Annotated in this window: 106 protein-coding genes and 2 tRNA genes (1 of these 108 running past the window's edge); 53 read left to right on the forward strand and 55 right to left on the reverse strand. The window is 53.3% G+C overall.

Annotation, left to right across the window (positions count from 1 at the left end; all coding sequences use genetic code 11):
* Positions 1–340: 340 nt before the first annotated feature.
* From WHS88_04720 to WHS88_04785, 14 genes are all read left to right on the forward strand, one after another.
* Positions 341–1,879 carry a sigma 54-interacting transcriptional regulator gene (locus WHS88_04720; GenBank protein MEJ5259476.1) on the forward strand — a complete coding sequence of 513 codons (1,539 nt, stop codon included), beginning with the start codon at positions 341–343 and terminating at the stop codon, positions 1,877–1,879.
* 399 nt (positions 1,880–2,278) lie between these two features.
* Positions 2,279–3,097 carry a nitrogenase iron protein gene (gene nifH / locus WHS88_04725; protein ID MEJ5259477.1) on the forward strand — a complete coding sequence of 273 codons (819 nt, stop codon included), beginning with the start codon at positions 2,279–2,281 and terminating at the stop codon, positions 3,095–3,097.
* 94 nt (positions 3,098–3,191) lie between these two features.
* Positions 3,192–3,518, forward strand: coding sequence for a P-II family nitrogen regulator (locus WHS88_04730; GenBank protein ID MEJ5259478.1), 327 nt, complete (start codon positions 3,192–3,194; stop codon positions 3,516–3,518).
* A gap of 13 nt (positions 3,519–3,531) precedes the next feature.
* Positions 3,532–3,933, forward strand: coding sequence for a P-II family nitrogen regulator (locus WHS88_04735; protein MEJ5259479.1), 402 nt, complete (start codon positions 3,532–3,534; stop codon positions 3,931–3,933).
* Between the two features lie 17 nt (positions 3,934–3,950).
* A complete protein-coding gene (gene nifD / locus WHS88_04740) occupies positions 3,951–5,579 on the forward strand; it encodes a nitrogenase molybdenum-iron protein alpha chain (protein ID MEJ5259480.1) in 1,629 nt (542 codons plus the stop codon).
* A 23-nt stretch (positions 5,580–5,602) separates the two neighbouring features.
* The gene (gene nifK / locus WHS88_04745; protein ID MEJ5259481.1) at positions 5,603–6,982 is read left to right on the forward strand and encodes a nitrogenase molybdenum-iron protein subunit beta; all 1,380 of its coding nucleotides are present in this window, start codon (positions 5,603–5,605) and stop codon (positions 6,980–6,982) included.
* 32 nt (positions 6,983–7,014) lie between these two features.
* Positions 7,015–8,370, forward strand: a complete 1,356-nt coding sequence (gene nifE / locus WHS88_04750; GenBank protein ID MEJ5259482.1) for a nitrogenase iron-molybdenum cofactor biosynthesis protein NifE — start codon at positions 7,015–7,017, stop codon at positions 8,368–8,370.
* 1 nt (position 8,371) lies between these two features.
* Positions 8,372–9,730 (forward strand): nitrogenase component 1, encoded by a 1,359-nt coding sequence (locus tag WHS88_04755; GenBank protein ID MEJ5259483.1) that lies wholly within the window; start codon positions 8,372–8,374, stop codon positions 9,728–9,730.
* Between the two features lie 30 nt (positions 9,731–9,760).
* Positions 9,761–11,032 carry a radical SAM protein gene (locus tag WHS88_04760; GenBank protein ID MEJ5259484.1) on the forward strand — a complete coding sequence of 424 codons (1,272 nt, stop codon included), beginning with the start codon at positions 9,761–9,763 and terminating at the stop codon, positions 11,030–11,032.
* A 23-nt stretch (positions 11,033–11,055) separates the two neighbouring features.
* Complete coding sequence (locus WHS88_04765; protein ID MEJ5259485.1) at positions 11,056–11,358, forward strand: (2Fe-2S) ferredoxin domain-containing protein; 303 nt, start codon at positions 11,056–11,058, stop codon at positions 11,356–11,358.
* A gap of 14 nt (positions 11,359–11,372) precedes the next feature.
* Positions 11,373–12,518 carry a hypothetical protein gene (locus WHS88_04770; protein ID MEJ5259486.1) on the forward strand — a complete coding sequence of 382 codons (1,146 nt, stop codon included), beginning with the start codon at positions 11,373–11,375 and terminating at the stop codon, positions 12,516–12,518.
* Positions 12,519–12,583: 65 nt separating this feature from the next.
* Positions 12,584–13,315: a molybdate ABC transporter substrate-binding protein gene (gene modA / locus WHS88_04775; protein ID MEJ5259487.1), complete on the forward strand. Its 732-nt coding sequence runs from the start codon at positions 12,584–12,586 to the stop codon at positions 13,313–13,315.
* A gap of 6 nt (positions 13,316–13,321) precedes the next feature.
* The gene (gene modB / locus WHS88_04780; protein MEJ5259488.1) at positions 13,322–13,996 is read left to right on the forward strand and encodes a molybdate ABC transporter permease subunit; all 675 of its coding nucleotides are present in this window, start codon (positions 13,322–13,324) and stop codon (positions 13,994–13,996) included.
* Positions 13,993–14,769, forward strand: a complete 777-nt coding sequence (locus tag WHS88_04785; GenBank protein MEJ5259489.1) for an ATP-binding cassette domain-containing protein — start codon at positions 13,993–13,995, stop codon at positions 14,767–14,769. Before modB ends, WHS88_04785 begins: the two co-directional genes overlap by 4 nt.
* A gap of 167 nt (positions 14,770–14,936) precedes the next feature.
* On the opposite strand, the gene lpxI is transcribed toward WHS88_04785, so the two are convergent.
* From lpxI to WHS88_04835, 10 genes are all read right to left on the reverse strand, one after another.
* Positions 14,937–15,779: a UDP-2,3-diacylglucosamine diphosphatase LpxI gene (gene lpxI, locus WHS88_04790; GenBank protein MEJ5259490.1), complete on the reverse strand. Its 843-nt coding sequence runs from the start codon at positions 15,777–15,779 to the stop codon at positions 14,937–14,939.
* The gene (lpxD, locus tag WHS88_04795; GenBank protein MEJ5259491.1) at positions 15,760–16,803 is read right to left on the reverse strand and encodes a UDP-3-O-(3-hydroxymyristoyl)glucosamine N-acyltransferase; all 1,044 of its coding nucleotides are present in this window, start codon (positions 16,801–16,803) and stop codon (positions 15,760–15,762) included. The genes lpxI and lpxD overlap by 20 nt, the downstream gene beginning before the upstream one ends.
* A gap of 65 nt (positions 16,804–16,868) precedes the next feature.
* Complete coding sequence (locus WHS88_04800) at positions 16,869–17,876, reverse strand: glycosyltransferase family 9 protein (GenBank protein ID MEJ5259492.1); 1,008 nt, start codon at positions 17,874–17,876, stop codon at positions 16,869–16,871.
* Positions 17,876–18,934, reverse strand: a complete 1,059-nt coding sequence (gene mnmA / locus WHS88_04805) for a tRNA 2-thiouridine(34) synthase MnmA (GenBank protein ID MEJ5259493.1) — start codon at positions 18,932–18,934, stop codon at positions 17,876–17,878. Before mnmA ends, WHS88_04800 begins: the two co-directional genes overlap by 1 nt.
* 7 nt (positions 18,935–18,941) lie before the next feature.
* The gene (locus WHS88_04810) at positions 18,942–19,754 is read right to left on the reverse strand and encodes a hypothetical protein (protein ID MEJ5259494.1); all 813 of its coding nucleotides are present in this window, start codon (positions 19,752–19,754) and stop codon (positions 18,942–18,944) included.
* A 9-nt stretch (positions 19,755–19,763) separates the two neighbouring features.
* Complete coding sequence (locus WHS88_04815) at positions 19,764–21,446, reverse strand: tetratricopeptide repeat protein (protein ID MEJ5259495.1); 1,683 nt, start codon at positions 21,444–21,446, stop codon at positions 19,764–19,766.
* A complete protein-coding gene (locus tag WHS88_04820; protein MEJ5259496.1) occupies positions 21,439–21,756 on the reverse strand; it encodes a DUF167 domain-containing protein in 318 nt (105 codons plus the stop codon). Before WHS88_04820 ends, WHS88_04815 begins: the two co-directional genes overlap by 8 nt.
* Complete coding sequence (locus WHS88_04825) at positions 21,753–22,052, reverse strand: hypothetical protein (protein ID MEJ5259497.1); 300 nt, start codon at positions 22,050–22,052, stop codon at positions 21,753–21,755. Before WHS88_04825 ends, WHS88_04820 begins: the two co-directional genes overlap by 4 nt.
* 69 nt (positions 22,053–22,121) lie before the next feature.
* Positions 22,122–23,036, reverse strand: a complete 915-nt coding sequence (locus WHS88_04830; GenBank protein ID MEJ5259498.1) for a dihydroorotate dehydrogenase — start codon at positions 23,034–23,036, stop codon at positions 22,122–22,124.
* A gap of 17 nt (positions 23,037–23,053) precedes the next feature.
* Positions 23,054–24,013, reverse strand: a complete 960-nt coding sequence (locus tag WHS88_04835; GenBank protein MEJ5259499.1) for a dihydroorotate dehydrogenase electron transfer subunit — start codon at positions 24,011–24,013, stop codon at positions 23,054–23,056.
* A 359-nt stretch (positions 24,014–24,372) separates the two neighbouring features.
* On the opposite strand from WHS88_04835, the gene WHS88_04840 reads away from it, so the two are divergent.
* The 3 genes from WHS88_04840 to dacB all read left to right on the forward strand — a co-directional run bounded on the left by WHS88_04840 (position 24,373) and on the right by dacB (position 26,748).
* Positions 24,373–24,825 carry a response regulator gene (locus WHS88_04840; GenBank protein MEJ5259500.1) on the forward strand — a complete coding sequence of 151 codons (453 nt, stop codon included), beginning with the start codon at positions 24,373–24,375 and terminating at the stop codon, positions 24,823–24,825.
* Positions 24,822–25,286 (forward strand): response regulator, encoded by a 465-nt coding sequence (locus WHS88_04845; GenBank protein ID MEJ5259501.1) that lies wholly within the window; start codon positions 24,822–24,824, stop codon positions 25,284–25,286. Before WHS88_04840 ends, WHS88_04845 begins: the two co-directional genes overlap by 4 nt.
* 82 nt (positions 25,287–25,368) lie before the next feature.
* On the forward strand, positions 25,369–26,748 hold the full coding sequence (gene dacB, locus WHS88_04850; protein MEJ5259502.1) for a D-alanyl-D-alanine carboxypeptidase/D-alanyl-D-alanine-endopeptidase: 1,380 nt from the start codon (positions 25,369–25,371) through the stop codon (positions 26,746–26,748).
* 7 nt (positions 26,749–26,755) lie between these two features.
* Here dacB and WHS88_04855 read toward each other — a convergent pair whose 3' ends face one another.
* From WHS88_04855 to WHS88_04865, 3 genes are read right to left on the reverse strand one after another with little or no spacing between them, the layout of a single operon-like run.
* Positions 26,756–27,760: a CNNM domain-containing protein gene (locus WHS88_04855; protein ID MEJ5259503.1), complete on the reverse strand. Its 1,005-nt coding sequence runs from the start codon at positions 27,758–27,760 to the stop codon at positions 26,756–26,758.
* Positions 27,757–29,043 (reverse strand): hemolysin family protein, encoded by a 1,287-nt coding sequence (locus tag WHS88_04860; protein ID MEJ5259504.1) that lies wholly within the window; start codon positions 29,041–29,043, stop codon positions 27,757–27,759. The genes WHS88_04855 and WHS88_04860 overlap by 4 nt, the downstream gene beginning before the upstream one ends.
* A gap of 24 nt (positions 29,044–29,067) precedes the next feature.
* Positions 29,068–29,838: a HAMP domain-containing sensor histidine kinase gene (locus tag WHS88_04865; GenBank protein ID MEJ5259505.1), complete on the reverse strand. Its 771-nt coding sequence runs from the start codon at positions 29,836–29,838 to the stop codon at positions 29,068–29,070.
* A 114-nt stretch (positions 29,839–29,952) separates the two neighbouring features.
* Here WHS88_04865 and WHS88_04870 point away from each other — a divergent pair, with 114 nt between their 5' ends.
* The 3 genes from WHS88_04870 (at position 29,953) to WHS88_04880 (ending at position 32,654) form a co-directional block, all read left to right on the forward strand.
* Complete coding sequence (locus tag WHS88_04870) at positions 29,953–30,219, forward strand: hypothetical protein (GenBank protein ID MEJ5259506.1); 267 nt, start codon at positions 29,953–29,955, stop codon at positions 30,217–30,219.
* Between the two features lie 41 nt (positions 30,220–30,260).
* Complete coding sequence (locus WHS88_04875; GenBank protein MEJ5259507.1) at positions 30,261–30,731, forward strand: response regulator; 471 nt, start codon at positions 30,261–30,263, stop codon at positions 30,729–30,731.
* A 303-nt stretch (positions 30,732–31,034) separates the two neighbouring features.
* Complete coding sequence (locus WHS88_04880; protein MEJ5259508.1) at positions 31,035–32,654, forward strand: tetratricopeptide repeat protein; 1,620 nt, start codon at positions 31,035–31,037, stop codon at positions 32,652–32,654.
* Between the two features lie 750 nt (positions 32,655–33,404).
* Here WHS88_04880 and floA read toward each other — a convergent pair.
* From floA to WHS88_04915, 7 genes are all read right to left on the reverse strand, one after another.
* On the reverse strand, positions 33,405–34,442 hold the full coding sequence (gene floA / locus WHS88_04885; protein ID MEJ5259509.1) for a flotillin-like protein FloA: 1,038 nt from the start codon (positions 34,440–34,442) through the stop codon (positions 33,405–33,407).
* A 54-nt stretch (positions 34,443–34,496) separates the two neighbouring features.
* Positions 34,497–35,003 (reverse strand): NfeD family protein, encoded by a 507-nt coding sequence (locus WHS88_04890; GenBank protein MEJ5259510.1) that lies wholly within the window; start codon positions 35,001–35,003, stop codon positions 34,497–34,499.
* Positions 35,000–36,559: an NfeD family protein gene (locus WHS88_04895; protein ID MEJ5259511.1), complete on the reverse strand. Its 1,560-nt coding sequence runs from the start codon at positions 36,557–36,559 to the stop codon at positions 35,000–35,002. Before WHS88_04895 ends, WHS88_04890 begins: the two co-directional genes overlap by 4 nt.
* A gap of 89 nt (positions 36,560–36,648) precedes the next feature.
* Positions 36,649–38,541, reverse strand: coding sequence for a Na/Pi cotransporter family protein (locus WHS88_04900; GenBank protein ID MEJ5259512.1), 1,893 nt, complete (start codon positions 38,539–38,541; stop codon positions 36,649–36,651).
* A 145-nt stretch (positions 38,542–38,686) separates the two neighbouring features.
* Positions 38,687–39,808 (reverse strand): aminotransferase class I/II-fold pyridoxal phosphate-dependent enzyme, encoded by a 1,122-nt coding sequence (locus WHS88_04905; GenBank protein MEJ5259513.1) that lies wholly within the window; start codon positions 39,806–39,808, stop codon positions 38,687–38,689.
* Positions 39,809–39,887: 79 nt separating this feature from the next.
* Positions 39,888–40,145 (reverse strand): small basic protein, encoded by a 258-nt coding sequence (locus WHS88_04910; GenBank protein ID MEJ5259514.1) that lies wholly within the window; start codon positions 40,143–40,145, stop codon positions 39,888–39,890.
* A 28-nt stretch (positions 40,146–40,173) separates the two neighbouring features.
* Entirely contained in the window at positions 40,174–40,995 is an 822-nt protein-coding gene (locus WHS88_04915; GenBank protein MEJ5259515.1) for a hypothetical protein, read from the reverse strand.
* A 330-nt stretch (positions 40,996–41,325) separates the two neighbouring features.
* Here WHS88_04915 and rpmF point away from each other — a divergent pair, with 330 nt between their 5' ends.
* The 8 genes from rpmF (at position 41,326) to WHS88_04955 (ending at position 48,035) form a co-directional block, all read left to right on the forward strand.
* Positions 41,326–41,514, forward strand: coding sequence for a 50S ribosomal protein L32 (rpmF, locus tag WHS88_04920; protein MEJ5259516.1), 189 nt, complete (start codon positions 41,326–41,328; stop codon positions 41,512–41,514).
* A 4-nt stretch (positions 41,515–41,518) separates the two neighbouring features.
* Complete coding sequence (plsX, locus tag WHS88_04925; protein ID MEJ5259517.1) at positions 41,519–42,529, forward strand: phosphate acyltransferase PlsX; 1,011 nt, start codon at positions 41,519–41,521, stop codon at positions 42,527–42,529.
* A complete protein-coding gene (locus tag WHS88_04930) occupies positions 42,519–43,535 on the forward strand; it encodes a beta-ketoacyl-ACP synthase III (protein ID MEJ5259518.1) in 1,017 nt (338 codons plus the stop codon). The genes plsX and WHS88_04930 overlap by 11 nt, the downstream gene beginning before the upstream one ends.
* 23 nt (positions 43,536–43,558) lie before the next feature.
* Entirely contained in the window at positions 43,559–44,500 is a 942-nt protein-coding gene (gene fabD / locus WHS88_04935) for an ACP S-malonyltransferase (protein MEJ5259519.1), read from the forward strand.
* Positions 44,501–44,524: 24 nt separating this feature from the next.
* On the forward strand, positions 44,525–45,262 hold the full coding sequence (fabG, locus tag WHS88_04940) for a 3-oxoacyl-[acyl-carrier-protein] reductase (protein ID MEJ5259520.1): 738 nt from the start codon (positions 44,525–44,527) through the stop codon (positions 45,260–45,262).
* A gap of 144 nt (positions 45,263–45,406) precedes the next feature.
* Positions 45,407–45,688: an acyl carrier protein gene (gene acpP / locus WHS88_04945; GenBank protein MEJ5259521.1), complete on the forward strand. Its 282-nt coding sequence runs from the start codon at positions 45,407–45,409 to the stop codon at positions 45,686–45,688.
* Positions 45,689–45,699: 11 nt separating this feature from the next.
* Positions 45,700–46,947 (forward strand): beta-ketoacyl-ACP synthase II, encoded by a 1,248-nt coding sequence (gene fabF / locus WHS88_04950; GenBank protein ID MEJ5259522.1) that lies wholly within the window; start codon positions 45,700–45,702, stop codon positions 46,945–46,947.
* A 107-nt stretch (positions 46,948–47,054) separates the two neighbouring features.
* The gene (locus WHS88_04955; GenBank protein MEJ5259523.1) at positions 47,055–48,035 is read left to right on the forward strand and encodes a calcium/sodium antiporter; all 981 of its coding nucleotides are present in this window, start codon (positions 47,055–47,057) and stop codon (positions 48,033–48,035) included.
* Here WHS88_04955 and WHS88_04960 read toward each other — a convergent pair.
* Positions 47,999–49,777, reverse strand: coding sequence for an ASKHA domain-containing protein (locus tag WHS88_04960; GenBank protein ID MEJ5259524.1), 1,779 nt, complete (start codon positions 49,775–49,777; stop codon positions 47,999–48,001). The two genes, WHS88_04955 and WHS88_04960, sit on opposite strands and share 37 nt — an antisense overlap.
* Before the next feature lie 81 nt (positions 49,778–49,858).
* On the reverse strand, positions 49,859–50,059 hold the full coding sequence (locus WHS88_04965) for a hypothetical protein (protein MEJ5259525.1): 201 nt from the start codon (positions 50,057–50,059) through the stop codon (positions 49,859–49,861).
* A gap of 110 nt (positions 50,060–50,169) precedes the next feature.
* On the opposite strand from WHS88_04965, the gene WHS88_04970 reads away from it, so the two are divergent.
* The 4 genes from WHS88_04970 to WHS88_04985 all read left to right on the forward strand — a co-directional run bounded on the left by WHS88_04970 (position 50,170) and on the right by WHS88_04985 (position 52,440).
* Positions 50,170–50,361: a hypothetical protein gene (locus WHS88_04970; GenBank protein MEJ5259526.1), complete on the forward strand. Its 192-nt coding sequence runs from the start codon at positions 50,170–50,172 to the stop codon at positions 50,359–50,361.
* A 124-nt stretch (positions 50,362–50,485) separates the two neighbouring features.
* Entirely contained in the window at positions 50,486–51,046 is a 561-nt protein-coding gene (locus WHS88_04975; GenBank protein ID MEJ5259527.1) for an RNA polymerase sigma factor, read from the forward strand.
* The gene (locus tag WHS88_04980) at positions 51,021–51,521 is read left to right on the forward strand and encodes a hypothetical protein (GenBank protein MEJ5259528.1); all 501 of its coding nucleotides are present in this window, start codon (positions 51,021–51,023) and stop codon (positions 51,519–51,521) included. The genes WHS88_04975 and WHS88_04980 overlap by 26 nt, the downstream gene beginning before the upstream one ends.
* Before the next feature lie 4 nt (positions 51,522–51,525).
* Complete coding sequence (locus WHS88_04985) at positions 51,526–52,440, forward strand: hypothetical protein (protein MEJ5259529.1); 915 nt, start codon at positions 51,526–51,528, stop codon at positions 52,438–52,440.
* Positions 52,441–52,449: 9 nt separating this feature from the next.
* Here WHS88_04985 and WHS88_04990 read toward each other — a convergent pair whose 3' ends face one another.
* The 6 genes from WHS88_04990 to WHS88_05015 all read right to left on the reverse strand — a co-directional run bounded on the left by WHS88_04990 (position 52,450) and on the right by WHS88_05015 (position 56,966).
* Positions 52,450–53,304 carry a rhomboid family intramembrane serine protease gene (locus WHS88_04990; GenBank protein ID MEJ5259530.1) on the reverse strand — a complete coding sequence of 285 codons (855 nt, stop codon included), beginning with the start codon at positions 53,302–53,304 and terminating at the stop codon, positions 52,450–52,452.
* Positions 53,305–53,542: 238 nt separating this feature from the next.
* Positions 53,543–53,625 (reverse strand) — tRNA-Tyr (locus tag WHS88_04995).
* A 140-nt stretch (positions 53,626–53,765) separates the two neighbouring features.
* Positions 53,766–55,154, reverse strand: coding sequence for a TrpB-like pyridoxal phosphate-dependent enzyme (locus WHS88_05000; protein ID MEJ5259531.1), 1,389 nt, complete (start codon positions 55,152–55,154; stop codon positions 53,766–53,768).
* Positions 55,151–55,450, reverse strand: coding sequence for a Trp family transcriptional regulator (locus WHS88_05005; GenBank protein ID MEJ5259532.1), 300 nt, complete (start codon positions 55,448–55,450; stop codon positions 55,151–55,153). The genes WHS88_05000 and WHS88_05005 overlap by 4 nt, the downstream gene beginning before the upstream one ends.
* 66 nt (positions 55,451–55,516) lie before the next feature.
* Positions 55,517–56,203: a cytochrome c biogenesis protein CcsA gene (gene ccsA, locus WHS88_05010; protein ID MEJ5259533.1), complete on the reverse strand. Its 687-nt coding sequence runs from the start codon at positions 56,201–56,203 to the stop codon at positions 55,517–55,519.
* Positions 56,204–56,288: 85 nt separating this feature from the next.
* Positions 56,289–56,966 carry a cytochrome c biogenesis protein ResB gene (locus WHS88_05015; GenBank protein ID MEJ5259534.1) on the reverse strand — a complete coding sequence of 226 codons (678 nt, stop codon included), beginning with the start codon at positions 56,964–56,966 and terminating at the stop codon, positions 56,289–56,291.
* A gap of 609 nt (positions 56,967–57,575) precedes the next feature.
* Here WHS88_05015 and WHS88_05020 point away from each other — a divergent pair.
* From WHS88_05020 to secD, 5 genes are all read left to right on the forward strand, one after another.
* A complete protein-coding gene (locus WHS88_05020) occupies positions 57,576–58,871 on the forward strand; it encodes a DNA-directed RNA polymerase subunit alpha C-terminal domain-containing protein (GenBank protein ID MEJ5259535.1) in 1,296 nt (431 codons plus the stop codon).
* A gap of 66 nt (positions 58,872–58,937) precedes the next feature.
* A complete protein-coding gene (locus WHS88_05025) occupies positions 58,938–60,167 on the forward strand; it encodes a SpoIID/LytB domain-containing protein (GenBank protein MEJ5259536.1) in 1,230 nt (409 codons plus the stop codon).
* The gene (tgt, locus tag WHS88_05030) at positions 60,164–61,318 is read left to right on the forward strand and encodes a tRNA guanosine(34) transglycosylase Tgt (protein ID MEJ5259537.1); all 1,155 of its coding nucleotides are present in this window, start codon (positions 60,164–60,166) and stop codon (positions 61,316–61,318) included. Before WHS88_05025 ends, tgt begins: the two co-directional genes overlap by 4 nt.
* Positions 61,315–61,743, forward strand: a complete 429-nt coding sequence (gene yajC, locus WHS88_05035) for a preprotein translocase subunit YajC (GenBank protein ID MEJ5259538.1) — start codon at positions 61,315–61,317, stop codon at positions 61,741–61,743. The genes tgt and yajC overlap by 4 nt, the downstream gene beginning before the upstream one ends.
* 39 nt (positions 61,744–61,782) lie before the next feature.
* On the forward strand, positions 61,783–65,463 hold the full coding sequence (gene secD / locus WHS88_05040) for a protein translocase subunit SecD (protein MEJ5259539.1): 3,681 nt from the start codon (positions 61,783–61,785) through the stop codon (positions 65,461–65,463).
* 57 nt (positions 65,464–65,520) lie between these two features.
* Here the strand turns inward: secD and WHS88_05045 are convergent, their stop codons facing one another.
* Positions 65,521–67,815 (reverse strand): TonB-dependent receptor, encoded by a 2,295-nt coding sequence (locus tag WHS88_05045; GenBank protein MEJ5259540.1) that lies wholly within the window; start codon positions 67,813–67,815, stop codon positions 65,521–65,523.
* 268 nt (positions 67,816–68,083) lie between these two features.
* Positions 68,084–69,946, reverse strand: coding sequence for a carbohydrate-binding protein (locus WHS88_05050; protein MEJ5259541.1), 1,863 nt, complete (start codon positions 69,944–69,946; stop codon positions 68,084–68,086).
* A gap of 258 nt (positions 69,947–70,204) precedes the next feature.
* Here WHS88_05050 and WHS88_05055 point away from each other — a divergent pair, with 258 nt between their 5' ends.
* The 4 genes from WHS88_05055 (at position 70,205) to WHS88_05070 (ending at position 75,338) form a co-directional block, all read left to right on the forward strand.
* On the forward strand, positions 70,205–71,689 hold the full coding sequence (locus tag WHS88_05055; GenBank protein ID MEJ5259542.1) for an FGGY family carbohydrate kinase: 1,485 nt from the start codon (positions 70,205–70,207) through the stop codon (positions 71,687–71,689).
* 25 nt (positions 71,690–71,714) lie between these two features.
* Entirely contained in the window at positions 71,715–73,028 is a 1,314-nt protein-coding gene (gene xylA / locus WHS88_05060; protein MEJ5259543.1) for a xylose isomerase, read from the forward strand.
* A 152-nt stretch (positions 73,029–73,180) separates the two neighbouring features.
* Positions 73,181–73,253: transfer RNA gene (locus tag WHS88_05065), tRNA-Lys, on the forward strand.
* A gap of 234 nt (positions 73,254–73,487) precedes the next feature.
* Positions 73,488–75,338: a glycoside hydrolase family 3 N-terminal domain-containing protein gene (locus tag WHS88_05070; protein MEJ5259544.1), complete on the forward strand. Its 1,851-nt coding sequence runs from the start codon at positions 73,488–73,490 to the stop codon at positions 75,336–75,338.
* 71 nt (positions 75,339–75,409) lie between these two features.
* On the opposite strand, the gene WHS88_05075 is transcribed toward WHS88_05070, so the two are convergent.
* From WHS88_05075 to tsaD, 5 genes are all read right to left on the reverse strand, one after another.
* Positions 75,410–77,194: a hypothetical protein gene (locus WHS88_05075; protein ID MEJ5259545.1), complete on the reverse strand. Its 1,785-nt coding sequence runs from the start codon at positions 77,192–77,194 to the stop codon at positions 75,410–75,412.
* Positions 77,195–77,416: 222 nt separating this feature from the next.
* Positions 77,417–77,968, reverse strand: a complete 552-nt coding sequence (locus WHS88_05080) for a phospholipase D-like domain-containing protein (protein MEJ5259546.1) — start codon at positions 77,966–77,968, stop codon at positions 77,417–77,419.
* A complete protein-coding gene (locus WHS88_05085) occupies positions 77,965–78,840 on the reverse strand; it encodes an NAD(P)H-hydrate dehydratase (GenBank protein MEJ5259547.1) in 876 nt (291 codons plus the stop codon). Before WHS88_05085 ends, WHS88_05080 begins: the two co-directional genes overlap by 4 nt.
* Positions 78,794–79,612, reverse strand: a complete 819-nt coding sequence (gene larB, locus WHS88_05090) for a nickel pincer cofactor biosynthesis protein LarB (protein ID MEJ5259548.1) — start codon at positions 79,610–79,612, stop codon at positions 78,794–78,796. The genes WHS88_05085 and larB overlap by 47 nt, the downstream gene beginning before the upstream one ends.
* A 2-nt stretch (positions 79,613–79,614) precedes the next feature.
* Positions 79,615–80,649 (reverse strand): tRNA (adenosine(37)-N6)-threonylcarbamoyltransferase complex transferase subunit TsaD, encoded by a 1,035-nt coding sequence (gene tsaD, locus WHS88_05095; GenBank protein MEJ5259549.1) that lies wholly within the window; start codon positions 80,647–80,649, stop codon positions 79,615–79,617.
* A gap of 165 nt (positions 80,650–80,814) precedes the next feature.
* Between tsaD and WHS88_05100 the strand changes: the two genes are divergently transcribed.
* Positions 80,815–81,981, forward strand: a complete 1,167-nt coding sequence (locus WHS88_05100; protein MEJ5259550.1) for an HRDC domain-containing protein — start codon at positions 80,815–80,817, stop codon at positions 81,979–81,981.
* 48 nt (positions 81,982–82,029) lie between these two features.
* On the opposite strand, the gene WHS88_05105 is transcribed toward WHS88_05100, so the two are convergent.
* From WHS88_05105 to WHS88_05115, 3 genes are read right to left on the reverse strand one after another with little or no spacing between them, the layout of a single operon-like run.
* A complete protein-coding gene (locus WHS88_05105; protein MEJ5259551.1) occupies positions 82,030–83,013 on the reverse strand; it encodes a DUF362 domain-containing protein in 984 nt (327 codons plus the stop codon).
* A complete protein-coding gene (locus WHS88_05110; GenBank protein MEJ5259552.1) occupies positions 83,014–83,799 on the reverse strand; it encodes a hypothetical protein in 786 nt (261 codons plus the stop codon).
* Between the two features lie 12 nt (positions 83,800–83,811).
* Positions 83,812–84,405, reverse strand: a complete 594-nt coding sequence (locus WHS88_05115) for a thioredoxin family protein (GenBank protein MEJ5259553.1) — start codon at positions 84,403–84,405, stop codon at positions 83,812–83,814.
* Positions 84,406–84,625: 220 nt separating this feature from the next.
* On the opposite strand from WHS88_05115, the gene tatA reads away from it, so the two are divergent.
* Positions 84,626–84,850, forward strand: coding sequence for a twin-arginine translocase TatA/TatE family subunit (gene tatA / locus WHS88_05120; protein ID MEJ5259554.1), 225 nt, complete (start codon positions 84,626–84,628; stop codon positions 84,848–84,850).
* 46 nt (positions 84,851–84,896) lie between these two features.
* Here tatA and tatC read toward each other — a convergent pair whose 3' ends face one another.
* Positions 84,897–85,643, reverse strand: a complete 747-nt coding sequence (gene tatC, locus WHS88_05125; GenBank protein MEJ5259555.1) for a twin-arginine translocase subunit TatC — start codon at positions 85,641–85,643, stop codon at positions 84,897–84,899.
* A gap of 103 nt (positions 85,644–85,746) precedes the next feature.
* Between tatC and WHS88_05130 the strand changes: the two genes are divergently transcribed.
* Positions 85,747–85,986: a hypothetical protein gene (locus WHS88_05130; protein ID MEJ5259556.1), complete on the forward strand. Its 240-nt coding sequence runs from the start codon at positions 85,747–85,749 to the stop codon at positions 85,984–85,986.
* Here WHS88_05130 and WHS88_05135 read toward each other — a convergent pair whose 3' ends face one another.
* From WHS88_05135 to ahcY, 3 genes are read right to left on the reverse strand one after another with little or no spacing between them, the layout of a single operon-like run.
* Positions 85,987–87,417, reverse strand: coding sequence for an RtcB family protein (locus WHS88_05135; GenBank protein MEJ5259557.1), 1,431 nt, complete (start codon positions 87,415–87,417; stop codon positions 85,987–85,989).
* A 9-nt stretch (positions 87,418–87,426) separates the two neighbouring features.
* The gene (locus WHS88_05140; protein ID MEJ5259558.1) at positions 87,427–87,834 is read right to left on the reverse strand and encodes an archease; all 408 of its coding nucleotides are present in this window, start codon (positions 87,832–87,834) and stop codon (positions 87,427–87,429) included.
* Between the two features lie 14 nt (positions 87,835–87,848).
* Complete coding sequence (ahcY, locus tag WHS88_05145; GenBank protein MEJ5259559.1) at positions 87,849–89,300, reverse strand: adenosylhomocysteinase; 1,452 nt, start codon at positions 89,298–89,300, stop codon at positions 87,849–87,851.
* Positions 89,301–89,534: 234 nt separating this feature from the next.
* Between ahcY and greA the strand changes: the two genes are divergently transcribed.
* The 8 genes from greA (at position 89,535) to WHS88_05185 (ending at position 102,292) form a co-directional block, all read left to right on the forward strand.
* Positions 89,535–90,017 (forward strand): transcription elongation factor GreA, encoded by a 483-nt coding sequence (gene greA / locus WHS88_05150; protein ID MEJ5259560.1) that lies wholly within the window; start codon positions 89,535–89,537, stop codon positions 90,015–90,017.
* Between the two features lie 223 nt (positions 90,018–90,240).
* Positions 90,241–90,774 carry a sigma-70 family RNA polymerase sigma factor gene (locus WHS88_05155; protein MEJ5259561.1) on the forward strand — a complete coding sequence of 178 codons (534 nt, stop codon included), beginning with the start codon at positions 90,241–90,243 and terminating at the stop codon, positions 90,772–90,774.
* The gene (locus tag WHS88_05160) at positions 90,771–93,059 is read left to right on the forward strand and encodes an NPCBM/NEW2 domain-containing protein (protein MEJ5259562.1); all 2,289 of its coding nucleotides are present in this window, start codon (positions 90,771–90,773) and stop codon (positions 93,057–93,059) included. The genes WHS88_05155 and WHS88_05160 overlap by 4 nt, the downstream gene beginning before the upstream one ends.
* An 82-nt stretch (positions 93,060–93,141) precedes the next feature.
* Positions 93,142–94,548 (forward strand): DNRLRE domain-containing protein, encoded by a 1,407-nt coding sequence (locus WHS88_05165; GenBank protein MEJ5259563.1) that lies wholly within the window; start codon positions 93,142–93,144, stop codon positions 94,546–94,548.
* Positions 94,549–94,622: 74 nt separating this feature from the next.
* A complete protein-coding gene (locus tag WHS88_05170; protein ID MEJ5259564.1) occupies positions 94,623–95,339 on the forward strand; it encodes a DNRLRE domain-containing protein in 717 nt (238 codons plus the stop codon).
* An 85-nt stretch (positions 95,340–95,424) separates the two neighbouring features.
* Positions 95,425–96,276 (forward strand): type II secretion system protein, encoded by an 852-nt coding sequence (locus tag WHS88_05175; protein ID MEJ5259565.1) that lies wholly within the window; start codon positions 95,425–95,427, stop codon positions 96,274–96,276.
* A 63-nt stretch (positions 96,277–96,339) separates the two neighbouring features.
* The gene (locus WHS88_05180) at positions 96,340–99,318 is read left to right on the forward strand and encodes a sugar-binding domain-containing protein (GenBank protein ID MEJ5259566.1); all 2,979 of its coding nucleotides are present in this window, start codon (positions 96,340–96,342) and stop codon (positions 99,316–99,318) included.
* Between the two features lie 25 nt (positions 99,319–99,343).
* Positions 99,344–102,292 (forward strand): DNRLRE domain-containing protein, encoded by a 2,949-nt coding sequence (locus WHS88_05185; GenBank protein MEJ5259567.1) that lies wholly within the window; start codon positions 99,344–99,346, stop codon positions 102,290–102,292.
* 34 nt (positions 102,293–102,326) lie between these two features.
* Here the strand turns inward: WHS88_05185 and WHS88_05190 are convergent, their stop codons facing one another.
* From WHS88_05190 to WHS88_05245, 12 genes are all read right to left on the reverse strand, one after another.
* Positions 102,327–103,451, reverse strand: coding sequence for a glycosyltransferase (locus WHS88_05190; GenBank protein MEJ5259568.1), 1,125 nt, complete (start codon positions 103,449–103,451; stop codon positions 102,327–102,329).
* Positions 103,452–103,457: 6 nt separating this feature from the next.
* Entirely contained in the window at positions 103,458–104,321 is an 864-nt protein-coding gene (gene panB, locus WHS88_05195) for a 3-methyl-2-oxobutanoate hydroxymethyltransferase (protein MEJ5259569.1), read from the reverse strand.
* Between the two features lie 312 nt (positions 104,322–104,633).
* Positions 104,634–105,848 (reverse strand): secretin N-terminal domain-containing protein, encoded by a 1,215-nt coding sequence (locus WHS88_05200; protein ID MEJ5259570.1) that lies wholly within the window; start codon positions 105,846–105,848, stop codon positions 104,634–104,636.
* Position 105,849: 1 nt separating this feature from the next.
* Positions 105,850–106,473 carry a hypothetical protein gene (locus tag WHS88_05205; GenBank protein MEJ5259571.1) on the reverse strand — a complete coding sequence of 208 codons (624 nt, stop codon included), beginning with the start codon at positions 106,471–106,473 and terminating at the stop codon, positions 105,850–105,852.
* Positions 106,451–107,965 (reverse strand): PilN domain-containing protein, encoded by a 1,515-nt coding sequence (locus WHS88_05210; protein ID MEJ5259572.1) that lies wholly within the window; start codon positions 107,963–107,965, stop codon positions 106,451–106,453. The genes WHS88_05205 and WHS88_05210 overlap by 23 nt, the downstream gene beginning before the upstream one ends.
* Positions 107,962–108,372 carry a hypothetical protein gene (locus WHS88_05215; protein ID MEJ5259573.1) on the reverse strand — a complete coding sequence of 137 codons (411 nt, stop codon included), beginning with the start codon at positions 108,370–108,372 and terminating at the stop codon, positions 107,962–107,964. The genes WHS88_05210 and WHS88_05215 overlap by 4 nt, the downstream gene beginning before the upstream one ends.
* A 202-nt stretch (positions 108,373–108,574) precedes the next feature.
* Positions 108,575–109,738 (reverse strand): type II secretion system protein, encoded by a 1,164-nt coding sequence (locus WHS88_05220; protein MEJ5259574.1) that lies wholly within the window; start codon positions 109,736–109,738, stop codon positions 108,575–108,577.
* A gap of 8 nt (positions 109,739–109,746) precedes the next feature.
* A complete protein-coding gene (locus WHS88_05225; protein ID MEJ5259575.1) occupies positions 109,747–110,160 on the reverse strand; it encodes a hypothetical protein in 414 nt (137 codons plus the stop codon).
* Positions 110,142–110,603: a hypothetical protein gene (locus WHS88_05230; GenBank protein ID MEJ5259576.1), complete on the reverse strand. Its 462-nt coding sequence runs from the start codon at positions 110,601–110,603 to the stop codon at positions 110,142–110,144. Before WHS88_05230 ends, WHS88_05225 begins: the two co-directional genes overlap by 19 nt.
* 84 nt (positions 110,604–110,687) lie before the next feature.
* On the reverse strand, positions 110,688–110,996 hold the full coding sequence (locus tag WHS88_05235; protein MEJ5259577.1) for a prepilin-type N-terminal cleavage/methylation domain-containing protein: 309 nt from the start codon (positions 110,994–110,996) through the stop codon (positions 110,688–110,690).
* Between the two features lie 127 nt (positions 110,997–111,123).
* Positions 111,124–112,329, reverse strand: a complete 1,206-nt coding sequence (locus WHS88_05240; GenBank protein ID MEJ5259578.1) for a type II secretion system F family protein — start codon at positions 112,327–112,329, stop codon at positions 111,124–111,126.
* A gap of 5 nt (positions 112,330–112,334) precedes the next feature.
* The gene (locus WHS88_05245) at positions 112,335–114,047 is read right to left on the reverse strand and encodes a GspE/PulE family protein (GenBank protein ID MEJ5259579.1); all 1,713 of its coding nucleotides are present in this window, start codon (positions 114,045–114,047) and stop codon (positions 112,335–112,337) included.
* 195 nt (positions 114,048–114,242) lie between these two features.
* On the opposite strand from WHS88_05245, the gene WHS88_05250 reads away from it, so the two are divergent.
* Positions 114,243–114,959 (forward strand): hypothetical protein, encoded by a 717-nt coding sequence (locus WHS88_05250; protein ID MEJ5259580.1) that lies wholly within the window; start codon positions 114,243–114,245, stop codon positions 114,957–114,959.
* Between the two features lie 159 nt (positions 114,960–115,118).
* Here the strand turns inward: WHS88_05250 and pheS are convergent, their stop codons facing one another.
* On the reverse strand, positions 115,119–115,343 hold the end of the coding sequence (gene pheS / locus WHS88_05255; protein ID MEJ5259581.1) for a phenylalanine--tRNA ligase subunit alpha. It continues 762 nt past the right edge of the window; 225 of the gene's 987 nt are visible here — the last part of the coding sequence; the start codon falls outside the window, past its right edge — the gene reads right to left on this strand; it ends in the stop codon at positions 115,119–115,121.

The following is a 115,343-nucleotide window of genomic DNA, read 5'->3' on the forward strand; positions in this document are numbered from 1 at the left end:
CGCCGATTATGTTAGACTGGTTGGGACCCGATTATATGACCAAAGAAGAATATGCTCTGCGGGGGTACGATCTACCATGGCTTCCCTAAAGCCGGTTTTCGATGTACATCTGCCCCCCCAATGGAAATCACTGGAAGTGTATCATTCTTCCTTTTTCAGCAAAACCGATTATTGGACATCGTCCAGCCCAATGGGCATAGATTTTGCATATTAGAATAACGACATACCCCTGATTGTGTCGTAAGACCCTGTTTTTACAGAAGTTTAAGGGGTGTCCTTGTCTTTGGACGGTTACAATATTGTAGATATGCTCAAATGATAATACATAAATGTAGAAAAAATGGATAACGAGATTTCAAGCCGGTCACTGAAACAGCTGAGTGTATTGCATTCGATCGTGCAGATTATCACCAACAGTTCAGGTCAGAAGCAGATGCTTGACGAAGTGCTGAATACATTGCGCCGTGAGATGGGCATGTGTCGCGGTGCGTTTATGCTGTCAACGCCGGACGGACAGGAATTGGTTGTCGAGGCGGCCAGCGATGAACAGATTCACAGCGAATCCCATTTGGTGCGTTATCGGCGCGGAGAAGGAATCACCGGAAGGGTTTTGGCCACGGGCCAGCCGGCGGTTGTTCCCCGTATTGCCGATGAGCCTGAATTTCGCAGCCGAATTCACCCGCGGCGACAGAAAAGTGATCGCGAGTACAGCTTTATCTGCGTTCCAATCATGTTAAAAACGGAAATTATCGGAACTTTTGGGGTTGATATTCTTGCGGAAAATCTGGAACATCTGCAGGAATTGCAGCGTTTTTTGAGTATTGTTGCTGCCCTGGTTTCCAACGACCTGCATCATCGCCGCGATCTGCTGATTGAAAAACAGAATCTGGCTGAAGAGAATGTTCGGCTTAAAAACGAACTTCGTGAAAAATACCGTCCGGATAATATTATCGGCAACTCCAATTCCATGCGTATGGTTTATCAGAAGATTCAGCAGGTTGCTGCCAGCAATACGACGGTACTGATTCGAGGCGAAACGGGAACCGGCAAGGAACTTGTGGCATCGGCGATTCATTATGCCGGACCAAGGTCAGAGAAGGCATTTGTGAAGGTGAACTGCTCGGCGCTGAATGAAAATGTTCTTGAAAGCGAGTTGTTCGGCCATGAGAAGGGCGCTTTTACCGGGGCCATGCAGACGCGAATCGGCAGGCTGGAAGAGGCCGACGGCGGAACGTTGTTCCTGGATGAAATCGGGGATTTTTCTCCGACCATTCAGGTTAAGCTGCTCCGGGTACTTCAGGAAAAGGAATTTCAGCGAGTCGGGAGCAACACAACCATAAAAACAGATGTACGAATCATCGCGGCGACCAATCGCAACCTGGAGCAACTGGTTCAGCAGAATTTGTTTCGACCGGATTTTTATTATCGGGTCAATGTATTTCCGATTTATCTTCCGCCGCTGCGTGAGCGGAAGGATGACTTGCTGCTTTTGGCGGATCATTTTGTTAAGGTCCTGTCGCATAAACTCGGCAAGAAGATTCGCCGTATCAGTACAACGGCGATCAATATGATGATGACCTATCACTGGCCGGGCAATGTGCGCGAACTGGAAAACTGCATCGAACATGCGATTCTGCTCAGTGATGACGGTGTCATTCACGGGTATCATCTGCCGCCGACGCTGCAGGTCCCCACACAGCAGGATAATGCTCCTCAGGGAACCCTAAAAAGCCGTGTTTCGCTGCTGGAGCGGGATATGATTGTTGATTCGCTCAAACGGCACAGCGGCCGTATCAGCCGTGCGGCACAGGAACTGGGGATTACGGAACGCATGCTGCGCTATAAAATCAAGAAAATGAATATCAATTACGAAAAATAAAGGATCCCTTCTGAATGCTGTCTGTCAAAACGCCGGGATGAATAACCGGCGTTTTTTTATGACAACTATTTCAATGCCGACAGCAGCATGACAAATATTTCCGAACATTCGTAATATGTTCAGCTGCCGCATGTTATGAATGAACAGGAAAGCAGAATGAGTCGGAAGTCGGCTGTTTGTGACAAAAATTTCCGAATGGGCGAATGTCCGGACGGATTGCCATAATCGTTCCGCCCGTTCCGGTCCATTCATCCGTCCTTGTTTTCAGAGGAATATTCGGCATCAGAGAAAAATCAGGAGATGGTTATCCTGTCTTTCCCCTTCGGCACACTGTTTGCATTCATCTGTTTTCAGTGTATGCGTAAACGGATTCAGCAGGATTTATCAGGAGTGTAGTCCATGAGAAAGATTGCGATTTACGGCAAAGGCGGCATTGGGAAATCAACGACAACACAAAATACGGTTGCAGCATTGGCTGAGATGGGCAAGAAGGTTATGGTTGTCGGTTGCGATCCTAAGGCGGATTCGACACGATTGCTGCTGGGCGGTCTGGCTCAGAAAACCGTGCTTGATACATTGCGTGAAGAAGGCGAAGACGTTGATCTGGAGGATATCCGGAGGGTGGGATTCGGCGGAACTCTGTGTGTCGAATCCGGCGGACCTGAGCCGGGTGTGGGATGTGCAGGACGCGGAATCATCACATCCATCAATCTGCTGGAGCAGCTTGGCGCTTATAGGCAAGAGCTGGATTATGTATTTTATGACGTTCTGGGTGACGTGGTCTGCGGTGGTTTTGCCATGCCGATTCGGGAAGGCAAGGCAGAGGAGATATACATTGTGTGTTCCGGTGAAATGATGGCGATGTATGCCGCCAACAATATCTGCAAGGGAATTGTCAAATTTGCCGAAGCCGGCGGCGTGCGGCTTGGCGGATTGATCTGCAACAGCCGAAAAGTGGACAACGAGCGGGAGCTGATTGAGGCATTCGCCAAGAAGCTCGGCACCCAGATGATTCACTTCCTGCCGCGTGACAATGATGTACAGCGTGCGGAGATCAACCGCAAGACGGTGATTGACTGGAATAAGGAAGCCCCTCAGGCCAACGAGTATCGTACCCTGGCCCGCAATATCGATCAGAACAGGATGTTTGTCATTCCGAAGCCGTTGAAGATCGAGGAGCTGGAAAAACTGCTTCTGGATTACGGCCTGCTGAACTGATTCCCTAAAGGGGGGCCTCAAGGATTATTTCGAAGCATGTTCAAATAAAAAACACAATTGCAGTCTATTTATCGGTAACGAAAGGAGCCAGCCCATGATTATGATTCGTGCCATCGTTCGCCCGGAAAAGGTGGATGAAGTAATGTCGGCCCTGATGTACGCGGGGTTTCCGGCCGTCACGAAAATGGATGTTTTCGGCCGCGGCAAGCAGCGGGGCGTCAAGATCGGTGAAATCACGTATGACGAACTGCCGAAGGAGCTTCTGATGATCGTTGTGCCTGACAGTGAAAAGGAATTTGTTATCGAAACGATTATGAAGGCAGCACGTACCGGCTCCAAGGGTGCATTCGGTGACGGGAAGATATTCGTCTCGGCAGTCAGCGAGGTTTATACCGTCAGTTCCGGTCAAAAAGAAGTTTAAAGGACGGCGCATCATGAAAGAAGTAGTGGCAATTATTCGCATGAATAAAATGAATGAGACCAAGCGGGCGCTGGCGGATGCGGGAATTTATTCTTTTACCGCAAAAAAGGTCGCCGGCCGCGGCCGCGGCAAGGTCAGTTCACTTTTGCTCAAAGGGGCTGAAGACGGTTATGATGAAGCCATCAATCAGCTGGAGGCCGGTCCGAAACTGTTCCCCAAACGGCTGCTGATGATTGCGGTGCCTGATTCAAAAGTACCGATGGTTGTCGACACGATCATTGACGTCAACAGGACGGGCAATCCGGGTGATGGAAAAATATTTGTGATGCCTTTGCTGGACGCTATTCGTATTCGAACCGCCGAAAACGGGGATAAAGCCCTGGATGAAATCAACGGAATCAGCATTTCATTATAAACATAGGGAGTACTGCAATGGCCCATTTACCTGACCCATCCAATGTCAAAAAACAGTTAATCCAGAAGTATCCGACCAAGGTAGCACGGAAAAGGTCCCAGCAGATCGTCATCAATGCGGTCGCGGAAGACAAGACGGTGCCGGAAATTTTGGCCAATGTGCGAACCACACCCGGAATTATTACTCAGCGAGGCTGTACCTATGCCGGATGTAAGGGTGTGGTGCTGGGGCCGACACGCGATATCGTCAATATTACCCACGGCCCCATCGGCTGCGGATTTTACTCCTGGCTGACCCGCCGCAATCAGACGCGTCCTGAAGGTCCGGAGGATCACAATTTTATGACCTATTGTTTCTCAACGGACATGCAGGATGATCAGATTATCTTCGGCGGTGAAAAGAAACTTCGTCAGGCCATTCAGGAAGCCTATGATTTATTTCATCCCAAGGCGATCGCCGTTTTTGCGACCTGCCCGGTCGGTCTGATTGGGGATGATATTCACGCGGTCTGCCGTGAGATGAAGGAAAAGCTCGGAATCAATGTCTTTGGATTCAGCTGCGAAGGGTACAAGGGCGTCAGCCAGTCGGCGGGGCACCATATCGCCAATAACCAGCTGTTCAAGCACGTAATCGGACGGGATGATACTGTGGATCCGCACCCGTTTAAGATCAATATGCTGGGGGAATACAACATCGGCGGCGACGCATTTGTGATCGAAGACATTCTCGAGCGATGCGGCATTAAGCTGGTTGCTACATTCAGCGGCAACAGCACTGTCGGCAAGTTTGAAAATGCTCATACCGCGGACCTCAACTGTGTGATGTGTCACAGGTCGATTAACTATGTGGCTGATATGATTGAGAAGAAATATGGTGTGCCGTGGATCAAGGTCAACTTTATCGGTGCTCAATCAACGGCAAAGTCGCTGCGCAAGATTGCAGTCTATTTTGACAATCCGGAGCTGACGGCACGTGTCGAGAAAGTCATTGAAGAAGAAACGAAAGCGGTTGAAGCCGTCCGAAAGGAGGTAAAAAGCCGATGTGAAGGCAAGCTGGCGATGCTGTTTGTCGGCGGCAGCCGGGCACACCATTATCAGGACCTGTTTAGGGAAATCGGCATGAAAACCATCGCGGCGGGGTATGAATTTGCTCATCGTGATGATTATGAAGGCCGCAGGGTGCTGCCGACCATTCAGGTGGATGCCGACAGCCGGAATATCGAAGAGCTGACGGTTGAGCCTGATCCGGAAAAATACCGGCCCCGTCGTACACCTGAACAGCTTAAGGCGCTGAACGAAAAAGGTCTGGAAGTCAAAGGATATGAGGGCATGATGCCGCAGATGGATAATCAGACCCTTGTCATTGATGATATCAGCCAATATGAAACGGAAAAACTGCTGGAGATTTACAAACCAGCGATCTTCTGTGCCGGTATCAAAGAGAAGTTTGGCGTGCAGAAATTCGGGATTCCCTGTCTGCAGCTTCACAGCTACGATTACGGCGGGCCGTTTGCCGGCTTTAAGGGGGCGATCAACTTCTACAAAACCGTGGACCGGATGATCAATACGCAGCTCTGGTCGTACATCAAAGCTCCCTGGCAGGTCAATGGAAAACCGCTTCTGGAAGCCGAACTGGTGAACAGTTAACAATCATCCTGTGCGAGGTTTTTATGCTGTTGCGACACACGACATCAGAAATCAAGGAAAGGTCGGCGCTGACGATTAACCCGGCCAAAACCTGTCAACCCATCGGTGCCATGTATGCTGCCCTGGGAATTCATCGCTGCCTGCCCCACAGTCATGGCTCGCAGGGCTGCTGTGCCTATCATCGCAGCACCCTGACCCGTCACTACAAGGAGCCGGTGATGGCCTCGACCAGCTCTTTTACGGAAGGGTCGGCCGTCTTCGGCGGACAGAGCAACCTGCTGCAGGCGATTCATAATATCTTTTCCATTTACGAACCGGATGTCATTGCGATTCATACAACTTGTCTTTCGGAAACAATCGGTGATGATATACCGCAGATTATTGCCACCGCCCGCGACAAAAAATATATCCCGGACGGCAGGTATGTGATCCATGCCAATACCCCCAGCTATGTCGGCTCACATGTCACCGGTTTTTCCAATATGGTCAAGGGAATGGTGACGTATTTTGCCGAGCCCGGAACGCAGACCAAAACCATCAACATTATTCCCGGCTGGGTGGAACCTTCGGATATGCGGGAAATCAAACGCATCTGTTATATGATGGGAATCGAAATCATTCTGTTTCCGGATACCTCTGATGTTCTGGATTGCCCGCAGACCGGCCGGTTTGAATTTTATCCCAAAGGCGGGACCACCATCGAGGAATTAAAGGCCGCCGGTCGAAGTCGTATGACACTGGCCCTGGGACGGTCCGCTTCGGTTGCCGCGGCACGAGAACTGGATTCCAAATGCAAAGTCGCCTGTGAGGTGATGGAATTGCCGATTGGTCTTCGGGCCACCGACCAGTTTGTCGATACCTTGCGGCGGGTCGCTCGCGTGGAAGTGCCGACCTTGCTTGAAGATGAACGCGGCCGTCTGATGGATATGATGACAGATATGCATCAGTATTTTGCCGGCAGGCGTGTGGCCCTGTGGGGCGATCCGGACCAGCTGGTATCGCTGACGGAATTTCTGGTTGATCTGGATATGCGGCCGGTGTACATCGTGACCGGTACACCCGGCAAAAAGTTCCTATCGCGTATTGAAAAAGCGCTGCGGGGCAAAGTGCCCGAAGCCAAAGTACAGGAAGGACCCTGTTCCGATATGTTTCTGCTGCACCAGTGGATTAAGCAGGAAAAAGTTGACCTGCTGATCGGGAATACCTACGGCAAATACATCAGCCGCGATGAAGACATCCCGCTGCTGCGTTATGGATTCCCGATTCTGGACCGCATCGGCCATTCGTATTTTCCGTCCGTGGGGTATGTCGGGGCCATGCGGCTGCTGGAAAAAATTCTTGGCCTGCTGATGGATCGTCAGGACCGTGACGCGCCGGAAGAAAGTTTCGAACTGGTTATGTAGCTGAAAATGAAATCAACCGGGGGACTATTCCCATGTCAGAGATTCTGGAAAAAAGGAAAAAACAGATTCGCCGCAAGGGAGCCGGCCCGTATGAAATGACCTGTGAAAAACACAGCCTGGCCGGCGCCGTCAGTCAGAGGGCCTGTGTCTTTTGCGGCAGCCGGGTGGTGTTGTACCCCATTGCCGATGCACTTCACCTGATTCACGGACCGGTGGGCTGTGCGGCCTATACCTGGGATATCCGCGGAGCGTTGTCGTCCGGGCCTCAGCTTCATCGAAGGAGTTTCACCACGGACCTGCGGGAACAGGATGTCATCCACGGCGGTGAGAAAAAGTTATATCAGTGCCTTAAAGAGTTGATTGCATATTACCGGCCCAAAGCCGTATTTGTTTACTCCACCTGCATCGTGGGGGTGATCGGCGATGACGTAGAGGCGGTGTGCAGACAAGTCTCCCGCGAAACCGGATTGACGGTTATCTCCGTTGCTTCCGAGGGGTTCAAAGGCACAAAGAAAGACGGGTATCGTGCCGCTTGCCGTGCGTTATCTGAGCTGGTCGGGACCGGGGATATTTCCTCCATCAGTCCGTTCAGTTTAAATATTCTGGGCGATTTTAATATCGCCGGCGAGACCTGGGCCATTCGCGAGTATTACCGGCGCATGGGGATCGAAGTGGTCTCCACGATTACCGGAGACGGTCGGGTGGAGGATATCCGGCGGGCCCACGGGGCACGGCTCAATGTTGTGCAATGCAGCGGTTCGATGGTGCACCTGGCCAGGGAGATGAAAGAAAAATACGGCATTCCGTACATTCATGTTTCCTACTTCGGCCTGCAGGATATGAGCAAAGCCCTCTATGACGTGGCGGAATTCTTTCAGGACGCCGCCGCCATGCAGAAAGCACGCCGTCTGGTGCGGGAGGAAATCGACCGCGTCCTGCCTGAGCTGATGCGAATTCGTACGGATGTTCAGGGGAAAAAAGCCGGCATTTATACCGGCGGGGCCTTTAAGGCGTTTTCCCTGGTGGCTTCCCTGCGGATGCTGGGTATCCGAACGGCCTTTGTTGGTTCCCAGACTGGAAGCCCGGATGATTATAAACGGCTTGAAGAATTTTGCGACCCCGGGACGATTATTGTGGATGACGCCAATACGATGGAATTGGTGCGGTTCTCACAGGAAACAGAAATAGATTTATTGATCGGCGGTGTCAAAGAACGGCCCGTGGCCTACAAGCTGGGTATCGGATTTTGCGACCACAATCACGAACGAAAAATATCCCTGGCCGGTTTTGAAGGCATGCTTCATTTCGCCCAGGAAGTTCATGCGTCCGTAATGAGTCCGGTCTGGAAGCTGATTGACCGGAAAAACATTAATGTCGGGAATGCCTGAAATGTCTTCACAGATGTCAACCATATTTACAGCAACCCGCAATCCCTGCCGGATGTGCACGCCCCTGGGAGCTGTGATGGTGTTCAGCGGTATTGCCGATGCGGTGCCGTTTCTTCACGGGTCGCAGGGATGCAGCACTTATATCCGTCGATACCTGATCGGGCATTTCCGTGAGCCGGTGGATATCGCCTGCTCCAACTTTTCGGAATCGTCGGTGATATTCGGCGGCTGGCAGAACCTTCAGGCAGGAATTCAGACGATCATCGAGCAGTATCATCCGCAGCTGATAGGGATTGCCACAACATGTCTTGCGGAAACAATAGGTGAAGATCTGCCTCAAATGATTCGAAGGCTTCAGAATGAACTGCCGGAAAGCGGCCCAATTCTTGTGTCTGTTTCAACGCCGAGTTATCAGGGTTCTCACACGGACGGTTTTCGCCGTGCTGTCAAAGCCGTAGTGGAAAAACTGGCACAGGACGGCCCGGCAGGCAGGCACATTAATGTGTTCAGCGGAATGATTTCCCCCGAAGACATTCGACACCTGAAAGATATATTTATGGATTTCGGGCTGGACGCAATGATCCTTCCGGATTACAGCGATGCTTTTGACAGCGGGATCTGGAGCCGCTATGAAAAAAATATAGAATCCGGTACAGCCATAGAGTCCATTCGCCGCTGCGGACAGGCACAGGCCTCTATTGAATTCGGTTCCGTCGGAGATGCGTCCGCTTCCGCCGGTGATGCACTTCTGCGCCGATTCGGTACGCCGTTATACGAACTGGCGTTTCCGATCGGTGTCAGGCTGAATGATATATTCTTTGAAAGACTCAGAATGTTGTCCGGCTGTGAGGTCCCGTCTCGTTATGTCGGGCAGAGAAGCCGTCTGATTGATTCGTATGTGGATGCCCATAAATACGTCTTCGGCAAAAAAACCGTGCTTTACGGACCGGCCGACTGGGTGGCGGCCCTGGCGGTTTTCCTCGATGAAATCGGAATGATACCTGTTTTGTGTGCGGCTGCGGACTGCACGGGCAAGCTAAAAGAGTATCTTGCGGAACATCTAGGGCCTGACAAGGCGGAACGGATAGCCGTCATTGAAGATACGGATTTTGCTTCCATCGAGGAAAAGGCTGCCGCTCTCAGGCCGGATATCCTTATCGGGGACAGCAACGGCTACAAAATATCCCGAAATCTCAGGGTTCCCCTGGTGCGGCTGGGGCTGCCGATTCATGACCGGATCGGTGCTTCACGCATTACAGCCTTGGGTTACCGGGGAACCCAGCAGTTATTTGATCGGATTGTCAACGCGCTGCTGGAAACTCAACAGGACAATTCGCCTGTAGGATATACCCGTTTATGATCCATGAATCGAAAGAAATGAGGTGGTATTGTGATACCGGACAGGACTCAGCATCCATGCTTTAACGAGAGAGCCAAACTGCAATTCGGCAGGATTCATCTGCCGGTAGCTCCCCAGTGCAATATCCAGTGCAATTTCTGCAACCGCAAGTATGACTGCGTCAATGACAACCGTCCCGGTGTGACCAGCGCTGTTCTGACACCCGCCCAGGCGGTGACTTATCTGCATAAAATGGTGAAGATGATGCCGAATCTTTCCGTAGTGGGTATTGCCGGTCCGGGTGACCCCTTTGCCGACCCCGACCGGACGATGGAAACCCTGCGCCGGGTTCGTGCGGATTTTCCTTCGATGCTTTTGTGTGTTGCATCCAACGGCCTGAATGTCGCTCCTTACGTGGATGAGATGGTCAATCTGAATGTGACGCATCTGACAATGACGGTTAATGCCGTGGATCCCGAAATCGGTCAGGCGATTTATGCCTGGGTGCGCGACGGCAAAAAGATTTACCGGGGACGCGCCGGTGCGGAAGTGCTGCTGTCACGCCAGATGGAATCGCTGCGTTTGTGCAGACAGCGCGGCCTGACAATCAAGATTAACTCGATTGTAATTCCCGGCATCAATGAGCATCACATTGCGGAGATTGCCAGGGTTGTTGCACAGGAGGGAGCGGACCTGTTCAACTGTATCGGAATATGTCCTACGTCCGAGACTCCCTTTGAAACCATTCTTCCGCCGGGCAAAGAAGAAATCGAACATTTACGCCGTCAGGCAGAACAGCATCTGCCGCAGATGCGGCACTGTACCCGCTGTCGGGCGGATGCGGTCGGCTGCCTGGGCGATGGGGTGAATATGCAGGCGGTTGAAATCATGCGTCAGATCGTCCGTGGTTCGGAACCTGCCGGCGACCGTCCTTTTGCAGCCGTTGCCAGCATGGAAGGGTATCTGATTAATCAGCACCTGGGCCGTGCGATGGACATGTATATTTACGGATACGAAAATAACCGACTGAAATTCATTGAAACCCGAACAGCTCCTCCAGCCGGCGAGGGGGACCTGCGATGGAAAAAACTGGCGGGTGTGCTCAGGGATTGTCAGGCTCTCTTTGCCTGTCAGGCAGGCCCCTCGCCGGTGAAAATCTTGGAGCAGTACGGTATCAGGATCATTCAGGCGGAAGGGCTTATCGAACAGGTATTGACGGATTTCTTTGAAGGCAGGCCTGTGATTTCTGCTCCCAAATCCTCGGCCTGTCAGTCGGGATGTGCAAAAGAAAAATCCGGCGAAGGCTGCGGTTGTTCAGTTTAACTTTTATGTCAGGAGAATCCATTATGAAAAAGCCGAAACTGCATATTTTAATCTGCAATAGTTTTCGTCTCAGCGGCCAGCCGCAGGGGGTCTGCAGCAGGAAAAACGCCCCGGCTCTTCTGCAGTATATCGAAGAAGGCCTCCTTGATCGCGGTCTGGATGCCATGGTGTCCAGCACCGGATGTCTGAAAGTCTGTGACCGCGGTCCCGCCATGGTAGTCTATCCGCAGGGATGGTGGTACGGCGAATTATCGGAAGAGCGGATTGATGAAATTCTCGATGCGCTGCAGGAAGGCAGACCTGTCGAAGAGTATTTACTTTGTTAACAGGCGGGAGTTTTATGAATTACGGCAATGAGTCTAATCACACTGTGGACATTGTCGATACGACGCTGCGGGACGGCGAGCAAGCCGCAGGAGTTGTTTTCCGTGCAGAAGAGAAAATTGCCATAGCCGCTCAGCTGGCCGCAATAGGGGTGAGGGAACTGGAAATCGGCGTGGCGGCGGCAGATGGTCCCGACCAGGAGGCAATTCAGGAGATGTTGCGTCTTGGTTTGGCACCGCGGGTGACGGTCTGGTGTCGGGCTGATGAAGCGGATTTGCATTGCGCCCGGCGGATGGGGGCAAGAGCCGTTCATCTGTCATTTCCGGCTTCGGAAATTCTGATAAAGGCTCATTGCAAGGACAAATTCTGGGTTATGGATAGAATTCGCTCGCTGATCCCGTATGCCAATCAGAACTTTGAATATGTTTCCGTCGGACTGCAGGACGCGTCGCGGGCTGAGCTGACATTTATCTATCAGTTATGCCGCATGCTGGAAGGACTCGGCATTCATCGCGTCCGTCTGGCTGATACGGTCGGAGTCTGGGATCCATTCCTGACCTATGAAACCATCAGCCGGATTCACAGTCAATTCCCGCAACTGCCGTTGGGATTTCATGCCCATAACGACTTGGGGATGGCCACAGCTAATACCGTGGCGGCGATTCGTGCCGGCGCATCCAGTGTGGATGTCACAGTCAACGGCCTGGGAGAACGGGCCGGCAATGCGGCTTTGGAAGAAGTGGTTATGGCCTGCCGGATAATTTTGCGGTTCGACGTTGGAATTGATACAAGCCGTTTGACGGAATTGTCGCAATGGATCGGAGACCTGTCAGACCGGCCGGTGCCGTTTCAGAAACCCATTACCGGAAAAGGTGTTTTTCTGCATGAATCCGGGATTCATGTTCATGCGATGATTCATGATTGCCGCAGCTATGAACCCTTTATGCCTGAATCCATAGGACGGCCGCGTGAGGATTACGTCATCGGAAAACATTCGGGCAGAACCGCATTACGAACGATGATGAACCGCTGGGGGTTGTCCGGTAACAATCTGGCTGACAACCGTCTGATGACCCTGATTCGTCAGGCGGCCATTGCTCATAAACGCGCTCTGACAAAAGAAGAGGTGGAAAACTTATGTCATCAATTGGATATACCGTGAAAAACAAACATCCAGTCTTGATATTTCTGATTTCCACAGCAGCTGCCGCTTTTGTTATGCGGATCATGTCTGATGCGAATCAGAAACCGCAGGTGCCTGAATCAAAACCGATATTTGTTTTTGCTGCTTCCGGGACCGCAGCTGCCGTGCAGAGAATTGCCGCACTTTACTCGCAGGAAAATCATGTGCAGATTCAGTTAAATCTGGCTTCCTCGGCCGTTCTGGCAAGGCAGATAGAGGCAGGAGCGGACTGGGATGTTTTTATTTCCGCCAATCGGCAATGGATGGATTATGTGATTGAACGCAAATCGCTGAAAGCGGCTGAGGTCGTTAAAGTGCTCAAAGACAGATTGGCTCTGATTGTGCCGGCCGACAGCGGGAATATGCCTTTTGCAGCGGGCAATCCGTCTTTTGCGCAGCATTTTCAGGGACTTCTGGCAATCGGGGATCCGGTGACGGTGCCGGCAGGTGTCTATGCCAAACAGGCCTTGGAAAAAATGGGCTGGTGGCAGTCCCTGAGCAGTAGAATGGTTCTGACGGTGGATACGGCGGCGATCCTGCGTTATGTCGAAACAAAGCAATGCCAGGCGGGGATTGTGTATCTGTCCAGTGCAAAAATGTCGTCCAGGGTTCTGTGTGTATCTGTATTCGATGAAAGTCTTCATGACCCTATATATTTTTTTGCGACAGCCAATGTTTCTTCAGAACGGGGCCGGTTGTTTCTGCAGTATTTAACCACATCAGCCAGGGCTGCAGAAATATTTACTGCCTGTGGTTTTCAGCCGGTGAAGGAGTGAATCATTATGTTGGATGCGGTCTGGATATCTTTAAAAGTGGCATCTGTATCGATGCTGGTCATTCTTGTTCCGGGAATTGCTCTGGGATGGCTGCTTGCCCGGCGTCGTTTTGCCGGACAGTCTGTTCTGCATTCTTTGCTGTATCTGCCGATGGTCATTCCCCCGGTGGTGACGGGCTATCTGACGCTGCTGGTATTCGGCAGACAGGGGTGGATCGGCAAATGGCTGGACCGATTCTGGGGAATTTCACTTGCTTTTGACTGGACCGGGGCGGTTTTGGTTTCCTCTATTGTGAGTCTGCCTTTGCTGGTTAGATCGGTGAAACTGTCTGTAGAGATGATTGATCGGCGATTGAATGATGCTTCGGCGGTTCTGGGGGCAACGCCGGTTCGGACTTTTTGTACTATTACGCTTCCTTTGGCCGGCCCCGGCATTTTCGCAGGCCTGATTCTGGCCTTTGCCCGAAGTCTCGGCGAGTTCGGGGCTACTGTCATATTTGCAGGCAATATCCCCGGAAAAACACAAACGATAGCCCTGGCGGTCTATTCGATGATTCAGACGCCAGGCGGCGATCGTGCCGCGATGCAGTTGGCGGCAATCTCCGTGATTTTGGCCGTACTGACCGTGATTGCTTCTGATTATCTGGAGCGAAAGATGCGGGCGGCAGGAGTCCGATCATGACTCTGAATGTGCAAATTCAATCAGCACGGGGCCGTTTTACGCTGGATGTCAAAATGCAGTTTCGTCCGGGGATTACGGCTCTGTTTGGTCCTTCCGGTGCCGGAAAAACCACGCTGCTCCACTGTATCGCCGGACTGATTCGGCCCGACAGCGGGGTCATTACACTGAATGGAGAACCGCTGTTTGATTCTCAACGGAAAATTCATATTCCCCCGTATCATCGTCGTATCGGGATCGTATTTCAGGATTGTCTTCTTTTTCCGCATCTTTCAGTCCGCGGCAATCTCGAATATGGACAAACGGGCGATAAGCGTACCCGTAAACAGCAGTTTGAAAAAATTACAGCCCTGCTGGAAATCGAATCCCTGCTGGACCGCGGTGTAAGTTGTCTTTCAGGCGGCGAGAAAAAACGTGTCGCACTGTCCCGGGCGATTCTCGCCAACCCCCGATGGCTTTTGCTGGATGAGCCGTTCAACGGCCTGGACCAGTCTCTCAAAGACCAGATTATGATGTATCTGAGCAGACTTTATGAGGCAACATCTGTGCCGATGATTTTAGTCAGCCACTGTTTAGACGAAATTATTGAATTGGCCGATGAAGTCGTTTTTATGGAAAAGGGACGTTCAATTGCGAAGGGAACGCTGGATGCGGGCAAAACGGGATGCTTCTGTCAGTCTCAGGATCCGAGTGACCTGCGGGAAATCAAACATTGGCTGATCAGGAATCATTCTCTGCGACTGGAGCCCTATCGCAGCCGAATACGAGTCATATAAATCAAGAGACCCCATCGCTTCAGTTGAATCATCATAAAGGTTTCCGGCCTTAAAACTTCTATTTCTCTTTAAACCGTGCAGAAGCGTACTTCGGGAAGTCTTTTTTTATTCGGATTTCGGGTTTTTGCTGATTCCTCGTTTCCCTCTGCACCTGGCTCCCTCGGTTTTTAATAGCCGATAACGGCGATCCCTAATTGGTCGGCCAGCGCGAGGGTTTCGGGTTTATCCAAGATGAGTACTTTTCCCTTTTCGACGACAAGGCAGGCGGCTCGATTTCGATGGAGGGCCTCGATGGTGTCTTTGCCGACGCAGGGGACGTCAAACCGCATATCCTGCTGGGGTTTGGCGGCTTTCAGGAGGGTCCAGCCGCCTTTTTTGCACAATTGGCCGGCCCGCTCAATCATAGCCGCGGTGCCTTCGATGGCCTCGACAGCGATGATTTCCCGTTCGCGGACGGCGATGGCCTGGCCGATATCGAGACGTCCGAGTTCTTTGACCAGCGGCCAGCCGAATTGGATATCCTCCCAGACGGAATCGGACGGTCGGCAGCGGGTCATTAATCCTTCCGAAGCCATATGTTCCTGACAGTACATAGTCGAATCCTCCAGAATGATTCCGGCTGAGGCGAATTCGTCGGCGATGGCCTGCAGAACGGTATCGTTTCGTTTGTCTTTGCCCCGCAGCCGGACATACCAGATGCGAAGAGCCCGCCAATCAGGCAGATATTTCAGGATGCGAAACGGCGTGAATATTTTGGCTTTTTCCACCCGGCCGACCATGATGGTTTGGCGGACGCCGTGTTTTCGGAGCTTTCGAAGCCATCCGCCCGGACGCGCAATCGCCCCCCAAAAAAAGATGTCCGCGTGTTCTGCCAGCGAAGGTTCTGCATTATCCGCCAGTCCTACGCAGACAACCTTTCGTCCGGCTTTGCGGGCGCCGTCAGCTACCAAAAAGGGGAATCGTCCCTGGCCGGCAATGAGACCTAATGGTTCAGGGGGTTGTCTGTCCATTTTCTTTTGTTAGGTCGTCCAATCGGCGTTCGAGTTCCTTCAGTTTTTTTCGCATCTCCGGCAGAAACTCAATCAGGGCGTAAGCCCGTTTTGCCTTGGCCACATCGATAGCCGGTGTGCCCCCGACGGTTGCTTCATCCGGCACATCATTGATGACACCGGCTTTGGCGGCGATTTTGACCATATTGCCGACCCGAATATGGCCGACTACGCCGACTTGACCGCCCATTACGACGTGATGGCCGATGACGGCCGAGCCGGCGATGCCCACCTGCGGCACCAGCAGACAGCAGGGGCCGATTTTGGTACCGTGGCCGATGGCGACGAGGTCGCCGATTTTGCTGCCTTCACCGATGACGGTGTTGTCCAGCGTGCCTCGTTCGATGGCGCATCCGGCGCCGATTTCCACATCATCTTCCAGAATGACCCGACCGATTTGCGGGATTTTATGATGCTGGCCTTTGTGGGTTGCAAAACCGAACCCGTCCTGGCCGATGGACGAATTGGACTGAACGATGACCCGGTTTCCGATAAGGGTGCCGTCATAGATAACGGCGTTCGGGTAGAAGATGCAGTCATCGCCGATTTGGACCTTCGGGCCGATAAAGACGCCGGGGTAAAAATAGCAGTTTTTGCCGATTTTCACATCATCACAGATTGTCACACCGCGGCTGACCTGACAGTCCGGACCGAGCTGGGCGGTCGGGGCAATAGAGGCCTGCGGGCTTATCCCGACTTTGGGATGTTCCCGGTGCCCGTGAAGCAGCACGACAATCTGCATAAAGGCATAATAGGGGTCATCGACAATCAGCTGAGCGGCGGTGCACTCCATCTCCTTTTGAACAATGACGGCACTGGCTTTGGTTTTTTTGACCAGCGGTTCGTATTTTGGATTGCTCAAAAAAGTAATCTCGCCGCAACCGGCTTTATCGAGAGTCGAAGCCTCCCGAATTAAGATATTCGGGTCTCCGACCAGCCGCCCGCCTACATATTCGGCTAATTCCTGCAGTGTTTTTGTCTTCATATCGTTCTCGTTTTTTCCTTTTTCAAATGACGTGCCATTATAGGCAAAGAATCCCTCTCGTCAAATCAAAGTATTTCCTGCAGCATTGTCAGGGCCTGATGGACGCTCGGTTCCGAAAATTGCCGAAAGAGAGCTTGCTCGAGTCGTAAAATACGCACTTTTGGACCAACGGGGGCAAATTTATCCGGGTCCGTCGGGCCGAACACCGCCAGGGTTGGCTTGGCCAGAGCAGCAGCCAGGTGGGTGATCCCACTGTCGTTTCCGACGTAGCCGTCCGAACAGGCAAGAACCTGGAGAAGCTGAGTGAGCGATAACTCCGAAAAGCATGGATATTGCTGAAAGGCCCGGAGGGTTCTCACCGAAAACCGCTCTCTTTCGGCCGGGCCGAGAAGGAAAATGACCTCGTATTGTTCCTGCCGGAGCATCTGAGCCAGATGCACGAAGTTTTCAGAGGCCCAGCACTTTATCTGTCCGCCGCTGCCGGGATGAATCAATACAATCGAACGGTCGGGGTTGATTCCCAGCTGCTGGATTTGTTCCCGGCCGGCTGAAAAATCCGTTGGATGGGGTTCAAGGAGCGGAGAGGGGGGCTGCCAGTTGTCCAGGGAAATCTGATTATCCGCCGCTATCTCTTCCAAATAAAACCGCCCGATGGGACCCTTGTAAGATTCTTTATCCGGCGGCAGCACCAAAACCTGAGCGGACTGGCTGCAATGGACTGTAAACAGCAGGTTTTGCTCAAAATCAGGGTTTTCATGCCCTAAAAAACTGACGACTTGTTCATATCCGGCAAAGGAGTACACCAGCGGGTCGTGCTCCTGAACTTCGAAAGACTCTGTTTTCTGGAAAAGCCGATGGAGTGGGATGGACTCGAGGGAGCGAATCCGGTCCACAGCGGAACGGCCCGGATAAAATTCAATGTACTCCGTATGGCCGATCCAATCCACCTGTTCGATTCCCAGTCGCTGCTTCATCAGAGAGGCGGTCGGCAGGGCCAGGAGGCAGTCCCCGATGGCTCCCGGATGAAGAATCAGTCCTTTTCGATAGGTTTGTTTGCCGAATATGGATTCCATTATTCCCTCATGACCTGTCCAATCCATCCGCCGCCGGCCACCTGAAAAGTGGGTTCTGCAGGCAGATAAAACACAGCCGCCTGCCCCGGTGTGACGGCGGATACCGGCTCATCAAAAAGCACCTCTGCCGTATCAGCAGAAAGGGGGGTTACCGCGGCCCAGGCGCCGCTGTGATTATACCGTATTTTGACCAGGGAGCGAAAGGGTTGCGCCGGAGGTTCGATAAGCCAGTTGACCTGTTCGGCCAGCAGCCGGCGGCTGTACAAATCTTCGCGGCCGCCCAGAACGACCGTATGGGTCGGGGCCTCGATGCGGACGACATATGCCGGTTTGCCCAAGGCAATGCGAAGCCCCCGCCGCTGCCCGATGGTAAAGCGGTAAATGCCCTCGTGCTGTCCGAGCAGCCGGCCGGATGTATCGACAATCGGCCCCGGCTGGAATGCCTTGGGCCGGCGATGCAGCAGGACAGAGGCATAATCATTGTCCGGAATAAAGCAGATTTCCTGCGAATCCTCTTTGCTGTGGGTGTGCAGGCCGAATCGCTGGGCCGTCCGGCGGGTGTCCTCTTTGCTGACCTGCTCGGCCATCGGCAGGAGGATTTTCGAGAGCATTTCCCGTCGAATCATCGAGAGAACATACGATTGGTCTTTGGCGGTGTTGGAGGCCTGGTAGAGTCCATATTGTCCGTTTTGGCAAAGGATACGTGCGTAATGGCCGGTGGCCAGAAAGTCCGCCCCGTGCTCGCGGGCGAAGTCCCACAGGAGACCGAATTTGATGATTCGGTTGCACAAAACGCAGGGATTCGGGGTTTTGCCCTCCAGATAAGTATCACAGAAATAATCGAGGATTTGCTCAAAACGAGGCCGAAGGTCCAGCACATAAAAAGGCATTCCCAGCTGCCGGCAGACTTTTTCGGCGTCTTCCATGGCCGCCTGAAACCGGTCATGGGTGATCATAAAGACACCGGCACACTCATAGCCCTGCCGGCAAAGCAGGGCAGCGGCGGCAGAACTGTCCACTCCTCCGCTGACGGCTGCAAAAACACGCCTGGACGTCATTCACTTCCTACTCTTCTTTCTCTTTCTTTCTGAAGAGTCCCTGGACAGCTTCCCCGACTCCTTTTCCGAGGTCTTTGCCTTCTTTGAGCAGCGTTTGTCCGGTCTCAAGGACCTGTCTTCCGGTTTCTTTGAGTGCATCATTGAGCGGGTTGAGCAAGTCGGTCGGAAGGAGGTCTTTGCCCTGTTGGGCGATACCGGCGGCGATGGCGGTCAGGACCTTAGCGGTCAACTCTCCGACATTTACTTTCCCGTCCTTGCCTACATCCGTCATGTGAATCGGAGCCAGTTTGAGCGTAATCGTATCGGCCTTGCCGGGCACCGGAAGCAGTTTGACCTTGACAGAAACCTCCTCCAGCAGAAGGTCCTTGATGAGCAGATTTTTGCCGGCTTGCTTTTCCTCCGGTTTGGATTCGGTTTTCGGCAGGTTATTCAGGATTTGCTGAAGATTGTTTGTCAGGCCCTTCTGCTCAATGACCACCTCGACCTTTTGGAGATGGATTTGTTCAATCTGAACCGTGTCGCTGAACAGACTGCCGGTATTCAGACGAATGTGCCCAAACCCCATCGTCAACAGATGCGGATGTTCGTATCCGTCGGGGTTGCTGATTTGCAGGGCCGCCATTTCCAGTTTTCCCTGCCAGGGCGCCAGCGAGACAGACTGCACAGTGACCGGCACCTTCAGAACAGCCGAGCCGGCTGTCTGAACAGCGGCCTTCAGAGCCATCCCTCCGAACATCTTCAAAAGAAGCGAAAGCACGGCGACCAGGGCAATCAGTACCAGCAGGACGGTCCAAATCAGATTTTTCTTTTTTTCAGCCATACGTTCTCCTTATTTTAAGAGTTCCTCCTCGACATTCCAGCCGAGCGAGCGGGCAATCTGAGCGTGTTTCCGGGAGGCGGGTTTGTTGTTGAGATAATAGTAGCAGACAGCCAGACCGTGGTGCGCCGCGGCGTAGTTGGGATCGAGCTGAACGGCCTGCTGATAACTCGAAAGGGCTTTTTCGTATTTTTTCTGCCGCAGAAAGGCCACAGCCAGATTGTAATAAAGGCCCGGGGCGGGATTGATTTGAACGGCTTTCTGATAGGCGGCAACGGCTTCGTCGATTTGGCCGGCATCCAGCAGGGTGTTGCCGAGATTCTGAAGAGCCGCCGTATTTTGCGGGTCGCGGGCCAGGACCTGCCGATAGGCCTGGGCGGCCTGGTCATAGCGTTTTTCCTTGTAATAAGCGTCGGCCAGTCCAAACCAGGCATAAAGCGTCAGGGCATCTTCTTTTTGGACAGCGGCGGTAAACTCTTCAATCGCCCAATCCGTTCGGTTCATTTCCAGATAGACATTGCCCAGTTCGATGCGTGCCGCTGTCAGGGTGGGATTATAGTACAGGGCTTTGGCGAGCATTTCCTGTGCGGCGGGAAGATTTTTTAATTCAAAATGCAGCCGCCCGAGAGCCAAATAATTTTCCGCTTCCTGCGGGGCTGTCCCGACAGCGATACGCAAATGCTCGAAGGCCTTCTCAGTTAATCCCTGTCGGCGATAAACATGGGCCAGATTGCGATGGGCATCCGTCAGCGAGGGGTCAAAATCCAGAGCTTTCAGATAACACTGAGCCGCCTGCGGAAGGTCATTTTGCTGAAGATAGGCGTTTCCGAGATTGTTCAGCGTCTTAGAGTCGTCCGGAAGGAATCTCAGGGCCTGCCGATATTCCTGAATTGCCTGTTCGATTTGGCCTTTCTGCAGGTAGATATTTCCGAGATTGGTGCGGGCTTCGGCCAGGGTCGGATTGATTTGAACCGCCCGGGCTAATTCGATAAAGGCCTGCTCAATTTGGCCGACCGTTTTGTAGCTGTTGCCCAGATTGTTAAAGAAGCAGCCGAGGGTCTGCCGCTTGTCGAGGTTGACCATATAAAGAGGGTGCCCGGCCGGCGGCTTGAAGGTATCTCGGTAATATGCATCGTCTGCTGTGCCGCCGCCGGCGGTTGTTTCGATATTGAGACGGATTTTGCCGTCGTCATACCGGACAAAAAAATGGCCGGGTACAACGACTCCGTAAAGCGGCAGACCAAGACGTTCTCCGACAGCCAGATATAAAACCGACAGACTGAGGCAATAGCCGCGTTTTTGGTCAAGCACCGTATGGAGGAATAAATCGTCAGGATTGTCGGCGGTTTTTACGCTTTGAAACCGCTGTTCTTCAAACAAATATCGGTTGATTTCCGCCACGGCCCGGGCGTCGAGCGGGATTTTCTTTTCATCAAGCCGCCGCCGGATTTCTTCAGCCATCGAATCGATTTTTCTGCGGTAGGTGTGGAGGGTTTTGTTGGTTCCCCAGTTCCGGGAGATTATCAGGGCGGCGGTTCCGAGGTCAATCTGGTCCGCCGGCAGCCGCAGGACCCCCTCGACCGTGTGAACCCGCAGCCCCTGAAGCTGCGAATTGGCCAACTCCGCCGATGCGGTTGGGCAGTACACCCCCGGGAAAACCAGCGCGACTGTGAGAAGCCAGGCCGTTTTATTCATAGGTCTGATTATCCTCTTTCAGGGTCCGAAGAATCTGTTCAGGAGTTATCCGGTCTATCCGGAGGATTTTGACCGGGGATGCCGCACCGGCGGCAATTGTAATCTGATTTTTTCGAATCCCAAGAACCCCGCTGAGAAACTCCAGCAGCATCCGGTTGGCTTTTCCGTCTTCCGGCGGGGCGGCAATTTTGACCTTCAGAGCCCCCCCGAGGGTGCCTGCAATCGAAGTGCGGCTGCTCCCGGGGACCGCTTTTACGGCGAACTGAACACCCGTATCGGTTTTCTCTATCTTCAGCGAGGAGGGATTCATGGATTTTCACGGTATTTTTTGCCGATGGAAAACTGAATATACCGTTCAATCTGGTCGGCCAGAACATTCAGCGTACTGCAGTCAAAATCCATATATTGGTCCTGGAGCCATTGGCCGTTCAGCATTTTTTTGAAAAACTTGACCCGGATGAAGGTTTTTTCGTTTTCCGGAGAGCCCATCGGGCGTTTTTTCTGCTCCCACATTTCGACTTTCCATTCGTCGCTTACCAGAACCAGACAGGAACCGGTGTGAACAGCGGTCGGGAAAAAATCATAAAGCGCGTTTAAAATATCCATACGTTAATCGGTCCGCAAATCCCTGATACCTATCGCCTGCAAAGCAGCCATTATAGCGATGAAGCCGGTTTACCGCAAGGCGCCGGTCAGGTCGGCAATGTGAGAAATGCGATGGGCTCTGCAGTAGGTTTCAAGTCCCTGACGGATACGGACGGCCGCATCGGGCTGGATAAAGGTGGCGGTTCCTACGGCGACAGCCGATGCACCGGCCAAAAGGAACTCGACGGCATCGGAGGCCGTTCGGATTCCGCCCATTCCGAGAAGAGGAATGCCGGCGGGGCGGGCGGCTTCCGTATAGACCTTGTGAACCAGGTAGACGGCGATCGGTTTGACGGCCGGACCGCTCAAACCGCCGGTTCGGTTGGCCAGGACCGGTTTTCTCGTTTCGATATCAATCACCATCGCTGTAAAGGTATTCACCAGACTTAAGGCGTCCGCTCCGCCCTGTATAGCGGCCCGGGCCGCAGCGGAAATATCCGTAACGGTGGGGGTCAGTTTGACCATCAGGGGTTTGACGCCGGCAGCCTTTTTGGCCTGACGGGTGATTTCTTCAATCAGCTTCGGGTCGGTGCCGAAGGTAATCCCGCCTTGTTTGACATTCGGGCAGCTGATGTTCAGTTCGAAACCATCAACGGCTTCCAGAGGGGCCAGCCGCTCAATCACGGCAAGGTATTCTTCCACCGTTCGGCCTGCTACATTGACAAAAACAGCGGTCGGAAGGGACGCAAGAAGCGGGATTTTTTCCCGAATAAAGGCCTCCAGTCCGATATTGGCCAGACCGATGGCATTCAGCATCCCGGAATCGGTTTCTACGATTCTTGGGGTTGGGTTGCCCGGGCGGGGATGCAGCGTAATGCTTTTGGTGACCAGGCCGCCGAGGCTTTTCAGGTCGAAAAAGTCTGCCAGCTCATCGGCATAGCCGCAGGTGCCGGAAGCCAGAAAAATCGGATTGGCCAATCGGAGACCGGCAAAATTTGTCGACATATTCGGGCAATTATCCGTCATTGTCCTTCCCCAAAAATCACAGTGCGGCTGTCAAAGACCGGACCATCCTTGCAGCAGAGCTGATAGATTGGACTTTCCGGCTTATCCGTTCGAATCCGAACGGCGCAGCTCTGGCAAAGTCCGATGCCGCAGGCCATCATCCGCTCCATGCTCACCTGACAAAGAATTCGAGTTCGGAAAGCGATTTCCGCACAAGCTGCCAGCATCGGCTCCGGCCCGCAGGCGTAAATGACGGTTTGTTCAGGGTTCGGTTTTTGCTTTTCAATCCATTCTTTCAGCAGTTCTGTGACAAATCCTTTGCGTCCGACAGAGCCGTCGTCAGTGGCCAGATGAACCGGGATGTTCAGCCGCTCAAATTCCTCCACCGTCGCGCCGGTTATGTTGCCGATTTTCAGTTCGAAAGGCATGTAGTCTATGGAACGGGCCCCCGCAAAAGCCGTTACGGCCGTATGGGGATAACTTTTTCTCAGGAAAGAGGCCAAATGGAGTATCGGAGGGGCTCCCATTCCGCCCGTTACAAGAAGGGCATTTTTCATTGTTTCTGGATACCAAAAGCCGTTTCCGAGAGGACCGATCAGAGAAATGCAATCGCCGGGTTTGAGGGAGGTCATGCGGACCGTAGCGGGTCCCAGGACACAGTAGATCACCTCGAGGCAAACATAAGTGCCTTGCTCAGAGTAACTTGTAAAGATGTCAGAGAAGCTGAAAGGCCTCCGAAGAAGGATGGTTCTTTCGGCACGGTCCCGAAGAGTTTCTTCGATGGCTTCCGCCGGCGGCAAAGACAGATGGGACAAATCAAACTGAGCAAATTGTCCAGGCAGAGCCTTTGAAAATAAACGGCTTCCTTCGGGGTCCAGTTTCAGCAGAAGCTTCCAAAAACGGGGTCGAATCGGCTCGTTGGCTGTCACCAACGCCTGTACGAGTGCTTTGGAGCCGGGCTTGTGTTCTGATTTCATAAGCGGCTATGATACAACGGCTTAAGATTTTGTCAAAAAAAAGCTTCCGGAATATTCATCCACAGATACTCCGGAAGCCCGCCACGGCAAAGAAAACCGCTATTTTCAAACGTTTCCGTTTCGTTTTCGAAACTGTGCTCACTATACCGGGGACCGGCCGGATTGTCAATCGCCTAAAAAAAATAAATCTTACCATGTAAAAGGATATGTCATATCTGATAACAGATATATTAATGCCTCTTGATACGGGGATTTTTTTCATTTTTTTGTATTCATAATTCCTTTTTGTTGTTATACTTACTTGGAGAAGAAAGGAGAGGATTTCGAATGGCTGACCAACAAAAAGGGGGTTTGGTGCCGTGAGAAAAAAGCCGATTATTTTGGTTGCAGAAGGGGATGACAATCACTTTGCCTGTTTCCGGAAAAACCTGCAGCGGATGCAGTTTGAGGTCCTCCGCTTTTCGGACGGGCCCGGTCTTCTGGCTGCCTTAGACCAGTATCAGAATGCCGAAACGGTGCTCAGCAGACCCTGTCTGCTGTTTTTGGACCTCCAGCTTCCGGAAGCAGACAGTTTGGAGGTTCTGGAGACCATCAAATCTTCTCCGCTGCTGAAAAAACTTCCTGTTGTCATTCTGCTCGGGGGCGAGGATGAACAGGTCGTGGAAGAGTGCTATCGCCGCGGATGTGCTTTTTGTCTGAGAAAACCGGTTCTTCCGGACCGCCTGGAAGAGGTTGTCCGGCATGTTTCAGACTTTTTGTCAGTGGTCGAGCTGCCGGAACTGGCGGTCCTCAACTTGACGGGGGTACAATGATGAACCAGTCGGGACCCATAATTCTTATTGCGGAAGATGATTTCGGGCATTTTGCACTGATTCAGAAAAACCTTCGCCGCAGCTGTGTTTTAAAGGAGATTATTCATTTCCGCAACGGCGAGGAGCTGCTGGGGTATCTGTTTCATCAGGGGCCAAACCGCCTGGAGAACGAACGGTATCTGATTCTGATGGACATTCGGCTGCCGGGAAAGAACGGCATTGAGGTTCTCCGAAGCATCAAGGAAGACCCCACGCTGTACGCGATTCCTGTTTTTATGCTGACCACGTCCTCCAATCCGGCGGATATTGAGCGGAGTTATGAACTGGGCTGTGCGGCCTATATGAACAAGCCGGGCAGCTACAGCGAATTCGTCAAGTCGGTGGATTCACTGGGGCGGATGATTTCCCTGTCGGAGTTTGACTGGCCGCCTCTGCGGTACTCCTCCTTTTTGTCTCATTAAAAACCGGACTTTGCCGCGGAAAGCGGGCTTGATTTTGCCGTTTTTTTCTGGTAAATACCCATTCCCTATGAAGAAAAAATGGATGACAATCTTTTCGCTGCTGCTGTCGGCTTTTCCGGTTTTCGGGGCCTCAAAAAAAGAAACTCCGTCCGTATCGGAGCTGATTCGAAGCATCAATCCGGCCAAAGAAAAGATTGCTGTCACGGCCGTGCGGGCCGATACAGGGCAGCTTCTTTTTTCGCACCAGAGCAAACAGCCCATGATTCCCGCTTCAAATATGAAACTGATTGTCTCGGCGGCGGCCCTTCATTATTTGGGACCGAACTATGCGTTTGAAACCCGCGTGGGACTGCTGGACGGAAATCTGGTTGTGATCGGGGGCGGAGACCCGCTGTTGGGAGAACCGGGACTGCACGGCCCGAAAGCGGATTCCATTTTTGAGCAGATTGCACAGGACCTGCTGGACCGCGAAATAAAGGTTCTGGATGATGTCATTCTGGATGATACGTTTTTTGACAGCAATCGGGTTCATCCGCAGTGGCCGGCGGACCAGCTGAATCGGTGGTATGCCTGCGAAGTGTCCGGTCTGAATTTTCATCGAAACTGCATCCGGATGAACGTCCGAAGGGGAAGCGGCGGGGCGATCATTGATATCGAGCCGTCAACTCAATATGTGAAAATCGTCAATCAGGTGAAACTGGTTTCCTCCGGTTCCAGTGCGGTCGGCGCCTATCGAAACAGAATCCCCAATGTTCTGACGGTTCGCGGCAATCTCAATCAAAGTGCCGGATTTGATGTGGCCATCGAGAATCCCGCCGGGTTCTTCGGGACGCTTTTGACCGAAAAACTGGCCCAAAAAGGGATTGAAGTTCGGGGAAAACTGATTCAGAAGTATGTAAAAAACGACCCGGGCATTCAGACAATCCGGGTTTTCCGCACACCTCTCTCAGAAGTATTGAATCGGTCGAACAAGGACAGTCTCGGACTGGCGGCGGAGGCACTGGTAAAAACCATCTCCGCGGAAAATACCCAGGGGCGAATCAACGGCGAATGGCCTCATGGGCTGCATCTGGTCGGCCGCTATCTGCTTTCGCTGGGCATTCCAGAAGACGAGTTTGTTCTCAAAGACGGCAGCGGCCTGAGCCGCGACAATCGGCTCAGTTCGAATGCAATCGTCCGCGTTCTGCGGGATATGTCTGCAAAACCCTACCGTCAGATGTTTGAAAATTCCCTCTCCCAGGGCGGAGTGGACGGCACAGCGGAACGATATTTTCGAGACCCGCCTTATAAAGGGAAAATTGCAGGCAAGACCGGCTATATCAGCGGAGTCCGCTCGTTCTCCGGCATCTGCCGCACGCCGCAGGGGGATTATCTGTTCAGCATTCTGACGGAGGGGGGCAGCAGTGAAATGCGCAACAAAATCAATGACATCACCCGGGCGATTTTTGACGGGCGCTGGTAGAGCCGAATCAGGGCAGTTCGCCGGTGAACTCCTCCGCCAAATCCCGGCAGGTAATCAGACCGAGATAGTCCTGACGGGACCCCGAAGAGGTTTCTGAAACCACCAGGGCCAGCGGCTGTTTGTGCCGGCACATCTGATGAAGTGCGGACAAAACGGAACACCCGGCCGGAAGGGTCAAAATCGGCTTCAGATAGGGTTCCAGCCCTGAACAGGTTTCCAAATCCGTCAGGACGTCATAGACCTCTATCCAGCCGCGAATGGTTTGAGGGGTCTGTTCATAGACGGGCAGTCGGGAAAACGGCGACTGAGCCAGACGGGCCCGGAGAGCTTCACCGCCGGTATGGACTTCGAGCATCTGGACCCGGCGCCACGGAGTCATCACGGAAGCAATCGGCAGCGAGGGGGTCCGAAGCAGCCGCTCCATCATCGCTTTTTGGATGTCGCTCAGAAGGCCCTCCTCCCGCGTCTCGTGGAAAATCTGCTGAATCTGTTCCCGCTGGGTCAAATCGACGGCCTGAGGGGTATCAATGGAGGTGTGAAAAATCCGATTGAGCCGTCCGGAGCCCCATTTCAGAACGGATGTTATGCCGCTTTTGGTAAATAACGTATAAACAAACCAAATGACCGGAGACAGGGCCAGCAGAAAAGTGTTGGCTCGATAATAAAAGAGATTTTTCGGAAGGATATCGACACAGATAAACAGCAGAGGTGTCATAACCGCTGTGGAATACAGTTCGGCCAGCGCCGGATGTTTTAATCGAGTATAAAAAAGATAAGTGGCCAGACTTGTAGCAAAATAATTGGCCAGATTGTTGGCCATCAGCAGGCTGAGCACCAGCCCATGACTGTCTCGAACAGCCTGAGAAAGAAGCAGATGAAGCGGTCTTTTCTGCTCAGCGCCGAGCCGAAGCCAAAAACGGCTGAGCCGATAGGTTCCGGTCTCAGAACCGGCCATGATTCCGCTCAGACCAATCAGTACCGCCAGGGCGGCCAAAGAAAGATAGAGGTTCATGACGGTTTCTCCTCTTCCTCCCCGCCGGAAGCAGAACGCAGCGTCAGGATCAGGGAGGCAATCCGGTTTCGAGAAACGGTCTCCACAGTAAATTCGAGGTTTTTCCACTGAATTTTGTCGCCGGGGCGAGGTGCCCGGCCGAGCAGGGCGGTTACAAGCCCGCCGACAGTGGCCAGATGGCGATACTCCGGCTCGATTTCATCCGGTGCAATCCACTCATATAGAGGCAAATCAGCCCCCAATCGATACGTTAACGGACCGAGCACCTGAATGGGAGATTCGCTTTCAGATGTCTCCGGAGAGGAGATGAGTTCTCGCAGCAGGTCCTGCAGACTGACAGAGCCGGCGATTCCGCCGTATTCGTCCACAACAATCGCGAATTCCTTCTTTTCTTTTCGAAAGGTTTCCAGAAGTGATTCGGCTTTTTTCTGTTCCGGCACAAAAAGGGGGGCGCGCAGCAAAGAAGAAAGAGGAGCATTTCTTTGCTGCAGGAGGTCCGGAAGATAAAGCACACCCAGAATGTTGTCAATCCGTTCCCGATACACGGGTAGGTACTTCTGACGATGCTTTGCGAACAGTTGTAAGATGACGGAAACAGATGTTGTTTCTTCACAGGCAGGCATATCGACCCGGGGTGTCATCAGATGACGCACCTTCAGGAAGCCGAAATGGACCACTTCCGTTAAAATCCGGTTTTCATCGGGAGAGAGCAGGCCCTGACGGGCGGAAGAGTGGAACAGAAGGTTCAGAGAAGAGGCATTGACGGAAGGGGATGTCGGATGACAGCGGTTTCCCAGAACGAGCCGGCAGAACGGACGGACTAACCCAAAATCCAGAGCGGACATCAGAGGGCCGAGCACCTGAAGTCCCAGCCAGCAGGGCAGGGAGGCCCATCGACAGAATTGCGGTGCATTGGAATAAGCCAGTGATTTGGGAAGCATTTCACCAAAAAGCACAAGAACCACAAAGAAAAAGGCGGCACATAAAGAGCCGGCCATCGGATTGACTTCTTTGGCGATTTTCAGGGAAAAAACGCTGGCCAGTGCATAGAACGAGACATTGACCAGCATGTTGCTGAACAGAATGGCGGTCAGAAACTGACTGGGCCGAAGCAGAAGCTGATGCACCAGCCGTTCCGTAGGAAGAGCAGATTTGGCAAAAAGGGTTAATTGACGGTGAGAAAGATGAAAAAAGGCCGTTTCGGAAGCGGAGCAGAAGGCCGAACCGCACAGCAGGACCGCCATTGCCAGAAGACGCCATCCGTATTGCCACCCTGCTTCCATTGTGGTGATGCAGAATCCAAAACCTTATGAACGCTCCGGCAGCCAGAGGGTAAAAACAGTTCCCTGACCGGGGGCGGACTGAACCTGAAGGGTTCCGCCGTGATTTTCAAGAACTTTTTTGCAGAAGGCCAGTCCGAGTCCGTGGCCCTTTCGCTGTCCCTGTTTTCCATCCTTGGTGGTGAAAAACGGTTCAAAGATGTGAGGCATCTGCTCCGGCGGAATGCCGCAGCCGGTATCGGAGATATGAATCTGAAGACCTTCCAGATGAGGATTAGCTCGAATCTCCAGACGACCGCCTTTGCCGAGCATGGCTTCCCGTGCATTCAGAATGAGATTCATCAGGACCTGTCGCATTCCAATCGGGTCCATCAGAGCGTACAAATCTTCGGGGATGTCTTTGACAACCCGAATGCCGTCCTTTCGAAAGTCACGGGCCATTGTGGAGAAAGCATCATCCAGAAGTTTCCGAATGGAGTATCGGACTTTGGACATTTCCTTTTGGCCGGCAAGAACAGGCACCTGCTGAAGGATTTCGGCGGCCTGGCTGCCGAGATGAACGGCTTTTTTGAGTGCCTTTTGGATTAATTCCGTGTCGGCGGAGTCCTGAAGAGCCATCTGGGCATAACTGGTCAGGGGGGTCAGCAGGTTGTTGATTTCATGAGCCACCATGGCCCAGGCCTTCCCGACCATAGACAATTGCTCCATCTGTTCCAGTCGGGCGGACAATTCCTGATTCTTCCGCTTAACCAGCTCAATCTTCCGATGCAGATTTTGCCGTTTCTCCAGGATGTTCAACAGATGTTTTCTCCTTCACCAATCGAAAACATAAAAGTCTTGTTCTTTGTCACAATAAAAGATACTCTATCTCTGTCAAATAATATCGGTTAAGCTGAGTTTTTTCTTGAGATTATGGATTATCAGGACATTGTAGAGGAATTGCTGTCGGTCCTGTCGAGCAGGAACGTCCTGATTCGCCAGGAAACCATGGGGGGCGGCGGGGGAGGGCTTTGCGAAATTCGCGGCCGAAAAATCTTTTTCCTGGATTCACAAGCATCCTCAATGGACTGTGCTGTTCAGGCCGCCAAAGCTGTTTTAAAGGTAGTCGAGGACCCGGAAACTATCTATCTTAAACCGGCTGTACGGGATTTTCTTGACAGGGTCAGCCAGATGGAGTGAAGTATCAGGTGAATAGTAGGTTTTGAAGGGACAAGACAAATATGACTCATAATGTCGACAATAGACTGCCTTTGGTTCTGGTTGTTGATGACAATCCTCAGAACCTCGAATTGATATTGGCCTGTCTGGAAGATGTGGAATGCCGGACCATTTCGGCCACGGACGGTTTTACTGCGCTGGAACTGGTTAAGACAGAACATCCGGATCTGGTGCTGCTGGACGTGATGATGCCGAAAATCAGCGGCTTCGAAGTCTGCCGGCGAATCAAGAGCAATCCGGAGACCGAAGAAATTCCGGTTATTATGGTGACAGCGCTGAATGAACTGGGGGATATTGAACGGGCAATTCAATCCGGAACGGATGATTTTCTCAGCAAGCCGATAAACAAATGGGAGCTGGTGGTTCGGGTCCGCACCATGCTGAAGATTAAGCATTTGAGCGACAGACTGGAACGGACGTTGGCTTATTTAAATGAAATCGAGAAAACATCCGGCACCGACAGGGGGGGCTAACGGTCATTTTGGGACATTGATTGTATCCGTTTTCCTCAGAGTTGAGCCACTGGGGAGGTTTACCTTTTGTTGATTTATAACTCTTTTTTTTACAAAAGAGTTAGGCATCCCTTTTCGGCTGTACAATTCCTTTTATCCCACCAGCCCCTACAGCCGCTAAAATTAGGCCGTTCGCAGAAAGGATTGCATCTTTTTTTATTTATCGGGTTTTGCCCCTCTTAATCGGCATTGCGGGCTTGTCGATAACATCAGCGGATGCCTGACAGATGAACATCAACGGAACTGCTGAGGATACGCTCTTTTATGAGTAAACTGCTTGAGATTTTCGGAAAGGCAATCACAGTCGATACGGCTGAATTGATATGGCATTGGTTAATGACGATTCGCACCCAGCATCAGCCGGCTCCGCCGCCCTGGCAGGCTGAACTGGACGGCGTTCTCGAACAGCTGGGACGCCGCGATTACCGTACAGCGGAAGAAGCGCTCAAACGGTATCTGTCGGAGGTTCCGGATTGCCTTTTCGGGCGGATTACGGCGGCGTCCGTGTGCCTGTATCGAAACGACCTCCCGGGGGCTTATGAGCAGCTTCAGAGCGTCTATCTGCGCCAGCCGAGCAATACGATGGCGCTGTATGCGATGGGCTACTGCCGGGAGCGGATGGGGCAGTTGAGCGAAGCGCTGGAGTTCTATCAGGACTGCATTAAGTTCAAAAGTCACCTTCAGCTGCCGCGGCTTCGGATGGCGGCGATTTATTTCCAGTCCGGCCGTCTGGATAAGACCATTCGGGAATATGAGATGCTGACAACCGAGCATCCGGAGGATATCAGTGCACACGTGCTTTTGGGGAACTTGTACCTGCTGGACGGCCGGGCTGAGCAGGCCGTTGACACGTTTAACATGGCGATTTTGTCGCATCCGGATAATTTCCGGCAGGACAGCCCTAACGAAGAAATCCAGCGGATGCTCGAGAACGGGCTGTTTGAAGAAGCCGTGGAGAATATCCTCGGATTGATGGAGCAGACCGGACCGCAGCCGGATTTGTATTTGCATCTGGCGGATATTTACAGCCGGAATGACAATCCCTCAGAGGCAATTGTGCATTATGAGCAGGCCCTTCGTCTTCAGCCCAATTATCTGGAGGCGGCGATCAAATTGGGGACTCAGTATCTGCGGAATCGTCAATATACGCCGGCCGCGGAACAATTTAATCAGGCGGCGGAAATCAATGATGAGATTGTGGATGCCTATATGGGGCTTTGTCGAGCCCAGTACGCCGCCGGACAGACGGACGAAGCCGAACAAACTCTGGCACTGGGGGCGGCCATCCAGCAAAACAGCGGACTTCTTTATTCCGAGACGGCGCTGCTGTATTTCCAGGCGGCCCTGGATGCCCATCGAATTCTTCATCAGGATATCGAAAAAACGACAATTCAGATGGAAGATGTTCTGGAGGCCCACAAAAGACAGATAGCCCGGCGCATCCATTGTGCGGATGTGTATTATAAATACGGCATTTTGCTTATGGGCGGTGCCCGGTATGAAGAGGCAATCGAACAGTTTCAGAAAGCCCTGAGCATCAACAGTACCCATTATCGCGCCCGGACAAAACTGGCAATGTGTCTGTTTGAAACAGGACGAACGGAGGAAGCGCTTCACGAAATAACCAGCGAACCCCCCCTCGAACAGAATCTTCTGCAGCTGCATTATCGAACGGCCGTACTGTTTTGTGATCAAAAACAATTCACTCGTGCCATGCGGCACCTGAAGGCGGTGTTCCAGCAGGAGGATGCCTCCGACCTGTACCAGAATATTGAATTGGTTCTGGAAAATCTGGGCCTGATTGACCGGACGTTAAGCACCTGGAAGCAGCTTTCGGAAATGTCGGAAAACATTTTGCCGCAGCCGGCGGGCTCTAAGGAGTAACTCTACGGCAGTCTGACCCCAAGATAGTTCCGTCTGAAAAATATAGATTTCCGCCTGAAAAAACGATTTGCTTTGGCCTCTCTGTCTGTGAATGCAACATAAGATACATTATAGGACGTTATAGGGGGGGGCAAAAAAAGAAAAAAGCCCGCGTTCAGCGGGCCTTTTGTTTGGAAACGGTTTGCCTGCGGCTATCTACGCAAACCAAGCGGTTTTTCTAAAATCTCCGAGGCGGCGATTAAACAGCGAATCTGATGCGGGTCTGAAAGCATTTTTCTGAGCAAATGGACATCCAGGCCGGACCGGACGGACTGTTTTTCATGCCGTAAGGATTGAATCTGCGCATCTTCTTTCTCCCCGGAGACGGGGTTGGATACAGCGGCCGGCTCCTGGACAACAGGTTTTTCTTTTTGTTTCGGAAACGGCTGATGCGCCTCAGCTCTTGACGCGTAAGGCATTTGCCTGACAGGTCTGCGCGGCGGTATGGCTGTTTTTTCCGCAACGTTTGCATAAGGAAGCGGATGTTTCGGTTGAGGACGGACCTTTGGATGCAAAGGTTCACCGGGCTTGGCCGGCGTCTGTCTTCCAGTATCTTCTTCGAGTTCCAGACCTTCTTTTTCGGCTTTTTTCTTCAGGGCGTTTCCGATGGCCGATATAAGAAGAAAGACACCGATTATGATAATTTCAATCAGGTTGTCCATAGGGGGCTTCTCCCCGACAAAAACAGAGTTAAAAAGGAATCAATTTATCTTATTCCTCTTTCCTTTCGGTTCCTCCGCGGGCGATTGAATCACGCATACTCGTATCCGCCTTAATGTTCTGCATCCGGTAGTAATCCATAATCCCCAGATTGCCCTGCCGGAAGGCCTCCGCGATGGCCTTGGGGATTTCCGCTTCGGCCAGGACGACTTTGGCCCGGTTTTCCTCGACGAGGGCTTTCATTTCCTGTTCGCGGGCCACCGCCATAGCACGGCGTTTTTCCGCCTCGGCTTTGGCACGCTTCAGGTCGGCTTCGGCCTGGGCGCCCTGCAGCTGAGCCCCGATGTTTTCGCCCACATCCACATCGGCAATATCAATGGAGAGAATCTCGAAGGCCGTGCCGGCATCCAGACCCTTGTCCAGAACGGATTTGGAGATTTTATCCGGATTTTCCAGAACTTGTTTGTGGGTAATCGCACTGCCGATGGTGGTTACAATGCCTTCGCCGACACGGGCGATGATGGTTTCTTCGGTGGCTCCGCCGATCAGTCGGTCGATATTGGCCCGGACAGTGACTCGGGCCTTGGCTTTCAGCTGGATGCCGTCCTGTGCTACGGCATCCACGGTTTCCTTGCCTTTCCGCGGGTCCGGACAGTCAATCACCTTGGGATTGACGCTGGTTTGAACGGCATCGAGAATATCGCGTCCAGCCAGGTCAATCGCTGTGGCCACCTTCCAGGTGAGGTTGATATTGGCCCGGTCGGCGGCAATCAGAGCCCGGACAACGTTGGGAACTCGCCCTCCCGCCAGATAGTGGCTTTCCAGCTGAGAGGTGCTGATGTCCAGCCCGGCCTTGCTGGCCATAATTCGGCTTCGGACAATCGTTCGAGCGTCCACCTTTCGGAAGGTCATTCCAATCAGCTCCAGCAGCGAGACGTGAGCCCCGGACAGCCAGGCCTGTATCCAGAGACTGCCGTATTTTAAGATGACCATCAAAAAGGCCAGAACAATAATGCCGACAATAACAAAAAGGGCAATTTTGAACTGAACCGGAATTTCCAGCAGAATAAGGTGCTGCAAACTGTTCATATCAAATCCTTTCAGAAAAACCCTTCCTTATAAAACCGATTGTTTAGTTGCCGTTTATTTTATTTCTTCCACAGGCCGTACGGTCAGCGTTGTTCCCTGAACCCGAATGACCCTGACTTTTCTATCCACATCAATAAAGCCCCTTTCGGAAACGCACTCCAGACGCCGTCCGTCAAAGTCGCAAATGCCGACAGGCCGCAGGGGAGTTCGAACAATTCCCTCTCTCGAGAGCATTTCCTGCAGGTCCCGGCAGTCCGGGACGGCATCCCCCCTGCCGACATCCGGTTTCCCGAGAATCATTTTTTGACCGATGGATGTCTTTGGGAAAAGTCGATAGACTATCATCCAGATTACAGGGATTAACGCAGCCGCCGTGCCTACCCCAATCCATCCGCTCAAAGGTCCATACTCAAAAAAGATGGCAATCCCAGCTCCCAGCGAGACCAGAGCCGAAACAGTCAAAATTCCGAAACTGGGAACGAAGATTTCAAGAACCAGCAGGATAGCGCAGGCAGCAAAAAGAAAAACGGCCAATACAAACCAGAGTATATCCGTTATCATTCTTTTTTCTCCTGCTCTTTGACGATGACCCGATTGCCGGAAATTCTTCGAATCACGACGGGTTTGTTCGGTTCTATGAATTCGGCCTCGGAGACTACATCGACGATTTTGTCGCCGAAACGGGCCTGGCCGGCCGGTCGGCACGTGCTGACGACAATTCCTGTATCACCTGGTCGAAGAGTCTGTTCCTGTTGTTCGGGCATACCTGTGGCGCTAATCGGCAGTGCGGTCTGGGGGACGGCGTCCCGGAGCACAAGTCCTTTGATAAAAAGGCCCTTGGGAAACACATATTTTGCCAGCAGATACGCAATCACAAGAAAGAGCAAAAACCCCAGAGAGACCCCCGTCAGATTGTCCAGAAAGTCTTTCCATTGCCCATCCCCCTGCGGCCAGGGGAATTCATCGGGGGCGTTTTTGATCAGCATTCCAAAGAGCCCCGCCAGAATAAGAAAAATGCCGGCCGCACCGGTCAGACCGAATCCGGGAATAATAAAGATTTCAATCAGCAGCAGCACAATTCCGAGTATCAGAAGGGCAATTTCAATCCAGTTGGCCATTCCGATAAGGTACTTGCTCCCAACCAAAATAATCAGACACGACAGGGCAAGCAGACTGGGCAGCCCGATTCCCGGCGTGTTCAGCTCAACGTAAATGCCTAAAAGGATGCCCAAAACAAGGATGCTGACGACAAGCGGAGAATTCAAAAACCGGACCAACTCCTCCGACCAGGTCGTTTCGAGTGTGAGAACAGGCCGTTCAAAGACGATTCCGTCTCGTTTTTCCAGAAAAGCCAGGGCCTCCTCCAGATCCGCGGCAACCGCCCGGGCGATACCGTATTCGAGGGCTTTGGCGGCCGTCAGGGTGAGCAGTTCTCCCTCTTTAACAACTAATTTTCGATTGTTCAGGTCATAGGTATTCGGGTCGTTCGGAAGGTATTCTTTTTCGAAATATTCATTCTGACCGGTTTTTTTGTTTCGGACTTGCCAGACTTCCAGCTCCCGACTGACCATAGCCTTTAAGAGGGCTTCGGGATATCCGTTGGCCTGGGCCGCTCGGCTGAATGCAGCGCGGACAAAGCTTTCGATTTTTTCGCGTTCCGCCCCTTCCAGCGGTGTGCCCATGGCGACCGGAGCGCTGCAGCCGATGGTGGTATTTTCCCGCATGATGATGTCTTTGCAGGAGGTGCTGATCATCGCTCCGGCGCTGATGGCCTCCGTACTCACATAGGCGACGGTGTGAATTTTTTTGCCGATGTCGAGTATCAGATACTTGCTGATGTCGTCAGCGCTTTCCACCAGGCCGCCGTAGGTGCTGATGTCCAGAATCAGATAATCCGCCCCCCGCCGAATCGCTTCATTGCTCCTCCGCACGATGGAGCGATAGAGTCCGTCATCAATCATTTCATGACAGGATATGACGACAGCTTTCCTGACGGGAGGCGCTCCGTCCTCGGCGGCAATCAGAATACAGGCCAGGAGAAAACCGAACAGCAGCCCTCCCCTGCCGAACCGATTTCGTTCCGCTCTTTGGAGATAAGCACCTGAAAAACCCTTCATGGTTCGACTCCTTGGCATCTGCACGCAGGACATTGTATCCGGCCGAAGGAAAAGAACAATGAAAAATTTCCCGAAAGGGTTTCGGCCCGCTATTTTTCTCCTACGAGGACCTCGGCAATGTTGAAGGCATGGTCCTTGATGCGGCGATAGGACGAGAGCATATCCGTGTAAATCAGACTCTTGATGGGACTGACTTGGCCGGACTCGACGCGGGCCAGGTGGTGGGCCCGGCACTCCTTCATATATTTTGTAATGGCTGTTCCCTTGCTTTGGGCCTCGCTGAAAAACTCCGGTGTGGGGTTGTCTTCCTCCAGAACGGTTTGAACCATTCGAAGATAATCCACCACCTTCTTGTGCAGGGTCTGGAGTTCTACAAGACCTTCCTCACTGATGGTCAGCTGATTGTCACGAAGCTTCAGCCGCAGCTTCAGAATCGCGGCAATATAGTCGCTGACCGACTCAAATTCATCGGCCATCCGAATCTGCCGGCGGCTTTCATCAATCACTTCGTGAGAAATATTGCCCGAGAGAATGTCTCCTAAAAACTGCACAATTTCCATCTGGATAATATCCAGGTCGTTTTCTTTCTGGAAGATTTCATCCGCTTTCTTTTCATCGGGCGTCTGATTGGACAGCATCGGCTGCAGGTCGTCCATCATCTGCAGAACCATTTGTCCCATGCGGACGACTTCCTTGAGAGACTGCTGAATGCCGATGGCGGGCGTATCGAGCATGCGGACATTCAGATAGGTCAGCCGCGGGATTTCCGGCTGCGGTTCTTCCTTGACCAGCCACATCAGAAACCGGGCCAGCAGACCCGCCAGCGGAAGAAAAATCAGCGTGTTGACAATGTTAAACAGCGAGTGCGTCAGCGCAATAGCCGGCTGCGAATACGGATACTTCACGAAGCGGTCTTTGTTATAAACCGGTTTTTCGGGCAGATTGCGTTTTTCAAAGGCTTCTTTGAAGTCAGCCGCCATCATAAACGGCCTGTCGGGAAAGACTTCTTTGTGTTCCAGTCCGTCTATCAGGGAAGAAGGGACCTGAAAAACGGCCTCCTGCGGCAATCCGGCCTTTTGGAAATATTCATAGACAACCGGGTCGTCTTTTTCCGACACCACAACGGCCTGTACTTTTTCGATATTTTGAGCGGTAATGATTCGCTCAATGAATCCGGCATACCAGGGGAAAATCAGGGTGATCCAGCAGACGCCGCTGATGTTGAAAAAGGAATGGGCCAAGGCGGCACGGCGGGCATTGCTGCTGGCGCCGATAGAGGCCAATAACGCCGTAATGGTTGTTCCGATGTTTTCCCCGAGAATCAAAGCAGCCGCGGTCGGAAAGCTGATGATGCCGGTGTCCGCCAGGCTGAGCGTAATGCCTAATGTGGCGGAGGAGGACTGAACAACGGCGGTTAACACAGTTCCAACCAGGACACACTTCCAGATACCCCCATAGCTGTCCGGCTGGAACCGGTGGAACCAGCTGATGAAACCCGGCATATCTTTCAGAGGGGAAAAGCCGTTCTTCATCAGCTCCAGCCCGAAGAAAACCATTCCAAGCCCCATCAGGAACATCGCGGTGAATCGGATGCGGTCTCGCTTGGAGAACAAATAAAAGAATGCGGCCAGCCCCAAAAGAGGCAGGCCGTACTGTCCGACCTTAATCACCAGAATCCACCCGGTGATGGTCGTGCCGATGTTGGCGCCCATAATCACACCGATGGCCTGCAGGAGGGTCATCAGCCCGGCATTCACAAGTCCGACCACCATCACGGTGGTGACTGAACTGGACTGAATGACCATCGTCACCAGCAGACCGACGCCGCAGGCCAGGATGCGGTTGTTGGTGACGGCTCCAATCAGCTTGCGAAGACGCTCCCCTGCAACGGCCTGCATCCCCTCAGACATATTCTTCATTCCGAGGAGGAAAATTCCCAGTCCGCCGCAGACCTGATAGATAATCTCAAGGGTCTGATTCATCCGATACTGTTCCTTTGCTTATTCTGTTAGACAATGGTTAAAAGCGGACATTTTTCAGCCGGTATTTGGTATGGATATATCCGCCCCTCTGCCTGCTGTCAAGGCAGAAAAAAAACTGCAGGGGTAAAATTGCCGGTTTTTTCGGTCAGCGTTGGGCCAGTCGCCTTAAGATGTCAATCCCTCGGTCGATAGTTTGTTCTGTTGTGGCATAACTGATGCGAAAATGGGTGTCTTTTTCGCTGAACACATTTCCCGGAATAATCAGGACATTGTTTTCGATGGCGGTTTTGACAAATTCGGTTGCGCTGGCCGCCCAATCCGGCTTTTGAACAAACAAATAAAAGGCCCCGCCGGGTTTTTCGAGGTGATAATATCCTTTCAATCCTTCAATCAGTCGGTCGCGTTTCTGCCGGTATTGTTCAACATAAGGACGAATATCAAATTCAAGGGCGGCGATGGAGGCGATTTGAAACGGTGTCGGCGCGCAGACAAAGGTGTACTGCTGAATCATGTTCATCGCTTCCATCAAAGGAGCCAGCGTTTTCGGACAGGCGGCGTATCCCATTCGCCAGCCGGTCATTGCGGCGCTTTTGCTGAATCCCTTCAGGAGCAGGGTTTTTTCATAAAACCGCCCTGTGCAGGGATTGGGACGGTCATAGCTGAAGACATCGTAAATCTCATCGCTGAGAAGGATAAGATCATGCTTGCGGGCAATCTCCGTTACGGCACGGACTTCTTCTTCGGTGTAAACCGTACCGGTGGGATTGGCCGGAGAATTCAGAACAATCATTTTGGTTTTGGCGGTGACGGCCCGGGCGATTTTTTCGGCAGGCAGTCGGAAATCCGGATACGTATCCACAAAGACACACGTGCCGCCCAGAAGATTCACGACATGTTTGTAAATAACGAAATACGGGTCCATCAGAATCACTTCGTCACCCGGATTGACCAGGGCCATAAAGGCCAGCAGCAGTCCCCCGCTTACACCGCTGGTAATCATGCAGAGCGGCTCCTCCCAGCCGGTTTCCTGACGCACTTTGCTGCGCACTTTTTCCAGCAGCCGGGCATCGCCGCTGGTTTGCGAATAGCGATTTTGTCCATCGAGGATTGCCTGAATAGCCGCCTTCTTGATAGGTTCTGGGACGTCAAAATCCGGCTGGCCGATGGAAAAATTCACAGGGTTTTGAAGTTTATCCGCCAGCGCAAAAACCTTTCGGATACCGCTGGCATCAATTTTTTTCGTTCTCTGTGCCAAATAATCCGCCATTGTTTTGCTCCTGAAAGCGCATAAAAAAGCCGCCCCGCAAATTCTGGACAGGAACGGCCTTGATTTTGGTTCGTCCGATTTATTTTTTGGCACCGGCAGCCGGCGAAGCGGCTGCAGACGGTGCGGCGGCTGCCGCTTCCTGGCCTTCCGCCGCTTTTTCCTTGGCAGCCTTCTTGCCGCTGCTGCTCTTGCGGTGAGCCACCTTCGGAAGGCCCATCACTTTCCCTTCTTCCCAGCGTTCCTCTTTCTTGAGAATCTCAATTCTTTCGCCTCTGGAAAGGACATTGCGGTGTCGTTTCAGAGCATCTTTCAGTTTTAATGAACGATCAATTGACATTTCTTAGACTCCTCGAATTACGTCAGTGCTAATTCGTTTTTACTTTCATCCCATACGCATCCTGAAAAGGCGTGCGTCCAAAACTTTCAAAACCATCCGGGGCCTTATATTGCGCACCGATGGATTTAATTTTGTTCAGCATTTGCTGTCCGTCTGTGCCCGCTTTTAAAGGAGAGTCAAACCGGTCTTTTGTAACCAGCAAATAGTAGCTGCCGCGCCGCATGATTTCAGTTTTAATTCCGTTGTTTTCAAAATGGGCCTGAACCGGCACCAAATGGTCGCGGTTGGCATAGGTTGCGATAACAATAACATGGTCCTTTTCAGCTGAAGCCGGCTTGGGCGGTTCAGAGGCCGCAGACGCCGTCTGTGTCGGCCTTGTCTCAGATGCCGCAGGCGGTGTTGAAGTCGGAGCAGCCGGTCTTGTCGTCGGGGCAGGCTGAGGCGGCGGCGTCTGCGCCGTCCGTGACGGAGCAGGTGCTGTCGGTGCAGGTGTCGCCGGTTTGGGGGCGGGCGGCTCTGCGGAAACCCCTGTTGTTGTTGACGATGGAGTGGAGACTGATTGGGTTTCCAGCCGCTCTTTGCTGCGGTTTACCCAGATAAGAAAAGCGATCACAAGGACAAAAGCCCCCGCTGCAACCAGCGTGCCTTGATTGAGTCGATACGGGGTTTCGCGTTCTGCCGGGACAGGGCGGATTCCTACAGAGACCGGTTTTTTCTCCGGCTGTTTGGGGACCTGAGGTTCCGGGATGGCCGGTTCGACGCGGGTATTCTGCATCAGCCGCTTCATTCGAGCCTGACCCTGCCGGATGGCCTCGCTGAGTGCCTTATGGTTATACTGCTTGGCCGCCATGTTTCTGTCCTAACACGTTTTCTTCAAAGACTTTTTTCGTTTTCTGCCTCTCAGAAAATATTGAATTTACCGCAAAAATGCAATTCGAAAAAGAAAAATTCAGTCTTTTTTTAACGAGAATCTTGTTTCTTTCTTGACAAAGCCGCATCGGAGGGCTATACAAATCCATCCTTTACAAAATTTTTCTTTACGAAGCGGGAGGGGTTTGGTACTTAAAAAGGTACTTTAATTCTGATTAAGTGGAAGGTTTCCTCTGAACCGCAGAAAATAGCGGAGAAAGGGGATATTTTTTATATATTATTTTTATTCCCGATTTTGGAGAAAGCGACGATGCTTCCGGCAAAAAAAACCAGTAAGACGCGAACCCGTACCCGTCGGAGTCACCACGCCCTGAAACCGACGAACTATTCGTATTGTCCGCACTGCGGACAGGCCAAACTGCCCCATGCGGCTTGCGGCAAATGCGGATACGTAAACCCCAAAATCACGTTGAAGATTGGACAGGACTCGGAAGAATAACACCATGCGGATAGCGATAGACGCAATGGGAGGCGACTATGCACCGGCCGAAATCGTTGCCGGAGCATTGGAGGCCAAGGAGGTCCTCGGAAAAGAACATGAAATCGTGCTGATCGGAGATGAACCCGTTATTCGGGAGCATCTGGTTCGACTCAATGCCGATCCGGACACATTCCGTATTTTTCATGCCCCTGAAGTCATCGGAATGGATGAATCTCCTGTCGAGGCCCTGCGGCGAAAGAAAAAAAGCTCGATTGCCATAATGGCCAGAGCCGCTTCACACCGCCAGGTCGATGCGGTTCTGTCTGCCGGCAACACCGGAGCTTGTGTGGCGGCCTGTCAGCTGCGAATGCGGAATCTGGAGAATGTAATTCGTCCGGGGATTGCAACGGTCTTTCCGACTTTAGGCGGGCCTGTGATTGTCTGTGATGTCGGGGCCAATATCGTCTGCAAACCCATTCATCTGTATCAATACGCAGTGATGTCCTGTGTCTATGCGGAGGAAATGCTCGGCATTACGAACCCGCGTGTGGGAATTATGAATATCGGCGAAGAAGAGGCCAAGGGCAATGATTTGGTCAAAAAAACACGGGCTTTGCTGAAGGCGGACCCCACCATCAATTTTGCAGGCAATCTGGAAGGCCGTGACATTTTTGACGGTCATTTCAATGTGGTGATTTGTGAAGGGTTTGTCGGCAATGTGGTTCTGAAAACCGCCGAAGGTCTGGTCAGCATGATTTTTCGGGCGATTAAGGATGAGCTGAAAAGCCATTGGTGGCTGGCTCTTCAGTTCAAGAAAGTAATGACCAATATTTATAAGAAATATGATTACAATGAATATGGGGGGGCCCTGCTGCTGGGGGTCAACGGCACGGCGGTGATTTGTCATGGCTCCAGCAAGGCCCGAACGATTAAAAATGCGATTCTGGCCTGCCGGAAGTTTTCTACACAGCGAATTAACGAAAAGATTGTTCAACGCCTGTCTCAATCGACGGTCATGTCTAATGGTCAATAACCCAACTATTCAGTCGTCTGTGCGTCTTCGGGCCGTTGTGGCCGGTACGGGTTCGAGTGTTCCCGCCAAGGTGATGACCAACGAAGATTTTATGAAAATTGTCGATACATCGGATGAATGGATTGTCACCCGAACCGGGATTCGGGAACGGTACATCGCCGGTCCGGAAGACACCACAGCCACTCTGGCGGCGCAGGCGGCACGCAATGCCCTCGAGCGGGCGGGGATGAAGCCGGAGGAAATCGAGCTGATTATCGTGGCTACCATCACCCCTGAAATGGTTTTCCCCTCGACGGCCTGTTTCGTGCAGTCTCTCATCGGGGCCTGCAATGCCTGGGCCTTTGACCTCAGCGCCGCCTGCAGCGGTTTTGTGTATTCCTTGTCAATTGCCCAGCAGTATCTCAGCTCCGGCCGCTATCGAACGGCCCTGGTCATCGGGGCGGAAACCCTCAGCCGGATTACCAATTACAAAGACCGCAGCAGCTGCATCCTTTTCGGAGACGGAGCCGGTGCCGTCGTGCTGAAAGCCGTCTCCAGCGGGCCGGAAGGCATTATGTACAGCACCTCTTTTTCCGACGGCAGCAGCTGGGAGGCCCTCAAATGTCAGGCTTATGGGTCCCGCCACCCGGTCGGTGTTCCGCTCGAGAATCCGGATTTGGTCTATATGGATATCAACGGTCGGGAGGTCTATCATACGGCCGTCAGACGCATTGTCGAGCTGGTCAACGAGTGCCTGGAAAAATGCGACCTGCGGGTTGAAGATATCGCTATGTTTATCCCGCATCAGATGAATGCAAGGATTATTGAATCCGTCGGCAAGCGTCTGCATTTTGAGGATGAGAAAATCTTTATCAACATCGACAAGTACGGAAACACTTCGGCGGCCTCCATCCCCATCGCTCTGGATGAGTGCTGCCGAACCGGAAAAGTCAAGAGCGGAGATATTGTTCTGCTGGTGGCCTTTGGAGGGGGATTGACCTGGGGCGCCAACGTTATCCAGTTGTAAACCCTTCGCTTTCAGGGATGAAGATGGACAAGAAGAAAATCGCATTTCTGTTCCCCGGTCAGGGAGCTCAGACACTCGGAATGGGCACGGATCTTCCGGCACGATGGCCTTCCGCCGCACGTCTTTTTGAAAAGGCGTCCCGGATTCTGGGCTATGACGTCCAGCAGTTGTGTGCCGAAGGTCCGGAGGAAAAACTGAATTCAACGGTGTATTCCCAGCCGGCGATTTTTGTTGTCTCCGCCGCCCTTCTGGAGATTTTGCGGCAGGAACGGCCTGATTTAAATCCGGATGTGACGGCCGGGTTGAGCATGGGAGAATATACGGCTCTGTATGCGGCCGGCTGGATTGAATTCGAAGAGGCGCTGCGGCTTGTCCAGAAGCGCGGACAAGCGATGCAGGCGGCGGCGGATGCCTCTTCCGGTTCCATGGTCAGCATTCTCGGTCTGGATGAAGATAAAGTGCGTCAATTGTGCATGCAGGCCGCTCAGGGACAGGTCCTGGAGCCGGTGAACTTCAACTGTCCGGGGCAGATTGTCATCAGCGGACACAAAGAGGCCTGTGAGCGGGCCGCCGCACTTGCGGAAGAGTTTGGGGCTGTCAAGGCCGTCCCGCTGGCCGTGGCCGGAGCGTTTCATACGATTTTAATGGAGCCGGCCGCCCGACAGCTCTCAGAGGCCCTCGAACAAACTGAGATTCGGCCTTCCGACAAAGTAAAGGTGATAGCCAACATTGATGCTTCGTATTATTCCACCCCGCAGTCCGTTCGACAGGGACTGGTCAAACAGCTTATTGCCCCGATTTTGTGGCAAAACTGTATGGAACGGCTTCTTCGGGAGCAGGTGGAAGAGTTCTATGAAATCGGTCCGGGACGTGTTCTGACCGGTTTAATGAAACGAATAGACCGAAAAGCCAGGGTTATTACCGTCAATTCGGCGGAGGCATTTGCCGCCCTGCCGAATCCGTAAGAAGTTTGTACTTGGGAGATGAAAATGGCAGAACAGAGATTAGCAGTTGTTACCGGAGCCGCCCGAGGAATCGGAAGAGCCATTGTCCTCGAACTGCTTCGTCAGGGCCGCAAGGTAGCCGGGCTGGACTTGAATGCCCAGCAGCTCGAGGAACTCAGAAAGGTTGCAGCAGATCATGGATTTTCCGTCATTACCAAGGTTGTGGATATCACAAAGACGGATTTGCTGACCCAGATTCTCGAGGAACTGGCGGAAGAACACGGCGGCATCGGGATTTTGGTGAACAATGCCGGCATTACGCGGGATAAATTGATGATTCAGATGGATGATGAAGATTTTGACCGGGTTATATCGGTAAATCTTCGTGCCGCTTTTACGGCTACCCGGGTTGCCGCCCGGTCGATGGTGCGAAACAAATTCGGCCGGATTATCAGCATCAGTTCGGTGGCCGGTGTAATGGGACAGGCCGGTTCAGCCAACTATGCGGCCAGCAAGGCAGGACTCATTGGGATGACCAAGTCGGTGGCCCGTGAGCTGGGAAAGAAAAATATAACAGCCAACTGTATCGCTCCGGGGTTTATTATGACGGATATGACCCAGGGGCTTCCGGATGCCGTCAAGGAAGGAGCGATGGCGGTTATTCCTCTCAAACGCTTCGGAACTCCGGAGGATGTGGCCCGTGCGGTGGCCTTTTTGGCCTCCGATGAGGCCGGCTATATTACCGGTCAGGTTCTCTGTGTAGACGGCGGTATGGCAATGTAAGAAAATTGCCTAAAAAAGGATTGAAAAGGGATTTTGGTCTGGTTATATTACCGCCGAAAACCCGGAAATTCGGGTATAAACGGATTGGAAAAACACAGAAAGGATATTATTAACAGGTAAGGAGTTTAACCAGTGGGTGCGGATATTGATGTTCAGGCAATTGAAGCAAAGGTCATTGAAATCGTCAGCGAACAAATGGGTGTGGACAAGTCCGAAATCACCCGCGAGACGTCTTTTATCAATGATTTGAATGCTGATTCGCTGGATACCGTGGAATTGGTGATGGAGTTCGAGGATGAGTTCGATATGAGCATCCCGGACGAGGAAGCCGAAAAGATTCAGACCGTCGGTGCGGCAATCGATTATATTATCGATATTATGAAGAAAAAGGGCACAGAGGGCGCCGCAAAGAAGGACCAGGAGTAAGCGGCACACCCATGAAGTTTCAGCGACGTGTTGTTATAACAGGACTTGGGTGTGTAACGGCGTTGGCGGAGTCGGCTGACGGGCTTTATGAAGCCCTCTGTCGGGGTGAAAGCGGGATTTCCACCATTGAGTCATTTGATACGTCGGAGTTCCCTGTTCATTTCGGCGGCGAAATCAAGAAGTTTGACATCGACAATTATGTGCCGTCTCGGGAAGGCCGACGAATGGACCGTTTTACCCAAATGGCCCTTGCGTCTGCTATCCAGGCAGTCAACGACAGCGGTCTTGACTTTGAAAAGGAAGACAAAGAGCGGGTCGGCGTCATCATCGGCACCGGTATCGGCGGGATTAAGGAGATTGAAGAGCAGTATCTTCGTCTTCTCCAGAAAGGGCCTCGAAAGGTATCCCCCTTCTGCGTGCCTAAATTGATGGGCAATGCCGCCAGCGGGTGTGTTTCGATTCAGTATGGGCTCAAAGGCCCGAATATGTGTGTGGTGACGGCGTGTGCGTCGGCTGCTCATGCCGTAGGCGAGGCATTTTACAATATTTTGTGCGGCCGAAGCGAAATTGTCATCACCGGCGGCTCGGAAGCTGCTTTAACTCCCGTTGGGTTAGCTTCCTTCTGCGCATTAAAGTCGCTGAGCACCCGAAATGATGACCCGCAGCACGCCTCTCGCCCGTTCGATGTGTCTCGAGATGGTTTTGTTCTGGCCGAAGGTGCGGCGGTCCTGATTCTGGAAGAATACGAGCATGCCCGAAAACGAGGAGCGAAGATTTATGCGGAAATGCTCGGCTATGGAGCGACTGGGGACGGCTATCACATCACCGCCCCGCTCGAAGATGGTTCCGGAGCAGCCAAAGCAATGAGATTAGCCCTCGAACAGGCCCAGCTGAATCCAGACCAGATTGACTATATTAACGCGCATGGAACCAGTACCGAGCTGAATGATGCGGCGGAATCTCTGGCCATTCGGACGGTCTTTGGGGAACATGCATACAAGCTGTCGGTCAATTCGACCAAAAGCTGTCTGGGGCATTCGCTTGGCGCCAGCGGAGCAATCGAGCTTCTGGTTTGTGCCAAGACTATTGAAAAAGGGATTATCCATCCCACGATTAATCTCGAAACGGTAGCTCCGGAATGCGACCCGAAGATGGATTTTGTTCCGAAGAAGGCCAAAGAAAGAAATGTTCGATACGCCTTGAGCAATTCTCTCGGTTTCGGAGGCCATAACTGCAGTTTAATCATCGGAAAAGTGTAGTTTTTCCGGTTTCATTTGGAGATTTTTACACCCCGGGGCTTTGCACCCGGGGTTATTTTTTGAGAAATGCAGGCAACAAAATCTGTCGGTCGGAGTTTTTAAAAGAAATGACATTCATTGCGGATTTAGCAGGACTGATTATCGGAATCGGGCTGCTTCTGAAAGGGGCTGACTGGCTGGTAGAGGGTTCAGCATCTCTGGCCCGACGTCTCGGTCTGAGCCCGCTTATCATCGGTCTGACCATTGTTGCGATGGGCACTTCCGCTCCGGAGACGGCCGCCAGCATTGCCGCTGCGCTGGTGGGTTCGGGAGACATTGCGGTCGGCAATGTTTACGGCTCAAATATCGCAAATCTGGCTTTAATCGGCGGGCTTTGTGCCCTCATCCGGCCGATTCAGGTTCAGCCGATCTCTCTGCGAAGGGATATGCCGTTTTTGATCGGCACAGCATTGCTGCTTTGGCCGTTCCTGAAAAACGGAACCGTAAGCCGCCTTGCTGCTTTTGTGCTGATTTTGGTTTTCTCAGGGCTTATGGCGTTTATGGTTGCCAGTGAAAAAAAGCGGTTTTCCTCCGTTGAAGACCTCTCGCCGGAAGAAAAGCTTTACCTGCAGAAAGCCCCGAAACCTATTGGTTTGAGTCTGCTGCTGATTCTTTTGGGGTTGCCGGCACTGGCTTTCGGTGCAAAATTGACAATTTGGGGTGCTTCTTCGTTTGGCCGGCAAGCGGGATTGTCTGAAGCCGTCATCGGCCTGACGATTGTAGCGGTGGGTACCTCCCTGCCGGAACTGATTACTTCTTTGGTGGCGTCTTTTAAGAAACAGGACGACTTGTCTATCGGGAATTTGGTCGGCTCCAACATTTTTAACACGCTGTTTGTCATCGGTACAGCCGGATTGGCCCGTCCTTTTGCTGTCAGCCCTCGGCTTCTGGGGGCGGACTATTGGATTATGGTTGCCGTAAGCATCCTGTTTGCCTGTTTTGCCTTTGCAAGGGATAAAATCAGCCGTATGGCAGGGTTTTTTCTGCTGGCTGTTTACGCAGCCTATCTGTTTTATCTTCTTTCTTCAAACCGCATCGAATCGCTGTAGATGTCCTGGAAGTCGGGCCGGCGGGCCAGTTCGACATATTCAATCTTCCGGGCCAGCCGGGAAGCTCGCTGCCTGCATTGGCGGTTGAGCAAAATCATCTGGGCTCCGGCACCCGCCGCATTCCCGATAAACTGTATCTTGTCAGGGGCAATGGAAGGCAGAAGTCCGATTCGGATTGCACTGGTTTTTTGGATATAATTTCCGAAAGCTCCCGCCAGAAAGAGAGTCTGTATCTCTTCTAATTCGATATCCATCGTTCGGAGCAGAACGGAAATCCCTGCGAAGATAGCGGCCTTGGCCAGCTGGAGCTCGCGGATATCTTTCTGTGTCAGCAGCACAGCCGGCTGGCGGGTTCCGTTTTTCCAGGCCAGCACAAAGGCCGGCTGATTTTCGAACTGTGTGAGCCGTTCAAAGAGAGCCGGCGTCAGGTTATCCCGAAGTTTTGAAATAGGTGCGAACGCTCCGCAGGGTTCGAGGATACCCGCCTGAAGCAGCACAGCCGCCGCATCAATCAAACCGCTTCCGCAGATGGTTTGGGGTTCATCTAGACCGATGACATCCAGAACGATGTCCCCTTCCGAAAGAAGAACGCGCTGAATCGCTCCATTTTCGGCTCGGCTTCCATACAAAATACGTGCCCCTTCGAGAGCCGGCCCTGCAGCACAGCTGGCTGCCAGAAGCCGGTCTTTGCTGCCGAGGACGATTTCACCGTTGGTGCCGATGTCTACAAGCAGGGAAATCGAGTCGAGTCTATCCATCCCGGCCGCCAGGGCAGCGGCAACCGTATCCGAGCCGACAAATCCGGCAATATTTTCCACCGTGTAGAGTCGCCCGGCCGGATGGATGTGAAGCCCCGCTTTGGCAGCCGGCTGGTCGCAGGAAGAAAGGGAGTATGGGCGATACGGAGATTTTCCGAGTGATTCCACCGGATATCCCAGAAGCAGATGATTCATCGTGGTGTTGCCGACTGCGGTGATTTCGTAAATAGTTTCGGGCGAAATCTGCTGCTTTCGGCACAGGCAGACAATCATTTCATTGAGTCTTTCTTTCAGACATCTTCCGAGCCGCTGAAGCCCTTCCGGAGTCTGCGCGTAAACAATCCGGCTAATGACATCGTCCCCGTACTGAATCTGGGGATTGGCGGCCGAAAGAGTTTGAAGGATTTGTCCGTTTTTCAGGTCGATTAAATACAAAACGACTGTCGTGGTGCCGATATCAGCTGCCGCTCCGTAAAAACACGCTGTAGTATCGCCAGGCTCCAAACAAAGCAGACAGCGGTGTTCTTCTTCCACTGTCAGAACCGCCGTTGCACCGTTTGGAAAGGCGGCCCAACTGTCCGGAAGGGAAGCATCCGGATGGATAACCACCGGCGAATGGAAAAAGGAGACCAGTTGCTCAAGAAATCGGCTTGCTGACGCGGGAATTTCGGGAAAAAAATGTTTTTGGATACGAGAGTCCGCGGTCGTTTTGCCCTCAATACCCCGTTCGAGAATCTGGCTTATTCCTCCCCTGCTTTCCGGCGGTATTCGAACGGTTAAATCCTCATAAACCTTGTATTGACAAGCCAATACCTCACTTCCGGACGGTTCAAGAATCACCCGGCATTTCCGGCAGACCCCTGCCCCATGACAGGGAGCATACAGAGCAAGTCCCGCCTGGCTGGAGGCCTCTAAAAGAGTGGCACCCGGATGAACCCTGACGGTTTGCCTGTCGGGCAGAAATGTAATCGTACAGGATTTCACCGGTTTGCCCCTTTAAAAAAAGAAAGCGAAATGAACCGTTCGCATCGATTCGATTCCGCATCTTTCCGCCCTCGAAATTTCTCAGGCGGTAAAAAAACGCCGGCTCAGCTGATTTTGTGCCGGATTTTCCAGCGCATATGACGTTTTTTGCTGCCAATCTTGCGTCTTCGTCTCGGTTTTCCCATTCGGTTCTCCTGCTAAAAAAGTCATTTTCTTGTCGGGGGTATAGTAAGGTGGTATGATGAAAAAATCAAGAGAATGTTCTTTTTTTGGAGGATTCAAAAATGATTCAATGCAAAGATTGTGAAATGTTCGAAATGGACCCGTCCGGGAACCGGAGATTTCGTTGCGACCCATTTCTAAATATAAAAGAGCCGGAATGTCTTCAGAAAATGCAAATCCTCCGACTGGATATTTTGATATCGATTTATCGGGGGATGTCGGCCTGGCAGGAAAAAATGGGGCCTCTTCAGGATAAACTCATCCGGTATTTCAAACGGGAAATTGAGGATCTGGATGAGTCCGAAAACTGGAAAATCGGCCCGGACGAGGAAGATGACGATTCGGAAGAGCCGCTATTTTGATTTCCTCATCAATACTGGATATAACGCATCCGATTATATTTCAGAGATTGCACCCCTTCTTTAAAACAGGGCAATAGAAGGCAAATTTGAAACGTCTAACCAATTAGAAAAATGGCAAGTTAGGATGAGTGAGCAGCCGGACATTGCAGAACTTCTTGAGGAATGCAGACGCGGAAATCCGGACGCACTGGGCCGGCTGGTGGATATGTACTCAGCCCGCTGCTATGGATACTTTTACCGTCTGACCGGCAACCGGGACGCCAGTGAAGAACTGCTCAGCGAGCTGTATATCCGGCTGATTGAGAAAATCAGGACGTTTGAAGGCGGCTCTTTTGAAAAATGGCTGTTTACCATCGCATCAAACCTGTTCCGGGACCGTTTGAGAAAACAGTATCGTCAAAAACGGCTTCTGGAGGAGCAGCAGCGTTTGGCCGAAATAGAATCCGAACCGCCTCGTGAACTCGACGGGGCCTTATCGGACCGTCTGCAGCAGGGATTAAACCGGCTGGATGCGGAAACAGCGGAATTGATAGTCTTGCGTTTTTACGGCGATTTGAGCTTCAAAGAATTGGCCGAAATGAGAGCAGAGCCCATCGGCACAACCCTTTCGAAAGTGCACAGAGGGCTCAAGAAACTGAAAGAATGGATGGAACAATCCAATGAAAGAAAACAGACATCAGCTTGAAACCCTCCTCCGGTGTTTTTATGAGGAGGCGCAGGCCGCTCAGTTTGCCGAAGAAATTGAGGCATGTGAAAAGCTGCTGGCGGACGATTCTCCCCTGCCTCGTCCGGAAGTCCTGACAGCCATCAAGCAGGCCCTCCGTCAGCGCTCGGCCGTCTTGGCACGCAGAAGACATTTCTATCGACAGGTGCTTACGGCGGCTGCAGCCTGTCTGGCGGCAGGGGTTGGTTTGTTGTGGACCCTTCATCGGCCGTCCCCCGAGGCCGTTTCCGTTCCAACGGCGGCTCTCACGAGCAGTATGGTTCAGGACTTCTTTACCGATGAGACGGTTTCAGAGATATCCTCCAAACTGGATGATATTACCGAGCAGCTTCATGCGGATTCGTCGTCCAACAGGACCGATTCCTGGGAGGCGGAAATCAACCGCGAAATTGAAGAAATGGTGCTGATCGCACAGGCAGATTTCTGGAAAGGATAAGCCCATGATGTTTCCATCCTGGATGCAGAAACGGGTCTGGTTTTTAGTGTCAATAGTATGGCTGCTGATGGGCAGCTGGACGGCTTTAAACGCTCAGGAAAGCGCGTCTGATATATGGACGGAAGACAGCCCTCCCCCGCTGGAGGAGCCGTGGAGCGGCCGTCGGCTGGAGAGTTTCCTGGCCCGTTTGGAACAGGAGGATCCGAATCGTGCCGCTGAACTGCGTTCGCTTCGGCAGAGCAATCCGGAGAAATTTCAGGAAATTATCCGTGCCGAGCTGGAGCGTTTTCTGCGTTCCGGCGACCGTCCTCGCTCGCCGGAGCCGATGGCAGGCCCGCAAGGCCCGATGGGGCCGGGGCCGGGTCGGGGGCCTGAAGGGGCTGGTCCCGGCGGTCCGGGAGGCGGTCCCGGGTCCCGATGGCTGGAACACCTCCAGCGGCGGCATGAGGAGTTCATCCAGTGGCTTCAAAAGAATAATCCGGAACTGGCGGCGGAGCTGGAGCAGATTCGCGAGAAAGACCCCGGCCTTTACTTTACACGGGTCATGGATGCCCGCCGGCGGTATGACCCCATTATGGAGACGGAAAAAAGGAATCCGGAACTGGCCAAAGTCCTTCTGGAAGACCTGGCGATGCAGAAACAGCGAGATGAGCTGCTCAGGAAACTGCGCGGAACAGAGGGGGCCGAACGTGAAAAACTTCTGCAGGAGCTCAAGGCCCTTGTCTCGCAGCGGTTTGACCTGATTATTCGCAAAAAAACTCTTCAGTATCAGGAGCTGGAACAGCGGCTCAAACGGCTGCAGGAGGAAATCGAGAAACGGCGTTCTGAAATCAGCAAACTTCAGGCCGGCAAACAGCAGGCCGTTGAAGAACATGTAAAAGACCTGACTGCTCAGGCGGAAAAAATGACCTGGGATTAATCGAACCGCTCAAAAACGGCGGGCCATTTGTTCTCGCCGGGTTGCCTCCTGAAGAGTGCGTTTTTCTTTGGCGGTCAGAGAGTGTATCCCTTCGCGGTTGACTTTCTCAAGAATGCGGTCCACTTCGGCTTCAAACTGCCGTTCTTCCTCAAGGCGTCGCTGCCAATTCAGTTTTTTCCGGGAAAGTCGAAACCTGGTAAACCAGGGTTTGTAGAGAACATACAGGGCGCCGGCAGCCAATCCTGTGAGATGGGCGGCCTCTCCGCCGGCGTTTTGACCTGTGGCAAACCGCAGCAGACTCAGGATAATCATAATTCCCACCAAAAACACAATCCGGACGGGAATCAGCCCATAAATAAAGACGAGCATATTCGGGTAGAGAATTGCCACGGCCATCAGAACGGCATTGAGAGCTCCGGAGGCCCCTGCCATCGGTCCGGCCGGAAGGAGATGAAGGAGAACCAGCAGGATATAGACCAGTCCGCCGGCGGCTCCGCTGACCAGATAGAACCGCAGGAAGGTCCGGCGGCCCCACTGGTGCTCCAGAATCGGCCCAAAGAAATACAGGACAATCATATTGAAAAGAAAATGCATAGTGTCCCAGTGGAGGAACTGATAGGTAATCAGCCGCCAGACCTGCAGGGAGCGCAGAAGCGTTTCAGGCCAAACGGCTCCCCAGGTAAAAAAGAAGTCTCCGAGGGTCGGCGAGATGCAAAGAACAAACACAACAAAATTCAGCACCAGCAGCCATTTGACAACACTCCAGCCTCGAAAGGCCTCGCCCAAACGCAGAGTCCCGCCTTCTCCCCACGAATCCCGAACATATTCTCGGTCGTACAGTCCCATCCGCCAACACTCATACAAAAACGTTGCTTTTTCATTTTTCCCGGATGTCTATTGGATGCCTGGATTCCCGCCTGCGCGGGAATGACAGCGATTCAAGGGCTGTCTGTGAAGGTCTGACAGCACTTACAACAGCAATCCAAAAGTCCGGATTTCCGCCTGCCGGCGGCTTCCGCACAGTCTCTTTCAATATCCCTGAAATGAGCGGCAGATTCAATCGCAAAATCGGAGGATTATCCCGGCAGAAGAAGATTTGAAATGGGCCGGGGTGGATTCGAACCACCGTAGGCGCTAGCCAATGGATTTACAGTCCATCCCCTTTAGCCGCTCGGGCACCGACCCATACGGTCTCTACCAATTTACGGTTTTTTCATTTTTTTTCAACAGGATTTTTCCAAAACTTACCGGAAAATGCCGACCAGATGGTCCAAGAAAAAAGCCCGGCGGAGAACCGGGCTTTTTTTGTCCTGTTCCGTTCGTTTTTACCACTTGCCGGATTTTCGCATTTCGGCTTTGGGATAATCTTTCAGGCACGCCTCTGTCTTTGCAAGTTCTTCATCGGGCAGTGCGTACGGTTTGAGTTTGCCGGACATGTAGGCGTCGTAGCCGGTCAGGTCCATCAGACCGTGGCCGCTGTAGTTGAAGAGGATGACTTTTTCTTTGCCTTCTTCTTTGGCTTTTTTGGCTTCCTGGATGGCACAGGCGACGGCGTGTGAGGTTTCCGGGGCGCAGATAAATCCCTCGGTTCTGGCCCAGGTCATCGCGGCTTCGTAGCATTCGACCTGATCAATGGCCCGCGGCTTGTGGAGGCCTTCGACAACACACTGACAGACCAGCGGGGCCATTCCGTGATAACGGAGACCGCCGGCGTGGATGGGCGGAGGCACAAAGGCATGTCCGAGCGTAAACATCGCCAGCAGCGGAGTGGTGCCGGCTGTATCGCCAAAGTCATAGGCAAACGGGCCGCGGGTCAGGGTCGGGCAGGCGGTCGGTTCGACGGGAATAATCTCCATTTCGGTTCCGTTGATCTTATCGAGGGTAAACGGAAAGGCCAGACCGGCAAAATTGCTTCCGCCGCCTGCACAGCCGATTACGACATCCGGCAGCTTCTCGCCAATACTCTTGAGCTGGGCTTTGGCCTCCAGTCCGATGATGGTCTGATGCAGCATCACGTGATTGAGGACGCTGCCGAGCGAGTATCGGGTCTTTCCGGTCGGGTCTGTGACGGCCTGTTCAATGGCTTCAGAAATGGCAATCCCCAGACTGCCCGGCGTATCCGGGGTCTTGGCGAGGATGTCGCGTCCTGCCTTTGTTTCGGTGCTGGGGCTGGCCACGCATTTGGCCCCCCAGACCTGCATCATCAGTTTTCGGAAGGGTTTTTGGTCGAAACTGATGCGAACCATAAAAACCTTGCATTCAAGGCCTACTAACTGACAGGCAAAGGCCAAAGCAGACCCCCATTGTCCGGCTCCGGTTTCGGTTGTGAGACGCTTGATGCCGAACTGTTTGTTGTACCAGGCCTGAGGAACGGCCGTGTTGGGTTTGTGGCTGCCGGGCGGGCTGACGCTTTCATCCTTGTAATAGATTTTGGCCGGGGTGCCCAGATACCGCTCAAGGCGTTCCGCCCGCCGCAGCGGAGTCGGACGCCATTGATAAAGGATATCCAGAATCTCCTCGGGGATATCAATCCACCGCTGGGTGCTGACCTCCTGCTCAATGAGATTCATCGGAAAAACCGGAGCCAGCATATCCGGAGTGACGGGTTTTCCGTCGGGTGTCAGGGGCGGCAGCGGCGGAGTCGGCAGGTCGGCGGCGATGTTGTACCACTTTCGAGGTATGTCTTTTTCATGAAGCAAAATCTTTCGAGTCATTGGCTGCTCCTCTTTTTCAGATAACGATTGGTTATGGAATCAGGGTTTTTGAGAATTTTTGACCCTCGGGTAATTTTGCAAAGACTGATTTTCAGGTCTGAGGCGATTTGTCTTTGCGGGACCCTTTCGGAGAGCATCCGCATCAGCTGCCATCGCAAAGACAGGTCGTGAAGTTCCGCGGGAGTAAGAATTTCAGCCAAAAACTGCTTCATTTCCTCCGGAAGGCGGATATGGCAGAGCGCCTCCACAAGTCCCTCGAATCCTGATTGTTCCGCTTGTTTGATGTTGCCTGCCATAGATTCCTTTATAGTTTCTGTAAAAAGAAATGTAAAGAAGAAACCCATGAATGTCGGAAAATCTTTTCAGGCGGCGTAATTGTGCAGCCCCTTGAAGACAGCGGACAGATTGACCCAAAGCAGGGTGCAGAGGACCGCCAAGAATCCGACAAGAATCATCCACAAGTTGCTTTTTACGAAACGAACACCAAAAGCGGCCCGCCAATGAAAATAGGCCAGATAGAGCAGCCAGCAGGCCAAAGACCAGAGTTCTTTGGGGTCCCAGCTCCACCAATCTCCCCAGGCGATTTTGGCCCAGATGCTGCCGAGAATCAGTCCCATTGTCAAAAAAGGAAAGGCCAAACGCACCAATCGGCAGGCCCGGTATTCTCGCTGGACAGGGGCAGCAAAAAGCCCCCCTGCCGCCTGAACGGCTGCCTGGGCCAGCAGGATGTACGCAAACATATACGTTCCCACGTGCGGGATAAAAAAAGGGCTTTGCAGGGCCGGCGGCAACGGACGCGGGTGTTCCGGAAAAACGAATCCGGCGGGAAACAAGATGCAGAAACCGAGCAGGCCTTCGGCAAATTCAGAAAGCGGGTCTGTCATCCCCAGCCATCGTCGGCAAAACCAGGATAACGGACCGAGAAGCATTGCGAGGGTCAGAAAGATTTCAAACATAGTCTGGAGCGGAAATCCGAAGGCCCCCAGCCAATGGAAGAGCCAGGCAGCGGCCGAGGCAATGCAGCCGGCCGTCCAGAACAATCGGCGCATTCGCAACGCAGGGAAGAAGACTCCTGCTGCCGATAGGGCATAAAAAACCATTCCCAGATAAATCAGGAAACCGATGGGTGAAGTTTTAATCTGAATGGTGCCGCTCCTTTCTGAATGCGTGCAAAAGGGGAATCAGCCAAAAATGTCCTGCTGTACCGAGCATCAGGAGAGAATATCCTGTCAATACAGCCGGAAACCCGCGATTGCTCACAACACCGAGTATTGAGTAATATCCTTTCTCATCTTGCCCCCAAGATTGCTGAATAAAGGTGTATCCGCCGTAAACCAGAGGGCGATTGACCCGAATGGAATGAACGGTCGATTGTCCGTTCCGGTGGAGGCTGATGCGGCTCTCATACTGTCTGGGCATTTGCGGGGCTGAATAAGCGATGATGCAGCGGTTGAAAGGCGGCGCCCAGAAATCCTTTTGTTCCCAGACATAATAATACTCCTCGGTTCCGTCCGGCCAGAGCAGTTTGAGTTCAAAACCGGGATTTCGAATCTGAGCCGGTCCTTCCGCCGGAACGGCGCGTCCCTGCTGACGGCGCAGCTGAAGATTGTTATAGCGCTGAAGCACTTCGAGGCGGAGCCCCCCTTCCAGCTCGACAGGCCCTTCCGGAATCTGCGGAAGAGTGCAGAGATTCTGCCGTGTGTTTTTGTCGAACAGGCGAAGAGAAGGCGAGTCATAATAAGTTATAGTGAACTCTTCTAAACGGAAATCAAAAGGAAGAGAGCCGATTTCACGGCCGGCGGCATCATACACTTTATTGGTTTCTTCCTGTTCCGAAAGAATTAGATACCCTTTTGCAATTTCCGGGGCTCTCCCGAAACGATTTCTCCACTCGAAAGACCTGGGCCCCCCCCATAAACCGCCTGCAAAAACGAACAAGGTTCCTAAATGCAGCATTAAGAGAAACGGCTTTGTCCAGAACGTTGGATTCCGCAAAGAAAAAAGAAGAAATAAGACCCAGATAAGCCAGAAAAGACTGAGCGGACCGGATTGGAAAAATGAGGCGGCCGCCCGGCTGCCGAGGAATGAGGCGAAGACGCACAGAACGGCCCACAATCCGAGCAGAATTACTGAGGCAAGCAGCCAAAACTGATGTTTTTTCATTTGTTCCCCGAAAAAAACGTTTGAAATTTCGGGGTTATTATGTCGGCTTTCCAGGCCATTTTCAAGGAAAAATGCGGCGGAGCATTCCGTGTTATTCTATCCACATCGTCCTGAAAAATGGTATTGCTTTTCTAAAAGGAGCCCTTATAATGCATGGTTTATTCGATTTGGGAAGAAATGCTTTTCTTGCCGTGATAAACAGAACGAGTGGGGCCTTTTTCGGAGGCCCGGGAAAAGAGCGTATCAGGAGCGGTTTATATGGTATCCCTTGCACAGGCAGAGATGGAACTATTTGACAAAGAGACATCAGCCCTTACGTTGGAGATGATTCGGCAAATGTGGCTTTCCGCCAATTCGAGCGAACGCTCTCGAACGGCCCTGCTGGAGAAAGCTCGGAACTCGAAAAATATGACGGCCTGCGGTCTGGCCTATCTTTTCTGCGGCCAGAACACACAAGCCGTCAGCACACTCGAAAAGGCCCCGGACAGTTGGCAGAAATATATGGGGCTTGGATATGCCTACCGGCAGCTTCAGGAATATGAAAAGGCCGCTGCTGCCTTTGACAAGGCCGTTCAATACGAAGCAGATCCGATGTTTGCGGCTCTGGAAAAAGCGGCGGCTTACCGAATGGCCGGCGACCTTGACAAGGCCGCCCAGACCCTTGCCGCCTACAGCCAGATGGAAAACATCAGTGCGGAATACCACTTTCAAATGGGCAAGCTGCTGGATGCACAGGGGGACTATGAAAAGGCCGTTCAGCATTACCAGACAGCCCTCGAAATCGACCCGTCCCATGCGGAAGCCCGTTTTGCGCTGGCTTACGCCTGCGACCTTCGGGGCGACGAAGAGACCGCGGTGTCGCTGTATCAGGAACTGATTCGACAGCAGCCGACTCATGTCAATGCCCTGCTGAATCTGGCGGTGCTGTATGAGGATGCCGGTCAGTATGAGCAGGCCCTTCGCTGTGTGGAGACAGTTCTCCGCTCGCATCCCAATCATCCCAAAGCCCGTCTGTTCCAAAAAGACATCTCCAGCTCCAAGGTGATGGTCTATGACGAGGAACGGGAGAAGCGCAAAGACCGGCAGAATAAGATTCTTGAAATTCCGATTTCCGACTTTGAGTTATCGGTTCGAAGCCGCAACTGTTTGAAGAAAATGAATATCGAAACCCTCGGAGACCTTCTGAAGACAACGGAGGCGGACCTGCTTTCGTATAAGAATTTCGGGGAAACTTCGCTGATGGAAATCAAGCGGATTCTGGAGTCAAAAGGCCTCCGTCTCGGGATGGCTCTGGAGGAAAAGCCGGTTGGAGCGGCCGAGCCCCCTGTTGTGCCCGGCGCCAGTCCGGAGGTTTTGTCCAAATCGGTGGATGAGCTCGAACTGTCAGTACGGGCTCGGCGAGCAATGACGCGTCTGGGCGTCAAAACGCTGCTGGACCTGATCGGAAAGACGGAAGCCGAGCTGCTCGGCTGCAAAAACTTCGGAATGACCAGTCTGAATGAGGTCAAGGAAAAACTCAGCAAGTACGGCCTCAGCCTCCGAAAGCTGGAATGAACGTCCACCCGAAGCCGGAATGAGAAACCGACGTTGAATCAGACGGACTTTTCTCCGGGATGCGCCGTGAGACAGAAGAACTGGATACGGATTCTGACGGCGTGGCTGATGCTGTATGCCGGCTGCAGCCGAACCCCTTTGCCGGATGTAACCAGCGGCATGGAGGAGCCTGAAGACCGCTGGATGCGGGTTTTGCTCTTTGGCAATTTGAATGAGTGCACGGTGTACAGTTACGGCAGTCTGGTCATTGAAGACCAGCAGACCGCTGCCAGCGTCCGCTTTGAAAAACCGTATCAGACCCTTTTGGTTCGATGGGACGGCGAAGGATTCCAGGTCGGCGACCATCGGTTTCAAAACGATATTCTGATTCGTACGGGAAGTCCGTTTGTTTTTGAAGTGGAGCAGGTTCCGTTTCGGGGACATCTGCGCCTGGTTCAGAACCCGGAGGGGAATGGGTTTCTGGCGGTCAATCATGTTCCGCTGGAATCCTATCTGCAGGGAGTGGTTCCGGCGGAGATGCATTCCTACTGGGAACCGGAGGCCTTAAAGGCCCAGGCAATTGTCTGCCGCACGTATTCGCTGTATATCAAATACCGATTCGGCGCCGGACGTCTTTGGGATTTGAAGCGTACCCAGGCCAATCAGGTCTATAACGGAGTGCAGGCGGAAACCAGACCGACGAATCTGGCGGTGTTTGAGACCGCCGGCCAGGTGCTGGTTTGCCCGGATTCAAAGGGGCAGTGGCGGCTTTTCCCGGCGTATTACAGCTCCATCTGCGGAGGGCATACGGAAAACAGCCGCAATGTCTTTGGAGACACCGTCAGGACGCTCGAAGGGGTTCCCTGTCCTTTTTGCCGGCAAACAGCCCGTGCAGACTTTTATTTCTGGAGCGGCGTTCTGGTGGACCGCAAAACCCTCACGGAACGGCTCGTTCAGCGGTATCCTGCCCTGTCTCGCCTGGGCGAAATTGAGCAGATTGAACCGGTGCGCCTCTCCGAGTATGGTCGAGTCACTTCTGTGCGTCTGCACGGCATCAGCGGCCAGACAGCTCTTCTGCGCGGGGAGGATTTTCGGCTGACCGTTGATCCGAGCGGACGGCGGCTCAGGAGTACGATATTTACCCTGCGGTCAACCGCGGCGGGCTTTGAATTTATCGACGGACGGGGATTCGGACACGGGGTAGGACTATGTCAGAGCGGAGCGCAGGCCCTGGCCCGTCAGGGGAAAACCTGTCGGGAAATTACTGACTATTATTATCCGGGCAGCCGGATTGTTCAGCTGGCAGAGAACGGATGAGACCATTTACTGTTGAAGCAAAGGATTCCCAAACGGCGGCTCGATGCGGACAGCTGCGGACGGAACACGGTGCGGTTCAGACACCGGCGTTTATGCCGGTGGGCACACGCGGCTGCGTCAAGGGCATTCTTCCTCAGCAGCTTCGCCAGACCGGGGCGGAAATCATGCTGGCCAATACGTATCATCTGCTGCTTCGGCCCGGGGCGGATGTGGTGGAATCTCTGGGCGGTCTGCACCGGTTTAGCGGCTGGGACGGGCCGATTTTGACGGACAGCGGCGGCTATCAGATTTTTTCGCTGAGCAGCCTGAACCGCGTGGACGACGACCGGGTTGAATTTGCCAGCCATATCGACGGGTCTCCGGTGGTCCTGGATGCAGTTATCGCCACGCAGATTCAAAACCGGCTCGGTGCGGATATCATTATGTGTTTTGACGAATGTACACCGTATCCGTGTCCGCCGGACCGTCTGGAAAAGGCGGTCGAGCGAACCGTTCGCTGGGCGCAGTGGTGCCGACAGGCCCATCAGAATCCGCGGCAGCTGCTGTTCGGAATTGTCCAGGGCGGGACGGATTTGCGGCTGCGCCGTCAGTGTGCTGAAGCCCTGGTTCCGATGGATTTTGACGGCTATGCCGTCGGAGGGCTGAGCGTGGGGGAAGGTCATGACGCTCTCGTGCAGACGACGGCCTTTACAGCCCCGCTGCTGCCGGCGGACCGTCCGCGGTACCTGATGGGAGTCGGTATGCCGGCGGACATTGTGGCAGCGGTGCGGGCCGGTATCGATATGTTTGACTGTGTTCTGCCCACCCGAAACGGACGCAATGCTTTTGCGTTTACGGAAAACGGACCGATTCGGCTCCGCAACAGCCGGTGGACGCAGGATTCCGGGCCGATTGAAGAAGACTGTCCCTGTCCGGCCTGCCAATCGTTTTCGAAAGCCGCAATCCGGCATTTTTTTAATGTGGGAGAAATGCTCGGGCCGATTCTTGCGACCCTGCACAATTTAACGTATTATCAGCGTCTGATGCAGACCATCCGTCAGAGGATTCGGGACGGTTCCTTTGAGGCATGGTCCAGAGAGTTTATTGAAAGACACAGAAAAGATTTGCAAATGGAACATTCGGAAATCACAGAGAGGAAGGAAGGCCTATGAAATCGATATGGATGCTGGCCGCCGCCGAAACGCCGGCGGAGCAGACGGAAGTCATCACCGCCCAGCCTCAGACAGAGGGCAAAACGGAGACCTCGATACTGGAACAGAAAACCGCCGGTGAGCCGGGCGAGGGGCCGGACAGGCCTCAGCCGAATCCGTGGGTTCAGATGCTGCCGTTTTTCATCATTCTGATTGTGATGTATCTGCTGCTGTTTCGAGGCCCCCGACGCAAACAGCAGGAACATCAAAAAATGGTGTCTTCTCTGAAGAAAAATGACCGCGTCCGAACCATCGGCGGCATCTACGGAACGGTGGTGGATGTGCGGCCGGATGAAATCGTTCTGAAAGTGGATGAGTCCACCAATACGAAAATCCGGGTGATTCCGTCGGCCATTGCCACGGTGATTACAGACGAAAAGAAATAACGGCAACGCAAAGGATTAACTCTCAGACAGGAACCCATTATGAATAAGAACTTAATCTGGAAATTGCTTCTGATTGCGGTACTGCTGATTTTGGCTTTTTGGGTTGTTTATCCTCCGCAGGAACGGCTGAAACTGGGCCTGGACCTGGCCGGCGGCACCAGTTTGATTTATGAAATCGACACGACGGGGCTTACCGCCGAGGAGCGCAAAGGGCTGGCCGAAAGCATGATTCCCATTCTGATGAAGCGAATCGACCCGACGAACATGGCCAACATCGTGATGCGTCCTCAGGAGGATACCCGGATTGAGATTCAGCTTCCGGTTGCCAGTCCGGAGACCCGCCGCAAACGGCAGGCGTTTCAGGAGGCGATTCAGAGTCTGGAACGGGACAATCTGAATCTGCTCCAGATCAAAAAGGCGCTGTCTCTGCCGAAAGAGGAGCGGCAGGCCCAGCTGACGGCAATGGCTCAGGGCCATCCGGAGCGGCTCGCTGTTTTGACGGCTTTGGCCGAAACATATGACTGGCGGACTTCGCTTCAGAATGAGCGGGACCAGGCGTGGGCCCAGATGGAAGCCCTGCTTGCGCCGCTTCGGGAGCAGGGGTTGGATACCGATACCATCCAGTCCAACATTGCTCTGTGGAATGAACAGCCGCAAGAGCGGCGAACGGAGGCGATGAAGGGGTTTGTCAAGTGGCTCAAGCCCGCCGAACCGGCTCAGGAGGAGCTGACGGAGGAACAGACGGCCCTGCTGGATGTTCTGCAGCAGTATTTGGCGTTTTACGGCCGTTGGGCCATGTCGGTCAACGAATTAACTCGGCCGATAGACGGGGCCAATGTCCGGTGGAATAAGGCCGTTGCCGACCTGAATCGGCTGAATCTGAATCTGCAGCAGCTGCAGGATATTCTCGACCTGCCGGCCAATTCGGCCCGTCGGCGGGAAGCCCTGGACGAGCTGAAAAAGCAGTTTCCGGATCGGGCGGAAAAACTCAGTCAGGTGGAAAAACTCTTTGAGGACTACCGCAAGGTAGCCGGCCTGCTGGATGACCCGGAGGACCTCAAGCGGATGCTGAAGGGCGCCGGTGTTCTCGAATTCCGGATTCTGCCGACCCCTGACGACGGCCGAACCAACATGGATGAGATTCGCGGCTATCTGGAAGCCCTTCGTTTAAAAGGACCGCGACAGGCCTCCGACGCCAAATATGTCTGGGTCGAAATTGAGGACCCGGCCAACTGGCCGCAGGGGCTGGGAATTGTAGGCACGTTTGGGGATAAGCAGTACGTGCTGGCCAGCAATCAGCCGAAGGAATGTATGCTGCATTCTCCGGACAAAAAATGGAGGCTTCGGCGGGCATCCCCGACGCGGGACGACAAAGGACATCGGGCTATCAGCTTTACATTTAATCAGACAGCCGCCAATCTGTTTTTCAATCTGACCCAGTCGAATCTTGGCCGACCGCTGTGCATCATTCTGGATGACAGGGCTCTGTCGGCTCCGACCATTCGGGCGGCCATCAGCACACAAGGAATCATCGAAGGCCGATTCAGCCCCACGGAGCAGATGGATTTGGTTAACAAACTTAACGCCGGTTCGTTTCGGGCCAAGCTGTCGGAAGTGCCGATCTCCGAAAAAACCATCGGTCCCCTGCTGGGAGCTGACAATCTGCGGCAGGGCCTTCGAGCCGGGTATACGGGGCTGATAGCCGTCGGAGTTTTCATGCTTTTCTATTACCTGCTGGCCGGAGTGCTCGCAGATATTGCCCTGATGCTGAACCTGCTGTTTGTTCTGGCGATGATGGCGGCCTTTAATGCCACGTTTACGCTGCCGGGCATCGCCGGTTTAATCCTGACAATCGGCATGAGCGTGGATGCCAACGTGCTGATTTTTGAACGAATCCGCGAGGAGCAGAAACGCGGCTCGGCCCTTCGTGCGGCGATTGCCAATGGTTACGGTCGGGCTTTTCGGACGATTTTTGACGCCAACCTGACTACATTCGGCGTTGCCTTTATTCTGCTGATGGTGGCCTCGGAGGAAATCAAGGGATTTGCCATCGTTTTGATGCTCGGTATTGTGTCGAGCATGTTTACCGGATTGTTTGTCACGCGGGTGATTTTTGATTTTCTGATCAGCCGCAGGATTCTGACTCAGCCGCTGAAAATGTTTGCTCTTTTCCAGCAGGTTCGTGTGGACTGGATGAGTCTTCGGCCGGTGTTTCTGGTCATTTCCGGAACGCTGATGCTCGGCGGTCTGGCGGTTTTCTTTACACGCGATGAGACGACCAACAGCAAATATGACATTGAGTTTACCGGCGGAACCAGCGCTCAGATTGACCTGAAACCCGGAACCGCCTATACGCGAAGAATTGTGGAGGAAAAGTTCCGCCAATACGCTGAATCCATCGGCAACCGGGCGCTGGCGGCGGCCAAAGTGTACAGCATCGGCGACAGCGGACTTCAGTATGAAATCACCACAACGGAAACCAACCGCGGGCGAGCGGAAATTCTCTTTAAAGAACCCGGTCAGACCGTTCAGAGCGTTCAGAGTGCGATTCTGTCGGCTGCTCAGAAACTGCACCAGTCCCTGCCGTCTCTGGAAGTAAAGACGCTGGGAGACAACCGGTTCCAGATTACGACCCGACGGCTGAACCTTTCGCTGATTCAGGAAGTGCTCCAGAATGCGTTCGGTGAAAAAGCCGAAATTGTTGAGATGAAAGTGGATGAAATTGTCAGCGATGCGATTCGAGCGGCCTTTAAGGATTTGCTGGCGGTCAAAGAAAACCTTAACCCGCAGATACTCTCTGCACGCGAGGTACCGATCGGCACGCCGGAACTGGCTGACTTTGTCGGAGGGGTTCAGATTCATGTGAAATTGGGGGTCCCGACAACCGCCGGTGATATTCGCACCCGGCTGCTGGATTTAAAATTTAAGCGGGATACCCAGCATTTCCAATGGTACCCCTTCCAGCTCCTGCACCCCAACCTGACGGAACTTCCCGATGAGCAGATTGTTGAGGAATTCCTCTATGTGAGCATGCATCCGGAAGCGGCATTCCGGTCGCTGTCGGAAGAGGAACGCGTTCAGTACACCAACAATGAAACCGCCCGGGTGATGCAGGCCCTTTCGATGGAAACATCGCTGTCCCGTGTTACGCAGATCGACCCGTCCATCGGCTCGGAGGCAAAGGTGCGGGCGCTGCTGGCCATCATTCTTTCGCTGGCGGCGATTGTGCTTTATATCGGGTTCCGATTCGGCAGTGTCCGCTACGGCATGGCGGCTATCATCGCCCTTGTACACGACGTCTCCATTACGCTGGGGCTGGTTACGGCCTGTACCTATGTCGCCGGCACTCCGCTGGGCCAGGCGCTCGGCATTTTGGATTTCAAAATCAATCTGGAAATGATTGCTGCCTTTTTGACGATTATCGGGTATTCACTCAACGATACCATCGTTGTATTCGACCGCATTCGTGAAAACCGCGGCAAGACCCTGACGCTGACTCCCAAGTTAATCAATGACAGCATCAATCAGACGCTTTCGCGTACGTTCCTGACCTCGTTCACCACCTTTATGGTGCTGTTTATTATGTATGTCTGGGGCGGCACCGGAATGAGAGGTTTCAGCTTTGCCCTGCTGATGGGTATCATCGTCGGGACCTACTCGTCCATCGCGATTGCGGCTCCGATTCTGCTGCTGGGCGGAAAGAGTCAGGACAAAACCTGAACCCGCAGGACAGTTTGAGAACAGAAAGCCCCTGCCGCCGCGGCGGGGGCTTTCTGTTTAGAATCGAATCTGATACCGGATACCGACCATCGTCGGTTCTTCAATCCAGCTTGTTCGGTCGGGATAATTCTTTTTGTGTCCGGAAGAATAGGAATAGCGTTTGTTATCTCCAACCACAGGGATATTCTGGACATAAAAGGTCAATTCAGCCGCCTTGGTGATGTGGTAAGTTAAGGACACATTGGCCGTCATTTCCATATCATAGGCATTGTGTTTTTTGACATCACGGATTCTTGCCGCCACCCCGCCGGCTTCCGCTACGGCATTCAAACCGTCACGGGCACCTTCAAATCCCCAGAAAGTTTTCAGGTTGCCGTGGAGAACCAATTTCCCGTCAAAGAAGCGGATATTGCTGAACAGTTTTGTTGCATGGTTGGACCAGTTGTTCAAATCATTTCCTTTGGACCTGATAATGACGCCGGAGCCCGCATTGACATAATAATCCGAATAACTGATGCCGGAAGCGGTCATTCCCTTGTCGAGCTGCCAGTCCAGCTGTTTGACAAACGAATGATTGATACCGAGATTCCAGTTTTCTTTTTTGTACTGAGCTTCGAGTTCAATACCGGCGGTTCGCAATGTTCCGATGGGAGCACTTCGGCGGGTCGTCCAGTCCCAGGCGATTACGGCATTTCGATTCAGGAAGGTTGAGGCCTGATAAAAAAGGTTTTTCCCGCCCTTGCCGGAATAAATCAATTCGAATGTATCCAGTTTTTCCGGCTTATTGGACGCGCCGAGCTCGTGGCTCATATACAATTCTTCCTGGGTATTCATCCGGACAGACCGCTGGGCGATGAACTTGAGGTACTCTTCTTCTTTCAACTCGTATATCCAGGCGAATCGAGGGGAGAACATATAGTCGGTATAACTGTGTTTGTCCAGTCGGGCCGACCACAGGGTGCTCATCCGTTGACTGTGTTTCAGATTGACTTCGCCGAGAAAGGCATAGCTTCCGGTTTCCCATCCTTCCCCGACGGGGAAATAACGGTCGCTGGAACTGTTAATCTGTCCGTCTCCGGTTCCGTAGGCGTCTGAGGTCGGGCCGCTGATAATTCCGTCAGCCAGACGCAGACCGTCGTCTTTGTCTTTGCCCCAGCCGGGGCGAATCAAATCGTAGCTGGCTTCAAATCCTACGGCTGCTTTGAGCCAGTCTTTGTCCGGTTCATAATTCAGCATAAAGCGGGTATAGTATTCCCACTCCGACCAAATCCATTTGATGTTTCTCAGATTGTCCTTGTGATTGTTAATGGTTGCCCCCCATTTTTCTATATTATGGACATCAATGGAGCTCAGACCGAATGTGGATTTCAGGGTTAGCTCGTCTGTTAACTGGGCCGTGTTTTCGAGGGCCGTCTGGAAATAGCGGTAGCGGGCCTGGCGGAAGTCTCTGTATTTGCCGTCGATAAGATATTTGGTCCCCGAGCCCTGTGCCAGTTCCGAAGAGGTGTTTGTATAGCGTGCCCAGAACCGCCAGTTTTCCCAGAAGTTGAAATCCACGTGGGCTTTGATTTGGGGTTCATTGAAGAAGTCTGTCATATACGTAAACGGCGGGCGAGGCCGGTAGGGAGAAGTAGGATATCCTTTTACATAGCCGCTTCGTGCGGTATTTTCTACGCCGAAGAGGTCGGGGGTAATCCCGGCGGTATCCGTAATACTCAAATAGGAATAAAGTGAAACCTTTTCTGTGTTGTATCCGTAACTGATGGAGTTGCCGATGCTGTCGTATTTATCCCAGAATTTTCCGGCCAATTGCAGTCCCGGGTGGTCTTTCGCCTTTTTTGTGGTGATATTGATGACCCCGCCGATGGCTCCCGGTCCGTAAGTCACCGACCCCGGCCCGCGGATGATTTCCACTCGTTCAATATCGCCCAAATCCCAGTTGAGCAGCTCCAGACGAGCCCCGTAATGGGCCTTGATGTTTACATTGATTCCGTTGACATTCACGAGGAATTTGTAGGGCCGATCGGCAATAATGCCGCGGATACCCGGCACAGGCCCGATGCTGTGGTTCATGTACAGGGCGCCGGGCACATAGATTTCAATCAGGTCGAGCAGATTGCGGGCCGGCGTACGGGCAATGTCTTCGGCGGTGATGATCGTTACACTGGCCGGAACTCTGAAGGGGTCCTTTTCAGTAATGGAGCCGGGTACAAAAAGTTCGATGTTCATCAATTCGTCCAGCGACATGTCAAAAAGGTCGTTTCCGGACGGATTCTGAGCAAAAAGAACCGCGGCAAAAAGGCAGAAAAACCCTCCATAAGTCCCCCGTATTTTTGCATCCGCTCTCGGCATCGGCTGACTCCTTATTTTCACTAACCGATTTTGGGAAAGAGATTTACGCTTTTATGTCGGCCGACAAAGACCTTCACTTCACCGAGAGCGACAAAACAGAGGCACCGGAAATGGAGGACCTAATTTATTCCGATAATATCCCGAAAATAAAGAAATCCTGCAGGGAAATGAAAAAAGGGGTTTTGCAGAGATTCTTTTTTTTTCTAAAAAAAGACAAAATAGACTTTTATAGGCCCCTCAAAACTCTTTGTTATGCGGGCTCTATCTCTTAATCGCAGACGGCGATTTCCGGGGCCGGCCCGATGACCTGAAGGTAATCAATATTGGCACAGCCGGCACTGTTGGTTGCTTCGAGGCGGATGTCTTTCAGTCCGGCCGTCATCGGCACGCTCACACTCTGATAAGCCCAGCTGCTCCAGGCCCCGGTGGCCGGAAAATTGATGGAGGAGACCGCTTCGCCCCCGTTGACCAGCAGACGAGCTGTTCGGTCGGAGGCGCCGTTGGCAAAGCGCCAAAGGAAGGTATAGGTGCCGGGCTGGATGAGACGAATTTTCCAGTTGATGCCGGCTCCGGCGGCGTTGGTGGTATCCAGAAAACCGACTCCGGTGAATCCGGGATGCTTGCCGTAATCGACTATCCCGTCCACGCGGCAGAAGCCGACGGCATCCTCCTGAAGGAGAATATTCACTTCGCCGGTTTGAGGAACGGCACAGGCCTGCACGGAATAGACGGATTCGTTCGAGCTTCTATCAACCGCTGTGACGACATAATAATACATAGTCCCGTTGACGGCTGCGGAATCCGTGAATTCCGACATAGACAGGAGAGAGCTGTTGACTTTTGTATAACCGGAACCCGAAACTGTGGAACGGTACACATTGTATCCGGCCAGGTCCGATTCCGAATTATCGTCCCACTGCAGGAAGACCTGGGCATTTTGCCCCAGAGCCCGCAAATTCGCCGGAGCGGCCGGCGGGGTTGTATCCGGAGGGACATAAAGCCAATTGCTCACAAAGAGAGCCAGTTCTTCCAAATCAACAATGCCGTTCGGATAGTAGTCTGCGTTTTCGATGCCGCTGACGGCCTTCCAAAGCCCTGCAAAGACCGCAAAATCATTGTAATCGACCCATCCATTCAAATCAAAATCCCCATACATCCCGAACATCCAGTGAGGCGGATAGCCGTCTTTGCCGTCGGCGCCGGCCCCCCACTGCACAATCGTCGGAACCATCAACGCATCGTCCAGTGTATAAGCATACGGCGGTGCAAACACGCTGTCCGTGCCCGGATGCACAGTGCCGGTGCAGTTGTCCAGAATATTTCCCGAAGCTGCGATTTTGCCTTTTACCGTATCATCGTAGTCAATATTGTAATAAGGATTATTGACTTCTTTGAAGTAGTTGTTTTCAATGAGACATTCGGAATACAGTCTCGCCCAGACGCCGTAGAGAGTCTGAACTCCGGTGCAGTGATAATAATTATTATACAGGTGCACTTTTCCGAATCGAACCGATGGAATTCGCTGCAGACACATCGGCCCGAACCAGTTGTGATGAAACGTGATGCGGAGCTTGCCGTAGTCATCCGTCGCGCTGTCGCTGCTGCCGACCAGACTGACCCGCTGATTGTTCATCGGCTGGGTAAAATAAAATTTGCACCAGGAGACAGTGACATTGTCGGAACGGCGTGTAATATCCACCAGACCGTCGTAGCAGTCATAAATAGTGCATTTTGTGATGAACACATTTGTTATATCTTCTTTCACGGCGATTCCGTTGCCTTCCCCGTACCCCTGCGGACACCGAATCGTCAGCCGCTGAATGATGACATTCGAACAGCCCTTCTTAAAGCCGAGCATTCCGATGATTGTGGGATTCGTCCCTGTGCCTTCGATGGTTTTGTTGGACTGGATGCTGATTTTGCCCCCAATGGAAGCTAAGTCTAATGTACCGGAGACCTGAATGATATAAGGGGTGTTGACGGTTTCCGCATAGGTCTTCAGATCTGCAGGGGTGGATACAACAACAATGGTCCCCCCTGCTCCTCCAGTTGTATTCTGCCCAAAACCGTCTGCTCCGTGTGAAACAGCCCCACACGCGATTATCAGGAAAACAAGCACTGTTTCTTTCATTGGTTTTTTTTCCTCTCCATCCGGTCAAACAACCCCATCTTGAATCAAACTTCTACTATATTTTCGCTCCGTTTTAGCTGTTTCACAAGGCAATCTTGCGCCCAAAAAAAGACAATTTTGCGCACGTTTCCGTCTTCAGGCCGCCGTGGGAAAAAAGATTTGCGTAAAATTCTGAAAAAACTCTTCTTGCACTCGCACAAAAGGTTTCTATAATGGCTTCAGTAATCGATTACTGAACGCTGATATTGGGAGAAAGCAATGTACCTTCTTGGTTATGATTCCGGCACCTCCTCTATCAAAGCCACCCTTTTGGATTCCCAAACCGGGAAAGTCGCCGCTTCGGCTGCCGCACCGAAAAAAGAAATGCCTATCGAAGCTCCTCAGCCCGGCTGGGCCCAGCAGAATCCGCATGACTGGTGGGTCAATCTGAAAGCGGCTACCGCGGAAGTTTTAAAAATATCCGGAGTTAATCCATCCGATATTAAAGCCGTCGGGATCACCTACCAGATGCACGGGCTTGTCTGTATTGACAAATCCGGCAGTGTGATTCGTCCCGCGATTATTTGGTGCGACAGCCGGGCCGTTGAAATCGGCAATCAGGCCGCCAAAGACCTCGGGCCGGAGCGTTGCCTGCGCGAACTGCTGAACTGTCCGGGCAACTTTACGGCCAGCAAGCTAAAATGGGTCATGAAGAATGAACCCGACCATTACAAAAATATCTGGAAAATCCTGCTTCCGGGCGACTGGCTGGCGCTGAAAATGACCGGACGGGCGGTCACGACGGCCTCCGGACTTTCGGAGATGATACTCTGGAACTTTCCAAAGGCCGCACCGGCTGATTTTTTGATGGATTATTACGGATTTGACCCTTCTTTTCTTCCTGAATTGGTGCCGACGTTCGGCCTTCAGGGGGAATTGACAAAAGAGGCCGCTGCGGAGTTGGGGCTGAAAGCCGGTACCCCTGTAACGTATCGCGCAGGCGACCAGCCCAATAATGCCCTGTCGCTCAACGTCCTCGAGCCGGGCCAGATTGCGGCTACGGCGGGCACCAGCGGGGTTGTGTACGGCATCAGCGACCGCCCTGCCTATGACCCGAAATCCCGCGTCAATATCTTTCTCCATGTCAACAATACCCCTGGGCAGATTCGCAACGGGGTTCTTTTGTGCATCAATGGGACGGGAATCCTGAACAGCTGGCTCAAACATACGGTTGCGGCCGGCAGAGACTACCCGGAAATGAATGCCCTGGCCGAGCAGGTTCCCATCGGCAGCGAAGGGCTGGTGATTCTGCCCTACGGCAACGGAGCGGAACGCACGCTGGAAAACCGCAATCTCGGGGCTTCAATTCACAATCTGAACCTGAACCGCCATCATCTCGGTCATCTGCTGCGGGCCGGACAGGAAGGAATCGTTTTTGCTCTCCAGTACGGACTGGAAATTATGAAGGATATGGGCATTCGGATGGACACAGTCCGTGCCGGAAAAGCCAATATGTTCCTGAGCCCTGTTTTTGCCCAGACTTTTGCGACCCTGACCGGAGCCGTTGTTGAATTGTACAATACAGACGGTTCGCAGGGAGCCGCCCGCGGCGCCGGAATCGGGGCCGGCATTTACAAAACATTTGCCCAGGCCTTTGAGACCCTCCAAAAGGTGGAAACTATCGAGCCCAAACCGGCACAGGCTGAACCTTGCCGTCAGGCCTATGCGGCATGGCGGAATATCCTGCACAAACAGCTCGGATAACCTATAAAAAAGAAAGGGGAAAACAATGACGGAGTATTTTCCTGAAGTCAAAAAGGTGGTGTATGAGGGGCCGGATTCCAAGAATCCTCTGGCGTTTAAGCATTACAATCCCAAAGAAAAGGTGATGGGCAAAACGATGGCCGAGCATCTGCGCTTTGCCGTTTGCTACTGGCATACGATGAAGGGGCTCGGGGCGGACCAGTTCGGGATGAATACCATTGTCCGCAGCTATAACAAGGCCTCCGACCCGATGCAGCGGGCTGAACAGACCCTACAGGCGGCGTTTGAATTCTTCACGAAACTGGGGGTCCAGTTCTGGTGCTTCCATGACCGCGATATTGCGCCGGAGGCGGATAATCTGGCCGAAACGAACAGGCGTCTGGACAAAATCGTGGCGATGGCCAAGAAGCTGCAGTCGGATACGGGCGTAAAGCTCCTCTGGGGCACGACCAATGCCTTCTCGCATCCGCGGTTTATGGCCGGAGCGGGAACCAATCCGGACCCGCATGTGTTTGCCTATGCCGCCAGCCAAATCAAGAAAGCAATGGAAATTACCAAAGAGCTCGGCGGTGCAGGATACGTCTTCTGGGGCGGCCGGGAAGGGTATGACACACTGCTGAATACCGATATGAAGCGGGAGCTGGACCATATGGCCCTGCTGCTGCAGATGGCGGTCGATTACAAAAAGAAAATCGGTTTCAAAGGCCAGCTGTACATTGAGCCCAAACCGAAGGAACCGACCAAGCACCAGTATGACTTCGATGCGGGCAACTGTTATGCCTTCCTGCAGAAGTACGGTCTGGTGGAGCACTTCAAACTAAACATCGAGGCCAACCATGCTACGCTGGCGGCTCATACATTCCATCATGAGCTGGCCTTCTGTGCCGCCAACAACCTGCTCGGGTCGGTGGATGCCAATCGCGGAGACCTGCTGCTGGGCTGGGATACGGACCAGTTCCCGACTGATTTGTATGATACGACACTGGCGATGTATATTATTTTGAAGGCGGGCGGATTCACGACCGGCGGTCTGAATTTTGACGCCCATGTGCGTCGGCAGTCTATCGACAATGTGGACCTCTTTTATGCTCATATCGGGGCGATGGACGCCTTTGCCCGCGGCCTGAAGATTGCCGCTCGTCTGATGAAGGACAAGGTGTTTGACAAGGCCATCAAAGAACGCTATGCCGGCTGGGATACGCCGTTTGGGCGAGCCATCGAGGCAGGCAAGATGGACTTTGTGAAGCTCGAGAAATACATTCTCGAAAAGGGAGAACCGAAACTCCGTTCCGGACGGCAGGAGCTTCTGGAAAATATCCTGAACGAGTATATTCGGTAATACGTTTCTGTCCCCAAAAAGCCCGCTTTCAATCCGGAGCGGGCTTTTTTTATTCAAAAGTCTTTTCTTGTTTTTTGCGTTTTTTCTTGATATTTTTTCTATTCGTGTTATGTTTTATGGCCTTTTCAGAGGGCCAGAAACTCTCTGAAGGCGGAGGCGTAGCTCAGCCGGTAGAGCAACGGCCTTTTAAGCCGTAGGTCCTGGGTTCGAGTCCCAGCGCCTTCATTATTCATAAGGTCTTTTCTGAAAACAAGTTAGAATTCTTTGCATCTTTCGGCCAAATCGGTTTCCGTCCAAAAACAAACCGTCTTTTTGTTTCGAACCTTCTTTACTCGCTCCCTGCGGCCCTTTACAATGCCGACTGCTCGGCCGTCTTCCATAAATTGTCTATGGGGACGCCGGGGGCTGCTGCGGAAACGGTCAAAACTGAACCATTGAATACCGAAAAGGATTTGCTCTATGAAACAGTTGGGTATTTCTCGCTGTCGATTCTTTGCAGGGATTGCTTTTGTTTTTGCATTTTTGACGTTGGGTCTTGATTCTTCGGGCAAGTCCCGTTCGCTGTCTTCTTATGACCCTCAAGTCAATCAGCTGCTGGCCCGAATGACCCTTGAGGAAAAAATCGGCCAGATGATTCAGGCGGAAAGCACCGCTCTGCTCAAAGAGTCTGACATCGAAACCTATTATCTGGGTTCAATTTTGAGCAGCGGGGACGCAGACCCGCCGTCGGGAAACACGCTGGAATACTGGACGGAAAAATATGAACGGCTTCAGAAAAGAACTCAATATACGCGTCTGAAAATCCCCCTTCTTTATGGTGTCGATGCGGTTCACGGCCATAACAACGTGCTCGGCGCCGTCATCTTCCCGCACAATATCGGTCTCGGATGCACCCGTAATCCGGAATTAGTCCGGGAAATCGGACGTATTACCGCCCGGGAAGTACGAGCAACCGGCATCCAGTGGACCTTTGCTCCCTGTGTAGCCGTTCCGCGAGATGAACGCTGGGGACGCACATACGAGGGATTCTCGGAAGACCCGCAGCTTTGTGCCCTGCTGGGTGCGGCGGCGGTTCGGGGCCTTCAGGGAGATAATCTGCGAAGTCCGTATTCCGTGCTGGCCTGTGCGAAACATTATGTCGGAGACGGCGGAACCCTCTTCGGCACTTCTGAAAACGGCAGAGGGCTGGATCAGGGCGATGTCCGAACGGATGAAGAGACATTGCGGCGCATCCATCTGGCCCCCTATCCGGCTGCTATCCGGGCCGGAGTCGGAACCATTATGCCTTCCTACAGCAGCTGGAACGGCGTAAAGTGTTCCGCCAACAAATACCTGCTGACCACGGTCCTCAAAGAAGAACTCGGATTTGAGGGCTTTTTAATCTCTGACTACAACGCCATTCATCAGGTCCATCCGGATTTCAAAGTCGCTATCGGCATCTGCGTCAATGCCGGGATGGATATGGCGATGGAACCGAACCGATATCGGGAGTTCTTTGTCTACTTGAAGGAACTGGTGGAGGAAGGCACGGTTCCAATGTCACGAATTGACGATGCCGTCCGTCGGATTCTGCGGGTTAAGTACGCCATGGGCCTGATGGACAAGGGGTACTCTTTGAAGGCCAATCGTCGTCTGCAGAAGGAATTTGGTTCGGAAGCCCATCGACGGGTTGCCCGACAAGCCGTGCGGGAATCACTCGTTTTGCTGAAGAATGAGAATCGGACGCTGCCTCTTTCTAAAAAAGCGGCTCGAATCCATGTGGCCGGACGAAGTGCCGACAATTTAGGCAATCAATGCGGCGGCTGGACCATTACCTGGCAGGGCCAAAGCGGCCCCGTCACCCTCAACGGAACGACCGTGTTGACGGCTATCCGTCGGACGGTATCCGAACAAACCCTCGTGACGTATTCTGATGACGGAAAGCGTGCCGAAGGAGCAGATGTTGCGGTGGTCGTAATCGGGGAAAAGCCGTATGCCGAGGGGTATGGAGACAGAGACAACCTGGAAATTTCCCAAGAGGATAAGCGGGTCATCGAAAATGTGAAAAAAGCCGGAATCCCGATTGTCGTTATCCTGTTTTCGGGCCGACCCCTGATTCTTGGGGATGTTCTGGAGCAGGCGGACGCGCTGATTGCCGCCTGGCTGCCCGGGACCGAAGGACAAGGCATTGCCGATGTCCTTTTCGGGGATTACAAACCGACCGGCAAGCTGTCCTTTACCTGGCCTAAATCGATGGATCAAATCCCCATTAATCTCGGCGATGTGCCCTATGAGCCCCTGTTTGAATATGGGTACGGCCTGACCTATTAAGTTAAGACACCGTCCTCAGAGTGGGGTGATTCCCCCACTCTGATTTTCTTTTTCAGCCGGGTAAAAGGCCTTTACAGGACAAAGGTCTGGCTGTGCTGTTTGCGCAGGGCTTTGTTCAGACTTCTCAGGAAGTATTTCTCTACGACAGTCTCCCAGCCCATATGGCTGGCCAGTTCATAGCCGCTGTGAAGCAGCCGATTGAACTCCTCATCATTTTTGGGCAGCCGCGCGCAGATTTCCAGGGCCACTTTCTCGCTTACTTTGTACTCAATCTGGTCGCGGAATTCGCGGTCAATCTGAAGCAGATCCTCCAGCGCCATTCCGCGCTGTCCGTTCAGGTTTGTATAATCTACTTCGATCACGTTGGGGACCTTCTGGCCGCCTGTGACCGCCCGGACGAATCCTGCACAGCCGCACAGACTGGTAACCACGCACAAACCGCCGAAGCAAAGCGGCTCCAGCTGTGCGATGCCGAACGGCTCATAAATGCTCTGGCCGAACTCGACATCAGTGCCTTTGCGGATATCCATAAACTCCATATCATACGGCATCCGGTGCCCGCAGCACTGCCGGTTGAATCCGAACTGGTTGATGAAAATCACCTTGATATTGCGGCTCCGCAGGTTAAATTCCTGGACCCCCGCATAAAAGGCCGCTTCGCCGCCGGACAGGTCCGGCATCCCCTCGCGATGAGCCGCGGGCCAGTGGTAGTCCGCTTCCATCTGGTAAATATCCCGGTCTCGCCGCTTGTGGGTTTCCGTACTGAGCACAATCAGAACGCCGGTTTTGTTCTGTGTTCGGAATTCCCGGTCCAGATGCTCCAGCACCCGCAGGTCTCTCCAGAGCCCTTTGCTGATGACCAGGCGTGTCACATGCGTAAAAATAAAATCGGGCTTCCAGCCGAGAAGATTTTCGCAATACTGACGCAGGCGGTTGCGGGATTCATATTTTTCCGCCAGGCCGATTTGATAGGCCGGTATGCCGTTGTAAGTCAAATCAATATCGGCCAGGTTGAACTCCGGTGCCAAAAACCGCAGCTCCTCCACGACCGAATCGCCGACAGCCAGGATGTTGTCGCAATGACGGGAGGCCTCCACGAGGGCGTATTTGAAGAAGTGGCTCTGGTCTCCAAAAACGTCGTTGACATACAAATCCTGCTCGCGGGCCTTGCGGAGGACATTGTAAAACATGGTATCGTGACCGCTGTGGCCTTCGACGATTCGACGCATCGGAGCAACTTCGTGGGCATAAAAGACCGTTTTAAAATCATACGAGTCCAGAATGCCGGCCAGCGCCGTCGGAATCCCCATAAATTCATGGGCCACCAGCACAGTCGGAATGTCTTTTTCTGTGGCTCCGACAACACGGAGGGCCTCAATGGCGGGAAGCGCCAGACGCACGTACTGCTCGTATTCCCATAGATTTTCGTATAAATCGCTTCGGATGCCGAATTCGCGGAATAAAGCCCCTTTGAACTGATTGACCGGATTTGGATCCATTCGTGTAACATCAATCAGGATGACCTCCGGCGTACTTTTGATGTGCGTCATAGGGTCAAAAAATATCCGCCGGCCGTAAACAATATCCACATTGAACTGGTCTTCAATGCGCTGAAATCCGGCGGCATAGCTGCTGCGGATTCGTCCGTCCAAAGACGAATAAAGGACTTCCCCTCCCGGTCCCAAACGGGAATCGGCCCCTTCATCGCGGAAAAACAGCGGGCTGATGAGAATCGTTCTTCCGGCGGCATTCAGATAATTTTGACTGGTAAACAGGCCTTCCAATACGGCCCCGATTCCTCCGATTTTCCCAATTGCTTCGTGGGTGATATGAACAATCGTCGGACGCTGATTCATTGCTTCACCTCGTTTCTGCCTTTCCTATCCTTGGTTCTCCCCTTGTAAACCATACGAAATAAGTTCAAGAGCTTAAAAAGAAAATATCCATATTTTTACTGAAATAATCATCGGAAAATTCCGTATTCTCCCTGCATGCCCTTTTCTTATTTTTTATCGGATAGATGACAAGGAAAGTTCAGAAAAATAATAATTAGAATATTGTGTCGTCAATCTCCACATTTAATATTCTTTTCTTTTCAACGGAAAATTCATCATTTCCGGGAATTCGGTGCAAAAATCTTTCCGACCGCAGTCCGAACAAAAATCCCCCCGCCAGACCCGGTCGAATTGCTCCATCATTTTTTCCAATAATCCCGGGTCGGTTGTAATGATTCCATTTTCGAAATTGCGCCGATTATCCGCTTTGCCGCCCATCCCGGCCCCGGTCAAATTGGCACTTCCGCAATATCCAAAAACTCCATCTACAATCACCATTTTAAAATGAACCCTCGGGCAAAGCATTTTTTCCATTCCCTGCAGAAGCAGCGGATAACGGTCGAAATCCATCTGAAATCTTTTGCCGGGTTCTTTGGCATGCAGAAGACGGATTGAGACTCGTTTGTGAGCCAGCTCGGCGAGAATCTTCAGGAAAGGAACCCATTTGCCGCGCGATAAAACATGTAAATCTTTCAGGTCGCTGGTGCCCATCCAAAGAAACGATTTTGCATGAGGCACTCTTTCCATCAGGATTTTTTCATACAGCTGCCGGTCGGTTATGTATTCGACATTCATTGGGATTGCTTCTGGAGATAAACCTGAAAGGCAGAAGGAAGAAAATCGATTAAGTCCAGGGCTGTCAGGGAGATTTCGCCTTTTTGCTGTGCGGCCAAATCGCCGGCTAAACCGTGGACGTACACCGCCAGGACCGCTGCGTCAAAATTATTCAACCCCTGCCCTGCCAGGGCCGTAATGATGCCGCTTAAAACATCTCCGGAGCCGGCTGTTGCCATTCCGGGATTGCCGGTTGGATTGATATAGAATTGTTCTGAATCGGCTACAACAGTTCCCGCCCCTTTGAGCACCACTGTACCCCCGACGCGCCGGGCCATTTGGGCGGCCTGTTCGACGCGTTCAGACGGTATCGGTTCTCGAAAGAGCCCTTTCCAGAGGCGGGCGAATTCTCCGGGATGCGGAGTAAGGATAATAGACGCCTTGGCTTTGGCCGGCCAATCGCCGGCCGATGCCAGGATATTCAATCCGTCCGCATCGATAATCAAACGCGTATCCGAATCGGCAAGCAGATGGAGGAGAACTTCCCTGGTTCCGGCCCCTGTTCCGGCACCGGGACCGAAACAAATCACATCATTTTCACCTTTAATACGAGTGAGAAGTGCCGCCGCAGATGCATCCATGCGGCCCAAAGAGTCTTCCGGCAACCCAATCGTTGTATAACAGGGATCCAGGCCGGCCGCTGTAGGCTGGATGGATTTCGGGACGGCAACACGAACCAGGCCTGAACCGCTGCGGAGAGCGGCTTTTGCCGCCAGAACCGGCGCACCACTGAAGCCCACAGATCCGCCGACGATGAGAACCTTTCCAAAGGTTCCTTTGTGTCCATCACGGGGCCGCGGGGCCAGAATGGGTATTCTGCTGGTCTGTTTCATTGCCTGCTCCATCGGGCCTGATCTTGCGATGCATCAGACAGGCCGCCACAGCAGCCCCAAAGCCGTTATCAATATTTACGACGGTAATGCCTGCCGCACAACTGTTTAACATCGTCAGGAGGGCCGACAGTCCTTCAAAATTCGCCCCATAGCCGACGCGGGTAGGCACGGCGATAACCGGGGAATCGACCAGTCCCCCGACCACACTGGGCAAGGCCCCTTCCATACCGGCCACGACAAGAATCACATCCGCCCGGCGAATCTCCTCGATGCAGCCCAGCAGACGGTGCAGACCGGCCACGCCGACATCACAGAAGAGTTTGACCCGGCTGCCGAACAGTTCCGCCGTTATCCGGGCTTCGGAAGCTGTCGGCAAATCCGCCGTGCCGGCCGTAACCACCGCAATATAGCCCGGACGCCAACGAATCGGCTTCTGTATGAGAACGATTGTTTTGGCCTGGCTGTCATAGGAAAGGCCCGGGTGGGAAATCACCTCTTTAACAGCGGCAAAGGCCTCCGGCGAAGCCCGTGTGGCCAGGACATTGTGTCCGGTTTGGGCCATTCTTAAAAAGATTTCACGAACCTGCTCCGGGGTCTTAAAAAGGCAGAAAATCACTTCCGGAAATCCGCAGCGGATTTGCCGGTGATGGTCAATCCGTGCTATTTCAATGTTTTCAAAAGGGAGCCGGCGCAGCTTTTCGACGGCTTCGTGAATCGACATCCTCCCGGCTTTTACCTCTTCCAGCAGTGCCTCTAATGTTTTGACGTCCATGGTTATTCCAGAGATGCTTTGGGTTCCAGTGTTAAATCAGCGAAAAGGCCGGCTTTGTATTTGGGATAAGCCAGCGAAGCCACCATCGCGGCATTGTCCGTACAGAGGGATTTGGCCGCAACGGAGAAGGTCAATCCGCGACGGCGACAGAAATGTTCCAGAGCGGTTCGCAAGGCATAATTGGCGGCTACGCCGCCGCCGAGCAGGACCGTCCGGGCTCCCACCTGCTCTGCTGCACGTCGGGTTTTTTCAACCAGCACGTCGATGACGGCGGCCTGGAAGGATGCAGCAATATCCGCCAGTTCCTGTCTGCCCATTTGAGGAGCTCGGTTTGGCCCCTTCATATCCTGTCCCTGACAATGATAAAGCACAGCGGTTTTTAGGCCGCTGAAAGAGAAATCGAGCGAATCTTTGTCCATCAAAGAGCGGGGAAACGGAACAGCCCTCGGATTGCCATCACGGGCGATTGTTTCAATTGCCGGTCCGCCGGGATAACCTAAGTTCAGAATTGACGCGACTTTATCAAACGCTTCGCCGGCGGCATCGTCAATGGTTGTCCCTAAAAGCCGCAGGTCAAGACAGGAACGGACTTCGTACAAGAGGGTATGTCCGCCGGAAACAATCAGGGCAACGGCAGGACATTCCAGTTCATTTTGGCCTATCAGGGCGGATTGCAAGTGGGCTTCGACATGGTTGACGGCGACAAGGGGTTTGCCCCAGGCCCAGGCGAGGGCCTTGGCGGCTGTCACCCCGACCATCAGGGCGATAGATAGGCCGGGCTGGTTGGCGACGGCCACAGCCGAAATTTCATCTGCTGTAACCCTTGCGGATTCAACGGCTTCCGACACAACCGGCAGAATGTGTTCGACATGGGCACGCGATGCCACTTCCGGCACAACACCGCCGTATCGGCTGTGAAGATGGGTCTGAGAAGCAATCACAGAGGAAAGAATGGTATGACCGTCGGCGACAACCGCGGCGGCGGTTTCATCGCAACTTGTTTCAATTCCGAGAATTATAATCCGGTCTTCATTCATCCTGTTCTCACTGTGCTCTCCTTACGGTAGCGGGTTTGACGGATTCTGTCAATTGAAATGCCGATTCTTGACAAGGGCTGTCCATCAATCTACAATTTCATTCAAAATTGCCGCTTTAAAGAAAGAATGGATTGAACAACTGCAATAAAAGATATTGAGCTGCTCTTGGAAGCACAGCAGACATCCGGCTTTGAGTATGTTCAAAATGCGCAAGCACTTCCAAACCTGCTTGAGCATATCCAAAACGCCAATCGTCTTGCGTTGGATACTGAAGCGGACAGCTATCATCATTACTATCCGAAAGTCTGTTTGATTCAGCTTTCTACGGAAGATGCCCATTTTATCATTGACCCGTTTGGCGGCCTGAATCTAAAGGAATTTTTCGAGATTCTGTGTCGAAAGAATCTTGTACTTCATGATGCCGGCTATGATTTACGGATGCTGAAGGCCTCGTTTGGTTTTGAACCAAAAGGAGAGATATTTGATACGATGCTGGCGGCTCGGCTGATTGGGCTGGAACGAGTTGGTCTTTCGGATTTGCTGGCTGACTTTTTGGGGGTCCAGGTACACAAGAAAAATCAGCGGGCCGACTGGTCAAAACGTCCGTTATCGGAAGAGCTTCTGAAATATGCTCTGGATGACACACGGCATCTGCTGAAACTGGCGGATATACTGGCTGAGAAACTGACTGAACTGGGACGGCTCGAATGGCATCGGCAGAGCTGCCGCTGGTCCGTTCGTTCGGCCCTTTTGCCGGCAAAAAACAACCATGACCCGGACGAAATCTGGCGGATAGCCGGAGTCAGCCGGCTCCGCCCCAAAGAGATGGCTTTTGTGAGGGAACTGTGGCACTGGCGGGAAAAAGAGGCCCAAAAAGCCGATGTCCCGCCTTTTCGGATTTTGTATCCGAAACAGATGCTGGCACTTTCCGTCTGGGCGGCTGCGCAAAAGAAAGGGATAGAGATTGACCCGCATCGGCTTCCGCGAAGCTGTCGGGGCGAACGGCTGGCCTCGCTGAAAAAAGCCATCGAGAGGGCCTCACAAACTCCGCCGGCGCAGTGGCCGGACCGCAAACGGCCTCAAACCGGGCATCAGCCCAGTTTCGAACAGCAAAATCAGATTGAAACGCTTCGAAAAAAGGTTGTTCAGATTGGTGCGTCGCTGAATCTGCCGCCGCAGTGGATTGCCCCGAAGGCGACCCTCACCAGCATTGTCCTGCGGAGGCTGGATACACCGGAAAAAATTATTCAATCCAATCTGCTGGCTCCGTGGCAGGCCGAACTGCTTACTGATGCCCTTGATGAAGCGTTTGGAAAAAACCGGAATCTCTAAACAGACAGAAACTTTCCAAATCAGCTTATACGAAGCAAAAAACAGAATTCAGCGGAGGCGGTTTTTAACCAGAATCAGGGCCTGTTTGGCTACGCTTTTGCAGATTCGGGGAAGAGTAAAGCGGAGCGGCGTCTGCTGAGCAAAGCGAAAATCCGGACAGGGCTTGACGGGCAGAGGGTCCCCCAGCACCGTCATCTTCTCCGGCGACGGACAGCCGAAACTCATCACGGCGGCGGTGCGAAGAATCGGCAGAGACATCGGCTCCAGCCCGACCAGCCGACAGCAGGCATATTCGCAGGCGATTGGGTCCGTGCCTCCGATAAAGTATCCCAGATGCCGGGGACTTCCGCTGATAGGCCCCTGCCCTTCCATCGCAACGACAGCATCCACCAGATTGACTGCCGGCGCCAGGTACCGGTAAATCCCGAGCAGCAGCCGGCAGAAGGCCTCTGCATCGCCTCCGCGGAGAAAATGCCAGAGGGGTTTTTCTTTCCCGACGACGCAGCCGAACATATTTTTGACGGCAAAGGTCGCCCCCAGCTGCTGGTGCATTTTGAATTTGGGGACATTGAGAATAACATCCGCCTCGAGAGCAGCGCGGCTTATCCCAACGCTTGCCCCGTCTATCTTCACTCGCACGGCCTTATCCAGCTGCACCATCGGCACCTGCATCGCATCGAGCACAGTATCGATTTGCAGGGCCTTCAGGCACGCGCGGACATCGCCCCAGGCGGGAGAATCTCCGACCATTGGTTTTGCCCCCGCCTCTTTTATCATTTGAGCCAGTGTGACGATGACGGCCGGATGAGTCTGGGCCGCTTTCTCCGGTTCCGACGGGACAATCAGATTGGGTTTTATCAGGACCCGGTCGGACGGCCGGACAAATTGTCCGATTCCTCCTGCCAGATTCCAAAACCGCTCGAGGGTCTCTCGAACCTCGGACGGTTCATATGAGCCGCACCGGCACAGAACGACCGTATAGTCGGGAGCGGCTGACGGCTGCTGGGAAAAACCTGCTCTGTCCGCCGACATTTAGTCCCCCGCCTTTTGACAGACAATTAAAAAAAGCAGCGCCCCCGGCTCTTTGGCAGATGGGGCCGAAAAGAACCGGCTGAAGATGCTCATCTCTTCAGGTTTGGGCGAAGCCAGTACGAGCAGATCCCCTTCTGTCATGGCAGTCAGGAGCCGGCCTTCCCGAAATGACAGGCTTTCAAATAGGGAAATTCCGGTTCGTCCAAATCCAGCTGATGCAGGCTGAAAAAGAGGTTCAATTCGCACGGAAACAAACCCGCGCTGAGGGGTATCGGGTCTGGCACGGAGCATCAAAGACATTCGGCCTGCGGGGACTTGCTTGCCGGCAGGAACCCTGTCGGAAGTAAAATAGAAAAGGGTCTGTCCGGTCTCAACGGGAAAGCCGGTGATTTCTTCGGGATAGTCCTGAAAAATCAGCAGCTTTTTTGTACCGAGCCGTTTGGCTCCGTTTTGCTCGAGGGCCGAGAGGACGGATTCGGCGAGGTCATACGTTCCGGCTGCCGCCCACAGGCCGTTGGATTCAAAGGCCAAAGGGTCCGAAAAGGTGATTCCTTTGGAGGACAGCATCGGGAGAATGCGGGGCAGGTCCTGCATTTTTTCCAGCGGAACCCGCCAGATAATTACGGCAAAAGCCGACTGCATCTGGACTGCCGGCTGCTCCCGCGGGGCCAAATCCGTGATTTTCAGACGGGGCAGCGGAGCCGGGGCGGGATTCTGGACAGCCGGAGGGGTCTGGCAGCCGAATCCGCTGAACAGGCCAAGAAGCAGCAGCCTGACCGCTTTCATCGTCGTCAGCTCCTATTGGTCCCGATAGCGGCGAATTTTCAGCAGGTAATCCAGATATTCGGTCGGACCGAGCTGCTGATACTCCGCCATCGCATAGGGGGTACCGTCCGGCTTGGCCAGATAGAGAGTCGGAAAGAGATTCCGAAAACGGTATCGCCGAGCCAGCTGCTGGTTTTGTCTCCGGATTTCCACTGACTGTTTGGACGGGTCACTCGGGAAGTCAACCAGCATAAAGACAAAATATTTTTCGGCTTCCTTGGCAAAGGCCTCCTGAGCAAACACATCCTTTTCCAGCCGGATGCAGAAAATGCACCAGTCCGAACCGGAAAAATTGATGAGCAAGTCCTTGTTTTCCTTCTGTGCTGCTGCCAGTGCTTCCTGAAAATTTGTGTACCAGCGGACACCGGAATGAGCCGTTTCTGACAGCGAATTGGTCGGAGGATTTTCTCTGGGTGCATTCATATCGGTGGGGCTGTCGGAAGAGACAGGGGCCGGCGGAGCGGGTTGCGGAGACTTTGCAGGAGACTGCTTTTTGCATCCTGCAGGTGCAGCGATGCCGGCAGCCCAAACCAGCAGAAGCAAACGGATTGCGGCATGTTGTATCATAAAAAACCTCATTTTCCCGGAACATATAGACATTACAATCAAAAACTGATTATAATCTCTTCTATTGAAATAGAAAAGGGTTCATAAAAATACAGACAGGATTGCAGATATACCTTTGCATCAAACCGGTATTCTTTCGAATCCTTCCTTGACCTTTTTTTTATTTCCGATAGAATGATTTTTCCGGGTTATTTTTGAGAACCAAAAGAAAGGATTGTCTATGCAAACCATGGCTTTTTTAACCGGCCAGTGGGAGTGGGTGGTCATCTTGATTATTGCAGTGCTCCTGTTCGGCAGGCGGCTGCCGGAGATTGCACGAAGTCTCGGAAAAAGCATTACGGAATTCAAGAAAGGCATCAAGGAATCCGAGAACGAAATTCACAAAGCCCTGGAAGAATCGGAGAAGGCTGCCGAAAAAAATATGACGAAAAATCCCCCGCAATAATCTCCGGGCGTCTGGAGATGTCCGAAGCGGAAAGTAAGGACCTTTTTTATTCTTTCCGTCTCCAGAAGCGGCAGACCAGAAGACTGGCCTCATAAAGCAGATAAAGCGGCACAGCCAGCGCAATTTGAGTAATCACATCCGGCGGAGTCGCAAAGGCCCCGATGATAAAAGAAGCCAGAAAGACATAGCGGCGGATTTTCCGAAGCGACTCCAGACGAATCAAACCCATCCGCTCCGCAAAAACGATAAAAATCGGGGTCTGAAAGGTCAGTCCGAAGATCACTGAAAGCATCAGAACAAAGGAGACATAATCCGACAGAGAGGGCTGATACCGAATATACTCCACACCGGCATTAAACTGGACGAAGAACTTTAAGGCAATCGGAGCGACAATCAGCAGAAAGAACAGCACGCCGCTGATAAACAGCAGCACACTGATGGGGGCAACCACATAGACGTATCGCCGTTCACGGCGGTAGAGTCCAGCGGATACAAAGGCCCAGATTTGATAAAAGACCCACGGAGACGACAAAAGAATTCCCAGTACAAGAGAGGCCTTCAGATAAATCAAAAACGGCTCCGCCACCTTGATGGCCTGCAGCAACGGCTCCTGATTGGATTGCTTCATCGCCTGTTCAAAAGGAAAGAGAATCAGATGAAGAAAGTCCCTTCCCCAAAACAGAGCGATACCCAGCCCGACGGCCAGCCCCAAAATAGCCAGAATAAGCCGCGCCCGAAGCTCCTCGAGGTGATCGCCTAAACTCATGGACTTGAGTTCTTCTTCCTGTTCCATTCGATTTTTCCTCTTGTCCTGTCTGAACCGCAAGCCAGTTTATCTGTTTTTTCCCGTCTGTAAATCCCTTTTCGAAAAGAACGCAACAGGATAAGATGGAGGGATGAGCGGATTTATAAGAATTCTCCTGATTGCGGCAGGCGGACTGCTTTTTACGGCAGGGCTGGCCGCTTTTCTTTATGTGCGGATAAAACTGAAACCGACGTGGAAGGAAATTGAGGAAACGTATTACGAATTCGAAGAGGTCCATCCGGCCATGCGGCGCTATCAGCTGGGGCTGCAAATCAGTATGGCCCTCATTGCCGCTGCAATGCTTCTGCTGTTCCTCGGAGCCGTTCTCTAATCAGCCCTTGATGCAGACCAGAGGGACTAATTTGGCGACCTTTCGGGCCAAACCGGCCTTGTCGGAAACTTCGACCACTTCGCTGACATCTTTGTAGGCCCCCGGGGCCTCTTCGGCCAGCCCCCGCATCGAAGCACTTCGAATCAGGATTCCCCGCCCCTGAAGAGTTCGGATAATTTCCTTGCCGTGCCAGCGCTTGGTGGCGGCGGTGCGGCTCATCTGGCGTCCTGCCCCGTGGCAGGAGGAGCTGAGCGAGAGCGACTCGGCCTCTTTGGTGCCGACCAGGATAAAGGAAGCGGTGCCCATCGTTCCGCCGATGAGAACGGGCTGACCGACCGAACGATACTCCGTCGGAAGACCCGGATGCCCCGGTCCCCAGGCACGGGTTGCCCCCTTTCGGTGGACGAAAAGACGGCACGGCCGACCGTCGATTTCGTGTTCCTCCTCCTGACAGGTATTGTGCGAAACATCGTAGAGAAGACGGATTTGCGAACCGGGTATTTCTTTTTCGAAAACCTCCCGAACCAGATGCATCAAAATCTGGCGATTGGCCAGAGCACAGTTGATGCCGCTGCGCATCGCCCCCAGATAACTGCGTCCGACTTCAGACTTCAGCGGAGCACAGGCCAGTTCCCGCTCGGCCAGCTCGATTCCCGCTTCGCGGGCCGCCGTTGCCATCTTTTTCAGATAATCCGTACCGATTTGATGCCCCAGCCCACGCGAGCCGCAGTGAATGCTGATTTTGATGTCGCCCTCCTCCAGCCCAAAAGCCGCGGCGGTTTGGGGGTCATAGATTTCCTCGACCTTCTGAATCTCCAGATAATGGTTGCCGGAACCGAGCGTACCCATCTCCTCCCGCTGGCGTTTCTTGGCCTCGTCCGAGACCTTGGAAGGGTCGGCTCCGGCGATGCGGCCTCCGGATTCGATAAAGCGAAGGTCTTCGGCTGTGCCGAAGCCCTGCTGAACGGCCCAAACCGCCCCGCCCGCCAGCACCTCGTCCAGTTTGGGGATGGAAAGGGCGATTTTTCCGGTGCTGCCGACGCCGGCGGGGATATGGCGAAAGAGAGCGTCCGCAATGCGCTCGCGATGCGGGAGAAAATCCTTCTCCTTCAGGCCCGTATGCATCGTCCGCACGCCGCAGGCAATATCAAATCCAACGCCGCCGGCGGAGATGACCCCGCCCTTGTCCGGGTCAAAGGCCGCTACACCGCCGATGCAGAAGCCGTAGCCCCAGTGAGCGTCGGGCATCGCATAGGAAAACCCGACAATCCCGGGCAGACAGGCCACATTGGCCACCTGACGGGCCACCATGTCGTCCATCTCGGCAATCAGCGATTCGGAGGCAAAAATCAGGCCGTCCACATGCATTTTGCCCGTTCGTTCGATCAGCCAGCGGTATTCATCCCTGCGCTTGACCAGTTTGCGGTCCATAAACACTCCTCAAACATCTACGACACACTGGGCAATCCATCGCCCATCCTCGAAGGCTACCTTCAGCATCTGATATGTAGCCGCCTTGGCCTCGACGGCCGCTTCGTGCCGGACCGGGTCCATCCGCTCGCCCCACAGCATGCCCGAGAGCGTATCGCCGGAAATCGTCACCTCAAAGCGGGAAAAAAACATCTTTCGCGTATCCGCCTCATACAAAATCTGATTGAGCCATTCAGCCAAAAGCAGCTCTCTGTCGTCCATCTGCACCGAAACCGACACCGGCTCCAGAGGGCGAACCTTCTGCGGATTGCACATGACGGCCATCAGAGCATACGCGGCCTCCGCAAAGGCCTCTTCAAGCGTTGCCCCGATTCCCCGGATGCCGATGTCCGCCTGATGGGCAAAATGCTCCCACATACGAGAGCGTTCTCTCAATAGCGGTAATGCTCGGGTTTGAACGGCCCTTCCACCGGCACTCCCAGATAGGCGGCCTGTTTGGGCGTCAGTTTGGTAATCTTGCCGCCGAGGGCCTCGACGTGAAGCCGCGCCACCTCTTCATCCAGCTTCTTGGGCAGTGTATATACGCCGGGCTTAAGATTCTCTGTTGCCAGCATAATCTGGGCCAGGCACTGATTGGTGAAACTGTTGCTCATTACAAAACTCGGATGGCCGGCCGCACAGCCGAGATTCACCAAACGCCCCTCCGCCAGCACAATTATTGAGCGCCCGCTTTCGAGGGTCCATTTGTCCACCTGCGGCTTGATCGTCTGCTTTTTGCACTTGGGGTTGTTCTCCAGATAACTCATCTGGATTTCACTGTCGAAGTGGCCGATATTGCAGACAATCGCCTCATCCTTCATCCGTTCCATATGAGCGCCGGTAATCACATCACAGCAGCCGGTCGCCGTCACGAAGATATCGCCGATTGGGGCGGCCTCCTCCATTGTCGTGACCTCGTAGCCCTCCATCATCGCCTGCAGGGCGCAAATCGGGTCAATTTCCGTAATCAGCACACGGGCCCCGAAGCCCCGCATGGACTGGGCGCATCCCTTGCCGACATCGCCGTAGCCGCAGACGACAACCACTTTGCCGGCTACCATCACGCCGGTAGCCCGCTTAATGCCGTCCGCCAGCGATTCCCGGCAGCCGTACAGGTTGTCAAACTTGGACTTCGTGACCGAGTCGTTTACGTTAATCGCCGCAAACGGCAAATCGCCCGCCGCCTGCAGCTGATAAAGCCGATGGACCCCCGTCGTGGTTTCCTCGGAAACCCCTCGAAGATTGGCGGCAATCTGCGTCCATTTGGTTGGATTTTGCGAATAGGAGGCCGCCAGCCGGTCCATGATGATGCTGAATTCCTTGTTGTCGTAGGTGCGTTCGAGCAAAGAAGGGTCTTTTTCCACCCGCATACCCTGTATGACCATCAATGTAGCGTCGCCGCCGTCATCGACAATCATGTCCGGCCCCCCGCCGTCCGGCCAGGTAAGGGCCTGTTCCGTACACCACCAGTAATCCTCCAGCGTCTCGCCCTTCCAGGCGAAGACTGCCGTGCGGCCAGCTTTGGCGATGGCTGCGGCGGCATGGTCCTGCGTAGAGAAAATATTGCAGGAAGCCCACCGGACCTTCGCCCCCAAAATCTCCAGCGTCTCAATCAGCATCGCTGTCTGGATTGTCATATGAAGGCTGCCGGTGACTTTCAGGCCTTTGAGGGGCTGACTGGGACCGTATTTCCTCCGGATAGCCATCAGACCCGGCATTTCCTTTTCGGCCAGTTTCATCTCCCGCCTTCCTAAATCCGCCAGCGAGATATCCGCCACCTGATACGGCAGAGTCAAATCCACCGGACGAACCTTTTTGCGTTTTGTATTTTGAATCGTATCCATTGACCTTCCTTTCTTTTTCGGATTTTGCCTTCGATATTAGTTTATTTCCCGCTCCTTTTCAACATCAATAGAAAGGAACTATGCGACATACCCTGTCTATATTATGTTTTTTTGCAAAATTTTTGCCAAGATTGCCCCCGCCGCGTATATTTGCAAAAGAGGACTTTACATACGTCTAAAAAATGATATATATCTGAAGCCGTTTTCAAAGAGTTTTTTTAAGGAAAGACGATTATGCCGGATATTATGCCCATTTCCTTAACAGGATATGAGAAACTCAGGGAAGAACTCCGCAATCTGGAGCAGGAGGCCGTAGAGGTCCGACAGCGCGTCGCAGAGGCACGAGCTCAGGGGGATCTGCGTGAAAATGGAGAATACATTTACGGCCGTCAGCAGCTGGGTTTTATCGAAGGCCGTATGGCAGAAATCCGGGGAAAGCTAAACTTTTCTAAAGCGATTGACTGTACCCAGATTCCCACAGAGCATGCGGGCTTCGGCACAATTGTCAAAGTCAAAGACCTCGATACAGGGAAAATTCACATTTATCATCTCCTGGGCCCCTATGATTCGGACCTGACAGACGACAGTATTTCCATCCTTTCTCCTGTTGGTCAGGCATTAAACGGCAGCACAGTCGGAAGCCGAATAACCGTTCAGGTGCCTCGCGGAGAACTTCATCTGGAAGTGCTCGACATCCAAAAATCTCCCATTCAATAAGACCTGCTGCAGCAATCCCCGCTGATTATCTGAATGGAATCAGCCGATACGTTCAAGGAATGCTTTTGCTTTAACACACAAAAAGACATAACAGGTCCTATATGTTTTGTTGTCACAAATAGAAGCCGACTTTGTTTTTCTTTTACTTTTTTTACCAAATTGCCTCTGCAGAGATATATGCCTAAGAAAAATAAGGACAAGAACCCTAAATATAGGATTATAAATGTCCGCAATTGAAAATGAACGCGTAAAGATTTTTCTGAATCTTTACTCCACATACCAGCATCGGATTTATGGATTTATTATGTCCATTGTCGGGGATTGGGATCAGGCGGACGATATCCTTCAGGAAACCATGAGTGTGCTGTGGAATAAGTTTGAACAATACACTCCGGGAACAGATTTTCTGTCCTGGGCTCTGAAAGTCGCCCACTTCCAGGTGCTTTCGCATATCAAAAAGCAAAAGATTCAAAACAAGTATTTCAGCCGCAAGACCATCGAAAACATCAGCGAAATTGCCGCTTCTTTGTCGGGCGATACGGATGAATCTCTCAAGGCCCTTCGTCAGTGCATCAAAAAAATGTCGGAGCGCAGCCGGCAGCTTCTGGCTTTGCGTTATGAAGACGGCGCAACCATCCAGAAGATTGCCCAGCGGATTCAGGAAAGCGTCAACAGTCTCTACAAGGAATACCAGCGGATTCACCAACAGCTCTTTCAGTGCATCCGCAGGCAGATGGGGTGGGACGCTGAACGATGAAAAACGCTCGAGATATCCAGAGAATGTTTGAACTGCTGGACGCCGTCCGGGAAGGCACAATCCGTCCCGAAGAAGTGGAGGAATTGGACCGCATTTTAGCCGAGGACAAAAAGGCCTGCCGGTTCTACTACGAGTATTTCAATATGTGTGCCCTTCTGCGAAGCGGCAAGGCCTTTGAACCGAACTTGTCCGGACTGCCGCAAGCGGGCGATTCCCTGCACAATATGGCTTTTTGGAAGGCCATGGCCCGCGAAGAGGAAACGGCCCCGGGCATTGAACGGCCCGCCGAACCGAAAGAAACTATTGAACCCCAACCGAAAACAGGACCAGGCCGGATTCCCGTCCGGGTCAGTCGCTTCTCTATCATCTCCCTGGCGCTGTCGGCCGCCGCTCTGTTTTTTCTGATTGGATATGCGCACATTGTTTCTCTGAAACGCGGCATTGAAGTCGCCACATTAACAGACAGTATCAAGGCGGTCTGGGCAGATCCGACTCTGTCGCTTCGCAATTCTTCCCGGCTGTCCACGCATCAGCGTCTGGTTTTGTCCAAAGGAATCGCTGCCCTGAAAACAGACCAGGGTGTCTCACTGACTATTGAGGGGCCGGCGGAATTTGAGATGAAATCAGGCCATGAGATTCTGCTGACCTACGGGCGGCTTTATGTGCAGGTCTCTGCAGAAGGGATTGGCTTTACGGTCGAGACGCCGACAGCCAAAATGATTGATTTGGGTACGGAGTTCGGCGTGCAGGCAGACCTGAACGGTTCTTCCGAACTGCATGTGATGAAAGGAGCGGTCCATCTGTTTGCCGGTCCGAAAGGCAAACCCCACATCAGCCTGATTGTTCAGGAAAACAACGCCGTTCGATACAATAACCAAACCTTTGAAATTTCAGAAATTCGTCTCGAAAAATACAGGTTTGTCCGCTCGGTTGATTCCAAGAACCAGACCGTCTGGCGGGGGCAATCTTATATCTGCCTGGCGGATATTGTAGGCGGAGGGAACGGCGGCGGCAGCGGAAAACGCAATCAGGCAATCGCCTGGGACGGACAAGGCCTCCTGGATGCCAGCCGGCTGAAACCATCTGGTCAAAGCCTTCGGTCCTATATTCCCGTTCGCTTCAGTCCTTACATCGACGGAATTTTCATTCCGGCCAGTCAGGGGGAACCGACCCCTCTTCGCTCCGAAAGTTCGGAACTGAATCTGGATGCGTTTCTGAAAGAAGACACCAACGGTCTGGTTACCCTGTTGGTGATGAAGAAGGATTCGGATGATGCCTCTATCTATTGGTTCTTCTCCAAAGAAGGAGCCCAGGGAGATCCGTCAAAAATGCCTTCCTTGTATTTCCCGCGGGGCCGGAACGGTCAGCCGGTTTTTGTAACAACAGCAGAGGGGGACGGGGCCGACACCTATTTGACGAATGATGTGATGAATCGGACCTGGCGCCGGTACGGCAGCTCCCATTTTCTGCACTGCCGGTATATTCAGGACCAGCGGGTTCGCATGATTTTGCTGCGGTTTGATATTCGCCAGGTAGAGGATGTAACAGGAGCTGTTTTCAACCTTTGTCTGGACAGCGGAAACCGCAAACGAAGTCTGTCGGTTTACGGCCTGCGGGACGGTCCGGAAGACTTCTGGGATGAGAATGAGACGGATTACCGCACAGCGCCCGGGTTCAAGAACGCCCCCTTCGGACGGTTTGAACTGAATGAGACGGTCTGGAGAGAACTGGGCATTTTCCGTGTTGTGGACAACCGGGCTTCCCGCAGGCCGATTCCGATTGTTTCGGACGGTTCGATTCAGTGGGCTGCGAAGGAATCGCAAAGCCGGACGAATTTTGCCATAACAAATGCGGAAGAAATCCCCGACCCGCTTTCCCCGGAGCGGTTTGTGCGTCTTCAGCTCGGCGGTCAGGTTTGCGGGGCCGACAATCCGGCGATTCTGATGCACGCCAATGCCGGAATTACGTTCGACCTGAACACTCTGCGAGCCGAATACGGACGCCTGAAATCCTTCACAGCTCTGTGCGGCCTGTCGCCGGTTGGTCCCCAAGAAAGCCGAACCAGCATTCCCAGGGCCGCTTTTTCTGTTCTTCTGGACGGACAGGAGGTCTTTGCCGCTGAAGATATGACACCGGATGATGCCCCCAAACCGATTCATATCTCCCTGCCGCCGACGTGCCGCTATCTGACCCTGATTGCTGCGGAGGGCTCTGATGATTCCATCGACAATGACTTGTGCCTGTTTGTTAAACCCAGAATTCATCTGGAGGGAGCAGCGAACTGACGACAAAAAGACCTGATAAGCGTGAAGCTCGGAATGAAAAAAATGTTTTATTCATCGCAAACTTTTTTTGGAGGATTTTTTTATGAGAACAGCATGGGTGATTGTTTTGTTGTGTCTGGCCGGGCTTGCCCGGGCGGAAATGATTGTTTCCACAGCGGATGGAAACGGTGCGGATACGTTTGTGGGCAATGACAGCAACAAGGGCCCCAACAATAACTACGGTGCAAGTACCACAATGGACATCCGTAATTATACCAATGTACGTGCTCACATTGGATATGTGCGGTTCGATATTACAAGCATCGGCGGTGTGGACCCGACAGGGGCTCGTCTGGAACTGTTTCTTACACAGGCTCAGAACACTCGAACCTGGAACATTTACGGAGTTAAGGACGGTCCGAACGATTTCTGGAATGAGATGACGATTACGTACAACAACAGCCCGTGGATGCTTCCGGCCAGTGCCGGCAATTTTGCTTTGGATGAAACCAAAGTGGTCTTTTTGGGAACGATGTCCGTGCCGGCCGGAGGCAACATGCTCCGCACCTCCGATCCAGCTTCTCTGGATTTGGCTTCTTTCATCAAACAGGACACTAACAATCTGATTACGCTGATTCTCATTGGTCCGGCGGACGGCAGCGGGACTCAGTATTATGTCCTGACAAAAGAAGGACAGGCCGACTCAACGGACCCGACGTTTGTGGCACCGCGGCTGGTTTTGCCCGCTGAGCCCAATCCGTTCTGGGCATCCAATCCGAACCCCGCGATGAATCAGGTGGTTTCCACCAATCTGAACCAGCTGTGCTGGAGCAATCCGGAGCCCAATTTGCCGGGCGGCATCATCACCTGCGATGTCTATTTCGGCACGCGGGAGCCCAATCGTCTGGCGCCGAATTATGATTTGGAATATACACTGGCCGTCAATACGACAAACACCTGTGTTTCGCTGCCGGGCAGTCTGGCTCAGTTTACACGCTATTACTGGGTCGTGGACGTGCGTGATTCTTCTCAGCCGGGCGTTCTCCATCGCGGCCGGGTCTGGTCGTTTAATACGTTCAACATCGGACCTTCTGTGAACGCCGGTCCTGATCAATATATCTGGCTGGGCCATCTTGGTGACCCGGCTACGGCCACGGTGTTCATCAATGCCACGGCGACGGATGACGGTCTGCCGGAACCGCTGACTTATTTGTGGGAACAGCTGAGCGGCCCGACCGTAACCATCAGCCCCAATGATGTCGAAGATATCACTGTGGTCTTTACCGAGGCGGGTGACTATACATTCCGTCTGACCGTCAGCGATGGGGCGGAGTCCAACTCGGATTCTGTACGGGTTTTTGTTGGAACGGATGCCTGCGCAGCGGCCAAAGCCGTGCCTGGATTTGCCGCAAACCGGATGGACTTTAATTCTGACTGTCTGGTGAATCTGGCTGATCTGGCGACCTTTGCCGCTCAGTGGATGGACTGCCGAAGCTTGTCCTGTCCGTAAGAGAGCCGATTGTTCGGCGGGCGGAAGCAATTCCGCCCGCCTTTGAAAAAACTTTTTTTCAGGAGGTTGGAAAGATGAAAAGAGTATTTCTGATTATGCTGACGGTGCTGTGGGTGTCTGCGGCCCAGGGCATTTTGATCACAACCGCAGATGGCAACGGAGCTGATACCTTTGTGGGCAATGACAGCAACAAAGGCCCAAACAGCAACTATGGTGCAAGCGCTACCCTGGATATCCGCAACAATCCAGGAGTACGGGCTCACATCGGGTATATCCGGTTTGACCTGACCGGCGTCAGCGGCGATTTCAGCGGGGCTCAGCTTCAGTTTTATGTAACGCAGGGCGGAGCAACCCGAACCTGGAACATTTACGGCTTAATCGACGGTGTGGATGATTTTTGGGGCGAAATGAGCATAACATACAATACAGCCCCCGGAATGATTCCGACGGACCCGCAGGCCAATGGTACGTACATCATCGACGAGACCAAACTGACCCTGCTTGGAACAGTTCTTGTTCCGAATACACAGCCGGTTCTGGTGACCTCCAGCACAGCAAGTCTGAATCTGGATTCTTTTCTGGCCGCCGATAGAAACAAACTGGTTACCTTTGTGCTGATTCCCACAGGAGGAGACCGGCAGTTTTATGTTGCGGCCAAAGAAGGGCTTGCCTCCAACCCGACCTGGTCAGCCCCGACGCTGATTCTGCCGAATGCTGTGCCGGAACCTGCCTCGCTGATGCTGCTGGCAGTCGGCAGCCTGGCGAGTCGTTTCAGAAAACAAAAACGGTAGGCGTGTTCACAGGGCATTTGCAGACATCAGGGAAGGTCTGCAAATGCCCTTCTATAGCCGCAACCTTCTTTCAAGGAGTGAAACGATGCGAAAAAGCGGGTTTACGCTGATTGAACTGCTGGTGGTAATTGCCATCATAGGGCTGCTTCTGACGATTGTTATGCCCGGTCTGAATCTGGCCAAAAAGAAAGCGGCTTCAGCAGTCTGCTTCAGCAATCTGCGGCAGATGTCCACCGGCTGGTTTATGTATCAGGACGAGAACGGCGGCAGGATTATGAGCTGCCGGATGGAAAATGTCGGGACTCAGACGGTCTGTCAGCAGGGCTGGATTGGTCAGCCGCATCGGGAAACTGATGCCACAAGCTCCTCTCTGTCGATGACGCAGACGGCCCCGCCGGTCACCGATGAAGATGAAATCCGGGGTCTTCAGAAAGGAAAACTGTTTCCTTATCTGGGCACCCCTGAGGTGTATCACTGCCCGGCAGACAAACTGCGCAAAGGATGCGACGGCACACCGCTGTATGTGAGTTATGCGATGCCCTATTGTCTGAACAACGGCAGCAGCAATTCCATCAAAAAGATGGGGGAAATCAATCCGCCCAGCAAACGGTTTGTGTTTGTAGAAATCGGTACGTACGGGTCTCGAAACTGGTCCTGGAACGGGTGGTGGTCGCTGGCAGCGCCCGGCAGCACCTCTGAGCCGTGGGGGCTGCACGACCCGCTGGCCGTCAGCCATGGAAACAGCGCCGTATTCGGCTTCGCAGACGGCCATTCAGAAATTCGCAAGTGGAAGGACACGATTGTGCTGGAGCACTATGCCAAAGGGGCGAATATGAAGCCCGGGGAACTCTATGGAGTGACCTATCCGCCGGCCGGAACGCGCAGTGAAGATATTGAGTGGCTGTCCACCGGCTGGGCGCTGCGCCCGAGACGATAAGGTCTCTTTTCCGGGGAAAAATTCCGACAGCATCCGCGGCCCCAACAGCAAAGGGAGTATCAAATGGTTCTGAAATCGGGTTCTGTTCCGACTCTTCTGCTGCTCTGTTTGTTCAATCTTTCGGAAGATGTTCTTTTTGCCGGTCGAAAAGTTTATAATTTCAATCCCGGCTGGAAAGTTTTTGTCGGAGATTCGGCAGATGCTCAGAGGCCGGATTTTGATGACAGTCACTGGAAGCAAGTGACGCTGCCTTATGCATGGAATCAGGAAGAGGCCTTTCGAAAAGATATTCGGGACCTTTCGACAGGGATTGCCTGGTATCGCAAGCATTTTGTCCTGCCGGAAGGAACGGCCGGACAAAAGGTTTTTCTTGAATTCCAAGGCGTCCGTCAAGCCGGTGAGTTTTATCTGAACGGCTGCTTCCTCGGGCGCCATGAAAACGGAGTGACGGCGTTTGGTTTTGACATCACCAATCTGGTCAAACCGGCTCCGGAAGCGAATGTTTTGGCTGTCCGAGTAGACAACAGCTGGGAGTATCGGGAAAAAGCAACCAACAGCCGTTACCAGTGGAATGACCGTAATTTTAACGCCAACTACGGCGGAATTACCAAAAATGTTAAGCTGCATCTGGCCGGAAAACTCTATCAGACCCTACCTCTCTATACCACACTGGGGACCAGCGGGGTGTACATCTACGCCCGGGACTTTGATATTCCGAATCAAACAGCCGTTGTGTGTGCAGAATCCCAGGTCCGGAATGAGACCGATTCCGCTCAGACCTTTCACTGCGAAGTAAGCATCCAGGATAGGGATGGCCGAATCGTAAAGTCCTTCACAAGCATTCCCTATACCCTGGCGCCGGGGGGCACAGTCATTGTGCAGGCCTCCGGACGAGTGGAAGGACTGCATTTCTGGAGTTGGGGCTACGGGTACTTATATGATGTGATTACAAGGTTAATCAAAGACGGAACGGCGGTCGATGAAGTCCGCACGCGGACCGGTTTTCGAAAAACCGAGTTTCGCGACGGAATGATTTTCCTGAATGACCGTGTGATTCAGGTGAAAGGGTATGCCCAGCGAAGCACAAACGAGTGGCCTGCCGTCGGGGTTTCCGTGCCCCCGTGGATGAGCGATTTCAGCAACCGCCTGATGGTCGAAAGCAATGCGAATCTGGTCCGCTGGATGCATATTACCCCCAGCAAACAAGATATAGAATCCTGCGACCGCGTCGGACTGATTCAGGCGATGCCGGCAGGAGATGCGGAATCGGATGTGAGCGGGCGGCGGTGGGAGCATCGGCTGGAAGTCATGCGGGATGCAATCATTTATAATCGGAACAATCCGAGCATTCTGTTTTACGAAGCCGGCAACAAGGGAATCAGCGAAGCCCATATGGCGGAGATGAAGCACATCCGGGACTGCTGGGACCCGCATGGGGGGCGAGCAATAGGCTGCCGGGAGATGCTCGACAGCCGAATTGCCGAATACGGCGGAGAGATGCTGTATATTAACAAAAGCGCTCGTATCCCGATGTGGGCGATGGAATATTCACGGGATGAGGGACTGCGGAAATACTGGGATGAGTACTCGCCCCCATATCACAAGGATGGGGATGGCCCTCGCCGGGGCAATACGCCGCCGGAGCCGTACAACCGCAATCAGGATTCGCACGCGATTGAAAATGTGATTCGCTGGTACGATTACTGGGAACATCGTCCGGGAACAGGCCGTCGGGTCAGTTCCGGAGGGGTTAATATTATTTTTTCCGATACGAATACGCATTATCGCGGAGCGGAAAATTACCGACGAAGCGGTGAAGTTGATGCGGTGCGGCTTCCGAAAGACGGCTGGTTTGCTCATCAGGTAATGTGGGACGGCTGGGTGGACATTGAGAGGCCGCGAATTCATCTGCTGGGGCATTGGAATTACCAGCCGGAAGTCAAAAAGAATGTTTACGCTGTTTCCGGCGCCGAAAAAGTCGAATTATTCATCAACGGCCGATCGATGGGCTTTGGAGAGCAGAGCTGTCGGTTTCTTTTTACATTCCGCGATATTAGCTGGGAGCCGGGGGCGATTTGGGCCGTGGGCTATGATGCCCAGGGTCGGGAAGTCTGCCGAACGGAGAAAATCACAGCCGGTCCGCCGAAACGGATTCGGTTAACCGTCCATACAGGGCCGAAAGGGCTTCGGGCGGATGGAGCTGATATGGCCCTGATTGACGTGGAGGTGGTGGATGCCGAAGGCCGCCGCTGCCCAACGGCTATGAATCTGATTCGGTTTGAGCTGACCGGACCAGCGGAATGGATAGGCGGTATCGCACAGGGGCCGGACAATTATATCCTGTCCAAAGAGCTGCCTGTTGAGTGCGGCGTAAACCGGGTGATGATTCGTTCGACTGTTCAGGCCGGACAAATCGTGCTGACCGCTGCTTCGGAGGGGCTGGAAGAAGCTCAAATTGAAATCACGTCCCGGCCTGTTGAAGTTGTCAACGGTCTCTGTGTTGAACTGCCGGATGCTGAACTTGTCGGGAATTTGAGCCGCGGTCCGACGCCAAAAGGTCCGTCGCTCCAAATCAGCCGTGTTCCGATTTCCGCCGCTCGGATTACGGCCGGAGCCAATCCGGACCAGGCGATGCTGACTGTCGATGACAACGAACGCACGGGCTGGGAAAATGACGGAACGCTCCGGACGGCATGGCTCAAATACGAATTTTCCGGAGAAACCCTCGTCGGGGAAGTAGTTATCAAGTTCGGCGACTGGCGGAGGCGGACATATCCAATCCGTATTCGGGTTGATGACAAAATCGTCTTTGCAGGAAGGACTCGCCAGAATCTCGGCTATTATACCATTCGATTTGAGCCGGTTCGGGGACGAAGTCTGACGGTAGAGCTGACCGGGCGTCCTGATGAGCAGGATGCCTTTGGGCTGGTGGAAGTCACCGGTCAGAAGGATGAGGCCGGGACGGAAACAGCTGCATCGTCGGCCAGAGGGACATTGAAGATTCTGGAACTGGAAATCTACGGTCCGGTAACCAAACCATAAAACGGCTATTTGCTATGGGGGTTTTATGAAATTCGGAACAGTCTTTCGGTCATGCGTATTCGCGTTGTTTCTGTCGGGAGCCGCTGCTTTTCCGGAAGTGATTTTATCCACGGCAGATGGGAACGGGGCCGATACTTTTGTCGGCAATGACAGCAACAAAGGTCCTGACAGTAATTATGGCGGCTCCTCTACCATGGACATTCGCAACTATACGGGTGTGAGAGCTCATATTGGGTACGTCCGATTTGACCTCAATCCCGTCCGCGGGCGGAATCTGTCGGGGGCTCTTCTTCAGCTGTTTATCACTTCCGCACAGAACTCAAGAACATGGAATGTCTACGGAGTGATTGACGGTCCGGATGATTTGTGGAATGAGATGACCATTACATACAACAACAGTCCCTGGATGCTTCCGGCTTCCTCGGGTAATTTTGCTCTGAATGAAGCGAAGGTGACTTTTCTGGGAACTCTGTTTGTCCCGGCCGGTTCGAATTATACGCTGACTTCCAATCCGTCTTCTCTGAATTTGGATTCTTTTCTTGCCGGCGATACGAACGGGCTGGTAACGTTTGTGCTGATTGGCCCGGCAGACGGCAGCGGTTCGCAGTATTATGCCGCCACGAAGGAGGGAGTTTCCGCCCCTGCCATCATTTTGCCGAATGCCTATTGGATTGAGCCGGCCAACCAGCCGCAGCCGGACGGCACTCAACCCGTTTCCGGAGACAATGTAGTTTTCAGCTGGCGGCCGGGGCAGATTCTCCATCCCACGGAACCCGGCCAGACGATTGCCGACCCGAAAATTACGGGCTTTTATCTGTACTGGATTCAATATCCCCGCGATTCGGAGCCTCAAAGTCCTGATTTTTCCGGCGTAACACCCGTTTATGTTCCGCGAGGTACGCAGGAGCGGGACCAATATCCGATATCCGGTCCCGGTCTTGTCTTTTCAAAGAATCAGGTGGTTTATTGGCGTGTTGATGAATCCATTTACGGTTCGCAGGCGGGGGCTCCGGAAACGGTCACCGGACCGGTCTGGCGGTTTGAAACAGAAAGGACGGCTCCTGCCCGCCGGTATATGGAAAATTTGGGACGCGGTGTAGTTGCCGTACGAAACAGCAGCGGCGTGTTTGTCAGTTGGCGTCTGTTGGGAACCGACCCTGAAGACATTGGATTTAATCTTTACCGCTCTGCGGCCGGTGGACCTCCTGTCAAACTGAACAGCACAGTGCTGACGGGCGGGACCAACTTCACCGATACGACAGCCAATCTTTCTGTGAATAATACCTACTTTGTCAGACCGGTACTGAACGGTGCAGAACAGGCGGCAAGCGGCTCCTATACACTGCCCGCCAACAGCCCGGTCCAGCCGCTGATTGTGATTCCTCTGCAGACAAGCAATACGGATGAGATTCACTTTGTCTGGGTGGGAGATTTGGACGGAGACGGCGAATATGATTTTGTGCTGGACCGTCTGAACTGGGAGGGAAGGCCTCAGTCCCTCGAGGCTTACCGGCGGGACGGTACCTTTTTGTGGTCGGTCAATCTGGGGCCCAACAGCACCAACACCTATACCATAGAACCCGGCTCAGCCACCATTGATGTAGGACACTGGGACGGAGTCACCGTGTACGACCTGGACTGCGACGGAAAGGCGGAGGTTGTGCTTCGCACCGCCCGGGGCGTTGTTTTCGGCGACGGAACGGTTTTGACAGCCCCCAATGACCTGGTGCAGTTCATTTCCGTTTTGGACGGAATGACCGGGGCGGAACGGGCCCGTATTCAGATACCAACCGACTACATTGCAGACGGACCGATGGGAGCGCACATGGGTATCGGCTATCTGAACGGCAAGACGCCGAGCATCATTGCCTCGATGAAAAACCGCATCGGGGATGGGGATTTTAATATGATGATTTGTGCTTGGGACTTTGACGGGACGGCACTGACCCAGCGATGGAAGTGGCTCCGCGGGTCACAAAACTGTCCGGACGGCCACCAAATCCGCATCATCGATGTCGATGGGGATGGAATGGATGAGGTCTGCCATCTCGGCTTTGTACTCCGGAACAATGGAACGCTGCTTTACAATCTCGGCGAGCAGGGAATCGTTCACGGGGACCGCTGGCATATCGGCAAGTTCGACCCCAGCCGGCCCGGCCTTCAGGGATACGGTATCCAGCAAAGCAATCCGAGCGGCCTGCGGTTTTACTACTATGACGCCGGCACCGGACAGATTCTATGGTCTTACTCTGCTTCGGTGGTGGATGTGGGACGAGGAGATGTCGGAGATACAGACCCACGATATCCGGGTTTTGAATGCTGGGCATTTGACGGAATGTGGAACGGTCCGACGGGGATTCAGATTGCGCCGAATGCCCCGTGGCCCTGCCTGCGCCTCTGGTGGGATGGAGATGAGCTGAGCGAAAGCTACAACGACGGCAAAATTGAAAAATGGATTTACAGCACCAGTTCCGTTTCACGGCTTGTCACCACGTGGAACTATGAAACCTATACCCGCAGCGATCGGGGCTGTCCGATGTTTTACGGCGATATTCTCGGGGACTGGCGGGAGGAGGTCATCGTGACCAACAGCAATTATACCAAGCTGGGGATTTTTACCACGAATGTTCCCACCAGCCGGCGGATTTACACCCTTCCGCACAATCCGGCTTATCGAAACAGCATGACGGTCAAAGGGTATATGCAGTCGCATCATGTTGATTTTTATCTGGGAAATGGAATGAGCACTCCGCCTAAGCCGCCGATTCGCTTGGCGGGCGTTCCTTTCCATCCGACGGATTTGGTTCGAGACGGAAAAATTGACATGAACGACTTTGCCGTCTTGTCATCCCAGTGGATGAACTCTCCCGCGGTTCCTTCGGCAGATTTGGCGCCTGCCGGCGGGGACGGGCAAGTCAATTTGGCTGACCTGGTCTTTTTTTGCGAGAACTGGCTGACTGTTGATTTGGACTAATACTCCAAAAGTCTTTGCAAAGACAGTGTCCTGTTCAAGGCGTCTTCCGTGAATCGGATGACTGTTTCCGAACCGACAAATATAGCTCTATCAGCTGCTCAATCATCCTGCTGACAGGGTGATGGCGGCGAACGTAATCCTGCGCCGCTGCAGCCAGCTGACGGGCCAGCTCCGGGCGGCTCAGAAGTTTCTTCAGAGCCGTATAAATGCTCAATTCATTGTTCGGTTCCAGCCAAAGGGCTGTTTTGCCGTCCTGCAGCAGCCCCCCCGCCGGGTCCGGTGCCCCCGCTATGGCCAGTCCCGTTCCCATGACCTCCAGCAAAAGCGGCTCGAATCGCCGGACCGGATTCAGATAAACAAAGATATCGGCCCCGGACAGCACATCCCGAATTGACTCCTCCATCGGAACCACAATGGCATTCGCCCGCAGACCGAGATTCCTTACCCTTCGTCGAACCGCATGTTCCGCCCGTCCGGAACCAAGAATCGCCGCAAAAAAGTCAAATCCGTCCAGCCGCAGGTGTCGCAGGGCCTGAAGAAACGGTTCCAGCGATTCGGCCCGGTCCAGCGGATGAGCCAGAACCAGACTCGGCAGACGGGAGGGGTCGGAAAAACAGACACAGGTATCCTCTGCATAGCAGCCGGGTCGGATCAGATGAATCGGAGGCAGCTGTCCGCGTCCGTTTTGCCGGACAGCCTGCAGAATCGGCTCACTGGCGGCTGTCAGAGCATCCGCCTGCTCAAAAGGAAACAGCCGGCTGAAGAGTTTGGTCGGAAAGTCAAAAAAAGACAGGATATAAGGGACCTCAAAGCAGTCGGAAAGAAAACGCAGCAGGCGTGCATGGGCCGGCCAAACGCCGTGCAGGACCGTCGGGCGATAGGAATAAATCAGTTCAAGAAACTCCTGCATGGGCCGGCTCCAACTGCGGAACTGCCAGCCCTGAGGATACTCAAAAACCTCTACGGACGGACATAAAACCTTATAAAAATCGCTTCCCTGCGGCCCCGCCAGCGCCGGACGATAGGACGACCCGACAAACCCCACAAGCATACTTCGAAAAAGTCCGGGGTACAGCCGAAGCACCTCCGGCCGGACAAAAAGCAAAGGCCTGCAAACCTTCCGACACGCTCCGCCGGTATTGTTTTGGTCAGGAGGCATAATCCGTTACTGATTGTTGCTGCGTCGGGCCAGGCACTGCGTTAATTTCTCCAGCTCGCCCGGCCTGATATGGTAGCATTGTGAATCATCAGGGAAGCGGCCTTCCCGCACGTCCTTTGCATAGGCGGCTACAGCCTGTTCCACCGCCGGTCCCAGCTCGGCAAATCGCCTGGAAAACTTCGGCATCGGACCCGGGCTGAGCCCAAGAATGTCAGAGATGACCAAAATCTGGCCGTCACAGTCGGGCCCGGACCCGCAGCTGATAACCGGAACGGGGCTTTGCCGGGCAATCAAAGCGGCGGCCTCTCGGGCTGTCCCTTCCAGCAGGAGTGCTCCGGCGCCGGCCTGGACCATTTTTTCGCTCAATTCGAGCAGCTCATAGGCCAGCTCCGCCGTTGTGCCTTCGGCCTTCAGCCGTCCGAGTTTTGTAATGCTTTGAGGACGAATTCCGATATGGGCCATAACGGCCATGCCGGCATCGCTGACGGCCTTGACGGCATCCAGATAGGCCGCAGAGACTTCCATTTTGATGATTTGTGCGTCTGCTTCCCGGACAAACCGGCCTGCATTTCGGACCGCATCCGCCGGACAGGTCTGATAGGAAAGAAACGGCATATCCGCCACCAGACAGACATCCGGCGCCCCTTTTCGTACGGCGGCTGTGAGCATCACCATCATATCCATATCGGCCGGCAGAGTCGATTCGCAGCCAAACACGACCTGGGCAGCGGAATCCCCCACCAGAATCATATCGACGCCCGCCCGGCTGACCCATTGGGCCGTCGTATAGTCATAGCAGGTAACCGCCGTAATCTTCCGGCCAGTCCGCTTCATTTCCAGTAAGGTCAAAATGTTCTTTCTTGCAGCCATATCTTCCACAAGATTTTATTTTACAATAACTTACTCTCTTATTTTTTTCAAGTGCAAAAACCTGAAGAGTTCTGGAGTAAAGTCCACCTAACAAGACAATCGTTATCGTATATTATCCATTAAAATTTTGTTAAAGTTTTGAACAAAATTCGTTCGATATGACTATTAACATAAAGAAGGGTCTTTCAGGGTCTAATAGAGAGTACTTTTCAGGCTTTTCATCACCCTCCTCCGAAGCCAGATTCTGACTCGTTTGGGATCTGGCTTTATTTTTTTATTTTTACAAGCAGAGGAAGGTAAAAAAAACCTATCCTATCTAATTTCCCCAGTTTCTTCTTTTGGGCCCTGAAGATGCTTTAAAATCGCATCGACCGGTTGATAGGCCGGAGCCAGGTTGGTTTTTTCGGGAGCAAGCTTCAGCATCGGCTCCCGGCGAAATGCCTGATAGTGTTCCGCCTGCTCCGCTGACGGCTCGAAACCTTTGTTCAAATGCGGAGCCAGCATAATCAGCAGTTCCGAGTTGGTTTTTTCCTTCCTTTCGCTTGAAAACAGAATCCCCAGAAGCGGCAGATTTCCCAACAGGGGCACCTTCTGAGTCGTTATCAGCGTATCTTTCCGGCGCAGGCCGCCTAAAACAATCACCTGGCCGTCCTCTACCAGCAGCGTCGTGCGGGCCTGGCGGGTATTGACAATCGGTACATTGGTGGACGATTTGCCGGAGGTCACATTCTGTTTGGGCTGAATCGTCATCTGGATTTTCCGCTCGTCGGTCACCACTGCCTTGACCGTCAGCGTCACGCCCACTTCCTTAAATTTCGTGCTCGTCAAAGTCCCCCCGCCGGATGTATCGCTGGTTTCTGTATAGGGGATTTCCTCAACGGTTTTGATTTCGGCCTCCTGCCCGCTAAGTACCACGATTCGAGGCGTTGCCAGCAGCTCCACACGCCGCTGCTGCTGGAGCGCATGGAGTGTTGCCGTCAAATCCCCGTTGAGAAACGTAAGGTCCATCCCCGCTGAGGCCGGCGGGTTGGTATCAAAGGTGTCCAGCAGAATCTGCTTGGAGGTCGTTCCTCTGCCCTCTGCCCCCCCCAGCAGAAACTGCCAGTTGACGCCGATTTCGGTATCGTCCATCAGCATGACGTCTGCAATCACAACCTCAATCAGAATCTGTTCAGGCATCCGGTCGGCCTGACGCACCTCACTGACAATCCGCTCCAGATAGTCGGGCAAATCACACAGGAGAAGCGAGTTGGTAGCCGCGTCAATCGAAACCTTGCCGGCCGAAGAAAGCATTCCGCTGACCAGGTCTTTGAGATTTTCGGCACGGAGAAACTTCAGCATGACCGTCTGGACGGCCATCTGACGCCCGTCGATGAGCACGACCGCCGAATCAGAGGATTTCGTCAGAGACTCTTCAGCCATCAGATTCCCAAACGGATCACGGGAAACAGGTGTCTGCTGGGCGAAACAAAACACGCCAAAAAGAATAATTCCCGAAGCTGCGGTTTGTATAAGTCGGTTCATCATCTTATTTCTCCTTTGATTTCTCCGGCGGCGACGGCTCCTGACTGTCCGGAGTCCGTGCAATCGGCACCAGCAGGCACACCCGCCCCGCCAGCAGGCCCGGACGCTCTCTGGCCGAGTCAATCTTCAGCGAATCCAGCAGTACAGATTGAGGATAGGACTCGAGCTGTCGAAACCACTGAATCCAGGCGTCATATGTGCCGTACATCATCAGTTTGACCGCCCGGATATCCACAGTCCTGGATTCATTGGGCAAAACGGAAAGAGTCTTCGGGGCCGCCTCATATTCCACGGAGGCCAGATGGCAGCGTGTCTGCAGGGCCGCCTGTTCCAGCCAGGCAAAAAAAGTTTCGGCCTGGGCGGGGGTTAAGATTGATGAGGGCTCCGCCGCCTGCTGTTCTTCGAGCTGCCGCAGCTGGGCGTCCAGACGCTCGTTCATTCGTTCCATCGACGCCAGACGTTCGGCGTAGAGTGCATCAAACCGCCGTTGCTCAGAAGAGGCCTTTGCCGACTGGACAAGCGGATGCAGGAACAGCGGATAGCCCGCCGCCAGAATCAGTCCAGTCGCCAAAACAGGCAGCCAATCCCGAAGCCATGCTCCCTGTTTAATCAGCCGCAGCCTCTGCATCCTTCTTTTCTCCTGTCTTTTCTCCTGTTTCAGTAGGGTTCATCCGGCAAACAATCCGAAACTCATACATTCGTCCGGACGATGCACTCAGCCGACTTTCCGTTATCTGGGTGTTCGAAATTCGGGGACTTTGGCCCAGCTGTGCTGCAAACTGATGAACAGCCTGCAGGGACAAAGCCCTGCCTGCGATTCCGATATGTCCTTTCCGGTCCATTTCCAGAGAAGTCATTTGAACCGAAGACGGGACGGCGCCGGCAATCTCATCAAAAACTGAAGAGAAGGAGTAAAGGTTTTTTTGACGGAGGAGCTGTCGGCTGCTCTGATGCAGGTCACGGAGGCGGTCGAGTTTTTCTTTGGCCTGTTTTTGGCTTTCGGCCAGCCGCGCCAAACGCAGCGGTTCAGGGGAAAGCGAATCCGCCGACGCATTCAGAGGCCCCAGTCGGGCGGCCGCATAAAATCCTGCAATCATCAAAGCGGCTGCCGCAACCGTCTTTCGCAGACTTTTGTGCCAGGCATACAGCTGCGGCACATCCGGCGGCAGCAAATCCGGCATTGTCTGTGCGGACGGCTGAATCCCCGTCCAGGCGGCTCCGAGGGCCGCCGCTCCAATCAGCCGGTTGTCTTTCGGTACGATGCCGTTGGGCCGCCAGTCGGGTGTGATCCAAATCACTGTCCGGCCCCACAGCCCTTCTAATGCAGATGACAGCGCATTCTTGACACCATCTGTTTGATCCAAAACCACGATAATTCGGCCGTGATGCGGAAACGAAATTCCTTTTTCTAATTCATAAAACTGCTGGATTGTCCGAATCTGCCCGAAAAGAAAGGAGGCGATGTCCGTTTGTCCCTCCCGGGAAAACCGCTGCACAAAATCCAATTTCCGCTCTAAATAAACGCAAACCGTCAGCGTCTGACCGGTCAGGGAAGCCAGCAGAAGATTTTTGCTCGCTCGGGTCTCTTCGCAGAAGGACTCCGCGGCCTGATAGACGGCACAGAAATCCGTCTGAAGCGACTGAATCCGGATTCCCGCCAGCCGGAAGGTCTCCACCAGACTGCGAATGCATTCCCGGGTTGTCAGGACTGCAAGAATCTTCTCTTTCCCATCATCATCTGCCCCAATCAGTCGGTAATCCGCATAAGGAGTCCGTTTTGCCAGAATCGGGCTGAAACGCATTTCGGTATGGATGAACTTCTGCATATTCGACGGAAGTTCGGCCGGCAAATCCAGAATTTGCGCCGTCGTCTGCCGGTCCGGCACTACAACGACCGCCTCTCGGAGACTGATTCGGGCACTTGTGAGCATTTTCCGGATTCGAGCCGCCGTCCGGGCCGGAGACTGAACCCAGCCTGCGCATACCTCTCCCGGCGGCAGGTCCGCACGGGCAGAGCGAAGACGGATGATTTGGGAGCCGGCGGCCTGGACGCAGACGGCCTCGATATAGGCATCCGTCAAAACAATCCCCAACGACTCTTTTTTACGGTCGGTTTTCATGGATTGACTCGAAAGGATTGAATCGAAACCGGATAGGGCGAAGACAGCCCTGTACGCACTTCGGCTACCAGACGGGCCTGATAGCCGGCGGCGGTTCTCCCGATGGACTCTATCGTAATCAAAGGCGGACTGCCGGCTACCGAAACACTGTAGGAATCCTCAAAAAAGGGTTTATTCGCAAACCCGCTTTTCCAGGAAATATCCTGCCGAATTGCGGCAATGGCATCGTTCAGCCCCGCCTCTGCGACCGCCAGGGCTCGGGTCATCTCCCGATGGTTGCTCACCTGCAAAAGCTCCTGCGTCGTCAAATGAAGCATCCCGATCACCAGAGCCGCCGTAAGAGCCAGCAGGAACACCACAATCAGCAGCACACTGCCGGAACAAGTTGTCCTCGTTCTTGCCGACACTATTTTTCTCCGATTTATGACAGAATCCGCCTCTTTCAATTCATCGTCTATACAGGGATGTCGATTAAGCGGCTTTTCCTGCGGTTTGAATCTTCTTCCAAATGGTCTGCCAACGTCGAAGAGGTCCGCCTTATCGGAACAGACCGCCGTTTTGCCGAATTGAGGCAAAGATGAGAAAATAAGTCCGATAAATCCCTAATCGCTACATTCTTCCGGCGGCCCATTCGATTGAACGCCGAAGAATCAGCCATCCTTCATCCGTCAGCCAGCTGTTGTTAAATCCGCTGTAGCCCCAGGGCAAAACCACCCGACGAGCCGGAGCCGGCTGACCGCCCCAAAGAGCTTCCCCCGCTTCAATGGCCGCCAGATTCACATCCGAATACAAAAGCCGCATTCCCAAAGGCACAAGTCCCCCAGCCGTTGTCCCTCGGATGCGAACCAGATCGGCCAGCAGATTATTCAAGACAACCACATAGTTATTCAGGCCGTAGGAAGCTGTAATCGGATGAGAGTTGTTTACAATCCGCACCCCCCAGGCCCAATACCCCGTTCCTTCCTGACTGGAAATCCGCATATCATCATGGCAATTCTCATGCTCGATCACGACGCCGATCGGAACCATCGCCGCTTTAGCCCCCAGATTTTGACATCCGCAGCTGGAGGGGATAACAAGGACGTCCGCCGCCGCAGCCGCCCTGTCAATCTGGCTCTGGGAGGCGTTGTCGTCCAACAGCGAAATCTGATACCCCCAGCCCCCGAGCCGCTGAGTAAGCCGACGTTCATACGTGCTCAGCGAGGCCGGATTGCCGACAACCAGCAGAACCCGAAGGACGGCAGCCGTCTGTTCGGTTCGAAGAAAGACGGAAAAATCGAAGGATTCTCTTCGCCCTCCTGTACCGGTAATGTCTGAACTGATTCGAAGGAGTCGAATCTGAGATGTCTCCGCAGCGGGATTGACCAAATCAGACGGAGAAAACCCGGTTATCTGAAACCGAGTGACCGGCCCGGCCAGCAGCGACAAATCTCCTGTCGGACCAAAATAAACATATCCATCGGGCCTGACTTCATAGCGGAAGGTTTGTCCGGCTGCGTCCTGGAACTCCACAAATCCGAGGGTCTGGGCGGGGCCGCTGACGGCGGATATCGAGCGAGCCGCCGCCAAATGACGATTCAGATGCTCCTGAAGAACCCGAACGTTCTGCTGGATCTCCGAGGCGGATTCTTTGGAGTCCCACCCCGCCTGCAGAAGCCGAAACTGCGGCAGAATCACCACAAACACCATCGAAACCAGCGACAGGGCCAGAATCATCTCCACCAGCGTCCAGCCGCTTCCGAATCGTTCCGGTTTTTCGAGCCGCCTGTTCATTCTGTTCCTTATTGAAGTCTGGCAATTCGGCTTCGCAGCACGGCTAACACCTCCGTCCCGTCCAGCACACCGTTTCGATTTTCATCATAGCCGACCGAAACGGACACCGTACGAAGCCGCGTATCCGAGTCTGCCTGGATCGTTCCCAGATATCCGCCGCCCAGCCCACGGTTGGACACGGACCAGGAGGAAGAAAAGTCCGCGGCAGCGCGGACTCGAAGTTCTTCCAGCTGATTCTGGGCCAAAATCAGCGAACGGGCGGCCTTTTCCGCCCGGGATGTAAAGAAATACACCCGACTGGTCGCCTGCAGGATCGGCACCATCGCCAGCGAGAGAATCAGCGTGGAGACCAGTACTTCCGTAAAGGTCATCCCCGAACGAAAAAACCCGTTTGAATGCCGATTCATTCTTCTTTCCGGCATAAAACGGCTCCTGTTGCCGGAATCACCGTAAGGGTATAACGGATGTTTCCCGCAGAAAGACGAATCTGAGTGTCGCTGCCGCTGAGGAGGTTGCCCAGCGGACCGAATGCAAAGGTCCGACCGCCTGTACAGACTACGGCGGAGGGAAACGACACACTCGTTCGAATAACTCCGCTTTGACGGCTGCATACAGAATAGCCGGTGTAGGGGTCCCCGCCTTCCATCCGGAGTTCATAGCCGGACGGATTGCCCGCGGCATCCGCCAGGGCCAGCTGACGGGTCCAGCGCAGGTCGGCGGCCAGCTGACGGGCCGCCGTCTTGGCTGACTGCCTGCTCACAGCCCCCATCGGCAAACGCGGAACCGCCGCCGCTGCCAGCAGCCCCGCCAAAAGAAGCACAAACAGCAGTTCCATAACACTGATACCCGCCGATGCCCGTTTCACCGTTTCGCCCTCAAAAAAAGAGGGACACCGCACTCACAAAGCGGTATCCCTGCTGATTGCTTCGAAACAATACAGTTTACTCAATCAGTGATTGCACGTCACCCGATGATTGGCATTCATGGTGTACGTGCCGCCCAGCGGACAGACCGGTGCGCCGTCCGGAAAATAGGTCGTGTTGTTCGTGACGTTCGACAAAGCCGCCGGATAGCTGCCCTGGTCCACGTAGTACATTTCAATGGCCGAATTGATTAAGCTGATGTTTGTATCACAAGCCCGCTGTCGGGCATTGCTGGCACTCTGCGAAATGCGGGGCAGAGCAATCGCCGCCAAAGCCCCCAGAATCATCACGACAATCAGCAGTTCTACCAGCGTAATACCTTTTTTATCCTTCATGGCCTTACCTTTCCTGTTCTATTGTCTGTCTGTTCCGCTTCCACCGTGCATCCGTTTCATCGTCCAAAACGAAGCCCGACTTTTGCACGGACGCATTTTTTTTCAAATCATTTTCCGTCGCGGCGGCTTATTTGATATGGCTCATATAATCAAACATGGGCAGATAAACTCCCAGCAGAATCAGCCCGACCGCCGCCCCCATGATGACCGATAACATCGGCTCCAGTTTCACCAGAATCGCGTTTGTCCTCCGCTGAACCGCATGGTCCAGATAATCCGCCCCTTTGGCGAGCATCTGCGGCACCAGACCCGCCTGTTCTCCGGCATGGGCCAGCTGGACAATCACCGGCGGGAATATCGGATGTTCGGCCAGCAGCTGCGACAGAGAACCGCCGCTCATAATCTCCTGTTCGATTCGCTCTCCGATTCGATTCAAAACACTGTTGCGGCAGACCTGACGGGCCTGCTGAAGGGCCTGAACAATCCCGACACCGGCCGACGACATCATCGCAAAGGTCCGAATATACCGGCTGACCAGCATCATTTTCACCAGCGGCCCGACTGCCGGAAGGTTGAGAACCGCTTTATCCCACAGCGTCTGCAATTTCGGATGGTTTCTCCATCGTTTCCAGCTCCAGTAGGAAACACCTACCAGGAGCGGAAAAATCCAGAAATAATGACGCACCAGTTCGCTAAGCCCTATCAGAATCTGCGTCGGCCAAGGCAGTTCAATATGCAGCTGCTGATAGAGCCGCTGGAAAACCGGTATTACAAAAATCACAATAGCCGTCAGGATAGCCGCACAAAGCAGAGCCACCACAGCCGGATACAGAAACGCCCCTTTCACTTTTGTTTTCACTTCCAGCTGCTTTTCATAATATTCCGCCGCTTTCCGGAGTGTCTCAGCCAATTTCCCGCCGCTCTGTCCGGCCTCGAGCATCCCCAGAAAGAAATCTCCGAAGATCTCTCGATAGGGTTCAAAGGCCGACGCAAGCGGCACACCAGTCTCTATCGAACGCCGCACCGAGCTCAAAATGGACTTGAGCGTTTCATTGGAGGCCTGCTCCTCGAGGGTTTCCAGACATCGCACCACGGTCAGGCCTGCCGCAAACATTCCCGAGAATTCATAAGCAAACGCCACAATCTCCGTCGGACGAATCCTCTTTTTAGGAGAAACGGCAGTTCCTGTCCGCTCCAACGGCTTGGCCTCCAGCAGACGGCAGCCCAATTTTCGCAATTCCGCCTCCAGATGGGCGGTGTCTGCTGCATCCTCATAAATGCCGGCCAGCCGGTTCCCGCGGCTGTTTTCCGCTATATACTGATACAAAGGCATTTGCTTTATCTTTCCCGCATATCAATCACGCGCAGGACTTCCTCCAGCGTCGTTCGGCCCTGCCGGACAGCCGAAAGTCCCTGCATTTTCAGCGTCTTCATTCCCTCCTGAATCGCCTGCTCCTTTAATTCATCTTCCGACGCCCCGGAGACAATCAGACGGCGAATCGAGGGCGTCATCATCAAAATCTCATAAACGGCCGCACGTCCCAGATATCCCGTCCGGCGGCAGTCGCCGCAGCCCGTTCCCCGATAGAGAACGGTCGGGCCATCCGCATCGGCGAAGAGTCTCATTTCCTCCGGCTGCGGTTTATAGGGATGACGGCACCGGGGGCAAATCGTCCGAACAAGCCGCTGCGTAATCACTCCCAGCAGGGCACCGGCCAGCTGATGAGCGGCCACACCCAAATTGAGAAACCGCGGAATGACTCCAACGGCGGTGTTTGTGTGCAGGGTGCTCAGAACCAAATGGCCGGTCTGGGCCGCGCTGACGGCTATCTCGGCCGTTTCCTCGTCCCGAATTTCTCCAATCAGAATGATATCCGGGTCCTGACGAAGAATGCTTCGCAGGGCCGAAGCAAAGGTAAGACGAATATCCGGTTTGACCTGCACCTGCGTAATCCCGGCAATCTGATACTCCACCGGGTCTTCCACCGTCACAATGTTGTGTTCCGGACGATTCAGCTGCTGAATCATCGAATACAGCGTGGTGGTTTTGCCGCTCCCTGTAGGCCCTGTCAGCAGAATCATCCCGTACGGATTGCTCAGCAGAGAATGAAACTTCTCCAAATCCGACGGCTCGCTTACCAGTTCCTCCAGTCGACGCAGACCGGTTTGGGAGTCCAGAATGCGGATAACAATCTTTTCTCCTCCAACCGCCGGCAGCGAAGACACACGCAAATCATACAATTTACCCTGCTGCTCCAGGGCAATATGCCCGTCCTGCGGAAGCCGCTGCTCCGAAATGTCCATATTCGCCAGGATTTTAATATGAGAGATCACCTGACGCTGCACGGACGAAGGGACCTCCAGGGCATCCTGAAGAAGCCCGTCTATCCGGTAGCGGACTTTCATATCCGGCTGCTGCGGCTCCAGATGAATATCGCTGGCGCGGCTGTCGATTGCCCCGGTCAGAATGGATTCAACCAGTCGTACAACCGGCGCATCGGCCGACCGGACGGCCTGCCGAACCGGCGTATGTTTCTTCTCTTCGGAGGGTTTATTCTTCAGCCGCATGGACACAATGTCCTGGCGGGTCAGATTTTCTACATTATAATGTTTCTGAATCGCCTGACGGATGGCTTCCGCCCCGGCCGCCACCGGCTGAACTTCATAACCCGTACGGGCCGCTATCATCTGGCGAACAGACAGATTCAGCGGGCTGCTCATGGCCACAATCAGCTTGTCTGCCTGGATACGAAGCGGAATCAGGCCGTAGCGGCGGGCGGTCTCCGGGGGAATCAGTTTCAGGACGGTGGGGTCCACCATTTCCGGAGTCAGGGGGATAAACTCGATTCCGCTGCAGACTGCGGCCAATTCGGTCAGAGCATCCTCATTCAGCCACTCCTTTTGCCGGAGCAGATGAAAAAGACTTTCCCCGGTTCTTTCCTGCTCGGCCAGAACTTCCTGAATCTGCTCTTCCGAAAGAAGTTTCCGCTGCCGCAAGACACTCAAAACCGCGGCCGTCTGTTCATCAATTCCGGACGAAATCGCTTTCATTCGATACTCCATGCGCAGAAAAAACCAAACATCCTCTTTCTTTTCGACCGGATGAGCGCTCTGCTTAACCGACGGTTTCCGGAAGGTTTACATAAAAGAAAAAGATTCTGCAAAAACAGACAGGGGATTTGACCGATATGATGACGTTGACGGACATATTTAGAATGGACATACTGGATATATATACGAGAATATATGGCCATTAAACAAGAAGTTTTTCCTCTTGAATCCAGTCCGCTCACGGAAGAGCAGACCCTTTTTGAGGCTGGACGGGCCGTGCGAAGCCTCTCCCACTTTGTGAAAAATCTCCTTCAAATGGTCGGAGGGAGCGCCGAAGTGGCCCAAACGTCCCTTCAAACCGGCAACTCGAAATGCCTTGAGAAAAGTCTCAATCTTCTCCTGCCCAATCTCGAGCGGCTGCGCCGAACAGTCCTTGACTTGTGTGAATACAGCCGAATCCGCCCTATCGAAGCAGCTGTTTGCGACATCAAAACACTTTGGGAGAATGCTTTGGCGGATTTACCTGCCGCTGGGAAGGAAAAACTTCCTCCAATCACCCTGCAAACTGACAGTCGCTTGCCCTGTGCTTATTTGGACTCGGACAAAATCCGTCAGATGTTCCGGCATATCCTCATTTTTCTGCTGGATCAGAAAGCCGATTCGATATCCGTCGAAATCCGGATTCTGCCGAATCCGCCACAATGGTTTATCTCTTTTGCCTGGGAAGGCATCCTGCCGGAAAATCCGCACAGTCTTTTTGAACCCGCCGAACCCCAAGGCAGCCAATGGGGGACGGGGCTGGATTTGCCCCTGGCGGCTCGATTCATCCATCAGCACAATGGACATATGGAGGCCGTGCAGGAAGGGAAAAACGCATTGCTGCGGCTCTATCTGCCCTCGCAGACGTTTTAAGAAAAGCACCATGCTTCCATTCTGCGGCTGGGCCGAGACTTGCTCCCAAAACTATTCCCGCGCATAAGTCTTTCCGTCATTCCCGCGACTTGTTCTCCGAAGCTTCAGCGAAGGAGAAAGGCGGGAATCCAGACCTTTTAGTTTTTGGGGTTGAGATACTTAGAATTGATTCAGGAAGCGGATGTCGTTTTCGAACAGAAGCCGGATATCCGAAATGCCGTATTTCTTCATCGCCAGCCGCTCAATGCCGAACCCAAACGCCCAGCCGGTGTATTTTTCGCTGTCGATTCCCACGGCATCAAAGACATTCGGGTCCACCATCCCGCAGCCGCCGATTTCCATCCAGTGTTCACTGCCGTCTTTGTCCGTCCACAGGATATCTAC

Source organism: Anaerohalosphaeraceae bacterium (genome assembly GCA_037479115.1).
Classification (GTDB): Bacteria; Planctomycetota; Phycisphaerae; order Sedimentisphaerales; family Anaerohalosphaeraceae; genus JAHDQI01.

Bases quoted from the DNA above. Each gene is read 5' to 3' on its own strand.
- WHS88_04720 (MEJ5259476.1), top strand. From the start codon at position 341: ATGGATAACGAGATTTCAAGCCGGTCACTGAAACAGCTGAGTGTATTG.
- nifH (MEJ5259477.1), top strand. From the start codon at position 2,279: ATGAGAAAGATTGCGATTTACGGCAAAGGCGGCATTGGGAAATCAACG.
- WHS88_04730 (MEJ5259478.1), top strand. From the start codon at position 3,192: ATGATTATGATTCGTGCCATCGTTCGCCCGGAAAAGGTGGATGAAGTA.
- WHS88_04735 (MEJ5259479.1), top strand. From the start codon at position 3,532: ATGAAAGAAGTAGTGGCAATTATTCGCATGAATAAAATGAATGAGACC.
- nifD (MEJ5259480.1), top strand. From the start codon at position 3,951: ATGGCCCATTTACCTGACCCATCCAATGTCAAAAAACAGTTAATCCAG.
- nifK (MEJ5259481.1), top strand. From the start codon at position 5,603: ATGCTGTTGCGACACACGACATCAGAAATCAAGGAAAGGTCGGCGCTG.
- nifE (MEJ5259482.1), top strand. From the start codon at position 7,015: ATGTCAGAGATTCTGGAAAAAAGGAAAAAACAGATTCGCCGCAAGGGA.
- WHS88_04755 (MEJ5259483.1), top strand. From the start codon at position 8,372: ATGTCTTCACAGATGTCAACCATATTTACAGCAACCCGCAATCCCTGC.
- WHS88_04765 (MEJ5259485.1), top strand. From the start codon at position 11,056: ATGAAAAAGCCGAAACTGCATATTTTAATCTGCAATAGTTTTCGTCTC.
- WHS88_04770 (MEJ5259486.1), top strand. From the start codon at position 11,373: ATGAATTACGGCAATGAGTCTAATCACACTGTGGACATTGTCGATACG.
- modA (MEJ5259487.1), top strand. From the start codon at position 12,584: ATGTCTGATGCGAATCAGAAACCGCAGGTGCCTGAATCAAAACCGATA.
- modB (MEJ5259488.1), top strand. From the start codon at position 13,322: ATGTTGGATGCGGTCTGGATATCTTTAAAAGTGGCATCTGTATCGATG.
- WHS88_04785 (MEJ5259489.1), top strand. From the start codon at position 13,993: ATGACTCTGAATGTGCAAATTCAATCAGCACGGGGCCGTTTTACGCTG.
- lpxI (MEJ5259490.1), bottom strand. From the start codon at position 15,779: ATGGACAGACAACCCCCTGAACCATTAGGTCTCATTGCCGGCCAGGGA.
- lpxD (MEJ5259491.1), bottom strand. From the start codon at position 16,803: ATGAAGACAAAAACACTGCAGGAATTAGCCGAATATGTAGGCGGGCGG.
- WHS88_04800 (MEJ5259492.1), bottom strand. From the start codon at position 17,876: ATGGAATCCATATTCGGCAAACAAACCTATCGAAAAGGACTGATTCTT.
- mnmA (MEJ5259493.1), bottom strand. From the start codon at position 18,934: ATGACGTCCAGGCGTGTTTTTGCAGCCGTCAGCGGAGGAGTGGACAGT.
- WHS88_04810 (MEJ5259494.1), bottom strand. From the start codon at position 19,754: ATGGCTGAAAAAAAGAAAAATCTGATTTGGACCGTCCTGCTGGTACTG.
- WHS88_04815 (MEJ5259495.1), bottom strand. From the start codon at position 21,446: ATGAATAAAACGGCCTGGCTTCTCACAGTCGCGCTGGTTTTCCCGGGG.
- WHS88_04820 (MEJ5259496.1), bottom strand. From the start codon at position 21,756: ATGAATCCCTCCTCGCTGAAGATAGAGAAAACCGATACGGGTGTTCAG.
- WHS88_04825 (MEJ5259497.1), bottom strand. From the start codon at position 22,052: ATGGATATTTTAAACGCGCTTTATGATTTTTTCCCGACCGCTGTTCAC.
- WHS88_04830 (MEJ5259498.1), bottom strand. From the start codon at position 23,036: ATGTCGACAAATTTTGCCGGTCTCCGATTGGCCAATCCGATTTTTCTG.
- WHS88_04835 (MEJ5259499.1), bottom strand. From the start codon at position 24,013: ATGAAATCAGAACACAAGCCCGGCTCCAAAGCACTCGTACAGGCGTTG.
- WHS88_04845 (MEJ5259501.1), top strand. From the start codon at position 24,822: ATGATGAACCAGTCGGGACCCATAATTCTTATTGCGGAAGATGATTTC.
- dacB (MEJ5259502.1), top strand. From the start codon at position 25,369: ATGACAATCTTTTCGCTGCTGCTGTCGGCTTTTCCGGTTTTCGGGGCC.
- WHS88_04855 (MEJ5259503.1), bottom strand. From the start codon at position 27,760: ATGAACCTCTATCTTTCTTTGGCCGCCCTGGCGGTACTGATTGGTCTG.
- WHS88_04860 (MEJ5259504.1), bottom strand. From the start codon at position 29,043: ATGGAAGCAGGGTGGCAATACGGATGGCGTCTTCTGGCAATGGCGGTC.
- WHS88_04870 (MEJ5259506.1), top strand. From the start codon at position 29,953: ATGGATTATCAGGACATTGTAGAGGAATTGCTGTCGGTCCTGTCGAGC.
- WHS88_04875 (MEJ5259507.1), top strand. From the start codon at position 30,261: ATGACTCATAATGTCGACAATAGACTGCCTTTGGTTCTGGTTGTTGAT.
- WHS88_04880 (MEJ5259508.1), top strand. From the start codon at position 31,035: ATGAGTAAACTGCTTGAGATTTTCGGAAAGGCAATCACAGTCGATACG.
- floA (MEJ5259509.1), bottom strand. From the start codon at position 34,442: ATGAACAGTTTGCAGCACCTTATTCTGCTGGAAATTCCGGTTCAGTTC.
- WHS88_04890 (MEJ5259510.1), bottom strand. From the start codon at position 35,003: ATGATAACGGATATACTCTGGTTTGTATTGGCCGTTTTTCTTTTTGCT.
- WHS88_04895 (MEJ5259511.1), bottom strand. From the start codon at position 36,559: ATGAAGGGTTTTTCAGGTGCTTATCTCCAAAGAGCGGAACGAAATCGG.
- WHS88_04900 (MEJ5259512.1), bottom strand. From the start codon at position 38,541: ATGAATCAGACCCTTGAGATTATCTATCAGGTCTGCGGCGGACTGGGA.
- WHS88_04905 (MEJ5259513.1), bottom strand. From the start codon at position 39,808: ATGGCGGATTATTTGGCACAGAGAACGAAAAAAATTGATGCCAGCGGT.
- WHS88_04910 (MEJ5259514.1), bottom strand. From the start codon at position 40,145: ATGTCAATTGATCGTTCATTAAAACTGAAAGATGCTCTGAAACGACAC.
- WHS88_04915 (MEJ5259515.1), bottom strand. From the start codon at position 40,995: ATGGCGGCCAAGCAGTATAACCATAAGGCACTCAGCGAGGCCATCCGG.
- rpmF (MEJ5259516.1), top strand. From the start codon at position 41,326: ATGCTTCCGGCAAAAAAAACCAGTAAGACGCGAACCCGTACCCGTCGG.
- plsX (MEJ5259517.1), top strand. From the start codon at position 41,519: ATGCGGATAGCGATAGACGCAATGGGAGGCGACTATGCACCGGCCGAA.
- WHS88_04930 (MEJ5259518.1), top strand. From the start codon at position 42,519: ATGGTCAATAACCCAACTATTCAGTCGTCTGTGCGTCTTCGGGCCGTT.
- fabD (MEJ5259519.1), top strand. From the start codon at position 43,559: ATGGACAAGAAGAAAATCGCATTTCTGTTCCCCGGTCAGGGAGCTCAG.
- fabG (MEJ5259520.1), top strand. From the start codon at position 44,525: ATGGCAGAACAGAGATTAGCAGTTGTTACCGGAGCCGCCCGAGGAATC.
- fabF (MEJ5259522.1), top strand. From the start codon at position 45,700: ATGAAGTTTCAGCGACGTGTTGTTATAACAGGACTTGGGTGTGTAACG.
- WHS88_04955 (MEJ5259523.1), top strand. From the start codon at position 47,055: ATGACATTCATTGCGGATTTAGCAGGACTGATTATCGGAATCGGGCTG.
- WHS88_04970 (MEJ5259526.1), top strand. From the start codon at position 50,170: ATGCAAATCCTCCGACTGGATATTTTGATATCGATTTATCGGGGGATG.
- WHS88_04975 (MEJ5259527.1), top strand. From the start codon at position 50,486: ATGAGTGAGCAGCCGGACATTGCAGAACTTCTTGAGGAATGCAGACGC.
- WHS88_04980 (MEJ5259528.1), top strand. From the start codon at position 51,021: ATGAAAGAAAACAGACATCAGCTTGAAACCCTCCTCCGGTGTTTTTAT.
- WHS88_04985 (MEJ5259529.1), top strand. From the start codon at position 51,526: ATGATGTTTCCATCCTGGATGCAGAAACGGGTCTGGTTTTTAGTGTCA.
- WHS88_05000 (MEJ5259531.1), bottom strand. From the start codon at position 55,154: ATGACTCGAAAGATTTTGCTTCATGAAAAAGACATACCTCGAAAGTGG.
- WHS88_05005 (MEJ5259532.1), bottom strand. From the start codon at position 55,450: ATGGCAGGCAACATCAAACAAGCGGAACAATCAGGATTCGAGGGACTT.
- ccsA (MEJ5259533.1), bottom strand. From the start codon at position 56,203: ATGCGCCGATTGTTCTGGACGGCCGGCTGCATTGCCTCGGCCGCTGCC.
- WHS88_05020 (MEJ5259535.1), top strand. From the start codon at position 57,576: ATGGTATCCCTTGCACAGGCAGAGATGGAACTATTTGACAAAGAGACA.
- tgt (MEJ5259537.1), top strand. From the start codon at position 60,164: ATGAGACCATTTACTGTTGAAGCAAAGGATTCCCAAACGGCGGCTCGA.
- yajC (MEJ5259538.1), top strand. From the start codon at position 61,315: ATGAAATCGATATGGATGCTGGCCGCCGCCGAAACGCCGGCGGAGCAG.
- secD (MEJ5259539.1), top strand. From the start codon at position 61,783: ATGAATAAGAACTTAATCTGGAAATTGCTTCTGATTGCGGTACTGCTG.
- WHS88_05045 (MEJ5259540.1), bottom strand. From the start codon at position 67,815: ATGCCGAGAGCGGATGCAAAAATACGGGGGACTTATGGAGGGTTTTTC.
- WHS88_05050 (MEJ5259541.1), bottom strand. From the start codon at position 69,946: ATGAAAGAAACAGTGCTTGTTTTCCTGATAATCGCGTGTGGGGCTGTT.
- WHS88_05055 (MEJ5259542.1), top strand. From the start codon at position 70,205: ATGTACCTTCTTGGTTATGATTCCGGCACCTCCTCTATCAAAGCCACC.
- xylA (MEJ5259543.1), top strand. From the start codon at position 71,715: ATGACGGAGTATTTTCCTGAAGTCAAAAAGGTGGTGTATGAGGGGCCG.
- WHS88_05070 (MEJ5259544.1), top strand. From the start codon at position 73,488: ATGAAACAGTTGGGTATTTCTCGCTGTCGATTCTTTGCAGGGATTGCT.
- WHS88_05075 (MEJ5259545.1), bottom strand. From the start codon at position 77,194: ATGAATCAGCGTCCGACGATTGTTCATATCACCCACGAAGCAATTGGG.
- WHS88_05080 (MEJ5259546.1), bottom strand. From the start codon at position 77,968: ATGAATGTCGAATACATAACCGACCGGCAGCTGTATGAAAAAATCCTG.
- WHS88_05085 (MEJ5259547.1), bottom strand. From the start codon at position 78,840: ATGAAACAGACCAGCAGAATACCCATTCTGGCCCCGCGGCCCCGTGAT.
- larB (MEJ5259548.1), bottom strand. From the start codon at position 79,612: ATGGACGTCAAAACATTAGAGGCACTGCTGGAAGAGGTAAAAGCCGGG.
- tsaD (MEJ5259549.1), bottom strand. From the start codon at position 80,649: ATGAATGAAGACCGGATTATAATTCTCGGAATTGAAACAAGTTGCGAT.
- WHS88_05105 (MEJ5259551.1), bottom strand. From the start codon at position 83,013: ATGTCGGCGGACAGAGCAGGTTTTTCCCAGCAGCCGTCAGCCGCTCCC.
- WHS88_05110 (MEJ5259552.1), bottom strand. From the start codon at position 83,799: ATGAAAGCGGTCAGGCTGCTGCTTCTTGGCCTGTTCAGCGGATTCGGC.
- WHS88_05115 (MEJ5259553.1), bottom strand. From the start codon at position 84,405: ATGATACAACATGCCGCAATCCGTTTGCTTCTGCTGGTTTGGGCTGCC.
- tatA (MEJ5259554.1), top strand. From the start codon at position 84,626: ATGCAAACCATGGCTTTTTTAACCGGCCAGTGGGAGTGGGTGGTCATC.
- tatC (MEJ5259555.1), bottom strand. From the start codon at position 85,643: ATGGAACAGGAAGAAGAACTCAAGTCCATGAGTTTAGGCGATCACCTC.
- WHS88_05130 (MEJ5259556.1), top strand. From the start codon at position 85,747: ATGAGCGGATTTATAAGAATTCTCCTGATTGCGGCAGGCGGACTGCTT.
- WHS88_05135 (MEJ5259557.1), bottom strand. From the start codon at position 87,417: ATGGACCGCAAACTGGTCAAGCGCAGGGATGAATACCGCTGGCTGATC.
- WHS88_05140 (MEJ5259558.1), bottom strand. From the start codon at position 87,834: ATGTGGGAGCATTTTGCCCATCAGGCGGACATCGGCATCCGGGGAATC.
- ahcY (MEJ5259559.1), bottom strand. From the start codon at position 89,300: ATGGATACGATTCAAAATACAAAACGCAAAAAGGTTCGTCCGGTGGAT.
- greA (MEJ5259560.1), top strand. From the start codon at position 89,535: ATGCCGGATATTATGCCCATTTCCTTAACAGGATATGAGAAACTCAGG.
- WHS88_05155 (MEJ5259561.1), top strand. From the start codon at position 90,241: ATGTCCGCAATTGAAAATGAACGCGTAAAGATTTTTCTGAATCTTTAC.
- WHS88_05160 (MEJ5259562.1), top strand. From the start codon at position 90,771: ATGAAAAACGCTCGAGATATCCAGAGAATGTTTGAACTGCTGGACGCC.
- WHS88_05165 (MEJ5259563.1), top strand. From the start codon at position 93,142: ATGAGAACAGCATGGGTGATTGTTTTGTTGTGTCTGGCCGGGCTTGCC.
- WHS88_05170 (MEJ5259564.1), top strand. From the start codon at position 94,623: ATGAAAAGAGTATTTCTGATTATGCTGACGGTGCTGTGGGTGTCTGCG.
- WHS88_05175 (MEJ5259565.1), top strand. From the start codon at position 95,425: ATGCGAAAAAGCGGGTTTACGCTGATTGAACTGCTGGTGGTAATTGCC.
- WHS88_05180 (MEJ5259566.1), top strand. From the start codon at position 96,340: ATGGTTCTGAAATCGGGTTCTGTTCCGACTCTTCTGCTGCTCTGTTTG.
- WHS88_05185 (MEJ5259567.1), top strand. From the start codon at position 99,344: ATGAAATTCGGAACAGTCTTTCGGTCATGCGTATTCGCGTTGTTTCTG.
- WHS88_05190 (MEJ5259568.1), bottom strand. From the start codon at position 103,451: ATGCCTCCTGACCAAAACAATACCGGCGGAGCGTGTCGGAAGGTTTGC.
- panB (MEJ5259569.1), bottom strand. From the start codon at position 104,321: ATGGCTGCAAGAAAGAACATTTTGACCTTACTGGAAATGAAGCGGACT.
- WHS88_05200 (MEJ5259570.1), bottom strand. From the start codon at position 105,848: ATGATGAACCGACTTATACAAACCGCAGCTTCGGGAATTATTCTTTTT.
- WHS88_05205 (MEJ5259571.1), bottom strand. From the start codon at position 106,473: ATGCAGAGGCTGCGGCTGATTAAACAGGGAGCATGGCTTCGGGATTGG.
- WHS88_05210 (MEJ5259572.1), bottom strand. From the start codon at position 107,965: ATGAAAACCGACCGTAAAAAAGAGTCGTTGGGGATTGTTTTGACGGAT.
- WHS88_05220 (MEJ5259574.1), bottom strand. From the start codon at position 109,738: ATGAACAGGCGGCTCGAAAAACCGGAACGATTCGGAAGCGGCTGGACG.
- WHS88_05225 (MEJ5259575.1), bottom strand. From the start codon at position 110,160: ATGCCGGAAAGAAGAATGAATCGGCATTCAAACGGGTTTTTTCGTTCG.
- WHS88_05235 (MEJ5259577.1), bottom strand. From the start codon at position 110,996: ATGAAGGATAAAAAAGGTATTACGCTGGTAGAACTGCTGATTGTCGTG.
- WHS88_05240 (MEJ5259578.1), bottom strand. From the start codon at position 112,329: ATGCCTTTGTATCAGTATATAGCGGAAAACAGCCGCGGGAACCGGCTG.
- WHS88_05245 (MEJ5259579.1), bottom strand. From the start codon at position 114,047: ATGAAAGCGATTTCGTCCGGAATTGATGAACAGACGGCCGCGGTTTTG.
- WHS88_05250 (MEJ5259580.1), top strand. From the start codon at position 114,243: ATGGCCATTAAACAAGAAGTTTTTCCTCTTGAATCCAGTCCGCTCACG.